Raw genomic sequence first — 113,340 nt, forward strand, 5'->3', positions numbered from 1 at the left:
GGCGAGCGGCACGCGGCGATCACGCTCGCGGCGATCTACCAACGCACGGAAAACATCAACAGCGCCGGCGGCTATCTGCGCAGCCTGACTGATAAGGCGAGGGAAGGGAAATTCTCGACCTGGCCGATGATCATGGCGCTGCTCCGCGCAAAGCTCGAGACTGGAAGATCCCGAGGCACTGGCTCCGATGAAGCTCCGCGGTTGCAGGGCGATCACACCGATGCACCGCCAAATGGAGCTGGCCTGGAGGTCTCTGACGCGTTGCGGCGGAGCCTGCGAAACAAACCGTGGTGACGGAAGGAAGGTGGGTGATGGAGAACCGTGTACTCATTGGCCCAGCGATTGCCGCTGCCTTATCGCGAGCGCGCGAGGTTGAAAAACGTGCCCCACGGACGCTGCGTATCCGCTTGCACCTGGTGACAGACAATGGCGGTGGCCTGCAGATTACTGCGCGTATTTCCGCGGAGACGGACGAGGAACTTATGGTGCAAGAGAAGAAGGGGAGGCGGCTCGTTTCCTGGGATGAGCTGGATGAAACTGCCGATCGGCTCGTCGAAATCGTCGAGGAGGTCGCCGCGGAGGTTTTGTCTTCCGTCCAAAGTCTTCCACGTCCGACTCGACAGTCGGGCGGAGGTACACTCAGCGAAGGTCTCCAAAGGGAAGCGGCATTGGCTGAGCTGTGCGCGGAAAAGGTGGTGAGAGCCGCGGATAGGGCCATCAATGATCCAACCGTGAACCTGGATGCTGCGGCGAAAGCCGAAGCCGCTATGATGGCTGGGCTGAAGCTCGCCGCACTTTCCGCCTTTGCGATCGGCGTTAAGGCTGCCGAGTTGGTCGAGGAGTTGGAATGTGAATTGGCCAACCTTAAGCAGGGCATACGTGACCACCCAACGTTTTCCATGCATCGAAAACTACATTCGTAGCCGATCATGCGGTCTTGCAGGCGAGGTGAGGGGCGATTTGTGGCGCGTTCGCGCGCCAAGATCATTCTATGGTTCGCGCATTCAGGCCGCCTCGAGCAAGCCGCTTCGCTTTGCCCGGTCGAGAAGATTCTTGACGGAGGAAGGCGCCCATCTCGTACCGCCACGCGGTGTGCGCTCATGAAGGCGCTCGAGCTGATTGGCGATTTCGCGCAGAGTGAGGTGCGGATTGGAGGAATGGATGCCCGCCACAAGTGTCATCAGGCGATCCTCGGGCGGTCGAGGCGGCGACTTCCTCAGCAGCGACTTGTCGGCCATGCCTTCGCTGACCATCCATTTTACCGCGCGCCGCAAGCGCTCCGGGGTCCAATCGAAGCCGCGTTGCTTGAGGACGCGCGAAATATCGTCCCAGGTGTGGTCCGGTCGCATGCGCCGGACGATCGGAAGCCATTGATTGGCAGTGGACTGGATGCGCGCGCCGTAGGCCGCCTTCTGAGCAGCCATCATCTTGGCCAGCATCTCCGGCCGACGTTCCCTGACCCCGGGATTGCCTGGTAGCCGGCCTTTTGCCTTGGCAGCTTTGACGCCTGCCTTCGTCCGCTCCGAGTTGAGAGCCCGTTCCAGCTGGGCGACGGCGCCAAGGACCTGCAGCGAAAACATGCCCTGCGGCGTCGTGGTATCGATGGGATCGCTCAGCGAGCGGAAATATGCGCCTTTGGTCGTCAGCTCCTCGATGACATTGAGCAGGTGGCTCACCGAGCGCGCCAGGCGGTCGAGCCGAACCACAACGAGGGTGTCGCCGGTGTCTATCACACGGACCAGCCGGGCGAGGGCAGGGCGGGTCCGCGAGGCGCCGGAACCATGCTCCTGGATGATTGTATCGCATCCGGCCGACCTCAGTTCCATCTCCTGCGCTTCCGTCGTCTGCTCGTCCGTGGAGACGCGCGCATAGCCGATAAGCCGACCCTGTGGTCGACGAGAGGAGGGATTGGGCGGTGTTTTGGTCATTTGGATCGCCTGTGTCATTTGTCAAAGTTAGCTTCAATGCGGAACGCAGAAAATCAATACCTTAGCGATGGCCATGGTCACACCCGTCGGCCCCTGATTCCCCATAGTTGTCTTCACTATATAGCATAAATTGCCCATACTTCCCTTCAATGTCTGCGATTCGGGTGGCGCGTGAGAGAGGGCCTTTGGCAGAGCTGAAGGAAGATGCTGATCGGATTGCCGAACGCGGTACGCTTTCGCTGTCCGCCCAGGCACGACAGGAGGCGCAACGCCGCTATCCCGTGATAGCGCCCCTGGCGGCCCAGGAAGTTGTCTCAGCCGTCGATGCGCGAGCCGCAGCCGATCTTTTGGGGATCAGCTCTCGAACCATATACGCACTCGTCGCTCGTTTCCGGGCATCGGGTGGAGTGATGAGTTCTCTGGCTCCGGGAAAGCCATCCGGCGGCCGAGGCAGATCGAGAATGCCGGCCCGCGTCGACGACATTGTCACCGCTGCAATCTACGACACCTACCTGACGCGGCAAAAGCGTCGGATCGTTCGGCTCGTCGAGGAAGTTCAACTTCGCTGCAAGAAGGCCGGATTGGTGGCTCCATCCGCGAAAACCATCCGCCGCCGTCTTGAGACTATTCGCGCCGAAGAGGTTGCCCGCCGCCGTGAGGGCCCAGGCAGCACTTCCGCACGACGGTTGACCTCGGCAGCCGGACATGGACCGATATCGCACGCACCTCTTGATGTTGTTCAAATCGACCACACGCCGATCGATATCATCCTGGTGGACGAAGTCAGCCGCTTGCCGGTCGGGCGGCCGTGGCTGACGGTGGCGATTGACGTCTATAGCCGTTGCATCACCGGCTTTCTGGTCTCGTTCGAAGCCCCATCGGCCACCAGCGTTGGATTGTGCCTCGCTCACACCGGCATCGAGAAGCAATCTTATCTCGAAGGTCTCGGTCTGGATACCGAGTGGCCCATCGCCGGTATTCCGCGTCTCCTGCATCTCGACAACGCGGCGGAGTTTCATGGCGAAGCTCTTGCACGCGGTTGTCAGCAGCATGGGATCGACCTGGAGTACCGTCCGAAGGGCCAACCGCATTTTGGCGGCGTGATCGAACGCCTGATCGGCACATTGATGGGCCTGGTGCACGATCTGCCGGGTACGACGTTCTCGAATCCGGCCGAACGTGGGACCTATGACAGCGACGCTGCAGCGGTTCTGACCCTGTCCGAACTGGAGCATTGGCTGGCTCTGGCGATCACCGGTCGATATCATCAAGAGGTCCACGAAGGGATCATGGAACCGCCGCTGGCACGGTGGAAGCGCGGCATTGCCGAGCATGGTGCCCCGCGAGCAGTCGGCAATGGCCGGGAATTTCTGGTCGATTTCCTTCCGGTGGTGCGACGAACGATCCAACGGGATGGCTTCACGCTCGACTACATCACCTACTATTCCGACGTTCTGCGCCCATGGATCGCAAACCGGGATCGCTGCCGATCCTTCCTGATCCGCCGCGATCCCCGCGACCTGTCGCAGATTTTCGTGCTCGAGCCAGACGGCCGCAGCTATGTGAAAGTGCCCTGCCGGCGTCTGGAGCGGCCCGGAATCTCGCTTTTTGAGCATCGCCAGGCCGTTCGAATGATCAAGGCTGGCGGTCGGGCCGAGGTCGATGAAGAGGTTATCTTCAGGACGGTAGAGCAGCAGCGCGGGCTGGTGAAAGCCGCGGCACGGAAATCCAGAGCGGCGCGGCGGCAGTTGGCGCGACAGACTCCAACCCCCGAGGCGCCGGTGGATTGTGTGGTTGCTCTGCCGACCATCGGAAATGAAAGCGACGGTGATGATCTGGCTACCGTCCCACCGCCATTTCCGGTGGAAAAATGGTGACAACGGATCTCAACCACCTTGCTCCAGACCTGCGAACGGTTGCCGCGGAAGACGACGCCCAAAGAATTGCGTTCATCCGGGGGCAGTGGTGGATTGGCTATCCCCATGCACAAGCCGCACTCGATCTACTTCGCACGGCCATAGAGAACGAGCCCGGACGCGTTCGACCGCAGTGCTTTCTCCTGCTGGGGCCGACCAACAACGGAAAATCGATGATTGTCGAGAAGTTTCGACGGGATCATACGCCAGCGGCCTTGCCCGGCCGTGACGAGGAAGACATTCCCGTTGTCGTCGTGCAGATGCTGACCGATCCGGGTGTTGCGCGGTTCTACCAGCATCTCCTGGAGGTCCTGGGAGCGCCGGTCCGGAGAACCGCCCGCAAGCATGATCTCGAGGCGCAGGCGTTGTCCATTCTCAAAAGGGTGGGCACCAAGGTCCTCATCATTGACGAGCTGCACAACATTCTCGCCGGTACGTCGCCGGCGCAGCGTGAGTTCCTCAATTTGCTGCGTTTCCTCGGCAACGAATTGCGGATCCCGGTCGTGGGGGCAGGGACCCGGGACGCCTACCTCGCCATCCGTACCGATCCGCAGCTTGAGAACCGGTTCCATCCGATCATCCTGCCGGTATGGGAGGAGGGTGACGAGCTCAGCCGGCTGATCCAGAGTTTTGTGGCGACGTTTCCGCTTCGAAAACCCTCATTTCTCAACTCGGCCGACCTGCAGCGCTGGGTCTTGGCTCGCACCGGCGGGACAATCGGCGAAATCGCTGCTCTTCTGCGTTCGGCGGCTGTCGCTGCGGTGGAAAGTGGAGAGGAGGCGATCAATCAGCGGTCACTCCAACTGATGAAATATTACGGTCCGGCAGAGCGGCGGCGCCTGACTGAGAAGCTGCTGACCTGACGATGGCGACGAGGCTGCCAATACATCCTCAGCCATTGCCGCTAGAAGCTCTGTCGTCATGGCTATGGCGGCTCGCAGATGCATATGACATGGGCGCCGGCGAATTCGCTGAGGCCGCCTTGAGGATCAAGAGGCTGGATATCCGGCTGGTCGATTTCTGGCCATCCGCCGCCTTGATCAGGAAGCTGGCGGAACGCACCGGTGTGGCTTCCGGTCGAATCCGGGCAATGACAATGGCGGCCTACGTACCCTATCTGCTGGACAGGCTGGCGCCGCAAAATGACATCTTTCCCTCCTATTGTTGTCAATTCGGTGCTTTCGAAAACCCAGCCCTGCGGGTGCGCCCGGTGCGGGATGCTTGGTGGCTCCCTTGGCTTTCCGGAGATCTCGCCGGCGGTAAGATGATCGGATGCATTGACTGCCTGCGGAGAGATAGGCAGAGGTTTGGCCGTCTACACTGGCGAGCGAACTGGATGGCGAGTTGTCCGGAGCATGGCGTCCTGCTGCAGGCTGCCAGTCCCGCCGAGCAATCCGAATATCCAGTTCCCCAAGAAGCTGCTGCAGAACTCGCCTCGCTCGACGGCCTGACCCTGCAGGCCATTACGAAGGGCAGGGTACAATTGCCTGGTGGCCGCAATGTTCACGGTGGTCTTTGGCTTCGCGTTCTACGAGGCGTGATTGATGAGATCTGCCGGCCGCGTCGCATGAAGGATCCGGCACGCCCGAAGATCGAGGCGGCGTGGGCGGCTGCAGGTCTGCCCTATCGCCACGCCGTGGGGCGCTGGGGCATTTACGAGAAGCTGGGTCGCCTCGAGCGGGCCAACGTCTTGAAAGTCGCGGCATTGGCCTTGCAGCCGCTGATCCGGGCGGGGTTCAAGCCGGTGAAGATATCAGCAGGCCCGTCGGTGACCGGAGCATCACGCGCCGGCGTCCTCTCTCGGGATTTCGAGCAAATATCGGTCCAAATCGAAAAGATCACCATGCTCGCCCGTGAAAACGCCGATGTTGCGATCGATCTGCGTCGGATGCTCAATCATCAGCCACGCAGCGCACGGTTCGTCGCTCAAACTGACGAAACCCTCGAAAGCCTGGGAATTCCAGTGCTGGCACCGCTTCTGGTTGCTGGGGCGCTCGACTGCGCCGGTCACCCCTACTGAAGACAGCTTTGTCCTGTCAGTGCAGTCCACTGTGACAAATGACACCTGAGAGCCGCATTGAAGCCGAATTTACAAACATAGAAGATACGGATAACCGATCGTTTGCAGGCATCTTGCCATCAAGCCATCAAGAGACATCTTGATGGCTTGATCACGCTCTGCTATATTTGCTCAAAGAAGGAGGCGTCCATGGCCGAACCCCAGCTTTCCGTTCGCAGCGCCAAAGCGCGTGATCTAGCACATCGACTCTCTCGCCGCGAAAATCGTTCAATTGCCGATATCGTTGAGCGGGCCCTCGAGGCCTATGAAGTGCGCGAAGCTGGCCGCGAGCCAGCATCGGCCTTCTATACCCGCATGGCCAAGGCCTACGGCACTGATATCGACCTTGAAGCGGTGATCCAGGATGATCGACGGGTTCATACGGGGCCCGAGCTTTGATTTTTCTCGACACCAATGTAATTTCGGAGACGCTGAGAAAGTCGCCCGAACCCGCCGTCATCGCCTGGCTGGTTCGCCACGATGCCGAACTGGCGTTGTCGACCGTGACGATTGCCGAGATCGCCTTCGGCATCCAGAAGATAAGGCCGGATCAGCGCGCCGACCGGCTCGAACAAGGGTTGCAAGATTGGCGGCGTCGTTTTGCTGATCGGATATTTGGTCTGACCGAAGAAGCCGCACTTGCCTACGGGGAAGTCATGGGCAGTGCCACTCGTCAGGGACGCGGAATGTCGGCGCCTGACGGCATGATTGCAGCGATCGCACGTGTGAATGGTGGTCGCCTGGCAACCCGCAATCTTACTGACTTCGAGACGACAGAGCTCGATCTCACATCTCCATGGAATTTCTGACGCCCTTCCAATGCTGCAGCCGCTTTAGGGGAGGGGAGGGGGCTTTGTCGCCTACAACCCGCTTGCCTTGGTGAGATTGACCCGGAACCTGTCGCGGCGGCGCTGATATTTTCTGGTCATTTCCGCGGACGAATGCCCAAGCTGTTTCTGCACATAGCGTTCGTCGACTTCGGCCGAGGAGGCGAGGCCGGCCCGCAGTGAATGGCCAGCAAATTTTTGCCCGCGTTCGCCCTCTGACAGGTCGCCACGGACGCCGGCGGCGAGTGCCGCGCGCTTGACCAGCCGCGCCACTTCCTGGCCGTTGAGCCGCTCGGTACCCACCTTCTTGCCCCGGCCGGTGACGCGACGGAACACGGGCCCGTGGGCGATCCTGCCGAGGTTGAGCCAGGTCTCCAAGGCAATAACCGGGCAGGTGGCGTCGGACGAGCCGCGGCCGATCTCGACCTCGCGCCAGCCGGTCTTGCCGCGCAGGGTGAGGAGCATGCCCTTGTCGAGGATCTCGATCCAGCCGCGGCCATCCTCGGTGTGGTCGCGGCCGACATCGAGACCGACGATTTCAGAACGGCGCAGGCCGCCGGCAAACCCGATCAGCAGCATGGCGCGGTCGCGCAGGCCCCGCAGCGTGCCGCGGTCCAGCGTTTCGAGCATGGCGATCAAATCCTCGGGCAGGATGGCTTCCTTCTGGCGGGGAGGGGCGGCGTGGGTGTTGCGGATGCCGGCCATGACGGTGGCGATGTGGCGGTCCTTTCTGTTCAGCGGCTGGCCGCGCTGGGAAAAATTCCAGGACAATGACGAGAGCCGCCGTTCGATCGTCGCGACCGAATTCGGCTTCTTGGCACCGGTCGCCGTGCCCGCCGCGCAGGCGGTGATGTAAAGCCCGACGGTCTGCGGGTCCGGGGGCATCGGCGAAAGCCCCTGGCGCCGGCACCAGCTGGCAAAATGCTTCCAGTCGGCCGCATAGGCCCGGCGCGTGTTGGCCGAGCTCGCCGCCTCGACATAGTCACGTGCCCTGTCGGCCAGACCATTCAGGTAGCCCGGGAAGCGTCCCGGCTCGCGTGCTATGGCCTGAAGGGAAGGGGAGGATGTCTCGGCTTCCCCCGGTGACCCTTGCGGCGTCCGGCCCATCTCCACGACGACATCGACGATGTCGGGCAGGTCGTCGGCGATGGGGACGTCGGGCTCGGCCGGGGCGGATGCGACTTGATCGACACCCGGTGCCGTTCCCTGCGATCGTGCGGAACGGTGCCGGGCACGTTTTTCGGGGTTTTGATCGACGTGAGATGCCATTTTGTAAGGATCGCACGATACGAACGATAATGCAACGTTATCAGTCATTATGGACCGACGACAGGCGCGGCGGTTTGGCGGCCAATCGCTTGCAAAAAGCGCCGCAACGCTGCACCCTCATGTGCATGATTCGCCACCCCAGCCTGCCTCCGCATCGCCGCGCCCGGCCGTCCGCCATCGATCCGGCCGCTCCAGCCACGCCGGTGCCGGCATGGCTGCGCCGCACGGTTGCGGGGGCCCAACCTCCTGCCGGGCAAGCGCTTGGCCCACATGCCCTTGGACGACATGGTGTGGACGATGTAGCCGTCACCGCGGGGGCCGCCATCTTTGCGCTCGATGCGGTGGTGCGTCGGCAGGAGCGGTGGGCCGGCGCCTGGCGGCAGCGGCTGGCACTGGCCGCAGCCGCGGTAACGGCGAAACAGGCCGGCCGCGTCGAGGATGAGAGCGCGCTGCGCGACGCCGTGCTGCTGACCAGGCCTGGCGACGATGTTGGGCCGGCCGGTCGTTTGCTCCTCGCTTGGCGCCGGCTGGCCACGCGGTCCACGGAGGATCTGCTGACGGAGAAAAACCTCGCGGCGGTGTTGGAAGAGTTCGACCACGCCCCGGATGATGAGGTGGTTAGCGACCGGGTGGAGGATCTCCGGCAACTCCGTGCCGGCGCCGGAACGGTCGGCATGCTGACCGGCGCGTTCATCGCTGCCGAGCGACATGGTTTTGGGCGCGCCCTTGGAGCCTGGCTCGCCGACGCCCTGCTGGCGCAACGGCTGGGATGGGCACATGCGGTGCCGCTGCTGGGCGCCGAGGTAGCCTTGGCCATGACCCCCGGTCGCCCGCGCCGTGTTGCGACTGTCATTGCGGCAACAGGCGTCGAGACGGAAGCCGAGCACGCGAAAGGTCTGCTTGCCGCGCAGGCGCGCGCGGCGCTGCGCGCGGTCGATCTGTTTGTTGAGCTTGAGCGTCGCGCCGACCGGCTGCTCGGCGTCGCCCCAAAACTTCGGGCCAAGGCGGCGGACGCTGTCGTTGACAAGCTGCTGTCCGACGATGCGATTGTCGCATCGGAAAAGATCGCCGGCATGAGTGACCGCGGGCTGCGCCGGCTGTTCGACCGGCTGGTCGAACTCGGCGCGGTGCGTGAACTGTCGGGCCGCCCCACCTTCCGTATCTACGGGCTTTAGGAAATGGCTGAAGCAGCGCGCGAGAGGCGAGGCCGATCAGATGACCGCCGTTCAAATGACCATTTGTTTGACCGTGAGTTGGATCATCTGCCGCCGGAGGCGCGCTGGCGCGAATGGATGCATCGGGTCGAAGCAACCATTTTTGCCGCCAGCGAACCCGTCAGCCGCGAGACGCTGGCGCGGATTGTCGGCAAGAGCTGCAGCATCGATCTTCTCATCGACGACATCCGCGCGGAACTCGCCGGCCGGCCCTACGACCTGGTCGCGGTCGCCGGTGGCTGGAAGCACCTGACCCGGCCGGCCTATGCCGACGCCATCCGCACGGCCATCGGCGCCAGCGAGCGTGCGGCCGACCTCACGCAGTCCGAGGTGCTGGTGCTGATGTGTGTGGCGTACTTCCAGCCAATCACCCGGGCTGAGCTATCCGCCTTTTTCGGCCGCGAAATCAGCCGCGACCTGATCGGCAATCTCCGCGGCTTCGGCTTCATCGCCTCCGGCCCGCGCGCGCCCCAGCCTGGCGCGCCCTACACCTATGTCACGACCAAAGAATTCCTGCTGCACTTCGGCTTCGACACGCTCCGCGATCTTCCCGACATTGAGGCGCTCGAGGATGCAGGCCTCCTCAGCAAGGAGAGGCTTCTGGCGGGCGACATCGTGCCGGTCCTCTCCGGCGACGCAGAAGAGGATGTCGGCATGAATGGTGATGAATAGGACGGCGCTTGGCCGCCGGTCGACGGCGCGGCAACTCGATACCTTCGTCGAGGCCGCGTGGGCGGCCTTTGATGATCTTCTCCGACAACGGCACCGATTTGATGTCGCGGCGATCCACCAGAGGCAGGAGGAGGACCGCCGTTTCGCGTTCGGCGCGCCACTCCCCCGGCGGTGAACAGTTCCGTTTCTGGACATTCGCAAATAGGCGTTCCTTCAAAGTAGCGGAGGGTGTCAGCCTCCACGCCGTGTGGATTGGTGAGGCCCGTGGCCCGTACCGTCAGCTCTCAACGGCGTTGCGGATGTTGGCGAGGCCCGATCTAAGGGCCCCTACGTCCGTCCCAATCGCAACGAAGGTAGCGCCCTTTTCGAGATAGCGCTGGGCAATGGTCGGATTGGCGGCAAGAATCCCGGTGGGCATGCCCAGCGCGACGAGGCGTCCGATCGCGTCCTCGACCACCTCTATGACCTCGGCTGCCTCGGCCCGTCCGGTGAACCCCATGTCGGCTGCAAGGTCGGAAGGTCCGATGAATACTCCGTCGACGCCTTCGGTCGCGGCGATCGCTTCGAGCTTTTCGATTGATCGCCTCGTCTCCGCCTGGACGAGCAGACAGACTTCCGCGTCGGCCGTTTGAAGGTAGTCGGGGATCGAATTGAAGCCCGACGCCCTGGCGAGCGCCGCGCCGATCCCGCGCGTGCCGCGAGGGGGATAGCGCATCGCCCTCGACATCGACGTCGCCTGGTCGGGCGTGTCGACCATGGGGACGAGAAGCGTCTGCGCTCCGATATCGAGCATCTGTTTGATGTGGGTCGCATCGGCCACCGGAATACGCACCACAGGACTGCTGGGATAGGCGCTCATTGCCTGTAACTGATGGAGAATACTGCGAAGGTCGTTCGGTCCATGCTCGCCGTCGAGCAGCAGCCAGTCGAACCCGGCTCCCGCGCAAAGTTCGGCGGAAATCGGATTGCCCAGTGCGACCCAGAGGCCAAGCTGGCGCTGTCTGCTCAACAGAGCTCGCTTGAAGCGGTTGTGTGGTGCGGGCATCTCATGTTCCTATTCGAAGCGGCAGTCGACCAGGCCGTAAGGGCCGAAATCGGCGATGATCTTGTCGCCCGGCCGCGCCTCGACGGGCCGCACGAAGGAGCCGGACAGCACGATCTCGCCGGCCCTGACCCAGTCGCCATACTGCGCCAGCCGATTGGCGAGCCAGGCGATGCCGCCCGCGGGATTGTTGAGCACGCCGGCGCCGAGGCCAGTCTCCTCGACTTCGCCGTTGCGGAACACGATTGCGCCCATCCAGCGCATGTCGATTTCGGTGGGCAGCAGCTTGTGTCTGCCGAGCACTACGCCGGCATTGGCCGCGTTGTCGGCGATGGTGTCGCAGACGTTGCGCGTCTTCTTCGTTTCAGGATCGACGCGCAGAATGCGGGTGTCGAGGATTTCGAGAGACGGAGCCACGTGATCCGTCGCCGTCAGCACGTCGGCGACCGTGACGTCCGGACCTTTCAGGTCGCCGCTCATCACGAAGGCGATCTCCGCCTCGATGCGAGGCTGGATGAAGCGGCCTTCCGGCACGGTTCCGCCGTTCTCGAACAGCATGTCGTCGAACAGGATGCCGGAATCGGGAATGTCAATGTTGAGCGCCTGCTGCATCGCCTTGGAGGTGAGCCCGATCTTGCGGCCGATGACGCGGCGTCCGTTTCGCTTCTTCTTTTCCACCCAGGCCGCCTGCACGGCATAGGCGTCGTCCATCGTCATGCCTGGATGGGCGATCGACAGCAGGCCGATCTGCCGTCGTGTGTGTTCGGCTTCATCGAGCGCTGCCGCCACCTGATCAATTTCCTCACGTGTCATGGCGCATTTTCTCGTCAGCGACCGTATTGCGCAGCGTACCGATGCCTTCCGCTTCGACTTCGACCACGTCGCCGGGCTTCAGCCAGACCGGCGGATCGAAGCGCGCTCCTGCCCCGGTCGGGGTGCCGGTGACGATGACGTCGCCGGGCGCCAACGTGGTGAAAGTGGAGATGTAATTGATGATCCGCGCGAAGGAGAAGATCATGCGGCTTGTGCGGTCTTCCTGCCGCGTTTCGCCGTTGACTCGCGTGGTCAGGCGGATGTCGGCAAGCTGCGCCTCGTCCTCGAATGGAACCAGCCAGGGCCCGATCGAGCCGGTTGCATCGAAATTCTTGCCCTGCGTGACGTTGAACTTTGCATGCCGCACCCAATCGCGGATCGTGCCCTCGTTGCAAAGCGACAGCGCCGCGATATGCGACAGCGCATCGGCCTGCGGAATGCGGCGTCCGGCCTTGCCGATGACGATGACGATCTCGCCCTCGTAGTCGAGCTGCGGCGATTCCGGGGGACGTATGATCGGCGCATCATGGCCGACGAAGGAGCGCGGGAACCGAACGAACAGCGACGGGTTCGGCGGCGCTTCCTGCCCGTCCTTGTATTCGGCGTTTCGGTCGGGGAAGTTGACACCGACACAGATCAGCTTTTCGGGTGCCGGAATCGGGATCTCATAGGTGATTTCGTCGAGGCTAAAATCGATCGGCAAACCGGCGGCCTCAGAGGCAATCTTCGACAGCGCCCCGGCCGCTATGACCTCGCGCAGCGACGGCCATTCGGGACAGCGGATCGACAGGTCGACAACGCCGTTGTCGCGCGCAAGGCCGTAGCGGGACATTCCTTCGGCGTGGAAGGAGGCGAGAAGGGGAAGGTTGTTCATGGCGCGACGATCGGCTGAGCTTGCAACTTCGGCTCTTCGACCGCCGCGCCTTCGAACAGCGTGCCTTCCTCGAACCAACTCCTGGGCGCGGGCGCGCCCCATAGCGTCTGTCGCTGCGGGTCCTTGAGGTCCCATTTGATCGGCTCGAGATCCGGATCGACTGTCAGGTAGTCCGAGCAATAGATCTCGATGCGATGACCGTCGGGGTCGCGGATGTAGAGAAAGAACGCGTTCGAGATGCCGTGGCGTCCGGGGCCACGCTCGATGTTAGCTAGGTAACCGGATGTCGACATCAGGTCGAGCAGGTCGATGATAGCGAGCGGCGTCGGCACCCAGAATGCGACGTGGTGGAGCCTGGGGCCGCGGCCATTCGTGAAGGCCATGTCGTGAACGCCGCCTTTGCGGTGCACCCATGCCGCCCATAGTTTCTTCGTCTCCTCGTCCTCGGTGTATTCCGTCACGCGGAAGCCGAGTTCGTTGTAGAAGGCGACCGAGCTGTCGACATCCGTCGAGAAGCAGTTGAAATGGTCGATGCGGAGCGGCCGAACGCCTTTGTAGAGCCTGTATTGCTGGTGGATCGGCCGCAGCGTCTCCATCTGGTGGTAGAATTCGAGTGGCACGCCGAACGGATCCTGCGTCTTCAGCGTCCGGCCTTGATGCGGACGCTCCACCCAGGCGACAGGCAGCCCCTTTGCCTTGAAGAAGGTCTCGGCTTTGTCGAGGTCGGAATCCGAATAGACCTTGAAGCCGAGGTCCCGCGCGACCGGCTCCTCGCCCTTCTTCAGGATGATGCAGTGGTGATTGCGCTCCTCGAGCGCGCGCAAGCAGATTCTGTTGCCATCCTCATATGTGACCTGCAGACCGAGCGCCTCCGCATAGAACGCTTTGGAACGAGTGAGATCCGTGACTACGAATTCCACGTGGGAGAGGCGAACGATGTTGAAGTCTGGGTAGAGATTGGGTGATGGTAACGGCATCGCTGTACGTCCCTCCGCCTTCAGCCGAGCTTGGTGACCTTGTGCGCCTCGGTCGCGAAGGCCACATTCTTGGTTTCCATGTAAAAGTCGAACGACCAGTCCCCGCCGTCGCGCCCGATGCCGGAGCTCTTCACGCCGCCGAAAGGAGTTGGTAGGTGGCGCACATTTTCCGAATTCACCCAGATCATGCCCGCCTCCAGGGCCTCGGAGAATCGAAAGGCGCGGGTGACGTCCGAAGTCCACAGATAGCCGGCCAGGCCGTAGCTGACGTCATTAGCTAAAACCAGCGCCTCCTTCTCGTCGGAGAAGGGAATCGCCGTGAGCACCGGCCCGAAGATTTCCTCCTGGGCGATCCGCATCGTGTTCTTCGCGTTGGTGAAGAGCGTGGGCTCGACATAGCAGCCTTCGCGATCGGCTTTCCTGCCGCCGACCGCGATCGTCGCCCCCTCCTCCATCGCTAGGTCGAAATAGGACAGCACCTTCTTTTCATGGCTAGGATGGATCAAAGGTCCAATGATCGTCTCGGGATCGAGCGGATGGCCTATCTTGATGCGCGTTGCGCGTTCGGCCAATTTTTTTGTGAAAGCGTCATAGATTGAGGCTTCGACTAGAAGGCGCGACGACGAGGTGCAGCGCTCGCCATTGAGAGAATAGATCATGAAGACGGCCGCATCTGCAGCCCTTTCGAGATCGGCGTCGGCAAACACGACGACCGGATTCTTGCCCCCGAGTTCAAAATGGACGCGCTTCAGTGTGTCGGCGCCTTGCTTCATGATCATCGAACCGGTGCGGCTTTCTCCGACAAAGCCGATCGCCTTGATGTCGGGGTGTTCCGTCAACGCCTTACCGGCATCCTCGCCGAAGCCGTTGACCAGATTCCAGACTCCCTTCGGGAGGCCCGCTTCCTCGGCGACTTCGATGAGCAGGCTTGCCGTCAAAGGCGAGAATTCGGCTGGCTTGTGGACGATCGTGCAGCCAGCCGCGAGTGCCGGTGCGATCTTCCAGGTCGACAGCATGAAAGGAGTGTTCCACGGTGTGATGACGCCGACGGGCCCGATGGGGACTCGGCTCGTCACATTGACCTGACCCGGACCGTATAGCGAGCGCCCGTCGCGTGCTTCCGGCGCCTTGTCCGCGAAGAAGCGAAAGTTCTCAGCCCCACGCAGTGCCGCCTTCGACATGAACTTAAGCGCCTGCCCCGTGTCCATACATTCCACGAAGGCGATCTCTTCCGCTCGCGCGGCGATTGCATCGGCGATCCTGTGGAGCAGCTTGCGGCGCTCTGCGCCCGGCATTTCCTTCCACTCCGCAAAGGCAGCCTTCGCCGTTTTGGCCGCCTTGTCGACGTCCGATGTCTTGCCGTGCGCGACATTGGCGAGCGGCTTTAGGTCGATCGGAGAAATTGTCTCGAACGAAGTGCCGTCATCAGCAGTAAGCCACTCGCCGCCAATGCGGTTCCTCACCCCTTCCCGATGGAAGCGCGCGAGATATGCCTTCGCCTTTTCGAGGTTTTCGTCGAGTGTGGTCACCAATGATCTCCCTCCACATGGCCGCGTATGCGCGGGTGGATGCTGTTCGCCTTCCAACTGAGTTCAGGATGAATCTCCACGATTTCGAAGGAGAGGCCGAAGTACGGCTCCGCCAGTTCCGGCTCCAAGCAGTCACGAAGCTTTGCAAAGATCACCTCGCCCGCCCCCTTGAGCGTCTCCACCGAGCGCCCGGCGCCGACGCGGAGTTGCAGGTGCAGGAAGGCGTTTTTTTTATGTGCGTCGGCGATCGCGAAATGCCTCGCCGGATGAGCCCTTACGCGGATGCCACCGGGCTCGAAGACGCCGGTCTTCAGAGCTGTTTCGCGGATTCTCTCGCAAAGTCCCTGGATGTCGACGCGGGTTTCGAGATTGGCGGAATATTCAACGATGAAATGCGGCATTGGCCTTGCTAGTAAGCACGGATTACATTAACATGTTAACTATATGAGCGCGTCTCGCAACGCAAGCGGTTTTGTGGCAGGCATATAGAGGGGTGACGCACCATTGGGCGACAAAATGACTTTGATAAACGCTAAAGACCTGAATTCACGTGCGGAAATGATGCCGCGCCTCACCCGTCGCTCGCTAACGATCGCGTTACTGCGAAGCCGCGAGAAGTTGATGTCCCGCATGAGGCCGCTGCTCGCCAGCCATAACATCACCGAGCAACAGTGGCGCGTTTTGCGCGCCATCAACGAAGAGCAGGAGGTAGATGCGACCGATGTGGCGCAACGCAGCTGCATCATGGCACCCAGCCTCACCAGGATTCTACGCCATCTCGAAGAGCGCGGACTCATCGCCAGGCGCCGGGACGTCAATGACGGGCGCAGAACGATGCTTTCCATGACAGACAAAGGCGTTCGACTGATCGCTGAAGTTGCGCCGGAAAGCCGACGCATCTATGGCGATGTCCGCGCCCGGTTCGGCGAAGAGCGGTTCGAGTTGCTCCTTGATTTGCTGGAAAAATTTAATAATCTCCCGGAGGAAACCGGACGGAATCTGCCTCCGCCGGCCGGTCGAGAATCACCCCCGGATTAAAAATATCGAGCGGCTCTAAGCTAAGAATCCGACTCAAAATTAATACTCATTGATTTCAAGCCCTTGCGATGAGCCTTGTCGTTCGGCGGATGGAGGCGATCAGAAGCCATGCATTGGAAGATGCGATGGTGGCCTCCCAGTCCTTGGCGAGACGGCGGCAGTGGCCGAGCCAGGCGAATGTCCTTTCGACAACCCACCTCCGCGCGATGACGACGAAGCCTTTTGCGCCATCGGGACGCTTGACGATCTCAATGGTCGGCCCATCCATGCTCCGCATGGCGGTTTGAAGCTTTTCGCCGGCATAACCACCATCGGCGAACAGATGGGCGAGCGTTGGGAAACTCTCCTTCGTATCGGCAATGACATTCGGCGCGCCATCTCTGTCCTGAATGTCGGCGGTGTGCGTGATCGCGCCCAGCATGTTGCCCTCGGTGTCGGTAAGGATATGGCGCTTGCGGCCCTTGATCTTCTTGCCGGCGTCGAAACCGCGAGGCCCGCCGCTTTCCGTGGTCTTCACGCTCTGGCTATCAATCGCTCCCGCAGTCGGTTCCGCCGCCCGACCAGCCAAAAGCCGCGCCGACATGACCAGCGTTTCGTTGATGATGTCGAGCATGCCGCTGTCGCGCAGCCGGTAAAAAGGGCGGAAAGTCCTTCGGCAGCATCGCCCACTGGCAGCCAGCCGCCGCAATATACTGGATCGCGTCCCATATTTCCCGCATCCGCCATTTGCGCGGCCGACCGACCTTGCTTGGCGCAGGCATGAACGGTTCGATCAACGCCCATTCCTCGTCCGTGCAATCACTTGCATAGCGCAGCCGCCTGCGGTCATATTGCTCCCGGGTGATTTCGGTCCAAGCCACCTGATCCTCCGTAGTCTTCGCAAACCACTGAGAATCATAACTTGCTCACCCAACATAATTTTCGGTTGGGCTCTCAGAAGGGCTCTTCGCCGGTACCGCCTGCAATAACGTGCTGCTATGAGATCGGCTACGACGGATTTTGGCTGGCGCGGCTTCTTCGATCAAAAGGCTGGAACGTTCATGTGGTCGAGCCGGCCAGCGGCCTGAGGGAGATCAGAGTCGGTTTGTTACCAACCTCTCTGAAAGGATTTGCTGTGCCATGTCAGCAGAATCAATGTCGCCGCCTGCCGCCATCCGGGTTGATCTTGGCGCAATTTTCGTTTCGCTGGAACTGTCGAAATCGACTTGGCTGGTGACCTCGCTATCACCTGGCAGCGAGCGGATGTCGCGTCACTCGGTGCCGGGCGGGGAGGCGTTTCAGCTTGCGGGCTCTGGTGGCCAGCGCGGTATCGGCCCTCAGGGCCGCACGTTGCGCCACCTCGACCTCCTGGATTTGACGCTCGACCAGTGCAAGCCGTTCGGCCTCGCGCCGAATCTCCGCGAGCAGCGCTGCGTCCAGCGTCCGGCCATCGCCGGTGCGCGCGTCAGCGAGCCGATGCAACCAGTCCCGCGCGCCGACCTTGACGGCCGTCATGCCCTGGGCCGCCAGCAAGCGCTTGATTCGGTTGCGGTGCGCGGTGCGCTCGTTCACCAGGCGCTCGCGCTCGCGCGTCTGCCGGCGGGCATCCTCGATCGCCGGTGCCGGCACACACACCACCCGCGTCATCTCCGTCTCGCCGCGCTCAAGACGCAGCAGCACCCGCAGCAACCCGAGCGTGTCAACGCGGTCGGTCTTCACGCGCCGCCAACGCCGGGGCACCTCGAGGCTAGCTGTCCTGTTCCCGCAGCCACCGGTGCAGCCAGAACCCGTCACGCCCCGCCTCGTAGCAGCTCACCACGCGCATACCTGGATCACCAACCATCTGGCGCTGACGCGCAATCAGCGCCGATAGCGCATCCCGGTCGCCGCCGGCGATCTGGAAAAGCCGGGCGTGCCGGTCCCCAGGCAGCAATATCCCCACCGTCCAGCAACGGCGGCCAAGATCGAGCGCGATGTAGATCGTCGGCACCTTCGAGCTGTCCTCTTCTCTGATCGTTATCTCCTCCCTCACGGTTCGGGGTTTAAGGATCACCTCATGGTACCCGCACCAGGAGGTGCCTGTCGCATAGCTTCTATGGGGCGAGCGGCGAGGGCGTGGCACCTTTGGCGCTGTTGGAAACGACCGCTGAAGGAGCTCCCCCATGTCGCAATCTTTTGACGCGAGCAGGTCGCTCGCCACTCTCGAACAGGATAACACGATCGTCGCCGTCATCGAGATGAGCCACGCGAAGTGGCTGTTGGCTGCGCTTGTACCCGGCATCGAACGCCAGCCTCTGAAGAAGCTCGGGGCCGACGCGGAAACGCTGCTGAAGCTGTTGCAGTGCTGGCGCGACGAAGCCAACCGGGCCGGACGCTCGATTAAGCGCATCGTCGTCGCCTATGAGGCCGGCCGCGATGGCTTCTGGCTGCCGCGCTGGCTCAGGACGCGTGGTGTCGAGGCTTATGTCATGCATCCCGCCAGTGTTGCGGTCTCGCGCGAGCACCGGCGCGCCAAGACCGATCGCCTCGATACCGAGCTTTTTGATGCGCGCCTTTCTCGGCTGGCTGCGCGGCGAGAAGCGCCATTGCAGCATGGCGGCGATCCCGACGGTTGCTGAGGAGGACGCGCGGCGGCCGAACCGCGAGCGGGAGAACCTGGTCACGGAGAAGACACGGATCGTCAACCGGATCAAGGCGATCCTCGCCCGCTTCGGCATTCGCGCCTTCAAGCCGACCCTGCGCAAGGCCGCAGACAGGCTCGAGGCCACCGCACGGCGGAAGGGACGCCGCTGCCGGACAACACGCGCGCGGAGCTGCGCCGCTACCTTGAGCGGCTGTGACTCGTGCGCGAGCAGATCCGCGCGATCGAGCAGCAACGCCTGCGCCGGCTGCGGCGGACGGCCCGCACGCGATGGTTCGCATGCTGGCACGTGTCATCGGCATCAGCGTCGAGACCGCGGACATGCTGGTCAACGAGATGCTGTCGCGCCAGCTGCGCGATCCCGCGCCGTGGCGCGCTATGGCGGCCTGACGGGCGCGCCGGACGAGAGCGGCAAACGCCGCCGCGAGAAGGGGCTGGCACGCCGGCAATGTCCGCGTGCGGCGCGGCATGATCCAGTTGGCCTGGCGGCTTCTCCGGTTTCAGAAGGACAGCGGTCTCGCCCGATGGTTCCAGGCGCGCACGAGCGACGGCCGCGGCACCACGCGCAAGACGATGATCGTGGCGTTGGCGCGCAAGCTGCTCATCGCGCTGTGGCGTCTCGTCACCACCGTGAGATGCCGCACGGAGTGTCTCGCGTCCGACATCATGACGGCCAGCAGCAAAGAGGAGGACGACTGGGACATCAGCTTGGCAGCCCCTCCTTAGGGTTTGCCGATGACGATCCGAGGCGGTGGCGTCCCGGCTTGGCACATGGGGCTTGGCCCCGCAATTAAGAATGGGCCCGCCGCCCCGGAGCTCGCCGTCGATGCGCATGATTGCATCATGGTTCCGATCCACTGGGATCGACCGAATACAAGTCCGCCGCGCGACTTCCACGCCCGGCTGATCGCGAGCTCCCCTCGGAATTGTCGTCGTCTATCCCAAGCTGCCGGAAAGCTCGCCTGACCATCGGAGCCTGCCGCAGTGCTCGTGACCGTCAAGGGCAGGTCGCTTCGCAATGGCCTGCGGCCATCCTTGACCGTCCCTGTGCGCGGCGGCCAATTCAAAGTCAGGTCGGGACGAGGAGATGGTCGCCAGTGGCCGAACAAGGAGATGGGAAATCGCCGCAGATCAAGCTTGACAATCATCGCCCCATACAAGTGCCAAGCGACATGCGGGACGCGTGACTTCAGGTTGACAGGGGCAGCAAGCAGAGATAGTTAACGTATTAACTGCCTTGCATTGGCGTTTTGTGACTGGGCGTGTGACGCGATCAAGTTCGATATAGACATCTCTATGCCTTGGAGGCTGAATGCCCTTACCCTCTGCAAATCTGTATCCGCCTTTCAATATCGTGCGCCTGAGTCACGCCGACCTGACCGTGACCGATCTTTCGCGATCGCGCGCCTTTTATGCCGAGACGATCGGCCTGCAGATTACCGACGAGGACGACGACACGATCTATTTCCGCGGGCTAGAAGAACGCACGCATCACTGCCTTATCCTGCGCAAGGGCGATGCGCCTTCGGCCGATGCGCTGGGTTTCAGGGTCTATGACGAGGAAGACTTGGATCGCGCGGAAGTTCATTTCAGCAAGCAGGGCCGTGACGTGTCGTGGATCGAGCGCCCCTTCCAGGGGCGGACCCTGCACACAACGTGCCCCTTGGGGATCCCGCTTGAATTTCATGCCAGGATGGACAGGCTTCCGCCGATCCACCAGAAGTATGATCTGTACAAGGGCGTCAGACCCCTGAGAATCGATCACTTCAACTGCTTCTCTTCGGATGTCGTCGCCTCGATCTCGTTCTTCGGCGAGCTCGGCTTCCGTGTCACCGAGTACACCGAGGACGAGGCGACGAAGAATGTCTGGGCGGCCTGGATGCACCGCAAGGGGGGGGTCCACGACATCGCCCTCACCAATGGCCTCGGCCCACGGCTCCACCATGTCGCATTCTGGGTGCCGACGCCGTTGGCAATCATCGACCTGCTCGATAAGTTGGCGACAACGGGATACGTGGGTAACATCGAGCGCGGACCGGGGCGGCACGGGCTGTCGAACGCGTTCTTCCTTTATGTACGCGATCCGGACGGGCATCGCATCGAGTTCTATTGCTCGGATTACCTCACTGTCGATCCGGATCTTGAACCGATCAAATGGGATCTAATGGATCCGCAACGTCAGACCCTGTGGGGGGCCGTTGCCCCGCCGTCTTTTTATGAACTTGGGACGGTTTTCAAGGACACGCCCACGAGGGAGCCGACCCTGAAGTCGGCGCCGCCGATGACGCACTAGACTTTCCGCCTGATCACAGCCTGGGAGGAACTCAATGGCGCCGAAACATAGATCGGCAGATATGCCCGCACCCTTGCGACTGGTCCACCGGATTCTCTTGGGCCTTGCCGGTGCGGTTCTTGTCGTGATGATGCTCCACATCTGCGTTGAGGCGGTTGTGCGCCTCGTCTCGCCATCCACGACGCTGCATACGCTTGTCATCGTTTCGACCTGGTACATGATCTTCCTTACCTTTCTGCCACTGCCCTATGTCGGAGATGTTCATGGATACATGTGCGTTGAGCTTATCGACCAGGTGGTGAAGGGGCTGGCCAGGCACCTGCTGCGGAGTGTCGTGTTCGTCCTGTCCGCCGTGTATTTCTCGATACTTGCCTATCTTACCTTCGAGGACGCCCTTGAGCAGATGCAGGTCGGCAAGGTGATGGAAACCGCCACGACATATCTGCCGATCTGGCCGCCGGTCTGGGCGCTGCCGCTGGCACTGGGCCTGATGGCGATCTGCGAGGTCATCCTCCTTGTCCGGACGACCAGGGAGCCCTCGGCTGGGAAGGGAGCGCGGGCAGGTGGATGATCCGATCGTTGGCATCCTTGGTTTCGTCGGGACGATAGTGCTGATCGCCCTGCGGGTTCCGATCAGCATCGCTCTTGGTGTGAGCGGAATGGTGGGTCTCTACATTCTGGTCGGCTGGCCGGCCACCACCGGGCTGGTGCAGACCTCGGTGTATGGTTTCGCCGCGAGCTGGAGCCTTTCTGCGATCCCTCTTTTCCTGTTCATGGGCGCTCTTTTGGAAAAATCGAATCTGATTGCCAAGATTTTCCGGGCCGCGAGGCTTTGGCTGAGCGGTCTGCCGGGAGGTTTGGCAATGGCGGTCAACGTCTCGTCCGCCGCCTTTGCGACGGTGTCGGGCTCGAGCATGGCCACCGCGGCGGCCATGGGCCGGATGGCCATTCCCGAAATGCTGGTCGCCGGATACAGCAAGAAGCTTGCGGCCGGATGCGTGGCCAGTGCCGGAACGCTGGGCTCGCTCATTCCGCCGAGCGTGCTGATGATCCTTTACGGTCTGCTTGCAGAAGTATCCATCAGCAAGATGCTGCTGGCAGGCCTGTTGCCGGGGCTCCTGACCATGATCGTCTATATGCTGGCGATCCTTATCGTTGCCAATGTCAGGCCGGATTCGGCGCCGCGGATAGACATCCGCCCCAGCCTCAGCGAGCGGCTGAACAGCCTGAAGGGCGTCTGGCCCCTGCCGATCCTGTTTGTGCTGCTGCTGGGCGGGATGTATTTCGGCTTCATCACCCCGACCGAAGCCGCCGCCATGGGTGCGTTGTTGTCGCTGGTCTATGGGCTTGCGATGCGCGGCTTCACGCTGAAAGGCCTTGTCGAGGCAACGGTCAACACGCTCAACAGCACGGCGCAGATCTTCATGATCGCCATCGGGGCGGTGATCTTCACGCGGTTCCTTGCGATCTCGGGGCTGAACCCCTTTCTGGTCGAGGCGATCCAGGGTGCGAGTTTTCATCCCGTTTTCCTGTTCATGGCCGTATCGATCATGTTCGTCATCCTAGGAATGTTCCTCGATCCGATCGGTGTCATGCTGCTGTCGATTCCGGTCGTCATCCCGATATTCGACGAGCTTGGATACAACCTCATCTATATCGGCGTCATCATCGTGAAATTCGTCGAGATCGGATTGCTGACTCCCCCGATCGGACTGAATGCCTTCGTCGTCAAGAGCGTTGTCGGAGACGAGATCAGCCTTGCCGATATCTTCAAGGGCATCGGCATCTTTCTGGTCTGCGAGCTGATCATCATGATCTTGCTGATCGGGATCCCAGAGATTTCGCTATTCATCCCCGAACGCCTCTCATGACCGGGGCCGTCGGGCCAGGAGTGACCCACAGAACTACAACACAGCAAGGAGGAACAAAATGCATGCCAAATTCATGAAGGCGATGACTGCCGGTATGGTCGTAGCCGGATCTCTCACCCCCGGGGCTTCGGCCGTCAGCGCGGAGACGATCCGCTATTCCACCCTGGTGAGCGCCCAGCATACAGGGGTGCAGGACTCGATGAAGCCGTTCTTCGACACGTTGGAGGAGAAGTCGAACGGCGAGCTCAAGGGCCGCATTTTTCCGTCCGGGCAACTGCTCAGCGCCCGCGAGACCCTCAAGGGAATTGCCGATGGCGCTGCCGATGCGGGCCTCATCATTCCGCAATATTTCGGTTCGGAAATCCCGTCTGTCCACATATTGGGTGACATGCTGAACCTGGGCGACGATCCGCTTGCGGTTGCCGGCGCGCTGAACGAAACGCTGTTGCTGGACTGTGAGCAATGCCTTGAGGAATATGCCGCATCCAATGCCTATCCGCTCACGAGCTATGCCTCGACCGAGTATATTCTGCAATGCAACCGCCCGGTCGCATCGCTGGAAGACCTTTCGGGGCTGCGCGTCCGTGCGGCGGGTATCATGGCATCCTATATGCAGGTGTTGGGCGCCAATGCGATCAGCCTGACATCATCGGAACAGGCCGAAGCCCTGGAGCGCAACCAGATTGACTGCACCACCGCACCGATGGCCTGGCACAAGGCCTATGGCATGCGGGGAAGCGTTTCGCATGTCACCGATCTAAGCATCGGTATTTCACGCGGCTTCGGGCTTTTCGTGGTCAACAAGGATACGTGGGAAAGGCTTGGCGAGGAAAACCGCAAGCTGATCATCGACGCCGCGCCGGAAATGGTAGCCGGGATGATGTTCGGAGAGATCAACGCCGATTTGGCCGAGCGCAAATGGGCAACCGAGAACGGTGTCGAGATCCTGGAACCCCACGATGAGCTGCGCGCTGCCATCACCAACATCCCCGGTGGCAAGGAGATCCTGCAGGAGCGGGCCGCGAAAGTCGGCGTGACGAACCTGGATGAACTGCTCGAGACGTTCGGCAAGAACCACGAGAAGTGGCAGGGCATCCTCTCCAGCAAGGGCCGGAGCCGCGAAGCCTTCGTGGAGGCCTTGCGTAGGGAAGTTTATTCCAAGCTGTAACGCGCCGACTACGCTCATCAGGCCAGATCACGAGCAAACCCAGAAGTGCGGGCGGTCTTGCCTGACATCCATTCGAAGCTAACAGGCTTTTCGTGTCAGTCGCCGCAAGGTGAGAGGGCGGAATCTCAAACGTTAGTTGCTAATAGCAACAAAATTGCGTAAAATGACCGCGAGAACTCAGCCGGGAGATTCAACGATTATTCGAACAGAGCAATCAGCGAACAGCGAAGCGAACCGGACCGGTGAGACACCGGCCCGTTCAAGGGAAATGCTTCACGCAATTCCCACAGTCCGCATCTTCGTTTTGTCGCATATCGCGACGAGGTTGGCCGAGACCAACTACGGCCAGCTTGCCGGACTGCGTTTGACCGAAGCGCGGATACTGGTGGTGCTGGGCGTGCTCGGGCCCTCAAAGCTCGAACGGATCAACCGTGAAATATTCCTTGAAAAAGGGCTGGCTAGCAGAACTGTCTCAAGTCTCGTCGAACGCGGCCTGGTGTGCAGGGAACCGCATCAGACGGATGGGCGCGCCGCGGAACTGTCGCTTACCGAAGACGGAAACGCACTGTTTCAGGACATTTACGAGAACATCCGTGCCTGGAACGAGGACTGGCTGTCGGTGCTGACGAATGTCGAACGGAACACCTTCCTGGACTGCATCGACAAGCTGACCAAAGCGGCGCGCGAGAAGGCATGCCAGCACTATGGCGCGCGGAACGCGGCGCGATCGTCATGACACAGGAACGGACCAGAAGCGCCAATATGGGAGCGTTGCGCAATGCGCGCGTGGTGGTAGTGGAAGAACTGGCAACCGATATCCGGTCGCTCGAGCTTGCGCCCCTCGATGATGATGGCTGGCCGGCAGCCGAGGCCGGCGCTCACATCGATCTGGTACTGCCGAACGGTCTAGTCCGCCAGTATTCGATTATCAATCCCGGCGAGCCGGACCGCTATACAATCGCTGTTCTGCGGGAGTCCCGCGGCCGGGGAGGGTCGGCCTATATCTTCGACGAGTTGAGCGAGGGCGACGAGTTGCGAATTGGCGGGCCGCGAAACAATTTTCCGCTGATCGACAGGGGCCGGCCTGTCTGCCTCATCGCCGGCGGGATCGGCGTGACCCCCCTCCTCGCGATGGCTCGGGTGCTCGCCAGGTCCAATTCGCCCTGGCGGCTGTACTACTGCATTCGCGATCGGCGCCAACTCGCCTTCGGCGATCTGCTCGAGCAGTTCGGACCACATGTCGACATCCATGTTGACTCCGAGGAAGGCGGTCCGCCCGATCTGGAAGACGTCATTCGGTCCGAACGTGAGAGCGATTTCTACTGTTGCGGTCCAGCGCCCATGTTGGACGCGTTTCGCAAGGCCACGGCATCGCTGCCGGCGGACAGGGTTCGCCTCGAGTCGTTTGATCCAGTTGCCGAGTCCGGCGCAACCGACGAGAGCTTCGAGATCGAACTTGCGAGGACCGGCACCACCCTCGTCGTTCCGCCGGACAAGTCGATCATGACTGTCCTGGAAGAGGCCGGCGTCGCCATCCTCTACTCGTGCCGCAACGGCCAGTGCGGGACCTGCGAGACGACCGTTCTCGAAGGCGTTCCGGACCACCGGGATTCTCTGTTGACCGAAGAGGAACGGAAGGAGGGCAAGACCATGATGGTGTGTTGCTCTCGCGCCAAGACACCCAAGCTTCGGCTCGATCTGTAGCTGTCGTGACGACAAGGAGAGAACAATGACAAACGGGGACAATCCGGCCATCGGAAAGCGCATTCACGCTGACGGAATATCGACGAACTATCACGAGGCGGGCCAAGGCACTCCGGTGCTGCTGCTTCACGGGTCCGGAATAGGCGTGTCGGCCTATGCGAACTGGGAACGCACGCTTCCCGCGCTTGGGCGGCATTTCCATGCACTCGCGATCGACGTTGTGGGCTTCGGGTTTACGGATGGTCCCGACGATGCGGAATTTAATCTGGACTACTGGGTGCGTCACGTCATCTCGTTCATGGATGCGAAACAACTCGAAAAGGTGCACCTCCTGGGGAATTCCTTCGGCGGGGCTTTGGCACTGGCGGTCACGGTAAGACATCGCGAACGCATCGACCGGGTGGTCTTGATGGGGTCAGCAGGCACGAAATTCGAGGTGCCGCCGGATTTCAATGCCGGTTTCGGCTATCGGGGCCGAAAGGAAGACCTAAAGGTTCTTCTGAAAAATTTCACGCTGAACCCCTCCTTGATTACTGATGATATGATCAATTTGCGCTTCGACACTTTCCATCGGCCTGGGTATGACAAGATTTTCGAGAAGCTCTTTCCCGGGTCGCGCGAAGAGAAGATGAATGTCCTGGTCACGCCGGACGAGCAGATCGCCGGCATCGAAAACGACGTGCTTCTGGTCCACGGACGCGAGGATAGGGTGGTTCCCAAAGAGACGAGCTTGCACATCTCGTCGCTCATTCCGGGCTCGGAGCTGCACATTTTCGGCCAATGCGGCCACTGGAGTCATCGTGACAAGGAAGCCCGATTCAATCAGTTGGTCACGGATTTTTACCGAAATGGACAGGCGTGACGATCCGCATTCACAAGGTCATCAGGAATGACCTGTAACACTAGACAGCAAAGGAACAAGAGCTATGGACGGTGCAAGGAAGAATATCCGCAACCGCTTCGGCGACGATTCTGTTCACTCGACAATTTATACCGATCGGGAACTGTTCGATGCCGAGATGAAGAAATTGTTCTACGACGGCTGGGTGTTCGTCGGACATGAATCGGAGGTTCCGAAACCGAACAACTATATCACGCGCATGATCGGCCGCGAGCCGGTGATCATGGTGCGCACGCGCGAGGGAAACATCAGTGTGGTTTCCAACAGGTGCGCGCATCGCGGCAACATGCTGTGCCATCAGCACAGCGGATCGAGCCGCAGCTTCTCGTGTGAGTATCACGGCTGGACCTTCAGCCATGAGGGGGATCTCGTCGGTGTGCCGCTTCCCGGCGGTTCGCACAAGGATTCTTCCTGTCTGGGGTTGCAGAAACCGGCGATGCAGGCCGAACATCGCGGTTTCGTGTTCATTACCTTCAACCCCGATGCCGGCCCCTTGGACGACCATCTCGGCAAGGCCAAGGATCTGATCGACCGGTCCGTTTCGCTTTCGCCGACCGGCAAGATTAAGCTCTCGGCAGGGTGGCTGAAGCAGCGTTTCCGCTGCAACTGGAAGATGCTTCCGGAAAACTCCACCGACGGATATCACGCACCATTCACCCACGCTTCGTTCCTGCGGGTTTTTGCCCCGGATTCTCAATACAAGATGCTTTCCGAGAGCGAGGACGAACGCAAGTCCAAGACCGTTGACTGGGGTAACGGGCATGTCGCGCTCGAACATGCGCCTTCATACGAAGAACCGCTTCAATGGCTGGGCACCACGAAGGAAAAGGTTCCCGACTACGTGGAATCCATGAAGGAGGCGTATGGCGAGGAAGAAGCCATGAGAAAACTCGTCGACGGACCGCCGCATTCGACGGTGTTTCCCAATCTTTTCCTAGGCGAAATGAATATCGCCATCTTTCAGCCGGTCAGCGTTGACGAATGCGTGCTGTGGCATACCCCGATGTTGCTGGACGGCGTTTCCGACAAACTGAACGCCCGCATCCTGCGCCAGTCTCAGGCGGCGATGGGACCGGCATCCTTCCTCTTGGCTGATGACGCGATAATATCCGAGCGTCAGCAGGTCGCTGCCGGCGGGCGCGGCGGCTGGATGGACCTCAGCCGCGGGCGCAAGCGCGAGGAAAAGCGCGAGGATGGGACCATTTGGGGACATATCAGCGATGAAACCACCAACCGGGGTTTCTGGTCACACTATCGTGAGGTGATGCAGGCATGAACAGGAATGAAGGTAACAGCCTGACGGAAGTGAGTTCGGTCGATCGGCAAAGTCTGGTGGACTTTCTCAGTCTTGAGGCGAGATACGCTGATGAAGCCCGTTACGATGAATGGGACGACTTATTGGAATCAGACATGTTCTATTGGGTCCCGGCCGGTGACACCGAAGCTCCGAATCCCGAAACGACAGTGTCGGTCATTGCCGACAACCGGACCCGTCTGAAGAACAGAATTGCGCAATTGAAAACTGGCTTGCGGTTGGCTCAGCAGCCGGCCTCGCCCATGCGCCGTCAGTTGTCGAATTTCGAGTTCAAGGCATTGAGCGAGAACGAATTCAGCGTCGAATGCAATTTTGCGCTGTTCGAGTATCGCATCCAGGCAACGCGGGAAATGACGATCTGGGCCGGCCGTTACGAGTACAGGCTGCGGCGCCGTGGTGATTCTTTTGGTATGTTCTACAAGCGGGTGGAACTGACCAATGCCAGCGATCCCCTGCCGACGCTCGCCTTCCTGATCTAAGAGCTGGAGAAGAAATGATACTCCCCGCTACAATGCTGGCCCGGATCAGTCGGAACTACGCTGGCAAGACGGCATATCACTGCGGTTCGTTGTCCCGCACCTGGGCCGAGATGAACGACCGCTCCGGTCGTCTCGCCGCGGGTTTGTTCTCCCACGGTATCACCAAAGGTGACAGCGTCGTCATCCTCGGGAAGGATTCAGTGGAGGTTTTCGAACACTACTTCGCCTGCATGAAGGCCGGGTTTGTACGAGTGTCGATCAACTGGCGGTACGCCGCTGCGGAAATCGCCCATATTCTGGAGGATTGCGATGCAAAGGTCGTGCTTGTTCAGGCGGGTTTTGTCGACGTTCTGCGGGACGCGCTGGAGATTGGCGGGCTTCTCGACGACTGCACGCTGATCGGCTATGGTGAAGGCCACGGACTTGAAGAGGATTATGACCGGCTGATTGCCGGATCGGTGCCGCTGGAGCCGCAGGATCTGCTTCCCGAGGAGCCCCTGGTGATCAGCTACACATCCGGCAGTTCGGGAGCCCCCAAGGGCGTCATCCACAGTCACCGAAGTGTCGCTCTGATGATTTATCAGGGAGCCGTCTCGCGAGGCCTGACGACTGACGATGTCTGGTATCCGGCGATTGCTTCGTCGTGGATGGCCTGTGTCCTCGGCATGATCGGGCTAGTCAACGGCATGACCACCGTCATGATGGACGGATCCTTCAAAGTTGACAGTTTCATCGACGAGGTTAGCCGCTATAAGGTCACAGCCGCCCTCATGGTCCCGACAATGATCCGCCGGGTTCTGGACGCTTGCGAGGGTCGCGAGGAGGTGTTGTCATCGCTGCGTCTCCTGGCCTATGGCTCGGCACCGATCACGGTCAGTCTTCTGAAACGCGCCATGGATGCGCTTAATGTCCGTTTCCTGCAGACCTACGGGCTGACCGAAGGCGGCTGGCTGAGCCACCTGACGCCGAAGGATCATGACTACGCTCTGGCAAACAATCCGGACTTGCTCCGATCCGTCGGGCGTCCGGGCGGGATGTATGAAATCTCGATCCGCGATGGCGATACTGAACCAGTGCCCAACGGTGAAATAGGTGAAGTTTGGGTTCGCGGCGAAACGACGATGCTGGGCTATCGCAACCTGCCCGAACTGACGAAGCAGGTTCTTGTCGACGGCTGGCTGAGAACCCACGATATCGGTCGTTTCGACGAGGCAGGATATCTGTATCTTATCGACCGCAAGAATTTCATGATCATCACCGGCGCCGTCAACGTCTATCCGTCGAGCGTGGAATCCGTCCTCGAGCAGCACCCCGACGTGGCCGAGATCTGCGTAGTGGGCGCTCCTCATCCAGATTGGGGAGAGGCTGTGGTTGCCGTCGTCGCACCGCATAACGGCCGGCCCCTGCCGAGCGTGGAAGACCTGAGGGCGTTCGGCGAGATTCATCTCAGCCGGATGGAACTGCCCAAGCACGTACTGCGACTCGACAGCTTTCCCCGCACGTCCACGGAGAAAGTGGACAAACGGGCAATTCGCCAGTTTGTGCGCGAACAGACTAGCGCCCTGCCGTGGTGGCAGGGCAGAACTGTGGAGTCATGACGGGCTTTCGCCCTAGCCCGTTTGCGGCCATTGCCGGACTGGGTTACAGCGAAATGGCGAGGACGGATATCGGGACACCCCGAGACTTGGCCATCGACGCCGTGGTCGCCGCCGCACAGGACTGCGAACTGGATCTAGCTGATATCGATGGGTTGATGCTGACGTCCAGCCCCTCCGCGCCGCTCAACACGGTACCGCTTAGGTTGCGCGAGGATCTCGGGCTGACCGAATTGAACCTGTTGGGTAATCTGCAGGTCGAAGGAGCCTCTGTAGTGGCCTCGATCCAGCATGCAAGCCTGCATATCCGTTATGGGATGGCGAGCATTGTGGCTTGCGTCTTTGCGGACGTCCCCCTCCGCCCCGGCAAGGAGAAAGGAAGCACGTCCTACAACCGAGTCATGCCCTTGTCGGGCCTAGACCACTGGGAGGACGGCTACGGCATGTATGGCGCCGCCGGACCCTATGCTATGGCGGCTCAACGCTATGTTCAACACTACAACTTGGCGGACCACGCGTTGGGACACTATGCGATCGCATGCCGAAGATGGGCCCAGCTCACCCCTCGGGCCATGCTTCGCGATGCCATCGAGATGTCAGACTATATCGAATCGAAGTTCGTGGCCAAACCGTTCCGGGTGCTGGATTGTGCCTATCCGGTAAACGGGGCGATCGCCGTCATCATCACCTCATGCGAACGGGCGAAGGAACTTCGTACGACGCCCGTCTATCTTCACGCATTTGCCCAGGGTCATACCGGCGGCGGAAACCTTGCCGGTCGCGAGCCCGAACTGCAGTCCGGCGGACTTGCGGCGCGCAATCTCTGGCGGGCCTCCGGCATCGGCCCGGAACGGATCGAGATGGTGCAGGTCTATGACGCGTTTTCCTATGTCGGTGTTATCGCTCTGGAAGAATACGGGCTGTGCGAACCGGGAGCGGCGACGCATTTCATTGCCGAGGGACATACCTCCCCCGGCGGCAGTCTGCCGATGAACACAGGCGGCGGACATCTTTCGGGTTTTTATCTGCAAGGCATGACACCGGTATCCGAGGCAGTGATCCAGGCGCGCGGACAGGGAGGCGACGCTCAATCGTCTCGCAACAACCTGATCCTCGTTACGGGGACCGGGGGGCGACTGGACTATCACGCGGCGATGCTGGCCAGCCCGCACGAGGTGCTATGAAAGTCGGTCGCCGCCATTCCTCCTTTGTCGAGACGTTTCAGACCTTCCAGGGGAAACGTGAACTACACCTGGCGAGGTGCCGGGACTGTCACGAGATTCTGCCGTACACGCAAAGGCTCTGCCAGCGGCATCCGGCTTCGGCCCTCGAATGGATCGAGGCGAGCGGGCGAGCGCGCCTGCATACGTTCACGGAGTATCGCATCAGCTATTCACCGGCCCATCCGGCCCCTTACGTGGTTGCCATGGTCGAACTGGAAGAAGGACCGCGGCTAGTTTCCACGGTTCTTCAGGAGGCCGGTTGCGAATTGCGAACCGAGTTGGTACTACAGGCAAGTTTCGATGACGACGGGCGGTTGGTCTTCATACCCAGATCCTGACACTGAATCTTCGCCTGCTACAGGAGCTATGGTCGGAATTGGGTCATGGGGCCGATCGGCGGGAGTACCAAATTGTGTGGGGCGTTAGTAGCCGGCGGACCGAAAGCTGGGTAGGCTTGGTTTGCTGAATCTGCCGAGCCCGGATATGCCACCCACATCCTCTTCATTGCCGCACACAGGGTCTATCTGTCGCTTGGCACTTAATTATAAGAATGCGCCGGTTAGGTTCAGGTTTGGCATTTAATTGTGAGAATCTCGGCGGGCGGATTCTCAAATTAACTGCATTTGAGAAGATGCTCTCGATCTGCGAGCTCGGGCTATCATGTCCTCGGCGGCGTCAGTGAATCGGACCCTGTTGTCACCCATCATGTGAGCACGCAGCATTCTGAGCATCTCCGGTCCGGCGCGCTCGCGATCGCCACCCCTGCCAGCAGGGCCGGCCGCATATGAAGCGGCAGGATCGGCTTTGCCGGTGTGGGCAGATTTTCCTGTTGCTCGGCAACGACATGGTCGAGATCGGGGATGATTGCGCCGAGCAGCCGGAAGCGCCAAAGGTCGTGCTCGCGGGGTATAGGTCTTGGAATGCGTCGCATAAGCAGAAGTCGGGCAATGTCGGCTGGCGATGTCCAGGTTCCGATACCACGTTCGGCTTCATCGTCGAGCAGCTTTTCGCCACGAAGAGCCGCACCGCGATATTGCCGGAAAGGGGAGGGGAGTTCGCGCCCGCCGGCATCCCGGAGGTGGTTTCCACACAAAGGGCACGTAATGCGCCACCCCAGCAGGTGGACGGCTCTAAATACCTCGCCTTCGGGACCGGATTTTGATTCAATCGCCCTGTTGATTTGCGCGGAGGCGGGAGATGCGGGGACAGGCCGGGTTCTTTGATATCGACGAGCGTTATGTTCGGCTGAGCGAGGCGGGCGATCCTCTGGAAAAGCTGAACGCAGTGGTGCCGTGGGAGGTATTTCGAAAGCCGCTGGCCAAGGCGCTGAAGCGCTCGAACGGCGCCAAAGGCGGTAGGCCGCCCTACGATCCGGAGCTCATGTTCAAAGTCATGGTTTTGCAGGCGCTCTATGGCCTCTCCGATGATCAGGCCGAATTCCAGATCCAGGACCGGCTTTCCTTCATGCGCTTTCTCGGCCTGGGACTCGGTGACAGGGTGCCGGATGCGAAGACGATCTGGCTTTTCCGCGAGCATCTCACGCAGGCTCGGGCGGTGGAGAAGTTGTTCGCCCGTTTCGACAAGCACCTCGCCAAGGCGGGCTATCTCGCCATGGGCGGGCAGATCGTCGATGCCACGATTGTAGCGGCGCCGAAGCAGCGAAACACCGACGCTGAGAAGGCCGATATAAAGGCCGGCAAGGTTCCGGATGCGTGGAACGACAAACCTGCGAAGCTGCGGCAGAAGGACCGGGACGCGCGTTGGACGGTCAAGTTCTCGAAGGCAAAAGTGGCCGAGGATGAAAAGGCACAACAGCGCGACATCGCCGTTCCCGCTTTCGGCTATAAGAACCACGCGTCAATCGATCGCCGGCATGGCTTCATCCGCGGCAACACCGGCTCGACGGTCTGGGCGGACACGGCCTATCGCTCGAAGAAGAACGAGGCGTGGCTGGAGCGAAACGGCTACGTCTCCGACATTCACCAGAAGAAGCCGAAGGATCGGCCGATGAGCGAGGCGACGTCGCGGGCCAATGGCCGGCGCTCAAAGACCCGCGCCTTTGTCGAGCACGTCTTCGCGCACCAGAAATCCAGGATGGACCTGTTCATCCGCACGATCGGCATCGCCCGCGCGAGGACGAAAATCGGCATGGCCAATCTCGCTTATAATCTCACACGCTATGTCTGGCATGAGAGGCGCAGTGCGCCTGCATGACCGCGAGAACGGCGAACACCGCCGTCGCAACGCTGGAATCGATCAGCAATCAGCCCATACAAGCGGCGAAAAGCTCTGCCATGCAGTCAGATTCTGCCAGCCGCGCCCGCTTGTGCGTCCTTGGCATCCAAAATCGCGGTAAATCGAGCCGTCCAGCTGTAATCCTCACGCTTGGTCAGCAGATGCCAGATGATCACTGCCAGCTTGCGGGCAACGGCGACGGCCGCGACATGATTGCCCCGCCTGGCTCGAACGCGCTCGTAGAAGGCGCGCAACGGCCCTGGGCTTCGAACCGTTTGCCAGGCTGCCTCGACCAACAGATGTCGTGCATTTGCACGACCGCGCTTGGCGATCCGACCGTGATAGGCTGGCCCATCGCCGGATTGATGGACGCTTGGATTGAGACCGATATAGGCGACCAGCTTGTCGGGGCTGTCGAAACGGTCGATCTTGCCGATCGCCGCCATCAGTCCGACGGCGACAACCATGTCGATGCCGGGAATGGTCATCAATCTCGTCACGTTCGGATCGGACAGGGCGGCTCGCGCGATGTCGCGCTCCACCCCCTTGAGCGCTTCGGACAGACGATCGTATTCCTCCACTTGTCGTTCAACCGCCTCCCTTTCGTCATCCGGCAAATACTGGGCTCGCAGCCAAGTCCGCCCCTTGCCGCCGAAGATGTCGGCGAACGGGCAAGGTGGGACCAGATTCGCGTGCAGAATCGACTGAACGATTGACTTCAGGCGGACCCGCTGCCGGACAAGTTGCGTCCGCCGCGTCACTTGGCGCCGCCGAGCCAAGGTCGCGGCATCGGGGATCCAGACCTCGGGCAGGAAGCCTGCGGCATAGAGGTGCGCCAGGACGCGCGCGTCGATGGCGTCGGTCTTGATCTTCGCCTTGGCGATCAGGTGCACCTGGAGCGGATTCGCCACGGCCACCCTTCCCACATGCGGAGCGAGGATCGCCGTAACAGCCGTCGCATTGCCGGTTGCTTCCACCACGACATGGTCAGTCGGGAGAAGTGTCCTGGCAAAGTCTTCAAGATGATCCCGCGTCATGCCGATCCGGCCGAGGCGGGTGAACTCCCCGTCTTCAAGCGCCACGGCTTCGGCAAAGACTCGGTGGATATCCAAACCTATGATGCGCATGCCAGCTCCTTCGTTGTTCTTTCCTCCTCGGGAGCTGGCGGGCTACACGGCAATTACGGATCCGCGCTCGCGGCGCATTCGGGTCAGCCGCAGGGGCGGCCATATAAAGGTTCGGGCTCGCAGCCCATGTCTTTCGCTCGGCCTGCCCGCACTCGCGTGCTCCCGACGCCCCACATCCCGAATGGTCTCACCATAGCGCCTGCCACCGAAGTGCGGCAGGGATGTCGAAGCGTCGGCGCGATCATGCCAGACAAGGGAAGTGTCGAAGGCCTGGTCGGCTATGCCCGTCGCAACTTCATGGTGCCAATCCCGCAGTTCGCGACATGGGAGGCGTTCAACACCTGGCTGGAAGAGCAATGCCGCAAACGCCAGCGCGACAGGCTGCGCGGCGAGAGCGAGACGATCGGTGAGCGGCTGCAGCGGGATCTAGCAGCCATGCGCCCGTTGCCGGCTTCGCCCTTCGATGCCTGCGACCAGGCCAGCGCTAAGGTGACGGCCCAGTCGCTGGTGCGCTACAAGACCAACGACTATTCGGTCCCGGTCGCCTTCGGGCATCAGGATGTATGGGTCCGGGGCTATGTCGACGAGGTTGTGATCGGCTGCCGCGGCGAGATCATTGCCCGCCATCCCCGTAGCTGGGATCGGGAAGACGTCATCTTCGACCCGCTGCATTACCTGCCGCTGATCGAGCAGAAGGTCAATGCGCTGGATCAGGCAGCCCCTCTCCAAGGCTGGAACCTGCCCGGGGAGTTCGCCACGCTGCGCCGCCTGATGGAGGCGCGCATGGCAAAGCACGGCCGGCGCGAGTATGTGCAGGTGTTGCGCCTGCTGGAAAGCTTCGAGCTCGCCGATTTGCATGCGGCGGTGAAGCAGGCCCTTCAGATCGGGGCGATCGGCTTCGACGCGGTCAAGCATCTCATCCTGTGCCGGGTGGAGCGCCGGCCACCGCGACTGGACCTGTCCATCTATCCCTACCTGCCGAGGGCGAATGTCGAGAAGACTTCGGCGAAGGCCTACATGCGCCTCCTGTCGAGCAATGCGGGAGAGGCGGCATGAGCGCCGAAGCACCCGAGATCCTGCTTTCCCACACTCTCAAAACCCTCAAGCTGCCGACCTTCCAGCGCGAGTATCAGAAACTGGCCCGGCAATGCGCCAGTGAGGGCGTGGATCACACCGGATACCTCGCTCGCCTTGCCGAAAGGGAGATGATCGAGAGGGATCGCCGCAAGGTCGAGCGCCGCATCAAGGCGGCAAGATTCCCGGTCGTCAAAAGTCTCGACAGCTTCGACTTCGCCGCCATCCCGAAGTTGAACAAGATACAGGTCCTTGAGCTCGCCCGTTGCGAATGGATCGAACGGCGCGAGAACGTCATCGCGCTCGGCCCCAGCGGCACGGGCAAGACCCATGTCGCGCTTGGACTTGGCCTGGCCGCCTGCCAGAAGGGGCTCTCTGTCGGCTTCATCACGGCCGCGGCGTTGGTCAGCGAGATGATGGAGGCCCGGGACGAGCGGCGTCTGCTCCGCTTCCAGAAGCAGATGGCCTCCTGTCAGCTGCTGATCATCGATGAGCTGGGCTTCGTGCCGCTCTCCAAGACCGGTGCGGAGTTGCTGTTTGAGCTGATCTCGCAACGTTACGAACGCGGAGCCACCCTGATCACCAGCAACCTTCCCTTCGATGAATGGACGGAAACGCTGGGATCAGAGCGTCTGACCGGCGCCCTGCTGGACCGCATCACCCACCACGTCAACATTCTCGAGATGAACGGCGAAAGCTACCGCCTGGCGCAAAGCCGGGCACGAAAGACCGCCAACACTCACCGGTAAAATCGCCGACGCCGCACGCGGGAAACTCTGGTCGGGCTACGCCCTCCCGACGTTCCCCGCGTGCGGCGCTAAATGGCCGACTTTTGCGCCGCCCAATGGCCGACTTTTCCTCCGCCGTTGACATGATCGCGGAGCTTCCGGCCATCCAGCAGACGCTGCCCGACGGCATGACCATGGAGGTGGTCTACGACGCCACCGAATCGATCAGCGCATCGATCGAGGAGGTGTTCAAGACCATCGCGGAGGCGATCGCCATCGTCGTGCTGATTATCTTCTTGTTCCTCGGCTCGTTCCGTTCCGTACTGATGCCGATCATCACCATCCCGCTGTCGCTGATCGGCGTTTGCTTCCTGCTGTTTGTCGTCGGCTTCTCCATCAACTTGCTTTCGCTGCTGGCCATGGTGCTCGCCATCGGCCTGGTGGTGGACGATGCGATCGTCGTAGTGGAAAACATCCATCGCCACATGGAAGAGGGCATGGCGCCCTTCGAGGCGGCGTTCACGGGCATGCGGGAGATCTCCGGCGCGGTGGTGGCGATGACCATCACGCTGGCCGCCGTCTTCGCGCCTCTGGCCTTTATCGGCGGCCTGACAGGCTCGCTCTTCCGCGAGTTCGCCTTCACGCTGGCCGGGGCAGTCATTATTTCAGGGATCGTGGCGCTCACCATCACGCCTATGATGAGCGCGCGCATTCTGAAGGCCGGCATGCACAGCCGCTTCCAGAGATTTGTTGATGCGACCTTCACGCGGCTGGAGAACTTCTATGAACGACTGGTCGCGGGGTCGCTCAAATACCGGCCCGTGACGCTGATGATCGTCGTCGCCCTCGTCAGCCTGACCGGTTTCCTGTTCTTCAAGACGTCCAGCGAACTCGCACCCGAGGAGGACGTGGGCGCGCTGTTTTCGCTGGTGACGGCGCCGCGCTACGCAACGTCGGAGTACACGAACCTCTACACGACGCAGATGCGCGACCTGACGAAGGACATTCCGGAGCTGCGGGCGGATTTCTCCATCGTCGGGTTCGGCGGCGCCACCAACAGCGGCATTGCGTTGTGGGCCTTCAAGGACTGGGCCGACCGGGAACGCTCGCAGAGCGAGATCCAGCAGGACATCCAGCAGCGTCTCACGAAGGTGGCTGGCGTGCAGGCTCTCGTCTTCGCCCCGCCCTCGCTGCCGGGCGCGGGTGGTGGCCTGCCGATCTCGATGGTGATCCAGTCGACCGGCGATCCGAGCCAGGTCTACGAGGTGGCCGAGGAAATCAAGAGCAAGGCGCAGGAAAGCGGCCGGTTCATCGTCGTGCAGAACTCGATGGCCTTCGACGCACCGCAGGTCACCGTCGCCGTCGACCGGGAGCGCGCCGCGGCGCTGAACATTCCGGCCAGCCAGATCGGCACCACGCTGGGCGTGCTGGTCGGTGGCGGCGCCGTGTCGCAGTTCGACCGCGACTCCAACAGCTACGACATCATCACCCAGGTTCCGGAGCGTTTCCGCGCCAATCCGGAAGAGCTGGGCGATTATTTCGTGCGCAGCGCGACGGGCGAGATGGTGCCGCTTTCAGCCGTGGTCTCCATCTCCACCAATGCTTCGCCTGCGGCCATCGAGCAGTTCAACCAGCTCAATTCGGCGACGATCTCGGCGCTTCCATTGCCGGGGGGTCACCACCGGAACGGGCCTGCAGGTCATCGAGGACATCGCTCGCGAGACGCTGCCGGAGGGATTCTTCGTTGATTATTCGGGACAATCGCGGCTGGAGAAGGAGCAGGGCAACACGATCCTGATCGCCTTCGTCCTGGCCGTGATCGTGATTTATCTGGTGCTCGCCGCCCAGTTCGAGAGTTTCCGCGATCCGCTGATCATCATGATGTCGGTGCCGCTGTCGATCTTCGGGGCCATCGTGCCGCTCAATCTGGGGCTCGGGACGCTCAACATCTACACTCAGGTGGGGCTGATCACCCTTGTGGGACTGATCACGAAGCACGGCATCCTGCTTGTGGAGTTCGCCAACCAGCAGCGCGAGCATCGCGGCCTTTCCCGGCGCGAGGCGATCGTCGCCTCCGCCAAGGTGCGCCTGCGTCCCATTCTCATGACCACCGCCGCCATGTCGCTTGGCGTGGTGCCGCTCATCCTCGCCTCCGGTGCGGGCGCGGCGGCGCGCTACTCGATGGGCCTGGTCATCTTCTCGGGCATCCTGATCGGCACGATGTTCACGCTCTTCGTGGTGCCGATGTTCTACACCTACATCTCGAGCAAGAAGATCGCGCATCGCGAAGCGAGCGAGGCGGAAGCCGGGGTGTCTACCGCGTGATCGAAGGGTAGGAGGCAGGCCTTCAGCTTCCAATCCGCCGGCCGAGATCTGTGCCCCGGCCGGCACTTTTTTGCGTCTATCCGTCCTGCCGTCGATATTATTGCGGATGTCAAGCGCCTCTCTCCGATGTTCGGCGATCCTATTCGTTTCGCACATCGCCTTGGCGAGCTCCGTCATCTGCACCGAATCCAGAAAGCGCCTGTGGAGTTCAGAAGCCGTACCGGACCGTTCACAAGCGAGGTCACGCATGGGGTAGGCGCTCGGCCTCGATCTCGTTGGTTGGCGCTTCGCCACTAGTCATTCCGCAAAGTCGATCTACTCGCACCACACCCCCGGCGGATGCGGCCATCCGACCGCTACCCCCTTCCTGGACGAGGAGGTCACTGGTATAGCGGGCCGTTCGCAAGCCTGACGCGGCCGAGGTCGCGCCCGAGTGAGCCGCCCTCGCTTTCCCATGCGATCTCGTAGCCGCCCGACATAGCTTGCGCATCCGTTCGGTCCCCTGCTTCACGATGACTGCTTCCGCGCGCATTCCGCATGTTTGGCGTACTCCGGCGTTTCGACGCCCTTCAGGCGCCATTTCATACCGTCTTCCCATCCGGTGTCGCCCTCGACGAGACAGGCGACCTGACGCTTAGCACGGTTCCCACCGGAGCACACACGGTCCAGCCACGAATGAAGCCGTGCCGGTGATCGATCGAGGCGTGGTTTTGTACCGAAGGACGGGGCGGCAGTATCGCACTGCCTGGCCTTTCCCTTCTCGTCGGCCTTGGCCTTGGAGAACTTCACCGTCCAGCGCATGTCGCGGTCCTTCTGGCGCAGCTTCGCCGGCTTCTCCTTCCATGTGTCCGGAACCTTGCCCGCCTTGATCTGGCCTTGCCGCCGTCCGTGCTGCGCTGCTTCGGCCCCGCCACGATTGTGGCATCGACGATCTGCCCGCCCATGGCGAGGTAGCCGGACTTGGTAAGGTGCTTGTCGAAGCGGGCGAACAGGTTCTCCACCGCCCGGGCTTGCGTGAGGTGTGCGCGGAAAAACCAGATCGTCCAAAATCGCGATTGAGCGGCTGCACGAGGGCTTCAAGCGCAGGATGAACACGCAGACCGTGCTGCCCTGCGCCGAAGCCGTCGCCAAGCTGTCCCCCGCAACCATCTGATATGTCTTGAATCCGGACATCACCTTTACATTGGGCCTCGGCGGGATCAAAATAAAAGAGGATACTTGGCGCGCATGGCCGCGCCGGCAGGTCAGCTTCACTACAGGAGGAGGCTTGACGATGGGCGGTAGCGAGGAAAGAGGGCGTTTGCCCCGGGGCCAGAGTTCTGAGAGGTTTATCCGCGCGTCGGATGGAAAGGAAATGCCGCTCACCCGCAGGTCCGTTCTGGCCGGGAGCGCGGCCGTAATCGGCTGGGCGGCAAGCCGGGCCGAACTGCGGGCTCAGGAGAAATATCCCCCGGAGGACCCGCTCTGGCAGCCGTCGCGCGAGGAATATGTCAACAATGATACCGACCGCCCTTGGGCGCAGACGGGAGCTCATCCGAGCGAGGTCGGCAGTCGATCCCCGTTCGTCGATCTGCGGCGGACGATCCCAATGCCGCCTCGCAACATCTACATGGAAAGCTCCTACACGGATTGGCGCATGGGCGGCGCCGGCGGCATGATCACCCCGTCGGATCTATGCTTCGAAAGGCACCACGCCGGCATCCCCTTGATCGACCCGGGCAAGTACCAGCTTCTGATCCACGGAATGGTCGAGCGGCCGATGATGTTCACACTCGATGATCTCAAGCGTCTCGGCGCCGAGCGCCGGTTCGTCTTCTGGGAGTGCCAGGGTAATGGCGGGCACAGGATGAGTGCCGGCGAGGTGGACCCGGACACGACGATCCTGGAGACCCTCAGGCTCTCCAGCGCGTGCGAATGGATCGGCGTTCCGGTACGCACGCTCATGGAATTGGTCAACGTCGACCCTGACGCTACCTGGGGAATGGTCGAATCTTATGACGCGGCAGGAATGAACCGCAGCGTCGACATCGACACGCTGTGGAGCCGAGCGTACCTCTTTTACAGCCAGAACGGCGAACCCGTACGCCCGGAGAACGGCTATCCAGTTCGCTTCATGATTCCGGGAATGGAAGGCAACATCAACATCAAGTGGGTGCGACGCATCAAATTCGCTGACCACTACTTTCAAACCCGCGAGGACATTCGCTACTCCGACCCGGTTCCGGACGGCCCCTATTACCAGTATTCGGTTCAGTATGGTGCCCGGTCACACATCATCACCCCGTCGGGCGGCATGCAGCTGACGCAGACCGGGCCGCGCGAAATCCGTGGCATGGCGTATTCGGGCAACGGCAGGATCGCGTACGTTGAGGTCAGCACCGACGGCGGGGAGACCTGGCAGATGGCGCGGCTGCACGACCCCGTGCTGCCGCAAATGGCGACGATGTTCACCCTGCCCTGGAGCTGGGACGGCAGCGAGACCAAGCTCAAGAGCCGCGCTGTGGACGAGACCGGCTACCGCCAGCCGACCCACGAGTGGATCGCCAAGCATTCACCGCAAGGCATTGCCTATAACGCGATCCAGACTTGGCACATTCACCCGAACGGGAGAATCACACATGCTGCGGGTTAAACGGATCGGACACAGACTTGCCAGTTTGATTTTCGCCGCCGCGACATTGATGGTCGCGACCGCAGTCGGAGCCTCTGGACAAGAGATCGGTCGCGCTGCAACGAGTGAGGAGATTACGGCTTGGGACATTGATGTTGCGCCCGATGGCGAGGGCCTGCCTGCAGGGAGCGGCGCAGTGATGGCCGGACAGAAACTTTACGAGGCCCAGTGCCTCTTCTGTCATGGCCCGACCGGCGCGGAGACGCGGGCGCACTCGCTGATTAAGCCTCGCCTCAGAAACTTTTGGTGCTGCGCGACCTCAGTGTACGACTATATCTACCGCGCTATGCCGTTCCACCAGCCGCAGTCGCTGCAGCCGGACGAGCTCTACAGCCTGACGGCCTACGTTCTGTTCCTGAACGGCATTGTGCCGGAGGATTTTGTCGCGGACGCTGAGACTCTGCCGGCTGTCGAGATGCCCCGGGCGCCGAGTTATGCATTCAATCCCTGGACGACGCCCGACAAGGTGCGCCAGCCCGGCGATCCTTGGTCGAGTGAAAATCCGTAGCCGGACAGTGGGGGCGTGAACCGGCACCGCAGTGTAACTATGCCTGCGGATCGGCGCCGGGATTCCACGCCGATCCACAGATCGCCGAATCGGTACTCGTAGAGGTTACGGTGGCGCATGCGCGCAGTTGGAGATCGGCGACACGACCTCGCAACCAGCCGCGTCACGGTGGCGCTTTGCCGGTCCACATCGTGCCGCAGCGGCGACCTTGCAGCTTAGAGCGGGATGAGTTTAGGTTTGTTCGTATCCTGCATTGGTGAAGTAGTTTCTGCATTCCTGGGCTGATACTGAGCTGAGGATTTGGCCTATGGCATTGCAGACGGCCTCACGGGTTCGTTCAGCGGTGTTGCGCAGGTGGTGTTTGAGCTTGGCGAAGAGCTGCTTGATTGGGTTGAGGTCGGGCGAGTACTTGGGCAGGAAGATGAGTTTCGCACCGGCGGCGCGGATGGCTTTCCGGACGGCTTTGCCCTTGTGAGAGCCGAGATTGATGGGGTGGACGCCCCCTCACGGCATCGCTGTGCCAAAGTGGTGTCGTTGATCATCACTTGAACGGAGGCGTCCATGTTGGAAGTTAACACAATCGGATTGGACCTGGCGAAGAACGTGTTCCAGGCGCACGGCGCAGATGGGTCGGGAGCTGTGCTGTTCCGGAAGAAGCTTCGCCGCGATCAGGTACTTCGCTTTCTTGTCGATCAGCCGGCCTGCACGGTTGCCATGGAAGCGTGCGCCGGCAGCCATTACTGGGCGCGGGAGATCGCGAAGCTCGGGCACGAAGTCCGGCTGATCGCTCCGGGATACGTCAAGCCATTTGTGAAGCGTCAGAAGAACGATGCGGCTGACGCCGAAGCAATCTGTGAAGCTGCGCAACGGCCGACCATGCGGTTCGTGGCGGTGAAGAGCGAAGAGCAGCAGGCTGCGGCAATGGTGTTCCGCATCCGCGATCTTGTGGTTCGCCAGCGGACCCAGACGATCAATGCAATACGCGGCCATCTTGCGGAATTTGGACTTGTGGCTGCGCAAGGCCTCTTCCACGTGGCCAAGCTCATCGCGACGATTGAGGATAAGGGTTCCGCCATCCCCGAAGCCGCCCGCCCGATCCTGTCTCTACTCGTTGAGCAGTTACGGGCGCTGGATACGAGAGTGGCCGAACTAGACCGAGAGGTCGCTCGGCGCGCCAGAGAGGATACGGAAGCCAGGCGCTTGATGACCATTCCCGGTATAGGACCGGTCACCGCGACGGCGCTTGCCGCGTTGGCCCCGTCCGCTCAGACCTTCGAGAGAGGCCGAGACTTCGCGGCATGGCTCGGACTAACGCCGCTGCAACGTTCTTCGGGCGGCAAGCAGAAGCTCGGCGAGACGACTCGAATGGGCGAGCGAACCCTGCGACGGCTGCTGATCATTGGGGCCAGCGCCGCCGTGCGCTGGGCCATGCGGAAGGGATCGACCGGGGATCCGTGGCTTTCGCGGATGCTTGAGCGCAAGCCACCCATGCTGGTCATCGTCGCCTTGGCCAACAAGACGGCGCGCATCGTGTGGGCATTGATGGCCAGAGGCGGAACCTATCGAACGCCGGCCATAGCAGGATAGTCCGCTCTATACCGCTCCTCGAGCGGGCTGCCATGGTGTGAGAAGGTCGAACGGAGAGTATGGCGCAACGGTCAACGAGACGGGATCGGGAAAACCAGATCATGGATACGTGCCTTGAGCACGCGAGATTGAATTGGACCCGCTCCGCGAACTCCCATACGGGCCCGCGGCATGTAGAACGCCGCATCAGAGGCCGGACACATGTCAGCACCTGACCACGCTCCGCGCTCTTCGAAAAGATTCTTCTTGCACCAACGGGGGCGTCCACACATGTCCATGACGACGATATCGCCGGGCTTCAATGTCGGCACGAGCACCTCCTCGACATAGATGAGGAACCGCTCACCGTTGATCGGCCCGTCGATGAGCCATGGTGCCTCGACCCGGTCGTGGCGCAAGGCGGCGATGAAGGTGGATGTCTTCCTGTCGCTTGGCACTTAAACGCAAGAATGCGGCGGTTTTGTCCGGATTGGGCACCTAATCGTGAGAATCCTCGCAGCCAGATTCTCAAATTAACTGCATTTGCCCAGAAGCTCGCAACTTGCCGGCCCGAGCGATCATGTTCTCGGCGGCGTCGGTGAATCGGACCTTGTTGTCACCCATCATGTGACCACGCAGCATCCGGAGCATTTCCGGACCGGCACGCTCGACGATGGCAACGCCTGCAAGCAGAGCCGGCCGCAAGTGAAGCGGCAGGATGGGCTTTGCAGGGGTCGGCAGGTTCACCTGTTCTGCGGCAACGACATGGTCGAGATCGGGAACGATTGCACCGAGCACCCTGTAGCGCCAAAGCTCATGCTCGCGCGGAAGGGGCCAGATCACTCGCCGCATCAGGAGAAGCCGGGCGATTTCGGCTGGCGATGTCCACGTTCGGATGCCACGTTCGGCTTCATCGTCGAGCAGCTTTTCGCCGCGCAGTGCCGCAACGCGATATTGCGGGAAGGGGAGGAGTTCGCGCCGGTTTTCAGCTCGAAGCAGGTCACCGCACAGCGGACATGTGATGCGCCATCCCAGCAGTTGGCTTCGCAGGACCGGCGACGGTCCCGGGCCACCAGGGCTGCAGCTCGTGCAGAACTGCGCTGGTCTCGCGGCGAGGAGCCGATGCGACGACTTCGGCACATCGATGAAGGTCATTCGACGCAAGACGGCCGGTTCGATGGCGAACATGCTGGCGAGGCGGATTTCCTGATCACTGCTCAGATGGAGATCGGCTGATCGCAATGAGGAAACCTCCGGTAGGAAGTGCCGAAGCATGACGAGGGGTGGAACCACGTAAAAGGCAGCGTGCCGGCTAATCCAGGACGACAACAACTCGTCGGTATAGGGCGGCAACCACACCGGCAACTGCCGGGGCGGCGTGTTCTCCGTCATGCGAATGCCGCCTCGGCATCGAATTCCGGCTCCCAGTTCTCGATCGCTGCGTCGGTGATGTGCTCGCGGCCGCTTTCGACGGCCTCGATGGCGAGGCTATTGATCATGTGGAAGATGTTGGCGGTGATCCCCTCGGTGATCTGTAGGATCCGGCGTAAGGATTTCGGCGTGAGCACCGAGGGCCGACGCAGCGGTGTGTTGCGCAGGATCGACACCACCAACGTCTCGAACTGCTCGTTCGCAGCCCATCTGCTCAGTGTGAGTTGGTCGAATCGCCGCGCAAGCTGAACGTCGCCGCTGATCGCCTCGCGCGCATCGTTGACGCCGAAGCAGACCAGCGAGATCTGCAGACGATTGCTGAGGAAGCGAAGAGTGTTCAGAACAATGCGCTGCTCGCGATAGGATCCAGCGAGAATGTTGTGCACCTCGTCGATGACCAGCACCTGCACGCCGATGGCCTCCATGATACGCAGCGCAGCCTGTTCCATCTGGGCGATGTCGGCGCGCGGCCGCTGCGGCGCGCCGAGAAGGGTGAGCAGCTCGGCGTAGAAGCGCCGTTCACCGGGGCGGCTGGTCATTTCCATAGCAAGGACCGGCGTCTTCAGGGTGCCCGTCGCCGGATTGAAGCTCGGCGGGTGTTCGTCCCGGAACCGCTTCATGATCATAGTCTTCCCCATGCCGCTGTCGCCATAGATCGCGACCGAGGGCATGCGCGTGCCTCGCGGATGGTCGAGGAGCGCGCTCAGCCGGTCGAGCGCCTGTTTGGCGCGAGGGTAAAGCACCCAGCGGCGCGATCGTATCGCGCGAATGCGCCGCTCGTCGGTTTCGGCAAGCAGCGCGGCGGCGCCGGTGGTCAGGTGGGAGATTTCATCGCTCATGTTCACTCCAGCTCAATCTGTATCCTCAACAAAGGGTACAGGTTTGCTGGAGTCGACGCCGCGGAGCGAGCCCAATCCCCGATCATCCACCTTCGATTTCGAAGAAGCCTTCCCGCGTCGCGCAGCCGCCGTCTTATTGGTTGCCACCTCGACCAATTCTCGCTGTGCGACGGCGGTGCGGACGATGGCGCGCGTGTCCACTTCACGGCGGCCTTTGGCCAGCAAGCTGCGTCGGGCGGTCACCGCCTCGTGCAGGGTGATCGAAGGCAACGTCACGTCGGCATAGCGGGCTTCCACGAAGTTTCCTGAAGGCCGCCGGACGAAGATGCGCGCCATGTCACGCGGATCGTATTTGACAAGCAAGCGCCGTTCAGAACGCCCGACGTCGGCGCTGAGCGCCGCGGACCAATAACGCAGGCCAAACAGGTGAATACCGGTCGGCCGCAAGGTGCGCTCCTGCTCCGGCAGGAACGCCAGCCAGAAGCGCATTCGATCTTGTGGCAACCGAAGCGGGATTTCGCCCTCGTGCTCCCGCCATATCGCGATCGGCGGTCGACCCAGACTGCCGTGGATCGATTGATGGTAGGCGCCGACGATGTCGAGAGCGATGTAGCGCTCGAGCTCCCTCAGAGTCAGGGCCGCATGGCGCTTGGAGTTGTAGTCGCCCAACTCCTGTTCGTTGCTGAACGTTGTTCCGGGCAGGAGATGCAGCCTCCCCATCTGCGTGCCGATCAGGCGCTCGATATGACCGCCGAAACGCGGCTCACCCGGTGGCCGCCACTCGATCGCGATGCCGGCGTCCTGGCATCCTCGCTTGAAGGCCCGGCTGCGGAAGTCAGGGCCATTGTCGACGTGCACCGTGTCCGGCAGGCCGGCGACGGGCCAAGGCTCCGTTATCTCGCGTTCCCGCAGCCATGCCGATTTGTCGAACACGGAGTGTAGCAGGCACAGGCTGGTCGACAGGCGGGACGGCGCCTCCATCGTGAGATAGAAGCCGGTCACCATCCGGCTGCAGACATCCATCGCTAGCGTCAGCCATGGTCGTCCGATCGGCTGCCGCGTCTCTTCGTCAACGACGAAGATGTCGGCCTTGGTATGGTCGATCTGCACCACTGCCAGGGGACGAGAGGCCTCAAACGATCCGGGAACGGCCGTTGTCGCCTTGAAGATCTTCTGTTCGCCGCGGCGCTTGGCTCGTTTCTGGAGGTCGATGTCCTTGAGGCGGGTCACTATCGTTCGGCGATGCGGCGGCTTCAGTCCAACCGAGATGCAGTTTGTCTGCACGTCCCGCACCAACTGCGAGATCGTCGGTCGGGTCCGCTTCAGGTAGAACCTTTTGATAGTCTTGCTAACGATCTCCTCCCGCTTCTCGTCCAGCGTACGATGACCCTCAGGCCGTCCGCGCTTACGATCGACAAGAGACAGAACGGTCCCGCCGGCGCGGAACAGCTTGATCAGCCGGTAGGCCGTCGCCTGGCTGACATTCATCTCGGCAGCGAGCCCGGAAACGTCTGCCGCGGTCGCACCGTCAGGATTGCGCTTCAGGAATTCACGGATCGCATCCGCCCGCCGGCAAGCTTCATCCCAAAGCGCTTCGTCAATCTCGTCAGGAAATGGATCGTTCATGGCAGGCTCGCGAGGAAACATCGCGAACCTCATTCTCACATTAAGTGACAAAAACCAATGCGCATTATCGAATTAACTGCCCATTCGCAAATTAAGTGCCAGCGTAAGCATCTGAAATCATTGAGGCATGATTCTCATAATTAAGTGCCAAGCGACACCTGCTGCAGGCCTGAACCATAACCGGTCCGACTTCGATTGCCCACCGAGCCCGGAAACACGAACAGCGAGCACATGATTTGCTGAACAGTGCCAGAGAACGCGGCCTTGTATTTCCCTTTGCCGAACCGCCGGCGGTTGGAGCCGTGATCGAGGTCGCGCCGGGAATCCTGTGGACGCGCATTCCGCTGCCGTTCCGCCTCGATCACGTGAACATCTACCTGATCGAGGATCAGGGCGGGTGGGCCGTCCTCGATGCCGGGATAGGCGACGACGTCACGCGTGCAGCCTGGGAAGCGCTCGTAGCCGGTCCGCTCGCGGGCAAGCGCCTGACCCGCCTGATCGTGACCCATTTCCATCCGGATCACATAGGCTCGGCCGGATGGCTCTGCGAACGCTTTGACATTCCGCTGCTGACCAGCCAGACCGCCTATCTCGGCTGCATCAACATCTCGTTAAGCCCCGGCGCGCTCGATGCGAAGTCCTACCACGATTTTTATGCCCGGCACGGACTTGACCCGGCAACGACGGCGCTTGTCGGATCGGACGGGCATCGATACCTGAAGATGGTCACGAAGCTGCCGCCGACTTTCACACGTGTCGTCGCCGGCGACATTCTGACGATCGGCGGGCGGGAATTTCGCGTGCTTTCGGGAGACGACCATGCGCCCGAACAGCTTATGCTCCACGGCCCCTCGGAAAATGCCTTTCTGGCGGCCGACCAGGTCATCGCCCGCATCACACCCAATGTCAGCGTCTGGGCGGTCGATCCGGAGGGCGATCCGCTCGGCCTCTATCTCAGATCGCTCGAAAACATCACAAGGAATGTCCCGGATGAGGTGCTTGTCCTGCCGGGGCATCAGCTGCCCTTCCATGGGCTTCACGAGCGCTGCCGACAGTTGACCGGCCATCACCAAGAACGCTGCAATTTGATTGAAACCGCTTGCCGGCAGAAGGCGCACACGGTAGCCGATCTCGTGCCGGTGCTGTTCCCGCGGCCGCTTGATCCGCATCAGCTTGGCTTTGCCTTCAGCGAGGTGCACGCTCACGTCAACTCCATGCTGAGGTTAGGGAAGCTGACACAGCGCACGGATAGTGACGGGACCGTTCGGGTTACCGTTTGAGCCAATCAGGGAGACAGCCGAAGGGTAACCGGCGGCCCGTGCCTTATTCTTTTCTGAAACGAAGATCTGGAATGACCGCCGGCCGCACCTGCGCCCTCACGCATCTGAGGTAATTATTCAGCTCATATCACAAACCAGCCGAAATCCTTGGTGCGATGTGGAGCTGTCCGGCGTATTGCCGGTGCGTGCTGCTATCCTGTAACGGTAGCAATAGCTTAAGTGGCAGAGGAAAGAGCCACCTTTTAGAACCTTCATGCCGCGCTTTGTCTCGGCCTGCCGTCGCAGCGCTCTGCTCAATGAGCGTATTTTGAATGGATCGGCTGTCCATTCCCATACATTGCCCAGCATGTTGTGAATACCGGCCGGATTGGGCGCGAAACTCCCCTCGGGAGCCGTTCTGAAGTAACCGTCGGCTGCGATATTCACCGCCGGAAACTCGCCCTGCCAGATATTGCACGGCAGGAAATCGGTATCATCGGGTTCCCTGTCTCCCCAAGTGAAGCGGACATCGCCTTGGCCCGCACGCGCCGCATGTTCCCATTCGATTTCCGTCGGCAGCCGCCCGCCGCACCATTTCGCAAATGCCGCAGCATCGCGCCAGGAGACGTGAACGACCGGATGGTTGGCGCGATCCTTGATGCCGGAACCAGCCCCTTCCGGCTGGCGCCAGTTTGCGCCGTCGACACGGCGCCACCAGGTCAGGTTCGGGATCGGCGACGCTCGCGGCGCGTCCAGGTGGAATACGTAGGACCAGCCGAACTCTTCCGCATGAGTCCGGTAGCCCGTTTCGGCAACAAATTGCGAAAACCGCCGGTTGGAAACGGGATTTTTGTCGATCCTGAAGTCGGCCAGAACGGCTCTCTCGACGATGGCTTCGCCATCCACGACGTAGACGGGTTTGTCGGTTCCCCGAAAAGCCGTACCGCCCGAGATCAATACTGTGTCGCCGGCATGCAGGGTTCGAGATCCCCCGGGGATGGCGGCGCGCGGCGCCGAGGCGGTGTGGTTTCCCGGCATGCAGCAATTTGGAAGGTTGCTGTCCATCACTTGACGCTGCCGCTTGTCAGGCCGGACACGATATGCTTTTGCGCGAAGACCAGAACCAGGATCACGGGGAGCGAGATGATGGTCGCTGCCGCAGCCAGGTTGTTCCAGTAGACACTCAGGCCGCTGATCAGGTCAACCAGCGCGGTTGAAACGGTTCGGTTCTCGCCTTGCAGCAGCGTCAGCGCGAACGGGTATTCCCCCCATACAAGCAGGAATGCCATCAGTCCGACCGTCACCATTCCGACCTTCGCTGACGGGATGAACACCTTGCGGAAGAACTGCCAGTCCGAGCATCCGTCGATGCGCGCGGCTTCATCAATTTCGATGGGAACGGAATAGGCGAAGCTCAGGCTGAGTAGCGCCGCGAAGGGCAGGAAGAAGACGATCAGCAACAGGATGTAGCCGATTGCCGAATTGTAGAGCCCAAGCCAGCTCAAAGCGAGATAGACCGGTATGATCAATGCCGGCCCTTCGAAGAGCTGTATCACGATGAACAGAAGCTGCACACGCCCGACCCACGGCCCGCGCATGCGCGACAGCACATAGCCCAGCAGGAGCCCCAGCAGCATAACGCCGGTGGCCGCGAAGCAGGCTATCACCGCCGTGTTCAGGAAATACCGGAGCCAATCCGTCGAATACCCCTTGCTGAGCCAGACTTCACGATAGGCGTCGAAAACCAGCTCTTTCGGGAAGAATGTCAGCGGATACTGGTAGACTTCCGCCACTGACCTGACGGATATCAGGACCAGCCAGATGACCGGGAACAGGATGACCGTCAGCAGGATCGCTGCGACGCCCAACTCGAAAGCCTTCGACAGCAGATAGCCGGTCCGCGACGAGCCAGTGTTCACGATTCCCTCCTGGCCGCGCGGAGTGCCCGCACATACACAATCCCGATAATCACGAGCAGTGCGGCATTGAGCAGGCTCGCGGCGGAAGCGAGCCCGACATTCCCGACATCAAAAGCCATCCGGTATATGTAGGTCGGGATCGTCTCGCTCTGCCCGATCGGTCCGCCGCCGGTCATCACATGCACGAACACCAGATTGTTGGCGACCCAGATCGTCACCAGCAACACCATGGTCAGCGTCTGCTGGGTGATACCCGGCAGGGTGATATGCCAGAAACGCCGCCACGCCGACGCGCCGTCGATCGCCGCCGCATCGTAGAGCGATTGATCGACCGTCTTGATCGCCGCCGCCGTGACCAGCGCAAACATCGGGAAAAGCCTCCAGACGATCGCGAAGCACACGGTATAGAGGGCGAGCCCCGGCGAGCTGAGCCAAGGCACCGGATCGGCCAGGAAGCCGATTTGTGCGAGGGTGCTGTTGAAAATCCCGTTCTGCGTCTGAAAGAACCATCTGAAGAGCGCGGCGGTGACCACGCCCGGCAGCACCCAGGGCACGAGCATGAATGCACGCGTGAATCGGATTATGGCGCCGTCCCGGGACAGGAAGAGGCCGGTCGCGATGCCCAAAATCGTGATGAGCACGACGCTGACGCCGATCCAGATGAACGTGTTCAGCAGCGCGGTGAGGCTCTTGGGATCGGAGAATATGAAGGTGAAATTGCGCCATCCCACATAACTCGTCGGCACGAGAGTGTAGATGTCGACCTCGTGCAGGGCGTAGTAGACCAGACTGAGGAACGCGAAGACCATCAGCGCCGATATAATGGAGGTCGGAGGCAGCAGCACGTAGCGTCTGAAAGCCCGGCTCTGGCCGTGCAGAGCGGCCTCCGGATTACCCTCGGGGAGTGCGGTCATTGCGTGCTCCTTCGACCAAAAAGCCGGCGCCGCGATCGGCCGCGGCGCCGGGTTTTGCAAGTCACTTAGCGATGGCCGCCTTGGTCGCGTTCTCCACGTCAGCCGCCGCCTGCTCGGGCGTCACGACGCCGAGCACCACGCCCTGCAGGGCCTCGCTGAAGCTGCGCCGCAGGTCCGGATATTCGGGGAAGAAGGGGATGCTGACGACGTTGTCGAACAGCGTGCCTTCCTCGTAGGCGGCGGCAAGCGCGGGATATTGCTGCTTGAATCCCTCCGACCGGAGCATCGCGTGCGCGGTGGGAACCCGGCCCTTAACCTCGGAGCCATCCCAGCCGTAGTGCTGCTTGGGGTCGAACCAGTAGTCGAGATATTCGACCGCGAGTTCCTTGTCGTCGGTCTGCGACGTCACGAGGAAAAGGAAGGGAGCGTGGGCTTCAAAGGACGCCGAAGGGAAGCTGCCCGTCACCTTGTCCGGCTTGGGGAAGCTGATCATGACCGCCGGAAAATCCGCGGGAACCTCGTAGTCCGTCTGGATGATCGGCGCGAAGGACTTGGTGATGACCATAGCCGCTCTCCCCTGGTAGAAGAGCTGAAGAGCGTCACGGAAATTCGCGTCGACGATCCCCTGTGGCGCATATTGGGTCAGATCCTTGACAAGCTGGAAAGTGTCAACCAGCGCCTGACCGCCCATTGCGGGCTTCCCGTCGTGATCCAGCCAACGTCCGCCATTCACCGATATGATGGACTGGATGATGTCGGTGTCGAGTGTCGTGGTGCTCGCCGCGAAGACGATGCCGGCGACGCCATCCTTGTTGAGCGCCTTGGCCGCCGCCCGCAACTGGCTCCATGTTCTGGGGGGCTGGACGCCTGCGGCCTCGAGCATGGCCGCGTTGTAGATGATCACCGGGCTCAGATCGACGAAGGTGGACATGCCGTAGGACTTGCCGCCATATTTTCCGAGCTCCCACAACTCCTTGGGATAGTTGGCGGCCCAGCCCACAACCTTGTCGGCAGCGATCTCGTCGAGCGGCAAGACAGCGCCAGCCTCGGCGATTTTGCCGAGGACCGTGTTGTCGGCGGCAAGCACGTCGGGAAGGTTTCCGGCTATCGTCGCCGTCGAAATTCCCTGCGCGCGCGTTTCCCAGTCCTGCGATTCCCAGGTTACCTTCCCTCCCGGGAAACCCTCGTTGATCTTGGTGAAATAGTCCCGCTCGGCCTTCGGGCTACCGTACTTCCAGACCTGGAGCTCCTGGGTCTGTGCGGACGAGCCCAGGGTCGCAAGGCCGAAAAGAACGGCGCCCCCCAATCCTAGCATCATCGATCTGGTTGCGTTGAAACGAGTCATTACTTCCTCCCTTACAATGCGCGCGCCTGAGTCTTAAAGCTGTTGCCGTTCAATCGGCGGCCGAACCTCGCCGGGCGGCGCGCAGGATTCCCTGACGACGAGTTCCGTTGGAATGTTGTGGACCGCGCCGGCCAGCTCCGAGTGGCCCGACAGGAGGGCGACAATGGCCTCGGCGGCTAAGCGTCCGACCCGCGCGATGTCGCGACGCACGACCGTTATCGGCGGGCGGTAGAGCTGGGTGATGTCGATGTCGTCGCAGCAGATGATCGAAAGATCGTCCGGTATTGAAAGGGCGCAGGAATTGATCACCGGGAGGAGGCCTAAAAGCAGCGGCGTGCCGCCGGTGATGATCGCGGTGGGGCGATTATCGCGCCGCAGCAACGCGGTGCCAGCTTTCTCTCCATATTCGCGGCTGAACGAGCCGTGGAAGACCAAGTTCCTGTTCACCGGGATGTGCCTGGCTTCGAAAGCCCGTTCGTATCCCGCCACGCGGGCCCGTCCTGCGGAAACATTCTGGCTTCCCGTGATTATCGCGATGTCGCGGTGCCCGAGATCCAGGAGATATTTTGTGGCTTGCTCCACGCCGGTCACGTGATCCGTCATGACCCGAACGCTCGGCGCCGGCGATTCACGATCGAGCACGGCGACAGGGACACCGCGCGCGGCCGCCATCTCGACGATATGTGCGCCGCTGTCGATGCTCGGGCTCAGGATCAGACCGTCCACATCCTGTTCAAGAAACGAGCGAACGATTTTGAGCTCGCGTTCGGGATGGTCGAAACTGTTGCGGATGAGCAGCGAAAGCCCTTCCGCGTCCAGCACGCGCTCGATGGCGACGGCTGCAGTAGAGAACAGCGGATTGGAAATATCGCGAACGCAATAGCCGATGTTCCGCGAACGGCCGGTCCTGAGATTTCGCGCCCACGCATTGGGCTGATAGTTCAGCTCCTCGATCGCCTTGAGGACCTTGCGCCGGGCTTCCTCGCTGGCATTGCCCTGATTGTTGAGGACGCGCGAAACCGTGCCCACGGCGACGCCAGCCCTTGCCGCAACGTCCTTGATCCTCGGCTGGGTGGACATCGCCGCTTCCCGCCTACGGTCGCAGGGATGCGCCGCCGTCGACGGTCAGCACCGCGCCGTTGACGAAGGAAGCGAGATCGCTGAGCAGGAAGAGAACGCCGTTGGCGATCTCGACCGGCTCCGCGAGGCGGCCCATCGGCACGCCGCGCAGATGCGTGCCAAGCTGCTCGTCGCTCAAGGCGCCGATGATCATCGGCGTCGCGGTGGTTCCGGGGCAAAGCACATTCGCTCGAATTCCCTCGGAACCGAACTGGACCGCGAGACCGCGCGTCAGCGTGATCACGCCGGCCTTGGCGGCGCCGTAATGGACCGCCCCGACGCGGCCGCCGGTGAACGCCGACGGGCTGGTGAAATTCACGAACGCGCCGGTCCCGGCTTTCAGCATGACCGGTACCGCGGCCTGACAGATGCGGAAGATGCTTGCGAGGTTCACGTTCAGCGACTCGCTCAGCACCGCGTCCTCGACATCCAGGAACTCCGTCCGCCTCAGGACCGCCCCCGCATTGACGACCGCGTCGACGCGCCCGAAACGCGCCAGCGTCGCCTCCACGAGCGTATGGCCGACTTTCGGATCGCCGAGATCCGCCGCATGGCTGCCGACGGAAGCCTTTTGAGTCTCCGGTACCCCGGCCAGAGAGGCGGCGGCGCGCTCCAAGCCGGACTGATCGAGGTCGGTGAGCAGCAGCGACGCCCCTGCCGCTGCCAGGCGCGCGCAAATTGCGCGGCCGATCCCGCCTGCGGCGCCCGTGACAACAACGACCTTGTCCTTGAGATCGATCTGGACAGTCAATGACATCTCCTGTTGGAATGCATTCCAACCACTATCCTGAATTTAGAAATCATGGCAAGCCTGAAATTGCGGAAAACCATATTGCTACTGACCGAAGCCCATGATAGGGCTCGGGAAAATTTGGAATGCATTCCAAGTGGATGGAGGGTTGCTTGTCCGATTCACGCGACGATCAAAAGAAGAAGCCGAACATCGTGTGGTTCTGTACCGACCAGCAACGCTTCGATACGATCGCGTCGCTGGGAAATCCTCATATTCGGACGCCCGCCATCGACCGCCTCGTTCGAGGCGGCGTGGCCTTCACGAGGCATTATGTCCAAAGCCCGATCTGCACCCCGAGCCGGGCCAGTTTCCTGACAGGAAGATATCCACGCAGTCACGGAGTGCTCAGCAACGGGATAGGCCGATGGCCGGAATCCGAGACGCTCGTGACGAAGCTGCTGGCCGACAACGGCTATCTGTGCGGGCTGATGGGCAAGCTTCATCTCACCGGCGCGCAGGGAGGCGCGGAAAAGCGGGGCGATGACGGCTACGACGTGTTCCTGTGGAGCAACATGCCGAGGCCCGAGGACGGGACTTCATTCAATAATGCCTACCATCACTGGCTGCGCGCGAAGGGACATGATCCCTTCAAGCTGTTCGAGGATGTCGACGCGCTAATCGGCCCGGGCGTGCCCGCGGAGCTGCACCAGACGACCTGGATATCGGAAAGCGCCTGCAGCTTCATCAGGGCCAACAGCGACCGGCCATGGATGCTGTCGCTCAATCCTTTCGCCCCGCACCATCCGTTCGATCCGCCACGGGAATATCTGGACCGGTACGATCCCGAAGCACTGCCTGACCCGCTTTTCGAGGAGAGCGACCTCGAACGCCAGGAGCACTTTGCCAACATCCAGCATCAGACGCATTTTCCGGTGGATCCGCGCAAGTACCATCCGCGCGGCGCCGACGAGCACCGGTTTCCGGACGGGAAGTTCGCAAATCACAAGGGCGTGCCGCGCGAATATTACGGCAAGGCCTTCAAGGCCGCCTACTATGCCATGATCGAGCATCTCGATGACGCTGTGGGAGCGATCTACGCGGAACTCGAGGCCACCGGCCAGCTCGACAACACCATCTTCATCTTCACCAGCGATCACGGCGAAATGCTGGGCGATCATGGCCTGCTGCTGAAAGGCGCGCGCTTCTTCGAAGGAGCGGTGCGGGTGCCGATGATCGTGCATTGGCCGGCCGGCGCGCGCAGGGGCCTCATCAGCGACGCACTGACCGAGGCGATCGACATCGCGCCGACACTGCTCGACGCCGCGGATATCGAAATTCCCTGGTCCATGCAGGGCAGGTCGCTGCTGCCCATCCTGACGGGCGAGGCGGAACCGCACTTCCATAAGGAAATGGTGTTGTGCGAATTCATCGACGCGATGGGGAAGAAATACACTCCCGACCATACGCGCGCGACGATGACGTTCGACGGCCGCTACAAGCTCATCAGCTATCACAGCCACAACTTGTTCGAGCTGTTCGATCTGGAAAACGATCCGGGGGAGTTTCGGAATCTCTGGAACGATCCGCAGTTCTCCGAACTGCGATGGGAACTCTACATGCGCCAGAACGACCTGCTCGCCCGGCAGGTCATGTTCAGCGAGCAGCGCACGATGTTGTTTTAGGAGGGAGGCCGGCTCATGGCGCAAGTCGAGCTCCGGAGCGTCCGGAAAAGCTTTGGCGCCGTAGGCGTCATCCACGGCGTGGATCTGACCATCGGAAATGGCGAGTTCGTTGCCCTGGTAGGCCCGTCGGGCTGCGGCAAGTCCACATTGCTGCGCATGCTCGCCGGGCTCGAGGCGATCTCGTCGGGAGAGATCGCGATCGACGGCAAGGTGGTGAACAGCGTCGCGCCGAAAGACCGTGACATCGCCATGGTGTTTCAGAGCTACGCACTCTACCCCAACATGAGCGTCGAGGAGAATATGAGCTTCGCGCTGCGGCTGTCCGGGGAGAGCGGCAGCGTCATTCGCGAGAGGGTCGATTCGGCGGCCAGCACGCTCGGGCTGTCCGAATATCTGGACCGTCAGCCAAAGGCTCTGTCCGGCGGCCAGCGTCAGCGCGTGGCGATGGGCAGGGCGATCGTGCGCAAGCCGCAGGTGTTTCTCTTCGACGAACCGTTGTCCAATCTCGACGCGAAGCTGCGCGTCAAGATGCGCACGGAAATCAAGCAGCTCCACCAGAGCCTGAAGACCACCACCGTCTATGTGACGCATGACCAGGTCGAAGCCATGACCATGGCCGATCGCATCGTCGTGCTGCGGGACGGCAGGATAGAACAGGTCGGCAGACCGCTCGAACTATATGATCGGCCCGCCAATGAATTCGTGGCCGGCTTCATCGGATCGCCGAGCATGAACTTCATTGCCGCGACGAAGCACGGCTCGTCCCTCAGGGCCGGTGCGCTCGATGTCGACTGCCCCGGCCTTCAGATCGACGACGGCACGCTGGTCACGCTGGGCGTGAGGCCGGAGGATATCGTCGTCCACGACGACGGTGCCGAGTTCGAGGTGGCGGTGGTCGAGCCGACCGGACCGGAAACGTTCATCGTCCTCAATGGAGCGGATTGCGAGCTGCTCGCTTCGTTTCGGGAAAGGCGGGACTTTAGTGTCGGAGACGTCCTTCGGCTGGCTGTTCGGCCTGGCAGGCTGCACGCATTCGACCGGACGTCAGGGCAACGCCTGAACTGATTCAGTCCATGTGCCAGATCAGCGGCAGCAGGTAGGGATAATTGGTGCTGGGATCGACGTCGTAGTTGATGCAGGGCTCCATGTAGTCGCGCCAGCGCTTGGAAACATCGGAAGATCGCAGGGACCGGACCATTGCCGGAACGTCGTCGCACTCGAAATACCCAAAGAGCGTGAGGCCGTAACGGAAGATGGAATAGTTCCGCACGCCCGCCGCCCTGAGCGCGGCCTCCATCTCTGGCCAAACGACGGAATGGCGTCGCCGGTATTCGTCCTCGTAGCCCGGTCGGATTTGCAGAACCCAAGCATACTGCGTCATTTGTGCTCCTGATTGTGAATTAACGCCTGTATCTGAGGATCGCGGATATCCACCGTTTGGCCCGACAGGCCATCTGCCGCACCCGATGCCAGCCAGACGGCCATCCTTGCCGGCTTCTCGGCCGGCAACAGATCTTCCCGTGGAACCTTGGAGACGCGATTGATGTTGGCTTCCCGGATCGCACCCTGCATGTCGGTGTCGACCAGTCCGGGCACAAAGGCGAAGGCGCGGATGTCATCCGCCATGCCCTCGATGGCGATGGAGCGGGTCAACATCAGCAGCGCGGCCTTGCTGGAGCAATAAGCCGCCCACCCTTCCATCGGCGCGGACGCCGCACCCGAAGAAAGATTGATCACACGCCCGCGATTTTTCCTGAGATACGTCCAGCCGGCGTTTACCACCGCGAAAGCCCCCGAGACGTTGATGAGCATCGTTCGATGGAACTGAAGGGGGTCGAGCGCGCCAATCGCGCCCATCGGATCGATCGTGCCGGCATTGTTCACGATGAGGTCGAGACCGCCCAGCCTTTCGGCGGCCGAATGTACTGCCCGCCCGATCTTTTCCAACTCGGTCATGTCCAATCGATGATCGAACGCGTGGCCGCCGGCACTGGCGATACGGTCGACCACGGCCTGGCAGTCGCCGGCGTTGCGGCCGCAGACTGCGACCGACGCGCCCGCCTTTGCGAGTTCCTCGGCGATCCTGGCGCCGATGCCGCGTCGGGCGCCGGTGACGAGGGCTCGCCTGCCCCTCAGTTCGGCCATTGCCTAATCCTCCCTGTTTTCAGCCGACACCCAGGACCGGAACGCGTCCCGCATCAGAAGCGTCTCCGTCAGGACATCTTCGGTCATCGTGTTCATGTAGGTCTGATGCAGCGCTTCCAGCGACAGCCAGCCCTGGAAGCCTGCCTCGCGGAGCGCGCCGAACAGCGCGTGGAAGTTGATCGTGCCGTCGTGAAACCGTGTCTGCATCGCGCCCGGACGCGCCGGCCGTAGATGAAGGCCGGCGCTCGCCGGCAGCAGCGCCAGGATTTCGGACTGGGCGTATCCCTGCATGATGAAATGCGCTGGATCGAGCGTGAGCTTGAGGCCCGGAACCTTTCCCAGCAGTTCGCCCGTTTGCGCCGGGCTTTCGATGCAGGACCCGACATGCGGTTCGACGCAGAGCGTGACTCTCCATTCGGATGCCATATCCGTGAGCGGCGCAAGTGCCCGCGAGGCCTGTTCGATCGCCTGCGCTCGCGACTGTCCGGAATTGACGATCCCGGGCAGCACCATCACCGTTTCGATGCGTGCTTTCCCGGCGAAGCGAAGGACCGCGCCGAAATCCTGCCGGTTTTCGGCATTGTCACCCAATGCAAGGTTTCGGTCCTCGCGGCTGTCGCCGAAGCGGTGGAACAGCGTGGCGGGCGTCAGCGACAACTGGCCGAGGACAGCCTCGGCGCAGAGTTCCGGATTGGCCAGCAGTCGTTTTCGGTCGATGGCCGGCCTGTGGATGTAGCCCAGATCGATCCCGTCGACCCCGATGGCCGAAGCGATGCGGGCGGCCTCCCGCAGCGTGCAATGGGCGAAACTCCAACTGGCCACGCTCAGCCGCATCAGGCCGGCTCCATGCGGCCGCTGGCGAGGGAGCGATACATCGCGTCGATGAGCCGCGTGGCCCTGTACCCGATAACCGGGCTTGCAGGGTTCTCGACGTTGCGGCCCATGCACAGATCGACGAAGCGGCCGAGCGCGCCGTCGGTCTCGTATTCGCCGGCATCGGGCGACAGCGGCTCGATCCTGGACCGACCGTCATGCCGGAGCGCCTCCACGCGTGCCCGCTCGATATCGTACAACAGCACGCCGTCCTCGCCGAATATCCGGATATCCAGCTGGAAGCGCCGCGGATTTGGCAGGGTGGCCGCGCCGGACAGCGTCATCGTCGCGCCGTTCTCCATCTGGACGACGGCTGCGTCGTAGTAGTCCACGCCGGTCGGAGAAGTTCCCGCCCTCGCGAACACGCTTGCCGGGTCGAGGTCGACCAGGCGAAACAGGACGCCGAGCGCATGCGTGAGCTGGCCCCAGCCGTAGCCGCCGGCGCGTTCGTGATCGGACCATGTCGAGGCCGGCGGCCGGAACAGGTGATCCTTCGTCCGCTCCGGCGGCTTCCCGGCGAACAGGTCCTTCAGGGCGGAGGCCATGTGGACCGAGACGTGCCGTATCTCTCCCACCCATCCCTCCCGGATCAGGCGATATGCCGTGTCGGTCATCGGCTTGAAGTTCCAGCCGTAGGGAACGATGACCGGCACCCCTTGCCTGTCGGCGGCATCGATGATCGATCTGGCATCGGCGGACGATACGGCCATCGGCTTCTCGATCATGACCGGCAGGCCTTTCCGGATGCACATGAGCGCATGCTCGGCGTGCAGGTGATGGGGCGAGGCGACGATGACGCCGCCAAGCCTGCGTTGCTCCAGCATCTGCGCGGCGTCGGTGAACAGCAGATCCGTTCCGAACGTCTCGGCGATCTTCGCGAGCGCCCGCTCGTCGCGACGCATGACTGCCACGCCTGAGACGTCCGGATGGTTGAGCAGTCGCGGAATATAGGCCTGACAGGCCCACCATCCGGCTCCTATGATTCCGATTTCGACCGGCGCGCGAGCCGCGATACCCTCATTGCGGCCGGGCTGGGTCATGCCTGCCCCACCTTCTGCCGCTGTGTGCCCAAGCCGGAGATGCCAAGCGCCATTTCCTGCCCGGCCCGCAGGAACACCGGAGGTTTCTGCCCGAGCCCGACGCCCGGTGGGGTTCCCGTGGAAATGATGTCTCCGAGCATCAGCGTCATGAACTGCGAAATATAGTGGACGAGATAGTCGACGCCGAAAATCATGGTTCTCGTCGAACCCTCCTGATATCGCTTGCCGTCGACCTCGAGCCACACATCCAGGTTCTGGGGGTCCTCGATCTCGTCGCGGGTGACCAGCCAGGGACCGATCGGGCCGAAAGTGTCCGCCGACTTGCCCTTGACCCATTGACCGCCGCGTTCGATCTGAAATGCCCGCTCGGAGACGTCGTTGACCACGCAGTCGCCTTCAACGTGCTCGAATGCCTGCTCCCTGGCGACGTAGCTCGCCCGTTTCCCGATCACGACGCCGAGTTCGACCTCCCAGTCGGTTTTTTCCGACCCGCGCGGAATCAGCACCTCGTCATTCGGTCCGCAGATCGCCGTGGTCGCCTTGAAGAAGAGGATCGGCTCGGACGGAGGCTCGGCCCCGGTCTCGGCGGCGTGGTCGGAATAGTTCAGGCCGATACATATGAACTTGCCGACATCGCCGACGCACGGGCCGATCCTGACGGCGTCATCCAGCCGAGGCAATCTGCCCGCATCCAGCGTCCGCAGCCTGTCGAGGGCCTCAGCCGAAAGCGTTTCGCCGGCAATGTCGGGAACGATTGCGGAGAGATCACACAGGATCCCGTCCTCGTCGAGCAATGCCGGCCTTTCGGCGCCCTGCGGTCCAACGCGCAAGAGTTTCATGTGTTTTCCTGACTTTTCGGCTTTATGAGACCGGTACTGGCCTGCGCGGAGGCTCGCCGCGCAGGGCCCGTGCGATGTCGTCGGCGACGAGACGTTGAAGCCGGTCGATTGCAGCGTCCGAATACCAGGCGGCATGCGGACTGAGTATGAGGCCACGCGCGGAACGCAGCGGTGAGGCGGCCGGCAGCGGTTCGTCCGCGAACACATCGAGCGCGGCGCCCGCGATCGTCCCTTCATTCAGCGCATTCGCCAGGTCTTCCTCGACGATGAGCTGGCCGCGCGCCGAATTGACGATCATCGCGTGCGGCTGCATCCGCTTCAGCCGCTCGGCATTGAAAAAGCCGATGGTCTGGCGGGTCGCGGGCGCATGCAGGGAAATGATGTCCGCCGTCGAAAGGAGCGTATCCGCATCGACAAGGCGCACACCCAGGCTGACCGCCGCCTCCGGGGTGAGGCCCGGATCGGCCGCGGCAAACCGAAAACCGAACCCTTTCAGGCGTTCGAGGACGGCCCGGCCGATCTGTCCCATGCCGAAGAAACCGAACACGGTCCGGGAGAACGGCTTGATCGGCTTTGCGACCTTGACCGCCGCCCACTCGTGCCGCCTGACAGACGCGTCGAGCGGAAACAGTTTCCTGAGCAGGGCGAGCGCCACAGCTGCCGTGTGGTCGGCGACTTCGTCCGCGCAGTAGTCGGGGACGTAGCCGACTTTCAGTTGCCGGTTCATTGCCGCGGCGATGTCGATGTTGTCGTAGCCGACTCCGTATCGGATGATCGTTGCCCCCGGCGCGACGGCGGAGGCGGCGTCCGCGGTAAAGGGCGCGAACTGGACGGCCACGACATCCGCGCCTGCGACCGCATCCGCCACGCTTCTGGCATCCTTGCACTGGAAAGCCTCGAACTCGGCGCCTTCGGCGCGGGCGGCCTCTTCCTCCTGGACAAGAGCGGGAAAGGTGTAATCGGAGACCACAACCCTCTTGGTCATGGAGACTCCTGCAGATAGTCGTGGATGATCTCGCCCTGAACGAGCGTGAAATCGGCCCTCCAGAAGAAGCCTTCCAGCGGCTCGAGCACCGGCAATCTGAAAGCGGGAAGCTGGGCGTTGGGTCGCAATTCGACCGTGCAGGGGCCGACCCAGCCTTCGTGGACCGTAACGTCCGCAAGCCTGCGCGAGGCGAGCTGCCGTATCGCGGGCCGTCCGTCGATGTGATCGATCGCCTTCAGGTTGACATTGGTGGCGAAATCGAAATGCGGCTTCAGCGCTTCGGGCGTCGTGCTTTTCTGCTTGTAGGCCAGCGTCCCCGTGAGAACATCGATGCCATTGCGTTCGACACGCCCGACGATCAGGTCTCCGCGGAACTCTATTGCAGGGTGGCCGAGCTTCTTGGGTTGCCCGTGGACTTCCCGACCGTGGGCGACGCCGACATCGGACGACAGAACGAGGTAAGGCGAGTAGGCGCCGAGCGGCTTGCCGTTCAGCGCCGCGCCGAACATGAAGTTCGCCTCGCTATAGGGGCCGAGCCAGTCGGTATCGTTCATCTTGTAGATGTGGGCACAGGCAATGTCGCCGAACGGCTCCAACGGCGGCGGCAGGAGAAACGCCATCGCGTCGGGGTCAGTGCGCCAGTAGAGCGTCAGGATTTCCGTATTCCTGAACCGGAACGGGAAGGGCGGCACCATGGGTGCGTCCCACGGTGTCGAAAATCCGCTGGACCGGATGTCATCCACTGTCGGTCGCCTGAGGCGACCGTGTCCTTGATCAGCCATGCCTGCCTTCCATTGCCAATCGTGTCGTTTTCAGTACGAAATCCATGTGATCGGCCATCGCCTTGCGGCAGGCTTCCGGATCGCGCTCTTCGATCGCCGCGACTATTTTTCCGTGATCCTTGATGGACCCGGCCAAGACGGCGGGCGTCTCGGAGGCGATCTTTCTGAACTCGAGACCAAGAATGTTGAGGCTCTGGGCGGCGCGGCCAAGGAAAGGATTGTCGGCGATGTCGGCGAGCTTGGCGTGGAAGTCGGTGTCGACCTCCCTGTAGCGTTCCGCCTGGTCTACCGTTTCCGTCTGGACGGACAACAATTTTCGAAGCACCGAAATATCGGCTTCGGTTGCCGACCGTGCCGCGAGCGCAGCGATTTCAGCTTCGATCAGTCTCCGCGCGGCATACAGCTTTTCGACGGTGACGTCCTCCAGCGACAGAAAGAAGGTGAGTGGCCGCAGGAGGTCGGAAGCGCTCAGCGTCGAAACGAACACGCCGCCGCCATGCCTTATTTCCACCACGCCCAACGCGGCCAGAACCTTCAGCGCCTCGCGGATCGTCGGCCGACTGACGCCGAAACTCGACGCAAGGTCGCGCTCAGACGGTAGCCTATCGCCTGCGGACAGTTCGCCGGCTTTCACGAATCCCATGAGTCGGTCGACAACGATGCTGCTCACCGCTTCGCGCCGGATGGGCTTCTCCTCAATACTGGCCAGTAGCGACATCTGCAGCGTCTCTGAAAATGGTATGACCACTTGTTGACTTACCAGTCGGGACGATGATAGTCAACAAAGCCGGTCAGTGAGTGTCAGGGAGTGAGGAGAGGCAAGCATGCGGATCGCTGATGTCCAATCCTGGGTGTTGCGCTACCCGGACTCCAATGACCACGGCGAATGGCGGCTCACCGTGCTGGCCCGGGTGGAGACCAGCGACGGCGTCGTGGGATGGGGCGAAGGCATCGCCATGTGGCCCGAAGCCTGCCGCGCCACAAAGCTGTTGATCGATGAGGCATTCGCGCCATTGCTGATTGATGCGGGCGATATTTCGGTGGCTGAGAGCTGGCGTATGATGCGAGCCCATTGCTGGTGGTATGGCGAAGGTGGGATCGCCTGCTTCGCCTACTCCGCTCTCGACATGGCCTTGTGGGACATCGAGGGAAAGCTGCAGGGCAAGCCGCTCTACCAGCTTTTCGGCGGCAAGGCGCGCGACCGCATGCCCGCGTTCGCAGCCAATCACGTTAACAAAGCCACAAACCAGGAAAACATCGAAGAGGTGCTCGGCTTCAAGCAAGCCGGCTTCCAGGGCGTCAAGTTGGGTTTCGGCAAGAAAGGCCTGTCCAATATCGGCCGGGATCCCAAGAACGACGTGGTGTTCATCCGCGACTTGCGCGCAGCCGTTGGCTCCGATTTCGACATCATGGTCGATATCGGCCACGGGGTGAAATGGGACCGTTGCACCGCGATCAACGTCATCAAGCAGATGGCGGAGTATAGGATCGGCTGGGTGGAGGAGCCTTTTCATCCTACGCGCATCGAGGCCCATCGCGCCTTGAAAGCCGCGGTCGATGTGCCGATCGCCATGGGCGAGCGTGAATTCACGGTTGGAGACTATGCGAACCTGATCGAGACGGGAGTGGCCGATGTGCTTGGGGTCGACCCCGGGCGGGTCGAAGGCATTTCGGGCTTCCTACGCGTGGACGAACTGGCGAGCCGCGCCGGCATCGCCATGAACGCACATGCCTGGAGCACGGCGATCACTACTTCGGCCAGCCTGCACCTCTCGATCGCCTCGCCCAATACGAAGCTCTTGGAGCTGAAGCCCTTCCCGGTTTCGGTGCAGACCGAGCTGGTGGATATCCCGATCACGCAGACCGATGGCTTCATCGCACCACCGGAGCGCCCCGGCCTAGGCATCGAGGTAAATGAAGCCTTGGTCGAGAAGCTTGACATGGCGCGGAGCTAAACCCTCGGGGAACCAGACCTACGCGAAGGAGATTGACCATGCTGGTGGAAGTCTCGAAGGTAAGCCACTGGTTCACTGGCGCTGGGAGCAGCATTCGAGCGCTCACCGGAATCGATCTCTCCGTTATGGAGGGTGAGTTCCTCTCTGTTATCGGTCCGTCCGGCTGTGGAAAGACCACCCTGCTCAATATGATTGCGGGGCTCGGAAGGCCGGAGCAAGGCTCCTTGAAGGTATTCGGCGTCGAGCCAAGGGCGGGGGATGCCCGCACCGGCTACGTGCTGGCGCGGGACTCACTCCTGCCATGGCGTTCCGCGCAGGAGAATGCGGAACTCGCTTTGGAAATGTACGGCGTTCCGCGCAAGGAACGGATGGCGCGGGCCGGCGCGGCGCTCGCCGCGATGGGTCTCGCCGGATTCGAGTATCATTTTCCTGCGCAATTGTCACAAGGCATGCGCCAGCGCGTTGCGCTGGCTCGCTCCTTCGGCGCCCGCCCGCGCCTCATTCTGATGGACGAGCCCTTCTCCGCCCTCGATGCCCAGACCCGGCTCGCGGTTCACGACCAGTTTCTGCGGGCATGGGAAAACCACAAGATGACGGTGGTCCTGATCACCCACGACCTGACCGAGGCGGTGGGCTTGTCGGACCGCGTGGCGATCATGACCAAACGACCGGGACGCATCAAGGCGATCCACGAGGTGGACCTGCCCCGGCCGCGCTCCATGGCCGCCCTTCAGGGCAACACGCGCTTCCACGCAATCTACGGCCGCATCTGGCGGGATTTGCAGGACGAGTTCCTTGAAGCGGACGCTTCTGCAGACGGTGCGGCATCCCCACCCGCACCCGAGAGGGTCGCGCAATGACGCACTCGGCGGACTCAATCGATGGGGATCTGGTCGCCGATGGCGGGCCGGACACGCTCGAACCGCTGGCACAGGCCGCCGCCAGGCGTCGCGACGATATCACGATCATCGCCGCGCAGATCGGACTTCTCCTGGTGTTGCTGGCCGCCTGGCAGGCAATCGCCGAGTTCGGCGTCGTTCCCGAGATATTCATTTCCAAGCCGACTTCCATATTGGTGAGCCTCTGGAACAACGTTGTTTTCGGACGAATGCTGCTTGACCTCGTTGTGACGGTCTACGAGACGCTCGTCGGTTTCTTCATCTCCTCTGCGGTTGGAATGGTGGTAGGCGTCATTCTGTATCAGGCACCGCGCGTGAATCTCGTTGTCCGACCCTTTCTCACCGGCTTGAACAACCTGCCTCGTCTCGCCCTGGCGCCCCTTTTTGTGCTGTGGTTTGGTCTCGATACGAGTTCGCGCGTCGCGCTGGTGTTTTCGGTGGTGTTCTTCATCATCGTCTTCAACACCTATGCAGGGCTGCAGAATGCTATTCGAGATCACCTGCTTCTAGCCCGCACTCTAGGCGCATCCCGCTTCCAGCTGTTCGTTAAATTCATCCTTCCCTCGGCGGTGCCGACGATTTTCGCCGGGCTGCAGCTCGGACTGACCTACTCATTTTTGACTGCGGTCGTCGGAGAAATGCTGTCCGGCGCAGTTGGGCTGGGAGCACAGCTTCAGATCACGCTCGCGACATACCGCACCGCCGACTTCTTCGCCGCGCTCCTGCTGCTTGCGATCGTCGCCACGGTGCTTTCGGGCCTCATGCGACTGGCCGAGCGCAGGCTGCTGCGCTGGCGGCAATTTGAACAGGGTGGCGTTGCGTCACCCACGTAGGCAGCGCGCCTGCACAGGGGCGTCACGAAGCCGCACGCCTGACCCGCTGCTGACCAACAGGGAAGATATCATGATCTATTTTTTCAAGTCATATCCGAGGGTCGCTGGAGCGGTTCTGACACGTTTTGCCAGCGGAGAGGAAGCGCATCGCGGGCCGCTGATAGCCGGCGCACTCGCTGCGGCGGTCCTCGCGGCACAACCCGCCTGGGCACAGGACGGTCCCGCGATCAAGTTCCAAGTCTACCAAGGAGGCCCGCAGATCCTGCCCCTCATCGCGCAGGAACAGAAGTTTTTCGAAGCTAACAACGTCAACGTTGAATTCATTACCGTGCAGACGGGGCCACAAGCGGCGAACGCGTTGGTGTCTGGATCGATCGATCTCGCAATCCTGTCGCCGCTCAACGTGGCGCCCCTGCTGGCGGAGGGGATCGAACTGTCCGCCGTGTCGGGCCTGCAAAAGGTGTTCGTCTCGCTGGTTGGCTCCAAGGGCGCCGAGACGGGATGGCCGCAGTCGCTTGAGGCGCTGCGCGGCAAGAGCATCGGCATCCTGGCGCTGGGCGCCGCCGGGCACATGATTTGCGAGGAGGCGCTTCGCGCCGCCGGACTGTCCAGCTCGGACTACACCTTTGTCAGCACGGGCACCGAACTGGGCACCGGCACAGCCCTTGAACAGGGGGCGATCGATGCCGGCTGCATGAACCCGCAGACTCGCATTCCGCTGACCACGAAGGGCTTCCCGGTCCTGTTCAACTACCTTGAGCCCGAAATGGACGAAGACGAGTATCCGGAAACCTTCCGGCCTATCCTCAACCTGTCCTTCGTACAGTTGTGGGGCCGCAGCGACTGGGTAAACGACAACCAGGACAAGGTCGAGACACTGGTCGAGGCACTGGCAAAGGCCAATGTATGGATGAACGACCCGAAGAATTTCCAGGCTATCGCCGATACCGTGCGCGGGTCGATCTACGACATCCCCAGCTTCGAGGGCGAGCAGTTCGACTCCTACATCCGCAGCCTGATCCAGGCCCATCGCCTGCTGTTCACCCAGGACGACGGCGAGACCTGGAAGGACGTAGTCAAATCCAGCATGTCGCTGGACATCCCCGACTGGACCGAATGGGTCGCCGAAAGCGCGCCCGGGTCGGAAGAAGAGCTATCCGTACTCGCCCAGGAACAATAACAGCACATCAGGGCCGACCGGCGGAGGCTGGCCCTCACCCGACTCAACAGGAGGATCGAATGACTTTCTTCGGCAAACTCTTCACCGGCGCAATGACGACGGCAGGTGCTTTCGCTATCACCCTGGCCGTGATCGGCAGCGCCCAGGCGCAAACGCATTTGGTGCTCTCCCACCACGTGCCGACCACCCACGTTATCCACCAGACTGCGGAGCGCTTCGCCAAGACCGTCGAGGAGCGTACGAATGGCGAGATCATCATTGACATCAGACCTGCCGGGCAGCTTTTCGGCATGGAAGAAGCGGCCGAAGCGCTGAATTTCGGCACGCTCGATTTCGCCTGGACCAACGTCAGCGCGCTGCAACGATGGGTGCCTGCTATGGGGTTCGCATCAATGCCGTTCCTGTTCGAGGACGGCGAGCATGCCAGGCGCGCGTTCTACGGCCCGCTCGGCGAGAAGGTGCGCGAGGACGTTCTCGCTGCCTCCGGCGTCGATATCATCGCCTTCGGCAACGCCGGATTCAGGATCATAGTGGCGAAGATGCCGGTCGAGGACGCCGGCGATGTCAAGGGAATGAAGCTGCGCGTGCCGAACGTCGCAGCCTTCGTCGACATGGCGCGCGCACTCGGCGCGAATGCGGTGCCGATGCCGACATCTGAGGTCTACACTGCGCTCGAGACCGGCGTCATCGACGGCATGGAATCGCCCGCCGACTGGTTCACCAGCGTTGCCATATGGGAGGTGACCACCCATGCCGCCCGGACCAACCACATCTTCACCGCAGGCGCCCTCGTCGCCAGCGGGGCGACGATGAACAAGCTGACCGAGGACCAGCAGGCGATCGTGCGCGCAGCCGCAGTGGAAGCCGTCGGCGAATGGATGTGGTCCAACGTCGAGGAAACCCAGAGCACCAACTGGAGCATACTCGGCGAGCATATGACGCTGGTCGATACCCCGGATATCGACAGCTTCCGGGAAGCCACCGCCGGCGTTGTAGACGCCTTCGTGGGCCAGACCGGTGAGCAGGCGGCGGAATATGTCGAAGGGGTCCGTGCGGTCGCTGCCGACTGATTTCTGCGGCGGGCGGCGGTGCCAGCTGCCGCCCGATACAGGTGAAATCGAGTATCCGAGTTCCAAAAAGGAGGTGAGGATCGATCATGGGAGCGGGCGAAAACATCGACGACGGTCCGACAACCGGGCAGGCGCGCGGTCTTGTCGGCGTCCTCTACCGGGTCATCGAGGCGGCAACAGTCACCATCCTGGTCGGCTATGCCACAATTCTGCTGCTGCAAGTGGCGCTGCGCTACGGCTTCAACGAGTCGATTTTCTGGTCCGACGAAATCGTCCGCTTCGGGCTGGTCTGGAACGTCCTGCTCGGCGCCGCCCTGGTCAGTCTGCGCGAGGGGCATATCCGGGTCGACATGCTTGAAGCTGCTCTGCCGCCCCGCCGCCGTCTGATCCTGCTCAACATCATCGACGTCATTGCCATCGCCTTCGCGCTCTTCCTGCTCTTCTATGGATTCCGTTTCGCGTTGATAGGCTCGTCGCAACTGGCGCCGAGCACCGGAATGTCGATGGCGATCCCCTACGCCGCCATACCCTGCGGAGCGGCGTTGATCCTTTTCTTCACGTCCGTGGTGCTGGTGCGCCGAATCCGCCGAGCACGGAGTGCGCGCCCATGATCGTAACGCTAATGCTTGTTCTGTTCTTCCTCATGCTCGTGCTGGGCGTTCCGGTGGCCTTCGCCATGGGGCTTTCAGCGATCCTCGCGCTGCTCGTACAGGGCGAGGTTCCCGGCATCCTCCTGCCGCAGCGCTTCTTCAGCACGCTCGACAATTTCTCCTTGCTCGCCGTGCCGCTGTTCGTGCTCGCTGGCGAGCTGATGAACGCCGGCGGCGTGACGGAGCGGCTGGTTGCGATGTCGCGGGCCCTGATGGGCCACCTGCGCGGCGGCATAGCGCAGGCCAACGTGCTGACCAACATGTTCATGGCGGCGATATCAGGCTCGGCGCTCGCTGACCTGTCTGCCATCGGCTCTATGATGATTCCCGCCATGCGCCGCGACGGCTATCCTCCGCAGCTCGCGGTTGCGGTCACTGCCTGCGCCTCGATGATGGCGCCGATCATCCCGCCGAGCATTATCGCCGTGGTTTACGGCTCGATCACGGGCACATCGATCGGCGGGCTGTTTCTCGGCGGCGTTGGGCCCGGCGTGCTCGCCGGCGTCGGCATGATCATCCTCGTTTGGTACCTGTCAAAGCGTGCCGGCGTACCACGGCGGGATCGGGCGCCCGTGCGCGAGATGGCGTCCGCCACTTTTCTGGCTCTCCCCGCCATGCTGATGCCGCTGATCATCGTCGGCGGCATAATCGGCGGCATATTTACACCGACTGAAGCAGGAGCGGTCGCGGTATTCTATGGTCTGCTGTTCGGACTGGTCCTGCGCAGACATAGCGCGGCATCAGTCTACCGTAACCTGTCGGCGGCGACCCAGGTGACGGCCGCCGCGCTCATCAACCTTGGCGGCGCGGCGCTTTTCGCCTGGGTGCTGGCGCGGGCTGGAGTCGCGGGCGCCGTGCTCGATGGGCTGTTCAGCATCTCGACCGACCCGACCGCGATCCTGATGATCCTCATTGTCTTCCTGCTGCTTCTCGGGATCTTCATAGAGCCCATGCCGGCCCTCATCCTGTCGCTCCCGGTACTGCAGCCCATCGCAGTGCAGATGGGCTACGATCCCGTGCATTTCGGCATCGTCGTCCTGATGACGCTCATCGTCGGCGCGGTGTCGCCGCCCGTGGGCATCCTCGGCATGGTCGCCGCGAAGATCGGCGGGGTCACCTACGCCAGCACCTTCAGCAGCCTCTACCCCTTCGTCGCGCTGTGGATAGCCGTCATCCTGCTGATATCATTCGTCCCGGGATTGGTGACATTCCTTCCCAACAGCTTACTGCCTTGAGCGGAGTACTATGACGCGAATTTTGGAAATGAACGTTTGCCCGGCGACTGCGAGGTACCGTAAAGTTAAGTGAATGCTGAGGAAGGTGTGCGAACAGGCGGTACGGGAGGGCGTTGGTGCATGAAAGCAGGATCAGGCACACTTCGTTCTTTGATGCCGCCTGCTATGCGTTGCTCGCCAGGCAGCGGACGGACTCCGGGCGTGCGCATGCTGTCATACGGTTGAGAACGGCACAGCCGATGGCGACCTCGGTCTGCTGAAGCCGGAAATGAACGGGCCCGCAGGCGGCTGCCGATTATCCCTTTGTAGCGCCCGATGGCGGTCTCGATCAGGGCGCGCTTGCCATAACCGGTGGAGGCCTGCCAATTCAGCCTTCCGTCATTGGCAGTCGTCCTGATGTGACCATCCCTTTGACCGGGTGGTCCGGTACCGTCACCCTCCACTGCCGTTGAACGTGGCGGAATGACGATCCTTGCGGTGGCGTTGTGCTTCATGACGGTGTCGTAAGTGGAACCGCCATCGTAGGCACCATCGGCCGCGAACTGATCAATCTCTGCGTCGATCCGATCAAGCAGCGGCCTCACCTGTGACGGATCGTCGGCGCCCTGGTCGGTCAGGCAACGGATGATGATTTCGCCCCTGTCGGCATCGAGAGCCAGATGAAGTTTGCGCCAGGTCCGACGCGTTTTGGCACCGTGCGTGTCTTCCAACCATTGGCCGGCGCCGTAGACCTTCAAGCCGGTGCTGCCGACCAGCACATGCAGCGGGCCGTCACCGTCGGGATGCCGCTGCCGCCCGGCCGATGGTTCCCATGTCTGCGCCCGACGGCTCAGCGTGGTATGATCGGGAACCGGCAGATCGACGCCCATCAGATCGAGTAGCGAGGTCATCAATCCCTCGCTCTGGCGCAGGCGAAGCCCGAAGACACAGCCCAGTGTCAGGACGGTCTCGATGGCCAGATCGGAATATCGGGGTTGGCCGCCGCGGGTCGTTCGTCGCGGCGCCTGCCATCCGGTCAGGGCTTCCGGCGTCAGCCACAGTGTCAGACTGCCGCGCTGCCGGAGACCCGCCTCGTAGTCCGGCCAGTTCGTCACCTGAAATTTCATCTTCGGGATCCGGTGACGGCGGCTGGCGTTTTGTTTATGGGGCATCGGGCACGGATCATCGCGTTGTTGGTGATCTTACCTGCCAATCTGCAGATCCTTGAAAAATGATCCATGCACCAACGCCTCGAGGAATGGCTTCCCTGGCTTGGCGGCCGCTGGGACCAAGGCGCGCGCAATGCATCGGCGCTCTGGCGCGAAATGCGTAAGAAGGCTTTCGCGGCCAGATCGGCGTCGTCTCTGAATGGGCGCGGCGCAGACGCCTTGCCGAAAGGGCCGATCAAAGCGCACTTGCCCGCACGCCTTCGGCACGAAGCATCGCCAGGCTCATGACGCTGGCGCGTGACGACCTATCCAAATCGGACGCTGCACTGATCGCGGCAATCGAGAGCAATGTTCCTGACCCCGTCACCGCGCGAACGCTGATCGACGACTTTCAGCAGATGATCCGATCAAAGGCGGTCGCAAAACTGGACGCTTGGCTCGAGGGCGCGAAGGCAAGCCTCGTTGGCTCCTTTTGAAACGGAGTCAAAAAGGACATCGCCGCAGTCCGCAACGCCGGCGGCTTATGTCCCAGCTGAACCGAGAGCGTGGTTGAGACCGATCGTATCCAGCCCGATCAAGTTGCCGACGGCAGCGGCCGCGGCGACGTAGAGCAGCTTGCGCTCTTCCTCGATCTACACGCGCTCGCCGACCGCACCGCTGGGCGCGCGACGCGACGGACGAGACGCACAACTGCCGCTCGCGTTCATGACCCGCAATGGCGGCGGCGCGTGCGCTCGGACGGCGTCAACATCGACCTGCGCGCCTGGGAAGTGGCGGTACTCGTTCACCTGCGGGAGCGCCTGCGGGCCGGTGATATCTGGGTTAATGGCAGCCGCGCATGGCGCAGCTTCGAGGATTATCTTCTGTCACGGTCGATCTTCACTCTGATGCGCGTCGAAGGGCGACTTGGACTTGCCATCCCCGACAGCTTTGCCGAATGGCGGGCCGAACGCACCGCCACGCTCGATGCAAAGCTGAAAGAGCTGGCGAAGGCGGCGGCGGCCAACGCGATTCCGGATGCGGCGATTTCCGACAAGGGCCTGTCGATCTCACCGATCCGCGAGGAGGAACGTGACAGGATCGTTGCGCTCAGTCGACGGCTCTACATTCTGGTACCGCGGATCAGGATCACCAGCCTGCTTGCCGAGGTCCAAAGCCTGGACCAGGTTCCTCGACAGCTTCACGCATTATCGCACCGGCGAGACCGCGAACGACGAGGCGGCGCTGATGGCCGCGATCCTTACCGACGCCACCAATGCCGGCGCAGAACGCATGGCGGAAAGCTCGTGCGGCGCGCTTCGATGGACGGTTGCTCCAGGCCCCGGATCAATTCGCGATAAGCCTGTCGTCGCGCCGCCGCCCGGCCCGCCATCGCCAGACGTATCAGCAATTCCGGCACGGGAACGAGCAGCTTTCTGCCCTTGAGGGTCTCGATCACCGACCTGGTGATCGTCGCGCCCTGTTCCGTCGCGACCGCCTCGCGCGCGGCCGCGGTGATAAGCGTGCGGTAATCGCTCCGCCCGATCGACTGGAGGTCCAGCGCAGCGACGATCTCTCGCGCATGTTCGCGCCGCGTTTCCTCTCGCTGGGCATAGAGCGTGAATACCGCCGCGTCGATGCCAAGCTGGTCAGCGACAACCGAGACAATGGCCTCAGGCGGGACTTCCCCTGCGCGCGGCGGACGGCCCAGATCACGGACCAGCGCGAGTTGGATGGCAAAGCCCAGCCGATTATGCGACCGGCAATGCGTCCTGGCGAAGGCCACATCGTCGCAGTCGCACCTTCAAATAGAGTTCCACGGTGTAGATCCCCAAACCCTCCTGCGCTCACTGCAGAAGGAAAATAGTGGCCGGCTCTTACGCCGCCCGCAGCGGGACTATCCCGCCGCGACCGTGGACTATTTTGCACCGCCGCTCTCACCGTTTTCGAAAACCGGCTTGACGATCACAGATTTTTCGAATCTATTTCGCGTTGCTCCGGTCGCTTTTGTTGCCGGAAGGAGCGCTTTGCGGACGAAAAAGTGGGGTGTATTCCGATGGTAAGGGTATGTCGGCTTGCTGCCGTGACGATGGAGACGCCGGATCTTCCGCGCTCGGTTGCGCACTACAGTTCCGTAATGGGTCTGGCGCAGACCTCCGTCTCGGCAACCGAAGCCTATCTGGGGGTTGACCGCGAACGTCACAGCCTGAACCTCATGCGGGGCTCTCGGCCCGTATGCACGAAGCTCTCGTTTCAGATTGCGGTGGACGCCGATCTGGCAGAGCTGTCGCGGCAGATCGAGGCGCTGGGCGTCCGCACCGAACGCGTAACCGATCCAGAACCGTCGATTTCGTCCGCACTACGCTTCCTAGACCCCAAGGGCACCATCATTCAGATTCACGGCAGCCCGGGGCCTTCGGGCAACAGGGCGGCCGGCACCGGGATCGCACCGGTCAAACTCGGTCATATCGCCTTCAACGTCGTTGACCGTGACACGCTGGCGAAGACCCACGGATTCTATTCAGAGGGACTCGGGTTCAGGGTCTCGGATTGGATTTCGGATTTCTTCGTCTTCATGCGGTGCAATCCCGATCACCACACCTGCAACTTCCTGCTTGGAAGCGGCAACAAGATGCATCACCTTGCCTTCGAGTTGCGGGACTGGGCCCATATGCAAAACGCCGCCGATCTTCTGGCCCAGCGCGATATCGAACTCATCTGGGGTCCCGGGCGCCATGGTCCCGGCCACAATATCTTTCTCTACTATCGAGACCCGGACGGCAACATCATCGAACTCTTCTGCGAGCTCGACCGAATCCTGGATGAGGACCTCGGGTGGTTCGACGCGCGCCCCTGGCACAAGGACTATCCGCAGAAGCCGAAGGTGTGGGAGGACTCGCCGAAGGCGGTAAACATCTGGGGCCCGCCCCCGCCGGAGGGGTTCCTCTGATCGAGGGCCGGCAACTGCTGGAGCGCCAGGTGTCGCCGGGCGGGGCGATACGGCAAGACTGAGTTCAGGGAAAATGGGAGGAGTTGCTATGAAGTATCTGTTCAAGGTGATCGCTGCTGCATGCGCGATGGGCCTGACGGCGGTTTCCGCGCAGGCGGAGACGGATCTGAGCTTCGCCGTTCTGATCAATCCGCCAGGTCCGGAGTTCGAAGCGCTCGACTTTTTCGTCAAGCGCGTTGAGGAACTGTCCAAGGGCGACTTGAAGATTTCGGTCTTTCCGGGGGGGCAGCTTGGCAATACCCGCGAGAACATCGAACAACTTGGCGTCGGTCAGGTTGCCCTTGCGCTGCACGGCGATGAACTGATCTCGGGCCTGGTGCCCGAATATTCAGCGGTCATAACGCCCTTTGTCTTTCCCAGCACGGAAGCCGTATTCGACTTTTGGAGAAGCGATGCCGGGAAGGCGGCGATTGCGCAAATCGAAACGCGCGGCGGGATCAGGGTGATCGGCATAATGCGGCGCGGACAGCGCCAACTGACCGCCAACAAGCCAATCCCGGCACCGGCGGATCTCGCAGGACTGAAGCTGCGTATCCCCGAGATCGCCAGCTGGATCGAAATCTGGTCCACGCTCGGCGCCAAACCAACGCCGGTAACCTTCACCGAGGTATTCGGGGCGTTGCAGATGGGCGTGATCGGCGGTCAGGAGAATCCCTGCATCATCATCGACCAAGCAAAGCTCCATGAGGTTCAGGATTACCTGATGATGACCTCGCATCTGCCGGTTGCCTGGTACTGGGGCATGAGTAAGAAGGTCTATGACACGCTCACCGAGACCCAGCGGGAGGTACTGATGAAAGCCGCCGCAGAGGCCGCCGAACTTGGTGATACGCGTACCGCCACCTTGGAGAAAGAGGCCTGCGACCGGCTGGTGTCGGAACGCGGCATGACACTGGTGACCCCCGACCGGGAGGCCTTCAAGAAAGCTGTCATTCCAGCGATCGAGACTCTTTCAAAGAGCTGGTCGCCTGATATGAAGAAATACTTGGAAGACAACCTCAAATAACCTTCCAGACGACGCCGAATCGCGTGATCACGAGACCGACCGATAAGGAGCTCGTTGTGGAGAGACGAAATGCGCCGTGGGTGGACGGGGTGTCGAAGGCTAGCGCGTGGCTGGTGGCAGCCATATTCGCCGCAATGTATTTGTGTGTCATGCTGCAGATAGTCGCGCGCTATGCAATAGACTTCCCGGTCGCCTGGACGGAGGAGTTGGCGCGCTTCTTGCTGACAGCTATCACCTTTGTCGGCGCCACGATCCTGTGGATCCGCCATGGACATATTGCCACGGACTTCCTGATCAGCGGGATGCCTGACAAGGGAATAGCCTCGGTGAAAGCGCTGATGAACCTGCTGGCCTTCGTGCTGTTCCTGGCGATGGTCTTCGGATCGTGGACAATGAGCGTCTGGACATGGGAACGCTCTGCCTCCTCGATGAGCTGGTTCCGGATCGGATACCTGTACGCCATGGTTACGGCGTGCGCGGCGGTGATGATGATCTTCGCCGCGCGCGACGTCCTGGCCTGCATCGGGCAAATGCGCGGAGACCGGCGATGACGCTTCTGCTGCTTTTCCTTGGCGTGCTGATCATTCTGACTCTGCTGGGAATGCCGATTTTCACGGCCATCGGCATTTCCGCCCTGGTTGGAATGCTGGTGCATTATGGCCCGACCGAGGTGCCTTATACGATCATCGCGCAGAAGTTTCTGTACGGAGTGAACAGCTTTCCACTGATGGCGGTGCCATTGTTCATCCTCGCCGGCAAGATCATGAACGTCGGCACGGTCACGACAAGAATCTTCGATTTCGTCCGCTGCCTGGTGGGTCACTGGCGGGGTGGATTGGCACAGGCCAATGTGCTGTCGTCGGTATTTTTCGCGGGGATGTCCGGCTCGGCCCTGGCCGATGCGATGGGGATGGGGCAGATCGAGATTAAGGCGATGCGCGATAGCGGCTACGACGAGGAGTTCTCGGCCGGGATCACGGCGGCGTCATCGACGATCGGGCCGATCATCCCGCCCAGCATTCCGCTGATCATCTTCGGCGTCATGGCAAACACCTCGATCACCGCCATCCTGATCGCCGGCTTGCTGCCGGGTTTGCTGATGGCCGGGTCCCTGATAGTCATGTCCTACGTGATGGCGCGCCGTCGCGGCTACCAGAAGAGCGCAAGGCCGGATCTGGCCACCCTGATCTTGGCGACCAAGCGCGCGATTCTGCCGCTTCTTACGCCGATCATCATCCTCAGCGGCATGATCTTCGGGGTCGTCACCCCGACCGAGGCAGCGGCGATCGCCGTCACCTATTCACTCCTTCTGGCGATGTTCATCTACCGCGAAATGTCGTTCCAAGCGCTGACGGATCTGGTTGTCGAAACGGTCTTCGACAGCGCCTCGGTCCTGATTATCGTCGGAGCATCGGCACTGTTCGGCTGGATCCTGGTGTTTTCTAAGGTGCCGCAGGAACTTGTCGCGATGTTCAGCGATCTCGGCTTGGGCACGGTATCGACGCTGATGGTCATCAACCTGCTGCTGCTCGCAGTCGGGTTGTTTCTGGAGGCCAGCGCCGCGATCGTGATCTTCACACCGATGCTTCTGCCACTGGCGCTGGCGGTCGGGGTCGACCCGGTACACTTCGGGATCATCATGGTATTCAATCTGATGATCGGGCTGCTGACCCCACCGATGGGGCTAACGCTATTCGCGGTCGGAAAAATCTCCGGCCTGCCGCTAAACGCTATGACGCGCGCGGTGATGCCGTTCTATCCGGCATTGCTGATTGGATTGCTGATTGTGACATTTGTGCCGGAAGTGTCGCTGCTTCTGCCAGGGCTGCTGAAATGAGGTTGCGCGGTTTCCATCGGGCCAGCGTCCCGATCGGCATATCACCGGAGGATGCGAAATGATCGGTCTTTGCAAGATTGCACCGGCGGCGGGCGCGCTTGGCTTCCATGACGTGGAGCCAAGGCAGCCGGGCTATGGAGAGGTATCCATCCGTGTTTCGGCGGCGGGAATTTGCGGAACGGATCTGCACATCCAACGCTGGGTGCCGTGGATCCGCAAACTGGCCAAATCCCTCCCGGTCGTCCTGGGACATGAATTTAGCGGCGTCGTCGAGGCAGTCGGCGAGGGAGTCGCGGGTATCCGGGTCGGCGATCACGCAAGCTGCGAAAGCCACATTTCCTGCGGCCACTGCTACACGTGCAAGATGGGGCGCGCGCATCTGTGTGAAAACACCACATATCCGGGGCTGAGCTTCAACGGCGCCTTCGCCGAACACGTCGTGGTGCCGGCGTCCATCGTATGGGTCAATTCCAAGTCCCTGCCACATGAGCATGCGGCGATGATGGAGCCCTTCGGAACCGCCGTTCAATCGGTTCTAGCGGCCGAAGGCGTGACCAACCTCAATGTTCTTGTGCTCGGCTGCGGACCGGTGGGCGCCATGACCACAGCCACGGCGAGGGCCTGCGGCGCAAGGTCGATTGTGACGACGGATGTCCTTCCCCACCGTCTGCAGACGGCGCGCAAGCTCGGCGCCGATCGGGTGGTCAATGCCCTCGAGCAGGACGTGATCGCCATTTGCAACGATATGTCCAACGGCAACGGAATGGATGTGGTGGTTGAGACCAGCGGCAGCGGCAGCGCCTTGCAACAAGGTGTCGAGGCGCTGACGCCCGGCGGCAGCCTTCGGCTCGTCGGTCTTTCGGACAGCACCACCCCTATGCAGTTCACACCCTGGGTGCGCAAGGGTCTGCGGGTGGAGGGTATTCACGGGCGCCGTCTGTTCGAAACCTGGGTTCATTCATCGCGGCTGATCGAAAGCGGTCGCGTCGATATGAGCCAGTTCATCAGCCATCGGTTGCCGCTTGCGGAAGGGCTGCGAGGTTTCGACATGGCTGCGAGGGGCGAGGCCGACAAGGTCATGCTCATTCCGGGATGACAGAAAAGCACGGCGATCATGCTGGCCGGCCTTGGCAGCATTGTGCACGCTTGCCGGGAAATCGTGGAACAGGAGATGAATAGTGCGGCTCACAAGTTTTTGTCATGAAGACGGAATCCCCTGCGTCGGAATTGTCACAGCCGGGGGTATCGTTGATCTTTCCAGGGCGGCGCCGACGCTGCCGCGCGGCCTGAAGCAGTTGCTTCGGGCGGGTTATTCTGCGCTGCAAGCTGCTGAAACGGCTGCGAAAGAGGCCGCGGCCACGGCCATTTTCGATCCGGGCGCAGTCACTTTGCTGCCGCTGGTGCCCGACGCGGGAAAGGTGCTGTGCGTCGGAATGAATTACAGCGATCATATAGCGGAGGCAGGTGCCGTTCCGCCCGGGTTCCCGGTGTTTTTCATCCGGGCTTTGACCTCTCTCGTTGGACATGGGCAGGCTATGGTGGTGCCGAAGGTGTCGCATCAATTCGACTACGAAGGGGAACTCGCGGTCGTGATCGGCAAAGCGGGCCGCTATATCGAGCAAGCCTCCGCGCTGGCTCACGTCGCCGGATATTCCGTTTTCAATGACGGCTCGGTGCGCGACTATCAACTTGAGCGCGGTCCGCAATGGACAATGGGGAAGAATTTCGATTTTAGCGGCGCCCTGGGACCGTGGCTCGTCACGCCGGACGAATTGCCAGAAGGTGGGCGCCAGCTGACTCTGCAGACGCGGCTGAACGGGCAGGTGGTACAGGATTCCAATACATCGAATATGATCTATGACGTGGCATACTTAATCGCCTATGCTAGTCAAGCCATGACGCTGGAAGTTGGCGACGTGATCGTGACGGGCACTCCGGAAGGAGTGGGGTTTTCGCGCAAGCCGCCGATCTTCATGAAGAACGGCGACATTTGCGAGGTCGAGATCGAGGGGATCGGCAACCTGCGCAACCCGGTCATGGGCGAAGCATAGTGGAAATAGAGCTTCCCCGATTTCATGGACGGCTAGGTAACCGGGAATGGGCGAGATGCTTCCTGCGGTGACGTCTGATGCAGGGCGCGCCGCGGCAACAACGCGGGCATCGGTCGTCTACAGCCGGATGCGCGAGGACATCCTTTCGGGCGCGCTGCCTCCCAATCAGCATCTGATGATGGAATTCCTAAAGGAGCGGTACCAGACCGGCATCAGCCCCCTGCGCGAGGCGCTGAGTCGTCTTGCGATGGAAAAACTTGTGATTCTGCAGGACCGGCGGGGTTTTAGCGTGGCACCGATAAGCCATGATGAACTAATCGACCTGTTCGAAACCCGCTGCTTGGTCGAGGAACAAGCATTGAGAAAGGCCATGGCTGTACCGCGAAATTTCGAATGGCTCGAAGTCGTCGCGCTCGCGTACCATCGGCTCGGCTTCGTGCCGCGGTTCCAGGGGCAGGGTACCGGCGAGTTCAACCTCGAGTGGGAGCAGCTTCACAAGCGGTTTCACATGGCGCTTGTATCGGGATGCGGTCTACCCACGCTAGTGGCGTTCTGCAAGCAGCTTAATGACCGGACCGATAGGTACCGCCGGCTTTCCGTTCGCCAGGAACGGTCCTCGCGAGATCCGGCCAAAGAACATGGCATGATCTTCGATGCGGTTATGAAAGGGGATGTGGAACTGGCGGTCAAACACTTGCGGAACCACTATATGTTAACCGCTCGATTGTTAGGCCCAGTGACCTCATAGCTGTTGAAACGGTTCTGTCGCAAACTTGGAAATGGGGTAGTGAACGGCCATTTCGGCCTGTCCGTCAGGCAGCGAGGATATCGAACTGCTCGGCGATCGACGGACTGGGATTGTAGGCATACCTCGCCTGCCCACAGCACGTCCATGATATCTTCGACCGAGCCCACCCTCGTCAGGCAGTAAATCAGCGGCATCAGGACCGAGGCGCGGGATTCGAGGGAGATAAGCGCCTCGGCGCGGGGCGAACGTTCATAGTAAGAGGCGGAGAGGCCAGCGATCTCGGCGAGGATCTCAGCGCTGTTGGCCGTCCAAGAGGGCAGATCGTCGGTGGCCACTGCCATCGCCTGGAAGATCTCATGCTCCCTCAGATGCTCCCTTCGAGTCTCGAGGAGGTGCCGTGCCCATTGGACGGGCGTGCGATCCGTCCATTGCGCCGCATGCGTCAGGAAAAGCATCTCGATCCGCGCTTTGGTCTCGGCGTCGACAAAGTCCTGCTGCGCGAGGTGAAACACCGCTTTGGTCAGGCCCTCGGCACCGAGATGACCCCGTGTGGTCGCCCAGTTGGCCATCGCTATCGTCGCCTCCACGCCGGCGCGGAGATCGCCATTCGCCAGAGCCCTCAGCACGGCGCGGCTCGAATAGTCGAAGAAGTCGCGGCAATGGTTGTCGAGGCCGCCGAATTTTCGGGCGAGCATGTAGGCTGTGTGGATCCAGTCGACGACGAATGGCAGCACAGCTTCGTTGAGCTCGCGCGGCGCACCATCATAGGGAGGCAGCGCGTAGTTCACGTTGTTGACCCTCGCCGCTGGATCGTGTGCCCGGGATATTCCCAGAGCACCCAGCCGTAGCAATCGCCAAGCTTGCCCAATGACAGGGTTCGCTGCGCCGGAACGACCGCCGCTAGGAGCCGCACGCAGTCGATGCAGCTGGCAGTGGCCTCGTCCGGCGCTCTGGCGGTTTGTTGGATGATGTCAGTCCTGATAGTTGCCGATAATGCGAGCATCCGCTCGTCGTTCTCTTCAATCAGCCGGTGCTGAAGTCGCACGATGAGGTCGCAAACGTCGACGCCCCTTGTCCGCCAGTCGAAATCCTCGTCCCAAGGCGCAATCTGTGGGTACGATGCGTGCGTCAGCGGAAACATCTCTGAGAGCGTCATTAAGTGCGTGCTCCATGGCAGGCTTGTCCGAAACTTGTAGCATATTTCGGACGGCTATTGCGACTGTGCGAAACTTGTAGCATATTTCGGACATGGCAACAGTCGAACACGACACCGATATTCGCTCGCGCGTGCTCGCGCGCATCGAGTCCAAGCTCGAGGAAGTTTGGACCCCCGGCGACTTTGCCGATCTCGGCGCCCGCGCCGCGGTGGACAAAACCCTGCAGCGCCTAGCGGCCGCCGGGGATATTCGCCGGATTGACCGTGGTCTCTATGACCGGCCCCGAACGAACACCCTGACCGGCCGGGCCACTGTGCCGGATTATCGCGCCGTGATCCGAGCGGTAACGCGCCGCGACAACGCGCGCACCGTCATCGATGGCATGACGGCCGCCAACGATCTGGGGCTCACGACCGCCGTGCCCGCGCGGATCGAGGTGCTGGTCGATGCGAGATTGAGGCCGATCAAACTCGGCGGCCAGGAAATCCACTTCAAGTATGCGGCTCCGAGCCGTCTTTATTGGGCGGATCGGCCGGGGATGCGAGTCGTCCAGGCCCTGCACTGGATGCAGGATATGCTGACCCAGGACAGCGAGCGTAAACGGATCTCGACGACGTTGCGAAAGCTACTGTCTGACCCCAAGCACGGCGAGGCGATCCGGGAGGATCTGCGCGCCGGGCTTTCGGCCGTTCCGATCTGGATGCAGGAGTTCCTGCGCCAACTCCTCAGCCCAACAGCTGGGCCCGAGGGGAAGCCATGACGACCGCGGCCTACCGTCAGATTATTGCCGCCGCGCCACGTGACCGGCTCGATCTGTCGCTTGGCACTTAAACGCAAGAATGCGGCGGTTTTGTCCGGATTGGGCACCTAATCGTGAGAATCCTCGCAGCCAGATTCTCAAATTAACTGCATTTGCCCAGAAGCTCGCAACTTGCCGGCCCGAGCGATCATGTTCTCGGCGGCGTCGGTGAATCGGACCTTGTTGTCACCCATCATGTGACCACGCAGCATCCGGAGCATTTCCGGACCGGCACGCTCGACGATGGCAACGCCTGCAAGCAGAGCCGGCCGCAAGTGAAGCGGCAGGATGGGCTTTGCAGGGGTCGGCAGGTTCACCTGTTCTGCGGCAACGACATGGTCGAGATCGGGAACGATTGCACCGAGCACCCTGTAGCGCCAAAGCTCATGCTCGCGCGGAAGGGGCCAGATCACTCGCCGCATCAGGAGAAGCCGGGCGATTTCGGCTGGCGATGTCCACGTTCGGATGCCACGTTCGGCTTCATCGTCGAGCAGCTTTTCGCCGCGCAGTGCCGCAACGCGATATTGCGGGAAGGGGAGGAGTTCGCGCCGGTTTTCAGCTCGAAGCAGGTCACCGCACAGCGGACATGTGATGCGCCATCCCAGCAGTTGGCTTCGCAGGACCGGCGACGGTCCCGGGCCACCAGGGCTGCAGCTCGTGCAGAACTGCGCTGGTCTCGCGGCGAGGAGCCGATGCGACGACTTCGGCACATCGATGAAGGTCATTCGACGCAAGACGGCCGGTTCGATGGCGAACATGCTGGCGAGGCGGATTTCCTGATCACTGCTCAGATGGAGATCGGCTGATCGCAATGAGGAAACCTCCGGTAGGAAGTGCCGAAGCATGACGAGGGGTGGAACCACGTAAAAGGCAGCGTGCCGGCTAATCCAGGACGACAACAACTCGTCGGTATAGGGCGGCAACCACACCGGCAACTGCCGGGGCGGCGTGTTCTCCGTCATGCGAATGCCGCCTCGGCATCGAATTCCGGCTCCCAGTTCTCGATCGCTGCGTCGGTGATGTGCTCGCGGCCGCTTTCGACGGCCTCGATGGCGAGGCTATTGATCATGTGGAAGATGTTGGCGGTGATCCCCTCGGTGATCTGTAGGATCCGGCGTAAGGATTTCGGCGTGAGCACCGAGGGCCGACGCAGCGGTGTGTTGCGCAGGATCGACACCACCAACGTCTCGAACTGCTCGTTCGCAGCCCATCTGCTCAGTGTGAGTTGGTCGAATCGCCGCGCAAGCTGAACGTCGCCGCTGATCGCCTCGCGCGCATCGTTGACGCCGAAGCAGACCAGCGAGATCTGCAGACGATTGCTGAGGAAGCGAAGAGTGTTCAGAACAATGCGCTGCTCGCGATAGGATCCAGCGAGAATGTTGTGCACCTCGTCGATGACCAGCACCTGCACGCCGATGGCCTCCATGATACGCAGCGCAGCCTGTTCCATCTGGGCGATGTCGGCGCGCGGCCGCTGCGGCGCGCCGAGAAGGGTGAGCAGCTCGGCGTAGAAGCGCCGTTCACCGGGGCGGCTGGTCATTTCCATAGCAAGGACCGGCGTCTTCAGGGTGCCCGTCGCCGGATTGAAGCTCGGCGGGTGTTCGTCCCGGAACCGCTTCATGATCATAGTCTTCCCCATGCCGCTGTCGCCATAGATCGCGACCGAGGGCATGCGCGTGCCTCGCGGATGGTCGAGGAGCGCGCTCAGCCGGTCGAGCGCCTGTTTGGCGCGAGGGTAAAGCACCCAGCGGCGCGATCGTATCGCGCGAATGCGCCGCTCGTCGGTTTCGGCAAGCAGCGCGGCGGCGCCGGTGGTCAGGTGGGAGATTTCATCGCTCATGTTCACTCCAGCTCAATCTGTATCCTCAACAAAGGGTACAGGTTTGCTGGAGTCGACGCCGCGGAGCGAGCCCAATCCCCGATCATCCACCTTCGATTTCGAAGAAGCCTTCCCGCGTCGCGCAGCCGCCGTCTTATTGGTTGCCACCTCGACCAATTCTCGCTGTGCGACGGCGGTGCGGACGATGGCGCGCGTGTCCACTTCACGGCGGCCTTTGGCCAGCAAGCTGCGTCGGGCGGTCACCGCCTCGTGCAGGGTGATCGAAGGCAACGTCACGTCGGCATAGCGGGCTTCCACGAAGTTTCCTGAAGGCCGCCGGACGAAGATGCGCGCCATGTCACGCGGATCGTATTTGACAAGCAAGCGCCGTTCAGAACGCCCGACGTCGGCGCTGAGCGCCGCGGACCAATAACGCAGGCCAAACAGGTGAATACCGGTCGGCCGCAAGGTGCGCTCCTGCTCCGGCAGGAACGCCAGCCAGAAGCGCATTCGATCTTGTGGCAACCGAAGCGGGATTTCGCCCTCGTGCTCCCGCCATATCGCGATCGGCGGTCGACCCAGACTGCCGTGGATCGATTGATGGTAGGCGCCGACGATGTCGAGAGCGATGTAGCGCTCGAGCTCCCTCAGAGTCAGGGCCGCATGGCGCTTGGAGTTGTAGTCGCCCAACTCCTGTTCGTTGCTGAACGTTGTTCCGGGCAGGAGATGCAGCCTCCCCATCTGCGTGCCGATCAGGCGCTCGATATGACCGCCGAAACGCGGCTCACCCGGTGGCCGCCACTCGATCGCGATGCCGGCGTCCTGGCATCCTCGCTTGAAGGCCCGGCTGCGGAAGTCAGGGCCATTGTCGACGTGCACCGTGTCCGGCAGGCCGGCGACGGGCCAAGGCTCCGTTATCTCGCGTTCCCGCAGCCATGCCGATTTGTCGAACACGGAGTGTAGCAGGCACAGGCTGGTCGACAGGCGGGACGGCGCCTCCATCGTGAGATAGAAGCCGGTCACCATCCGGCTGCAGACATCCATCGCTAGCGTCAGCCATGGTCGTCCGATCGGCTGCCGCGTCTCTTCGTCAACGACGAAGATGTCGGCCTTGGTATGGTCGATCTGCACCACTGCCAGGGGACGAGAGGCCTCAAACGATCCGGGAACGGCCGTTGTCGCCTTGAAGATCTTCTGTTCGCCGCGGCGCTTGGCTCGTTTCTGGAGGTCGATGTCCTTGAGGCGGGTCACTATCGTTCGGCGATGCGGCGGCTTCAGTCCAACCGAGATGCAGTTTGTCTGCACGTCCCGCACCAACTGCGAGATCGTCGGTCGGGTCCGCTTCAGGTAGAACCTTTTGATAGTCTTGCTAACGATCTCCTCCCGCTTCTCGTCCAGCGTACGATGACCCTCAGGCCGTCCGCGCTTACGATCGACAAGAGACAGAACGGTCCCGCCGGCGCGGAACAGCTTGATCAGCCGGTAGGCCGTCGCCTGGCTGACATTCATCTCGGCAGCGAGCCCGGAAACGTCTGCCGCGGTCGCACCGTCAGGATTGCGCTTCAGGAATTCACGGATCGCATCCGCCCGCCGGCAAGCTTCATCCCAAAGCGCTTCGTCAATCTCGTCAGGAAATGGATCGTTCATGGCAGGCTCGCGAGGAAACATCGCGAACCTCATTCTCACATTAAGTGACAAAAACCAATGCGCATTATCGAATTAACTGCCCATTCGCAAATTAAGTGCCAGCGTAAGCATCTGAAATCATTGAGGCATGATTCTCATAATTAAGTGCCAAGCGACACCAGGTCCTGGACCAGTTCGCAGGCCGCGCCCAGACCGGTGGCAAGCAACACGCTTTCCGTGCCGGCCCGTCGGCCGCTCTCATGACCCGCACCATGGATCAGGGGTTCGAGTTCAACACCATGGCGCACAAACAGCGCCCCAACCCCCTTCGGCGCGTAGAGTTTGTGCCCGGCAATTGTCAGGAGGTCGACGCCAAGATCGTCCACGCGCGCCGGAATCTTGCCGGCCGACTGCGCGGCGTCGGTGTGAAACCGGATCTCACGCTCTCGCGCGATGGCACCGATCTCCTCGATCGGCTGAACGGTGCCGACCTCATTGTTGGCGTGCATGACGCTGATCAGAATGGTGCGCGGTGTGATCGCCCGGTGCACATCCTCGGGGTCGACCCGGCCCGTCGAGTCCACTGGAAGGTATGTGACCCTCGCACCAAGCCACTCGAAGAACCGGCGAGGAGCGAGGACTGCCGGATGCTCGATCGTGGTCGTGATGATGTGGTCGCCCTTTTCGCGGAGCGCAAAGAACGTACCTTTAAGCGCCAGATTATTGCTTTCGCTGCCGCCACTCGTGAACACGATCTCCGCAGGTGTTGAGCCGAGCAGCGCGGCAACCTGGGCGCGCGCGCGCTCCAGGACGGCCTTGGCGGGCGTGCTTGCCCAATGACCGCTGGAAGGATTGCCGAAGGCCTCCTCCAGTATGGCCGGATCGCGGCGACGGCCGCCGGGTCGATCGGCGTGCTCGCATTGTAGTCGAGATAGATCCGGGTCATCAGCTCAGAACACCAGCACCTTATCGGCGCCAAGCGTCGCATCCCCGAGTTCATCCATGGTGCTGCGCTTCGCGCCGACCATGACATCATCGTCTGTCATGCCGCGCGCGTCCATGCAGGTGCCGCAGAGCAACACGGCACCTTTCGCGAGCACGCGCTTGAGCATGCGTTCCATATTGTAGTAGCCGTCCGGCGTCTTCTGCCCCTTGCGTGCGGCGATGACGGTGTCAGCCATCAAGAAGATGGTGATCTCCGCCACCGGATCCTTCTTAATCAGCGTGTGAGCGAGGCGAAGGGCGTTGTAGCAGCGCTCGGTGCCATAAGGCGGATCATTCAGGATGAGCAGGGTCTTCATGCGCGTGGTCTCCGGTGTGGATGCGGTTCATTCGCCGAGAATACGTCGGCGCTCCTCGAACTCTTGCTTGTCGATCTCGCCCCGCGCGAAGCGTTCCTTGAGGATGTCGAGCGATGTTCGCGCCGGTGGCGGCTGATGCGCTGCGGCGGCCTGCCATGGTCCGCCGAGCCAGCGCACGAGGAGAACGGCGATCGCGACCACGATGGCGAGCGCAAGGATCATGAAAATCGGACCGAAGATCATTCCCGGCCATCCGCCGCCCCATCCCATCATATGCGGGCCCCACCCATAGCGACCGAAATCGGGAGACGTCTGTTGCGCCCACGCAGCAACGGGCAGAAGGGCAATCGCGGCGCCTGCGGCCGCTACTGTCGATATCCGAATTTTTGTCATGTTCCTGCTCCTTCGAGGGTGGTTGTGCCGTCCGCTGCCTGCGTCCGGTAATACGTTGGGGCCGGTTCGCTCTCTTTCGCCGATCTCGACCGGCCGACCTTCGCGATTCCATTGCTCCATGCCGCCGCGGAGAACGCCGACATCGCGAAAACCGGCGTCGCTGAGGAGCGTAGCCGCAGCCGCGGAACGCTTGTCCGTCTTGCAGACGAGAATGACGGATTGGTCCCGAGATGCCCTGATCTCGATCAAACGTTTAGGCAACTCGCCAAGTGGCAGGTTGAGCGCCGAGGCGATATGGCCGAGCCCGCCTTCAAATTCGTCCGGCCCACGCACGTCGACGACGGTGATGCTGTCCCGTGAAGCCGATCTGCGAGTGTGCTCACGTCGATCCACCGGTGTTTTTCGCCTTGCAATCGCCTGACCAGTCGCGGCAGGAAGGCGATGGCCGCGAGCAGTCCGAGCGCTATCAGGCCGTAGCGGATCGCGGAGGCATCGCCGGCGAGTGCCTCACGTCCGGCATGACCGAGCCAGGTATAGGCGACCGCGCCCGGCGCCATGCAGATGGTTTATGGCGAAACTCACATCGCCCAAGCTGAAGGCGACGTGTCGTCTGCGCTCTTGATTGTCAGAAAAAGATACCCTATTTTCTGACACATGACGGCAGCCACAACACCAGTATCCGATCGTATCATGCGACGCGTCCGCGCTGGCGGGCGTGGCGGTGTTTTCACGCCCAGTGACTTTCTGGATGTGGCAGGGCGCGCCGCCGTCGATCAGGCCCTCTCCCGCTTGGTCAAGAGTGGGAAGCTGCGCCGCCTGGCGCGTGGCCTCTATGACTATCCGAAGGTCCATCCGAAGCTGGGGCCGCTCTCGCCGGCGCCCGATGACGTTGCGCGTGCACTTGCCCGGGAGACCGGTTCGCGCGCGCAGATCGCCGGTGCGCACGCAGCCAATGCACTCGGCCTCTCGACGCAGGTTCCTGCTAAGAGCCTCTACCTGACCGACGGGCCCTCACGCCGGATCGTGCTAGGCAAGCGCGTGATCGATCTCCGACACGCGTCACCCAAGCATCTGATCGCGCCGGGCAGTCCAGCCGGGACCGTTGTCCAAGCTCTCCGCCATGTCGGACCGGTCCGCGCCGCTGATGTGGCCCGGGTTGCAGCCCGTCGGCTGTCGGCCAGCGACAAGAGGCTGCTCGCGTCCAACGCGGTCCAGGCTCCGACCTGGATGCGCCCCACGCTGATCTCGATCGGCAACACAGCATCGGAAGCAATAAATGGATAAGGTCGCTCGTCTTCCGGCAGGTGATCGTGCAGCTCTATTTGGCGAAACCGGCGCTCGCCGTGGCGTTGCCAACACGATCATCGAAAAGGACTTTTGGGTCTGCTGGACCTTGAAGCGATTGTTCGGTCTTCCGAAGAACGCGGCCGCCAGCCTGGTCTTCAAGGGCGGAACGTCTCTGTCCAAAGCCTTCGGCATCATCCGCCGCTTCTCCGAGGACATCGACCTGTCCTTCGACCGGGCGGATCTCGGCTACACAGGTGATCGTGATCCGGAGCAAGAGGGCATCAGCCGGAAGAAGGCAGGGCGGCTCATCGATGACCTGGTGGAGGATGTCGAGAGGCATATCGCCGACAGGTTGCTTCCTGCCCTTCGCGCCGCGATCGTCGAGGAGTTCGGCGAACCGCAAAACGATAAGTGGACACTTTCGATCGATGAAGCCGATGCGCAGACATTGAATTTCCACTACCCGATCGCGCTTCCAACGGCCGAATATCAAGGCATGGCGTACATCACGCCGCGGGTGAAGCTCGAACTTGGTGCCCGCGGCGACCCTTGGCCGATTGAGACGAAGGTCATCCACCCTTACGCGGCCGAGGATTTTCCTGACTTCTTCGAGGATCCGGACGCGGCCGTCACAGTACTCTCGGCACGACGAACATTCTGGGAAAAAGCCACGGCCTTGCACGCGGAGGCCAATCGTCCTGCCGCGTCCGCGACGCCGCAATATTTCTCGCGCCACTATTATGATCTCGCCATGCTGCTCGGCTCCGATGAGGGCAAGGCCGCTGCCGCTGATCTTGAGCTTCTGGCAACGGTGGCAAAGCACAAGGCAACCTTCTTTCGCTCGGGCTGGGCAAACTACGATGCGGCGCGTCCAGGCACCTTGCGGCTGATGCCCAACGAGGCGCGGATCAGGGATCTCAGAGCCGACTACCGTGAAATGGCGCCGATGATGTTCGACGACAGCCCGCCGTCCTTCGACGACATTCTCTCCACGATCGAAAAGCTGCAGGAATCCATCAACAGCTAGGCGCAGGCATAGACCGCCGCCGCGCTCGGCAACAGGTTTGGCACATCCTCCGGCACGTCGGCGAGCAGGGCTGTCAGTCCGGCTTTGCGCGACTGCAGCGTCTCGATTTGATCCTTCAACTTGAGCGGCGGGATGCCTGCTAGGATCGCGTCGACCGCCTTCTCCAGTTCCCGCCGCCTTCTGGAGCTCCGAACGCCAAGCGTCGCTATTGCATCGTCGCTCACGGTTAATCCGGTTCATCTCCTCGGCATAGGGACGCATCGCCTAGGCGGCGACTTCGGCCGCCATCATGCGGCGCTTCAAATGTGGCGCCGTTGCGCCCATGGTAGACTGGATGCAACGTCCACCAATTTTTTGCGCAGTACAAGATCACCTGTGCAATCTTCGTGCAGCCACAAGTAAGACGGAGACCATTCCGGCGGGCCTAGCGCGGTGCTGGATGCCGCTGGAGTGGCAAGACTTGTTTCCTCGCCGCTCCGCCGAACCAAGGCGTAATGTGTTCATCTCGCGGAGCGAATGCAGGGGCGAGAGAGTGTTTAGGCCGCCAGGGCCACGCTGGCGATTCCGGCTTTGTCACCAAACCTCGGATTGGTTCCGGCGGGAGCCTCCATTGTCTGCAGTGCGCGGCGGACGCCAGCTACATGCTCATCGGTGACGTCAGCATGCGTGGCAAAGCAGGCGCCGAGCGCGAGGATCTGGAGGAAGGAGGAGGCGGTCTTCATCGTCATCGTCCTGCGGCTGATGTGTTTGTGCCTTTCGGTCGGGCCCGCAGCGCTCTGGGTTCATGCAATAGTCTTGCCGTCCGTGCCTGCGCTCGTGCGGGCCGGTCCACTCATCCATCGTGTCAGTTTGCTTTGAACGCTCTCTACAGCGTTCAGAGTAAATGTAACCACACTGCTCGCAGAGCCGAAATTCGGTCATGTCCCTACGGGTATCCACGGATATGCCGTCAGCTTTCTCGCAATTAATCCTGCCATGGGGGCTGACGTTTGCGGCCGGTGCGATGGTCTATGTCATCAGCCATGAGATCATTCCGGACACGCACCGCAACGGCTTCGAGAAGGAGGCGACGCTGGGGCTGACGGTCGGGCTGTGGTCATGATGTACCTGGACGTCGCCTTTGGATGAAAGGATCACCCCGGCAGGCACGCTGCGCGCTTTCCCGAGCACTGTTGACCGATATCAAGGCCGCGTGCCCCGCCATTTGGAAAAAGGGACGAGTGATCGATACAGCCGCTCAGGCCCGAGTATGAACCGCAAGCACAAGCTCAACATCGGCTACATCATCTTCGTCTTCATCTTGCTCGGGCTCTTCCAGCTTTGGCTCGCCTCGCGCGATGTCGCCCAACTCTCCTACAGCGACCTCATGCGGATGGTGGACAGCGGCAAGGTGGCATCCGTCACCATTACGGAGTCAATGATTCAGGGCCGATTCAGGGAGCCGCAAGAGGGTAAGAACCTGTTCGTATCAGCCAGGGTGGACCCAGATGCGGCGGCGGCGTTCGAAAGGGCAAGCGTCGAGGTCACCGGCGGCACGGATAGCAACTGGTTGACGACCATCCTCTCATGGGTCGTGCCGATCTTGTTCTTCTTCTTCCTGTGGTCGTTCCTGTTTCGCGGCTTTGCCGAAAGGCAGGGCATGGGCGGTCTCGTCAATATCGGTAAATCGAAGGCCAAGGTCTATGTGGAGCGCCAGACAGGGGTAACCTTCGCAGATGTGGCCGGGGTCGATGAGGCCAAGGCCGAGTTGCAGGAGATCGTCTCCTTTCTCAAAGACCGCGAAAAGTACGGCCGGCTCGGAGCGCGGATCCCGAAGGGAATCCTGCTCGTCGGCCCTCCCGGCACGGGCAAGACGCTGATGGCGCGAGCTGTGGCCGGAGAAGCCGGCGTTCCCTTCTTCTCGATTTCCGGTTCGGAATTCGTGGAGATGTTCGTCGGCGTGGGGGCGGCACGTGTGCGCGACCTGTTCGAACAGGCGCGTCAGGCCGCCCCCTGCATCATCTTCATCGACGAACTGGACGCGCTCGGCCGCGCGCGAAGCCCCTTTTCTGGCCTTGGCGGCGGCGATGAGAAGGAACAGACGCTGAACCAGCTTTTGTCGGAACTGGACGGCTTCGATCCGCGCATCGGTATCGTGCTTCTCGCCGCGACCAACCGCCCGGAGATCCTTGATCCGGCGCTGCTGAGGGCAGGCCGCTTCGACCGGCAGGTCGTGCTGGATCGGCCTGATCGCCGAGGCCGGGAGGAGATACTCGCCGTCCATATGAAAAAAATCGTCACCGCCCCTGATATGAAAATCGGCGACATTGCCGCGATAACACCAGGCTTCACCGGCGCGGATCTAGCCAACCTCGTCAATGAAGCAGCGATCTTTGCAACCCGCCGCAACTCGGATGAGGTCACGATGGACGACTTCACGAACGCCGTCGAGCGGATCGTCGCTGGCTCGGAGCGCAGAAGCCGCCTGCTGAAACCGGAAGAACGTGAGAGGATCGCTTATCACGAAATGGGCCACGCGCTGGTGGCCTCGGCCCTGCCAAAGACGGATCCGGTGCATAAGGTCTCCATCATACCGCGCTCGATCGGAGCGCTCGGCTACACGTTGCAGCGGCCGACGGACGACCGCTTCCTGATCACGACCGCCGAGCTCAAGCAACGCATGACGGTTCTCCTGGCGGGCCGAGCCGCCGAAGATATCGTTTTTGGCGAAATCTCCACGGGTGCCGCCGACGATCTGGCCAGGGCAACTGACGTCGCACGCCAGATCGTCACACGCTTCGGCATGAGTGCTAAGGTCGGCCAGGCCGTGCTTGAGGAGCAGAGGCAGCAATATCTGGAGGACAGGATAGGAATTCGTCCGCGCGACTATTCTGAGGCGACGGCACGCGAGGTCGATCTTGCTATCCGGGAAATGATCGACGAGGCCTATGCGATGGCGAAGGACATGCTGCGGGGACGGATGGCGGATCTCAAGGCGGGGGCGGAACTGCTGCTTGAACGCGAGACGATCACGCCGGCGGATTTTCCGCCGCTGCAACGTGACGACGACGCAGAGGCACCCGAACTCCCGGCGATCATGCCAGCCCAAGCCGATTGAGCACGGCTCCTCCAGACAATCTTACGGCGACAACCCTCCAAGCTGTCGCTTGGCACTTAAACGCAAGAATGCGGCGGTTTTGTCCGGATTGGGCACCTAATCGTGAGAATCCTCGCAGCCAGATTCTCAAATTAACTGCATTTGCCCAGAAGCTCGCAACTTGCCGGCCCGAGCGATCATGTTCTCGGCGGCGTCGGTGAATCGGACCTTGTTGTCACCCATCATGTGACCACGCAGCATCCGGAGCATTTCCGGACCGGCACGCTCGACGATGGCAACGCCTGCAAGCAGAGCCGGCCGCAAGTGAAGCGGCAGGATGGGCTTTGCAGGGGTCGGCAGGTTCACCTGTTCTGCGGCAACGACATGGTCGAGATCGGGAACGATTGCACCGAGCACCCTGTAGCGCCAAAGCTCATGCTCGCGCGGAAGGGGCCAGATCACTCGCCGCATCAGGAGAAGCCGGGCGATTTCGGCTGGCGATGTCCACGTTCGGATGCCACGTTCGGCTTCATCGTCGAGCAGCTTTTCGCCGCGCAGTGCCGCAACGCGATATTGCGGGAAGGGGAGGAGTTCGCGCCGGTTTTCAGCTCGAAGCAGGTCACCGCACAGCGGACATGTGATGCGCCATCCCAGCAGTTGGCTTCGCAGGACCGGCGACGGTCCCGGGCCACCAGGGCTGCAGCTCGTGCAGAACTGCGCTGGTCTCGCGGCGAGGAGCCGATGCGACGACTTCGGCACATCGATGAAGGTCATTCGACGCAAGACGGCCGGTTCGATGGCGAACATGCTGGCGAGGCGGATTTCCTGATCACTGCTCAGATGGAGATCGGCTGATCGCAATGAGGAAACCTCCGGTAGGAAGTGCCGAAGCATGACGAGGGGTGGAACCACGTAAAAGGCAGCGTGCCGGCTAATCCAGGACGACAACAACTCGTCGGTATAGGGCGGCAACCACACCGGCAACTGCCGGGGCGGCGTGTTCTCCGTCATGCGAATGCCGCCTCGGCATCGAATTCCGGCTCCCAGTTCTCGATCGCTGCGTCGGTGATGTGCTCGCGGCCGCTTTCGACGGCCTCGATGGCGAGGCTATTGATCATGTGGAAGATGTTGGCGGTGATCCCCTCGGTGATCTGTAGGATCCGGCGTAAGGATTTCGGCGTGAGCACCGAGGGCCGACGCAGCGGTGTGTTGCGCAGGATCGACACCACCAACGTCTCGAACTGCTCGTTCGCAGCCCATCTGCTCAGTGTGAGTTGGTCGAATCGCCGCGCAAGCTGAACGTCGCCGCTGATCGCCTCGCGCGCATCGTTGACGCCGAAGCAGACCAGCGAGATCTGCAGACGATTGCTGAGGAAGCGAAGAGTGTTCAGAACAATGCGCTGCTCGCGATAGGATCCAGCGAGAATGTTGTGCACCTCGTCGATGACCAGCACCTGCACGCCGATGGCCTCCATGATACGCAGCGCAGCCTGTTCCATCTGGGCGATGTCGGCGCGCGGCCGCTGCGGCGCGCCGAGAAGGGTGAGCAGCTCGGCGTAGAAGCGCCGTTCACCGGGGCGGCTGGTCATTTCCATAGCAAGGACCGGCGTCTTCAGGGTGCCCGTCGCCGGATTGAAGCTCGGCGGGTGTTCGTCCCGGAACCGCTTCATGATCATAGTCTTCCCCATGCCGCTGTCGCCATAGATCGCGACCGAGGGCATGCGCGTGCCTCGCGGATGGTCGAGGAGCGCGCTCAGCCGGTCGAGCGCCTGTTTGGCGCGAGGGTAAAGCACCCAGCGGCGCGATCGTATCGCGCGAATGCGCCGCTCGTCGGTTTCGGCAAGCAGCGCGGCGGCGCCGGTGGTCAGGTGGGAGATTTCATCGCTCATGTTCACTCCAGCTCAATCTGTATCCTCAACAAAGGGTACAGGTTTGCTGGAGTCGACGCCGCGGAGCGAGCCCAATCCCCGATCATCCACCTTCGATTTCGAAGAAGCCTTCCCGCGTCGCGCAGCCGCCGTCTTATTGGTTGCCACCTCGACCAATTCTCGCTGTGCGACGGCGGTGCGGACGATGGCGCGCGTGTCCACTTCACGGCGGCCTTTGGCCAGCAAGCTGCGTCGGGCGGTCACCGCCTCGTGCAGGGTGATCGAAGGCAACGTCACGTCGGCATAGCGGGCTTCCACGAAGTTTCCTGAAGGCCGCCGGACGAAGATGCGCGCCATGTCACGCGGATCGTATTTGACAAGCAAGCGCCGTTCAGAACGCCCGACGTCGGCGCTGAGCGCCGCGGACCAATAACGCAGGCCAAACAGGTGAATACCGGTCGGCCGCAAGGTGCGCTCCTGCTCCGGCAGGAACGCCAGCCAGAAGCGCATTCGATCTTGTGGCAACCGAAGCGGGATTTCGCCCTCGTGCTCCCGCCATATCGCGATCGGCGGTCGACCCAGACTGCCGTGGATCGATTGATGGTAGGCGCCGACGATGTCGAGAGCGATGTAGCGCTCGAGCTCCCTCAGAGTCAGGGCCGCATGGCGCTTGGAGTTGTAGTCGCCCAACTCCTGTTCGTTGCTGAACGTTGTTCCGGGCAGGAGATGCAGCCTCCCCATCTGCGTGCCGATCAGGCGCTCGATATGACCGCCGAAACGCGGCTCACCCGGTGGCCGCCACTCGATCGCGATGCCGGCGTCCTGGCATCCTCGCTTGAAGGCCCGGCTGCGGAAGTCAGGGCCATTGTCGACGTGCACCGTGTCCGGCAGGCCGGCGACGGGCCAAGGCTCCGTTATCTCGCGTTCCCGCAGCCATGCCGATTTGTCGAACACGGAGTGTAGCAGGCACAGGCTGGTCGACAGGCGGGACGGCGCCTCCATCGTGAGATAGAAGCCGGTCACCATCCGGCTGCAGACATCCATCGCTAGCGTCAGCCATGGTCGTCCGATCGGCTGCCGCGTCTCTTCGTCAACGACGAAGATGTCGGCCTTGGTATGGTCGATCTGCACCACTGCCAGGGGACGAGAGGCCTCAAACGATCCGGGAACGGCCGTTGTCGCCTTGAAGATCTTCTGTTCGCCGCGGCGCTTGGCTCGTTTCTGGAGGTCGATGTCCTTGAGGCGGGTCACTATCGTTCGGCGATGCGGCGGCTTCAGTCCAACCGAGATGCAGTTTGTCTGCACGTCCCGCACCAACTGCGAGATCGTCGGTCGGGTCCGCTTCAGGTAGAACCTTTTGATAGTCTTGCTAACGATCTCCTCCCGCTTCTCGTCCAGCGTACGATGACCCTCAGGCCGTCCGCGCTTACGATCGACAAGAGACAGAACGGTCCCGCCGGCGCGGAACAGCTTGATCAGCCGGTAGGCCGTCGCCTGGCTGACATTCATCTCGGCAGCGAGCCCGGAAACGTCTGCCGCGGTCGCACCGTCAGGATTGCGCTTCAGGAATTCACGGATCGCATCCGCCCGCCGGCAAGCTTCATCCCAAAGCGCTTCGTCAATCTCGTCAGGAAATGGATCGTTCATGGCAGGCTCGCGAGGAAACATCGCGAACCTCATTCTCACATTAAGTGACAAAAACCAATGCGCATTATCGAATTAACTGCCCATTCGCAAATTAAGTGCCAGCGTAAGCATCTGAAATCATTGAGGCATGATTCTCATAATTAAGTGCCAAGCGACACATGAGATGACAAAGATTGAACTGCGATCCTCTCCTATCGCCACATGCCGCGCATTCTCGCGCCGACATCGAGGCGAACCTCCCGCGGGCCGGCATTCGGCCCCTGTCCGGGGGCAACGACGGGCCAGGCACGGCATTCGAACAATTCCAATAGACGAGCGGGAATGAACCGCGTTCGCGGGGCATAGACATGCCGATCGCCCGTCGCGGATTGGCCATGGGTGAAAAAGCGCTGCGGCACCACGAGGTTGAGACTGTCCTTTGCCCGCGTCATGGCGACATAGAGCAGGCGCCGCTCCTCCTCGATCTCGTCGGAGCTGCCGACGCCGAGATCGGACGGAATGCAGCCGTCCACAGTGTTGAGCACGAAGACCGAGCGCCATTCCTGGCCCTTGGCCGAATGGATGGTCGAGAGGATCAGATAGTCCTCGTCGAGCAGGGGCACGCCGGCCTGTCCGGACGTGGCGTCCGGAGGATCGAGGGTCAGTTCGGTGAGGAATCGCTCGCGGGAGGGATAGCCGCCGGCAATCTCCTCGAGCTGGAGCAGATCGGCCCGCCGCATCTCGAAATCCTCATGGATGCGTTCCAGATGCGGTTCATACCAGGCGCGAACCTGTCCGATTTCGGCCGGCCAGCCTGACGACCCGGCGCGCAGCCCGTCGAGCAGCTCGATGAGGCCCGGCCAATCGGCCTGGGCGCGGGGAGGGCAGGGGAGGCTATCAAGAGTGTTGATCGGTTCAACGCTCTCGGCAACGGCGTCGAGAGCGGTCTGTGCCGTCGCCGGCCCGACGCCTGGCAAGAGCTGCATCAATCGGAAGCCTGCCACACGGTCGCGCATATTCTGGGCAAAGCGCAGCGCGGCCAGCATGTCCTTCACATGGGCGCTGTCGAGGAATTTGAGCCCGCCGAATTTGACGAAGGGGATGTTGCGGCGGGTGAGTTCCACCTCGAGCGGACCGCTATGGTGGCTCGCACGGAACAGCACGGCCTGGTCCTTGAGCCGTATGCCGGTCTCGCGGTTCTCCAGCACAGTGTCGGCCACGAATTTCGCCTGGTCGGCCTCGTCACGAACGGTCACGAGACACGGGCGTTCGTTCGAAGCCCGGTCGGTCCAGAGGTTCTTGGTGAACCGTTCGCGCGCAAGCCCGATCACGCCATTGGCCGCGGCGAGGATCGGCTGAGTGGAGCGATAATTGCGCTCGAGGGTGACGATTTCGGCGGCCGGCGAGAACTCCTTCGGGAAATCGAGGATGTTCCTGACCGTGGCCGCGCGGAAGGAATAGATTGCCTGGGCGTCGTCGCCGACGACGGTCAAGCCGCGACCGCCGGGCTTGAGGCCGGTCAGGATCGTCGCCTGCAGGCGGTTCGTGTCCTGATACTCGTCGACCAGAACGTGATCCCAGCGGCCGCCGATCTCGTCGGCCAGCGCCGCGTCGCTCATGGTCTGGGCCCAGTAAAGCAGCAGATCGTCGTAATCGAGTACGTTCTGGATCTGCTTGGCCTCGACATAGGATGCGAAAAGCTCGCGCAGTTGCATTTCCCAACCGGCGCACCAGGGGTAGTTGGCGCGCAGGATATCCTCGAGGGGTGCCTGGGCATTTACGGTGCGAGAGTAGATCGACAGGCACGTCCCCTTCGCCGGAAACCGGCTTTCCATTTTCGAGAAGCCGAGCTCGTGCCGGATGAGGTTCATCAGATCGGCCGAGTCCTCACGGTCGTGGATGGTGAATTGCGGATCGAGCCCCAGCTCGATGGCGTATTCGCGCAGGATGCGCGCGCCGATCCCGTGGAATGTGCCTGACCAGGAGAGTGCGTCGGTCAAAATGCCGGCCTTGTCGCCGAGCACCCTGGCGCAGATGCGCTCCACCCGCTTTCCCATTTCGCCAGCCGCGCGGCGGGAGAAGGTCATGAGCAGGATCCGGCGCGGATCGGCGCCGGAAATAATCAGCTGCGCTACACGATGGGCCAACGTATTGGTCTTGCCCGAGCCCGCACCCGCTATGATCAGCAGCGGTCCTCCTACCTGGCCATCGGGCAGGCCGATACCGTGAATGACCGCGGCGCGTTGACCGTCGTTCAATTTTTCCAGATGCGCCGCATTCATTCCGTCCCGCTCCTATCACCTTGCGAATCAACGACAATCGGCCAACACTGCGCCGGCGCTACCGTCTCGTCCCCATCCGCACCGGAAAGACTCATCGCGGAGTCTGATTGACTCAATATCGGAATCGGAACAAATAATGAACATAACAGCGCCTTGTAGCGTTGCAAAGCCCTCAGGAGAACTGGACTTACGTGGCCGATCGCGCGGCAAACGCTGTCATTGCTGAGCTTCAGGAGCGCATTGCGCACTTGGACAGCGGTGCTGGCCGCGCGCGCGAGGTCCTCCCGTTCGGTGTCGCCGCGATCGACCGCCGGCTTCCGGGAGGAGGGCTAGGGTTGGGATGCCTGCATGAGGTCGCCGGCGGCGGGAATGGCGCCGTGGACGGCGCGGCCGCCGCGCTGTTCGCGGCGGGGATCGCCGCGCGTACCAAAGGCAAGGTCCTCTGGATCGTGACACGTCCCGATCTTTTTGCCCCGGCGATCGCCCAGGCAGGGCTGCCGCCCGACAGAGTGATCCATGTCGAGGCCGGTGATGAAAAGGCGTTGCTCGCGTGCTTTGAGGAAGGACTGCGCCATGGCGGTCTCGGGGCCGTGGTCGCCGAGACGGCTCGTCTTTCGATGACCGCATCCCGCCGCCTGCAGCTTGCGGCCGAAGGCTCGGACACGATCGGTCTCGCCGTCCGGCGCTGGCGGCGCCAGACCGAGGCGGGGGATTTCGGGCAACCCACGGCCAGTGTCACGCGCTGGCGGGTTTCCGTTCTGCCCTCTGCTCCCCTGCCGGTTCCCGGCCTCGGGCGTGCCCGCTGGCTGGTCGAGCTGATCCGATGCCGGGCCGGGGAAAGTGCTGATTTCGAAGTGGAGGCCTGCGATGCCCAGGGTCGTATCGCTCTTCCTTCCAAGATGGCCAATAGATCGCCTCAGAAGGAACTCGGACGGCGCGTCGCTTCCGGCTGAGGCGCCGCTCGTCCTTGTCGGCCGCACCGGCCGCCGCCGGCTGATCACCGCTCTCGATGCCAATGCGCAGGCCCTTGGCGTCAGCGTAGGCATGCCCGTCACCAAGGCCCAGGCGCTGGTGCCGGGTCTGGTCGTTCTCGATGCCGACCCAGCGGCCGACGCCGAAGGGCTCGACAGGCTGGCATTGTGGGCGTTGCAGCGCATCTCGCCCGTGGTGGCGCCCGATCCTCCGGACGGGCTGGTGATCGACACCACCGGCGCCGATCATCTCCATGGCGGCGAGGCCGCCATGCTCACCACAATTGTCGAGCGCTTCGCCGCCTCCGGCGTCGAGGCGCGGGCGGCGATTGCCGATACATGGGGTGCGGCCCATGCCGCGGCACGCTTCCTGCGCCGGTACACATCGGTCATTGCGCCGGGCGAGACAGAAGCGATGCTCCGGCCGCTGCCACTGGCGGCACTGCGGCTCGACCCCGACACGGTTGCTGGTCTGCGCACCCTCGGCTTCGAGACCATCGGAGATCTGTTGGCGCAACCGCGGGCGCCGCTTGCCTTGCGCTTTGGCCCGGAAATCGGCCGCCGGCTCGACCAGGCGCTGGGACGCCTCGCCGAACCGGTCGATCCGGTTCGCTCGCCCGAGCTGGTCGAGGTGCGCCGCGTCTTCGGCGAGCCGATCGGCGCGGCCGAAACCATCGCCCGCTACACGGCCAGGCTCGCCGAAGCCCTCTGCGCCGAACTCGAAAAGCGTGGGCTCGGCGCTCGCCGTCTCGATCTGCTGTTCCATCGCGTCGACAACACCATGCAGTTCATCCGGGTCGGCACGGCCCAGCCGGTGCGCGATTCAAGGCGCCTGACCCGGCTTCTCTGCGACAGGATCGAAACCGTCGATCCCGGCTTCGGCATCGAGGTCATGGTGTTGGCCGCAGTTCAATCCGAACCGCTCAGGGACAAACAATCGATTTCCTCGCTTGTCGAAGAGCCCGAGCCGGACCTGTCGGACCTGGTCGACGTGCTTGCCAATCGCGTCGGCGAGAACCGGCTCTACCGGTTCAAGCCGGTGCAGAGCGATGTGCCGGAGCGCTCGGTCACGCGGGTTCCGGCCCTTGCACCGGAGAGCGGCGCAACCTGGGAAGGCGACTGGCCACGCCCGCCGCGGCTGCTCGCCCGGCCCGAACCGATCGAGACGATGGCGCTGCTGCCCGATAATCCGCCCGTCTGGTTTACCTGGCGCGGCGTGCGCCGGCGCGTGCGTCGTGCCGACGGGCCCGAGCGCATTCGCGGCGAGTGGTGGAAACGCGACGCCGAGATGACGACGGTAAGGGACTATTTCCGCGTCGAGGACGAAGCCGGCGAGCGCTATTGGTTGTTCCGCTCCGGCGACGGTGAACGTGGAGAGAGCGGGTCCCAGAAATGGTTCCTGCACGGGATTTTCGGATGAGCGGGCCGCGCTACGCCGAGCTGCAGGTGACGAGCCATTTCTCGTTCCTGCGCGGGGCGAGCAGTTGCGAAGAGCTGTTCGCCCAGGCCGCCATGATGGGCATCGAGGCGCTCGGCATTGTCGACCGCAACTCGCTGGCGGGAATCGTCCGGGCATTCGAGGCGGCCAGAACCACCGGCGTCCGCCTCGTCGCCGGCTGCCGGCTCGATCTCGCCGATGGCATGTCGGTCCTAGTCTATCCGACCGACCGGCCCGCCTATGCCCGGCTTTGCCGCCTGCTCTCGCTCGGCAAGAAGCGCGCCGGGAAGGGCAAATGCCATCTCGAATGGCCGGATCTCGTCGCCTATGGCGAGGGCCTGATCGCTATCCTCGTTCCCGATATCGCGGACGAGACCTGCGCCCTGCAATTGCGTCGCCTGCGGGAAACCTTCGGCGATCGCGCCTATCTGGCCCTGACACTGCGCCGGCGGCCCAATGACCAGATGCGCCTCTGGGACCTGTCGAATCTGGCGGCGCAGGCGCGCGTGCCCACCGTCGTTACCAATGACGTGCTGTTCCACGAACCCGGCCGGCAGCTCATGCAGGACGTGGTGACCGCCATCCGGCACAATGTCACCATCGACGAGCTCGGGCATCGCCGCGAGCGGTTTGCCGACCGCTACCTGAAGCCTCCCGAAGAAATGCATCGGCTGTTCGACCGCTATCCCGAAGCCCTCGCCCGGACCATGGAGATCATGGACCGGTGCAGGTTTTCGCTCGAGGAACTCGCCTATCAATATCCGGAAGAAAAGCTCTATCCGGAGCTGACGCCCCAGCAGGCGCTGGAAAAACTCACCTGGGAGGGCGTGGCCGAGCGCTATCCGGAGGGTCTGCCCGACAAGGTGCGCGCCAATCTGAACCATGAGCTCCGGCTGATCGAGAAGCTGGACTACGCACCGTACTTCCTGACGGTGACAGCGATCGTGCGCTTCGCCCGCTCGAAGGGAATTTTGTGCCAGGGCAGGGGATCGGCGGCGAACTCGGCCGTCTGCTTCGTGCTCGGCGTCACCTCGGTCGATCCCGATCGCAACGATCTTCTCTTCGAACGCTTCGTCTCGGAGGAACGCCGTGAGCCGCCCGACATCGATGTCGACTTCGAACATGAGCGGCGCGAGGAGGTCATCCAGTGGGTCTATGAAACCTATGGCCGCGAACGGGCCGCGCTCTGCTCCACCGTTATCCGCTATCGCGCCAAGGGCGCGCTGCGCGATGTCGGCAAGGCGCTCGGCCTGCCCGAGGACCTGACCAAGACCCTGTCCTCGCAGGTCTGGGGCTGGTCCGAAGGCGTCGAACAAAAGCACGCCGAGGGCCTCAACCTCAATATGGGCGATCGCAGGCTCCGGCTTGCGCTTGAGCTTGCACACCAGCTTGTCGGCACCCCGCGCCATCTCTCGCAGCACCCGGGCGGCTTCGTCCTGACCCGCGATCGGCTCGACGAACTCGTGCCCATCGAGCCGGCCGCCATGGAAGACCGCCAAGTCATCGAGTGGGACAAGGACGACATTGACGTCCTGAAGTTCATGAAGGTGGACGTCCTGGCACTCGGCATGCTGTCCTGCATGCGCCGCGCCTTCGATCTGCTGGCCGAGCACAAGGACACCAAGCTCGATCTTGTCACAATCCCGGCTGAGGATCCGCGCACCTATGCCATGATCCGCAAGGCCGACACTCTCGGAACCTTCCAGATCGAGTCCCGCGCCCAAATGGCCATGCTGCCGCGCATCAAGCCGCGGACCTTTTACGACCTCGTCATCGAGGTGGCGATCGTCCGGCCAGGCCCGATCCAGGGCGACATGGTCCATCCCTATCTGCGCCGCCGCGAGGGCAAGGAGGACGTGACCTTCCCCAAGCCCGAGCTTGAGGCGGTGCTCGGCAAGACGCTCGGCGTGCCGCTGTTTCAGGAGCAGGCCATGCGCGTCGCCATCGAATGCGCCGGCTTCACCGCCAGCGAGGCCGACCAGCTGCGCCGTGCCATGGCGACCTTCAAGCACACCGGCGGCGTCTCGAAATTCGGGGAGAAGCTGATCGAGGGGATGGTCGCAAACGGCTATGACCGCGATTTCGCCGAACGCACCGTCAAGCAGCTCGAAGGCTTCGGGTCCTATGGCTTTCCCGAGAGTCATGCCGCGAGCTTCGCCCTTATCGCCTATGCCTCGGCCTGGATGAAATGCTGGCATCCGGACGTCTTCTGCTGCGCGCTGCTCAATGCTCAGCCGATGGGGTTTTATGCACCGGCCCAGATCGTTCGCGACGCGCGCGAGCATGGCGTCGAGGTTCGCCCGGTCTGCGTCAACAGCTCACGCTGGGACTGCACGCTGGAACCCACCGACGACGAAAGCCGATTTGGCGTCCGGCTCGGTCTGCGCATGGTCAAGGGATTGGGGAATGTGGAGGCCGCGCGCCTCGTCTCCTGCCGGGAAGACCTGCCGTTTGCATCTGTCGACGACCTCTGGCGCCGCGCCGGCATTCCCGCCGCGGCCCTGGTCGAGTTGGCCGAGGCCGACGCCTTCCGGTCCGCGCTCGGCCTTGCACGGCGTGAGGCGCTCTGGGCCATCAAGGCCCTGCGCGACGAACCGCTGCCGCTCTTTGCTGCCGCCGCGACGCGCGAAGCCGGTATCGTGCCCGAGCAGATCGAGCCCGCGGTATCGCTGCGCCCCATGGCGGCCGGAAGGGAAGTGGTGGAGGACTACAGTCACACCGGGCTGACCCTTCGGCAGCACCCGGTGTCCTTCCTCCGCGCCGATCTGTCCCGCCGGCGCATCATGACCTGCGCCGAAGCCGTCGCCTCTCGTGATCGCCGCTGGGTTCACGTCGCAGGTCTGGTGCTCGTGCGCCAACGCCCCGGTTCGGCCAAGGGCGTCATGTTCATCACGCTCGAGGACGAAACCGCGGTCGCCAATCTCGTGGTCTGGACCAAGGTCTTTGAAAAATACCGGCGCGTCGTGCTCGGGTCCGGCATGTTCGGCGTCAAGGGCCGCATCCAGCGCGAAGGCGACGTGGTGCACGTCGTGGCGCAGGAGATCACCGATCTCTCTGCCGAACTTGCGAGCGTCGGTGCGCGGGAGGCGGGATTTCCGGTGCCGCACGGGCGCGGCGACGAAGTCCATCACGGCTCACCCATGCCCGATCCTCGCGGACTTCCCAAAACGAGGAACCTGGTCGATCCCTATGGCCATATCGATGAGATCAGGGTGAAGACGCGGGATTTCCGCTAACCAGCCTCGGGTTCGTGCGGTTTACTGGCGTATCGAGCACTGATCGTCCAGAATGCGCGGTGCAACAACAACGATAGGTTGGGGGGACTCAGTTGGAAGAACCGAGCTTGCCAAAGCGGCTTTACAAGTATCGTGCCTTCAGCAGTCGAATCCTTGACATGTTGGTGGCCGACCAACTCTACTATGCAGATCCCAGTGACTTCAACGACCCGCTCGACAGCAGACCAAACCTTGAAGCTGACATCACGCTGTATGAACTCGCCTAAGCCCTCGGCGTCAGCCACGTCGATCTGCTCGTGCCCGACGACGAGGTTTGAGCGGCACGCCCGCGAGGATCATGCTTCTCTTCGTGGTCGGTACGAGACCGCCAAAGGATGGGAGCGGCGGCGCGTCCGGGTCATCAAAATGCGTGGAACGCATTTCCGCGGCGGCTATCACGACCTCATCATTCGGCAGGGCGGGGTCCCGGTGCTTCCCCGCCTCGTCGACAGGAGCATCAGCGCGCCCACTAGCGGGCAGAAAAGACTATTAATTCTGGTCCTAAGCGAGAGAGGGGGGGGGACGACAGCGAATTCTAGATTCCGAATTGCGGTGGTAATGACGCACCTGTTCGAGCCACCGCCAATCGTCCCAGTTCGGTTCGTCACCAGCCTTGAATCGCGGCGCATATTTCAACTGCTGTCGCGTGCGAGTGATTACAAAACCTTGTAAGTATGGGTTGTAATCCAGATCGCCCCAAGGGAGCGGCATATAATCGCTTCTGAAGCCGGCGTATCTGCCGAACGACAGAATGGCGCATTCGAGCCTACCGTCGAACCTGCCAATTACGACGTCATCGAGTCGCCCGATCAGTTCGCCTCCGTGATCATAGATAGTTGTACCGAGCACACTGGATGCTCGCACATTTTCTTGAGAAAGAGCGCTGGCATTCATTCTACATTCCTCCCAACTAGAGAACGTCAACAGCCTCGTTTCGTTCCGCAAAGTTAGACTTTAACCCGGCACGCGACCAGGTCCGACTTTGCTGCAGCCGCGATTAACGCGGGCAGACTACGCGCTATGTCATAGGTTTGTTGCCCTCCGCAAAGGAATGACCAATGGCCGGAGAAGATAGTGGCGTGCGAAATCTCGATGAGGTCATCGAAGTGCTCCTGGCCAGCGGCGACGGCGAAGGCCTTTCCAGGCTTTTCAAGCCGCTACCCGCCAGCGATGCCTTACGCGAACTGCTGCGTCTTTCGCCCAGAGAGCGCAATTCCGTCCTCACCCTCCTTCCATCGAGCGAAGCCGCCAGGTTGATTGAGGAGGCCCCAAACGAAATGGCGGTCGAGCTCACAGAACGGCTCGACGCCAGCAAAGCCGCCGAGATACTCGAAGAGCTGGATTCGGATATCCAGGCGGACGTTATTGGGGAACTGGACCTGGAAGATACGAACGCCATCCTCGCTGAAATGGATGTGGAGGAGGCCGCGGACGTCCGTCAACTTGCTAGATACGACGACGACACCGCTGGCGGTCTCATGGTCTCAGAGGCCTTCACGTTTCTTCAGTCTGACACGGTCGGGGCGGTACTGCGCCGGTTCGTGAGCGAGGACGAGGATTTTGAGCGGTACCGCGGACAGCATCCTTACGTCGTGGATCATGAAGGACGGCCCGTCGGAGTCGTTTCGCTGCGAAGCCTGTGACTTCGCGACGCAGCGCCAGGCTGACGGAGATTATGACCACTCCGATTGCGGTTTCGGCATCGGCTTCTATTGATGTGCTTCAGGATCTATTCGATAAATATCCCTTTCTCGGCCTTACCAGTCATCGAGACCGATGGTCGGCTCGTCGGGGTTGTTGCACGAACCGCTGTGGATGTCGCTGCATTGGAGCGTGCGGAATCTGAAGGGTTGCGGCGCTACGGCATCGTCGGAGATGAGCTCAGGTCGATGCCGCTGACGGTGCGCGCCCGACGTCGACTTGCCTGGCTCTCGGCAAATATCGTCTTGAACGTCATGGCGGCAAGCGTCATTTCGGCATATGAGGAAACATTGGCCGCCGTTATCGCCATAGCAATTTTCCTGCCCATGGTTTCCGATATGAGCGGGTGCTCCGGAAACCAGGCCGTCGCCGTTACAATGAGAGAACTGTCGCTCGGTCTTGTTCGGTCAATCGACATGGTCCGGGTCTGGTTCAAGGAGGCGTCCGTCGGCCTTATCAACGGCGCAGCACTCGGCTTGCTGATTGGGATCGTCGCGTGGGTTTGGAAGGGAAACGTTTATTTGGGGATCGTCATAGGGGTGGCGCTGGCGCTGAATACGCTCATTTCCGTCTCGATCGGCGGAGTGGTGCCGCTGCTGTTGAAGCGCATTGGACAAGATCCTGCGGTGGCGAGTAGCCCGTTGCTCACCACGATCACCGATATGGCGGGATTTTTCCTGGTTCTGAGCCTGGCAAGCGCGATGATGCCCTACCTGGTCTGAGGAGATCCATCATTGCGGCGATCGCCAGCACTGGTTTCGGCTATCCCGTTTCCCCAAGCGGATCGGCCGATCACCATTTCGTGGAACAATCTGACATGCAACGTGTTCATGTATCATAATGAAGGGGGAATCTCCTGAAGACTTCCGGAAGCACTCAGCTCTCTCGTATGGAATCATTCAATCCAAGATTGTTTGCGACGGCGAGAGCAACGTTGTGGGGTTGCAATGTCCGCTGGCGAGGACAAATCGAATACAATTCTAATCGCTGAGGACGAAGCCCTTGTCCGCATGGCCATAGCGGATCATGTGCGCAGTTGCGGCTTTAAGGTGCTCGAAGCGAGCTCTGCAGCCGCGGCTATCGCCGCTCTCAATTCCGATCCTTCGGTCAGGCTCGTCTTTTCCGATATTCAAATGCCCGGCGATATGAACGGCTTTAGCCTTGCGGCGTGGATACGCGAGCACTTTCCTGCCGTCAAAATCATACTTACCTCCGGATTCTACGACGGCATGGAGAACGCTGCAGCGCTTTGCGACGAGGGGCCACTTCCCAAGCCTTATGACGAGGGCTTTGTTGTTGAACGTATCCGCTATTGGCTGGGCCCTGAGCAGCAGCAGCGCGAGATTCGGGTGTGAGGCGGAGCGGGCGGTAAAACTGCTGCCGCATTTCCCCATCGGATTTTAATCAGACGACCGGCGCCGCGAGGCTTCGCGTGGCAAGAAGAGATGCACGCTCGTCCCTTTGTCGACTTCGCTGACAATGTCGACATGCCCTCCTGACTGCGTGATGAAGCCGTAGACCTGGCTGAGACCAAGCCCGGTTCCCTGACCGTCGCCCTTTGTCGTAAAGAATGGGTCGAAGACGTGGGCCAGTACCTCCTTGCTCATCCCGCACCCGTTATCCGTGACAGTCACCCGAACGAAGGAGGTTTCTGGCACGTCGTCGTCGAGATCACCAGGATCGTTACTCGTCACTATCGTGAGAATGCCATTTCCCGCCATCGCGTCTCGCGCATTCATGGCGAGGTTGAGCACCGCCATTTCGAGCTGGTTGGCGTCTATGAAAATCCGGCCGAGCTCCGGCTGCAAAACCCTCCGAATCTTAATCCCTGGACCTAAGGTGCGTTCCAGAAGCGACGTGAGGGTTTCGATCATAGTCATCGCAGTCGCAGATCGTGCCGCAGACCACCAGAAACAGCACTTCCGGTAAGGGATGAGCGACCCGCCATGGCTCACGCGGGTCCTGGAAAAATGCTCAAGAAGCAACTTCAGGCGCGGCTTCTCGAAACCTTCAAAGGCTGCAACGGTCATGGCGGGCGCTCCGAATCAATGAAGCGCCCATGGAATCAGCCAATCCGCAATCCGCAAAGAGCGTTAACCCGCGTTCGAAGCCCTGGCCTGGCTCCGCATCTATTGCCCCTGCGCGCCACTTTTGATTACCATTGGTTGTTCAAACATTTGGAGGGAGATTATGGCGGAAACATTCAAGGCTGGAGATGTTGTCCAGCTGAAGTCGGGAGGTCCAAAAATGACCGTTAACGATTCTGCAGCCTCGGGCTTGATCTTGTGCAATTGGTTTAACCGTGACGGCGACGTTTGGACCCCGCAACACGCCGGATTCAAACCAGATCAATTGGTCGCGGTCGGGGCTGGTACGTGATCGCTGTCGCCCAATACGGGTGAGCCGGGACAAGCAGCGGTCGGTTTGGTCGACGAAGTGAGCTTGCGCTGTAGGCCTGCACCGCGGCAAGAGATTGCGCGATGTGGCCCTCGACGTGGAGGAATTCGAGCAGCGATCGCAGCCCCGTCACGGTCAGGCTTGCCGTGCCGCGGCTCAACTGAGGACAATGCATCACGACAAAGGCGAGGATGTCGGCCGCCACTAAACCCGCAAGGTCCAATCGGCCGTCAGGGAAGACCAGAGGAAGTCTCGGCGCTGACATGCTTCCTACTATCTGTTAATGCCAGCTTCATCACTGGCAGATGCCATCTAGTCTTACTGTGTCATAAAACTGTTTTGGCAGCATGGACATCGTGGCAGCCGCCGCGCCAAGGCGTGGGCGAGCCTAATCCTGATGGTGGCGATGGAGTTGGTGACGTGGCGTTCGGGGCGCAGCGGCGGCACCGCGGGGTCGATAATCTTCGGGTAGCGCAGGTGCCTTGAGGAGCGGCGCTGAGCGTGGGGCTGAGGGGGGAATCAGACTCCGTTCGGAGACCAGGAATCCGTAAGCGGCGATGGCGAGCGTGGCGTGGTGATGGAAGCCGCGCCAACCTCGGCCCTCATAATGGCCAAGACCGATCTCCTGCTTGAGTTCCTGATAATCCCGTTCAATCCGCCATCGCAGCTTGGCCTGATCGACGAGAGTGGCGAGCCTGGTATCTTCCGGCAAGGTCGACAGCCAGTACTTGGCCGGCTCGACCTCGCCGTCCGGCCACTCGATCAGAAGCCATTCCTTGGCGCGCGGCTCAGAGCGCCAGTAGTCGCGATGGGCTGGGCGGACCAGGACGGTGGCAAAGCGTGAGGTAAGCGGCGCCTTGGAGCCCTCGCGCCAGGTGATCTGACGCCAGGCATCCTCGGGCAGGGCTTGCGCCAGCTCCTTGGCCGAAACGGGCGTGTGCCCGGCCTGGCGCCGGACGCGTGAAGGTGGGCGGCCGTGGCCGCTCCACGGCTTGGGCGGCAGCGGCCCAGTGCCCGGCGACCACAAGCGGATCGAGGACTGGACTCCGGCGACATAGGTCAAGCCCATCTCCGTCAAGCCGGTGCGGAAAGCGGTGTCGTTGCCGTAACCGGCATCGGCCAGCACGACGCCCGGCGATATGTCGTTATCCAGCGCCGCCCGGATTTGGGTGAGCGCAATTTCGGGCTTGGTGCGGAAGACAACGTCCTCCGGCACGCCCGCCTTTTTCCGCCGATCGGGATCGTTGGCCCAGCTTTCCGGCAGATACAGTTGATAGGCGACCGGCAGGCTCGCCTGGTCGGTGGCAACCGACAGACTGACGGCGATCTGGCAGTTGTCCTGCTTGCCGAGCTGGCCGCAATACTGCCGCGCCACCCCCACCGAATGCTTCCCTTTCTTGGCAAAGCCGGTGTCGTCAACGATCCAGGCGCGGATCGGCGCCTGACGCTCCAGCGCCGGCAGCACTTCAGCCCGCACCACGGCGAGCACGGCATCGTCCGACCAGTCCGCTTTCGCCACGAAATGATGCAGCGACTGGTGCGCCGCCTGCACACGTCCCGGCTCAATTCGGGCCGCCATCGGCTCGACGCTCTTGCGCTCACCGGGCAAAAGCAGCCCCGTGCAATAGGTCTTCAGCGGCGCCACCCGGTCAGCATGACCCAATGCCGAGGCGAGCGTCTCGACATAGGCTGCAAAACGCGATTCACTCGTTTCGATTCCCTCCTGGCGATCCATAGCTCCCTCCACTTGAAGCGCGAATCGCCATTGTCGCAATCAATCGTTAACGAAACTTATGACACAGTAAGACTAGGAGCCTGTCCAGATAGCTCCGGCATAGGGGTGTTGGCTGAACGATAGCCGGTTCATGCCGCTCGGGCGAGCTTGGTGAGGTTGTGGGCGGTGCAGATCAGCGCCCATTCGGCTTTCACTTTCTCGATGCCGCGCAGCAGGAATTGCCTGAACCCTCTTGCCTGTTTGATCTGTCCGAACACCGGCTCGACGACTTGCTTTCTGAGCCTGTATCGGGTTCGTCGTCCCGCTCGCTTCAGCTTGTCCCGCATCGCCTGGACGAGCGGTCCGGTAATTTTGGGTCTGCCTTGGGCAGGGTGCTTGGCGCGCCCGGTAGCGAGGTAAGCGCCGACCTCGCGCTCGGCCAAGGCGGCAAGATTTGCCTCGCTGCAGTAACCGGCATCGGCTGAGGCTTCCTTTGGCTTGCGGCCGAGATTGTCCTTGATCCCGTCGATGAGCGGCACGAGTTGGTCCTGGTCGCTCATGCTGTGCGTCAGGCTCAGGGCCACGATGATCTGGGCCTGTGCATCGACAGCGGCCTGCGCATTGTAGCCCTGAATGTAACCGTCCTTGGTCTTCAAGATGCGGCTTTCCGGATCGGTGAAGTTGCGCTGCGCCTTGCCCTCAGGCTCCGTCTTCGGTGGCGCCGGCGTCTTGCCGTTCTTCTTGCGGCCCTCTGCCTTGCGCTGCTCCTCCGCCTTGTCCCGGCGGCGCATCTCTTCTTCGGCGGTGGCCTTGCCTGCGCCTCCATCCCAGTGGCTTCTATGCCTGGCTGAAGAACCCGCTGAGCAGGCGGGCGAAGGAAGACGTCCGCCAGACCGAGCTCATCCGCAAGGCCTGGAAGGACAGTGGCAGGGTCTACGGCTATCGCAAGCTTCATGATGATCTTCTGGATCAGGGCGAGACGTGCTGTCCGAACCGCGTTGCGCGTCTCGCCAGTTTGGCAGGCATCAAGGCCCAGATCGGCTACAAGCGTCGGCCGGGCAGCCATGGCGGCAAGCCGTCACTGGTCGTCGATAACACGTTGGACCGACAGTTCGATGTGGATGCGCCGGACCGGATCTGGGTCACCGACATCACCTACATCAGAACACTGGAAGGCTTCGCCTATCTGGGTGTCATCATCGATCTCTATTCCCGGCGCGTCGTCGGTTGGTCGATGCAGAGCCGTCAGACGACGGACGTGGTCCTGCAGGCATTGCTGATGGCGGTATGGAGACGGAAGCCGAAGAGCCGTGTGCTGATCCATTCGGACCAGGGTTCCCAGTTCACCAGCATGGACTGGGCGTCATTCCTCAGGGCTCACAATCTGGAACACTCCATGAGCCGGCGTGGAAACTGCCACGACAACGCCGTCGCCGAAAGCTTCTTCAACCTGCTCAAGCGGGAGCGGATACGGCGCCGGACCTACAAGACCCGTGTCGAAGCCAGGCAGGATGTGTTCGACTACATCGAGATGTTCTACAACCCGAAGCGCAAGCATGTCAGGAACGGGATGCTGTCGCCCGTCGAGTTCGAACGGCAGCAGGAAATGAGAACCGAGGGCATCTAGAAAACTCGGGGCTATTCAGCCGTCGATACCGAAGCCGCCGCCGAGCGATCGATCAAGATCACCAACACCTCGCACGTGCTGGCGGACGACGTTGCGGACCTCGCACTCTGGCTGACAATGGGGTTGGTGCGGCGACTGTGCGAAGCAGATAGGTTCGTTCGAGAAGGTGCTCGGCAGAACACCAGCTTTCCGCTGACACGCTCCATGCGCGGACTGAAGACCGGCATTCTCGGTCTCGGTCACATCGGGGCAGCTTTAGCCGCAAGACTGGAGCTTCTTGGCGGCGAAATCGGGTATCACGGCAGGCGCAGGAAGCCCCAGGTCTCGTACCGATATTTTGATGATCTCGAAAGAATGGCAGAGTGGTGCCATGTCCTGGCTGTAAGCTGTCCGGCGACAAAAGAGACCGAAAACCTGGTGGGCGTCGGCGTCCTACGGGCGCTCGGAGGAAGCGGCATTCTGATCAATATTGCGCGGGGTTCGGTGGTCGAGGAACAAGCGCTGGTCTCCGCTCTTGGAGACTTCTTAATTGGTGGAGCAGGTCTGGATGTATTTGCCAATGAACCGCACGTGCCTGATCTTCTTGCGGAGCACCCTCGCGTCATTACCCTGCCCCACATCGGCAGTGCCACCATTGAAACGCGTCATGCTATGGGACAAGCAATGATCGGCGCTTTGCGTAGCCACTTCAGGCCAAGCTAGGCTTGGCTTCCCGTCAGCCGTCGGGGCATTCTATCAATCGATCGTCCCAATGGAGTTGCGGATGAATATTCCGGTCAATCAGGGGAAGGAAACCGTCAGAGCACTTGCCGCAGATGAGAAGCGCAGCTGCTGTAACCTGCCGCAGCGGCGTGTAAATGCCATGTCAGCAGAGCAGAGGGATAGTACTTCCTCGTTTCCCTTCGGAAGGTCCGCAAATATAATCCGCGTTCGCGGTGGCAGGAGTTTTGTTGGGACGAACGCGCCGAAAATACCTGAGGATGGGGAAGGGCCCGAGCGTGCCGTAGTACTTACCGATTTCGCACTGGAGGCAGAAGCAGTAACCGTGAGACGGTTTGCTGAATTCATCGAGGCGACCGGCTATGTCACAGAGGCAGAGCGTTTCGGTTGGTCGGCTGTGTTTTTTGGCGACGCCGATCATCTCAAGGCGGCCCGGGCTGCCGGAGCAGAACTGCCATGGTGGCATCGGGTGGACGGTGCTTGCTGGCGACAACCTGAAGGACCGGGAAGTTGCGTCGACGAACGCCAGGATCATCCAGTGAC

Annotated in this window: 104 protein-coding genes and 17 pseudogenes (2 of these 121 running past the window's edge); 69 read left to right on the top strand and 52 right to left on the bottom strand. The window is 61.8% G+C overall.

The features are described from left to right. Together repC and PVE73_RS26165 are read left to right on the top strand one after the other, a co-directional pair. Window positions 1–294, top strand: the 3' portion of a protein-coding gene (repC, locus tag PVE73_RS26160) for a plasmid replication protein RepC (protein WP_277367722.1). Its footprint begins 1,041 nt before the window's first position; 294 of the gene's 1,335 nt are visible here — the last part of the coding sequence; its start codon lies off the left edge, out of view; it ends in the stop codon at window positions 292–294. Window positions 295–311: 17 nt separating this feature from the next. Further along, on the top strand, window positions 312–923 hold the full coding sequence (locus PVE73_RS26165; protein WP_277367723.1) for a hypothetical protein: 612 nt from the start codon (window positions 312–314) through the stop codon (window positions 921–923). An 81-nt stretch (window positions 924–1,004) separates the two neighbouring features. Here PVE73_RS26165 and PVE73_RS26170 read toward each other — a convergent pair whose 3' ends face one another. Then, window positions 1,005–1,928 carry a recombinase family protein gene (locus PVE73_RS26170; protein WP_277367724.1) on the bottom strand — a complete coding sequence of 308 codons (924 nt, stop codon included), beginning with the start codon at window positions 1,926–1,928 and terminating at the stop codon, window positions 1,005–1,007. A 461-nt stretch (window positions 1,929–2,389) separates the two neighbouring features. Between PVE73_RS26170 and PVE73_RS26175 the strand changes: the two genes are divergently transcribed. The 5 genes from PVE73_RS26175 (at window position 2,390) to PVE73_RS26195 (ending at window position 6,712) form a co-directional block, all read left to right on the top strand. Continuing rightward, window positions 2,390–3,805, top strand: coding sequence for a transposase family protein (locus PVE73_RS26175; protein WP_277367725.1), 1,416 nt, complete (start codon window positions 2,390–2,392; stop codon window positions 3,803–3,805). Then, window positions 3,799–4,707, top strand: a complete 909-nt coding sequence (locus PVE73_RS26180; protein WP_277367726.1) for a TniB family NTP-binding protein — start codon at window positions 3,799–3,801, stop codon at window positions 4,705–4,707. The genes PVE73_RS26175 and PVE73_RS26180 overlap by 7 nt, the downstream gene beginning before the upstream one ends. A gap of 2 nt (window positions 4,708–4,709) precedes the next feature. Further along, window positions 4,710–5,864 (top strand): TniQ family protein, encoded by a 1,155-nt coding sequence (locus PVE73_RS26185; protein ID WP_277367727.1) that lies wholly within the window; start codon window positions 4,710–4,712, stop codon window positions 5,862–5,864. Window positions 5,865–6,053: 189 nt separating this feature from the next. Then, the gene (locus PVE73_RS26190) at window positions 6,054–6,302 is read left to right on the top strand and encodes a plasmid stabilization protein (protein WP_277367728.1); all 249 of its coding nucleotides are present in this window, start codon (window positions 6,054–6,056) and stop codon (window positions 6,300–6,302) included. Then, window positions 6,299–6,712, top strand: a complete 414-nt coding sequence (locus tag PVE73_RS26195) for a type II toxin-antitoxin system VapC family toxin (protein ID WP_277367729.1) — start codon at window positions 6,299–6,301, stop codon at window positions 6,710–6,712. Before PVE73_RS26190 ends, PVE73_RS26195 begins: the two co-directional genes overlap by 4 nt. Window positions 6,713–6,763: 51 nt before the next feature. Here the strand turns inward: PVE73_RS26195 and PVE73_RS26200 are convergent, their stop codons facing one another. Further along, the gene (locus PVE73_RS26200) at window positions 6,764–7,999 is read right to left on the bottom strand and encodes a site-specific integrase (protein ID WP_277367730.1); all 1,236 of its coding nucleotides are present in this window, start codon (window positions 7,997–7,999) and stop codon (window positions 6,764–6,766) included. A 125-nt stretch (window positions 8,000–8,124) separates the two neighbouring features. Here PVE73_RS26200 and PVE73_RS26205 point away from each other — a divergent pair, with 125 nt between their 5' ends. Both PVE73_RS26205 and PVE73_RS26210 read left to right on the top strand, forming a co-directional pair. Beyond that, complete coding sequence (locus PVE73_RS26205) at window positions 8,125–9,174, top strand: DUF1403 family protein (protein WP_277367772.1); 1,050 nt, start codon at window positions 8,125–8,127, stop codon at window positions 9,172–9,174. A 3-nt stretch (window positions 9,175–9,177) separates the two neighbouring features. Continuing rightward, a complete protein-coding gene (locus PVE73_RS26210; protein ID WP_277367731.1) occupies window positions 9,178–9,885 on the top strand; it encodes an SMC-Scp complex subunit ScpB in 708 nt (235 codons plus the stop codon). Between the two features lie 277 nt (window positions 9,886–10,162). Here the strand turns inward: PVE73_RS26210 and PVE73_RS26215 are convergent, their stop codons facing one another. From PVE73_RS26215 to PVE73_RS26240, 6 genes are read right to left on the bottom strand one after another with little or no spacing between them, the layout of a single operon-like run. Then, the gene (locus PVE73_RS26215) at window positions 10,163–10,930 is read right to left on the bottom strand and encodes an aldolase/citrate lyase family protein (protein WP_277367732.1); all 768 of its coding nucleotides are present in this window, start codon (window positions 10,928–10,930) and stop codon (window positions 10,163–10,165) included. A 9-nt stretch (window positions 10,931–10,939) separates the two neighbouring features. Continuing rightward, complete coding sequence (gene hpaH / locus PVE73_RS26220) at window positions 10,940–11,740, bottom strand: 2-oxo-hept-4-ene-1,7-dioate hydratase (RefSeq protein ID WP_277367733.1); 801 nt, start codon at window positions 11,738–11,740, stop codon at window positions 10,940–10,942. After that, on the bottom strand, window positions 11,730–12,614 hold the full coding sequence (locus PVE73_RS26225; RefSeq protein ID WP_277367734.1) for a fumarylacetoacetate hydrolase family protein: 885 nt from the start codon (window positions 12,612–12,614) through the stop codon (window positions 11,730–11,732). Before PVE73_RS26225 ends, hpaH begins: the two co-directional genes overlap by 11 nt. Beyond that, a complete protein-coding gene (gene hpaD, locus PVE73_RS26230) occupies window positions 12,611–13,591 on the bottom strand; it encodes a 3,4-dihydroxyphenylacetate 2,3-dioxygenase (protein ID WP_277367735.1) in 981 nt (326 codons plus the stop codon). Before hpaD (PVE73_RS26230) ends, PVE73_RS26225 begins: the two co-directional genes overlap by 4 nt. Window positions 13,592–13,611: 20 nt before the next feature. Beyond that, complete coding sequence (gene hpaE, locus PVE73_RS26235; RefSeq protein WP_277367736.1) at window positions 13,612–15,120, bottom strand: 5-carboxymethyl-2-hydroxymuconate semialdehyde dehydrogenase; 1,509 nt, start codon at window positions 15,118–15,120, stop codon at window positions 13,612–13,614. Next, window positions 15,117–15,521: a 5-carboxymethyl-2-hydroxymuconate Delta-isomerase gene (locus tag PVE73_RS26240; protein WP_277367737.1), complete on the bottom strand. Its 405-nt coding sequence runs from the start codon at window positions 15,519–15,521 to the stop codon at window positions 15,117–15,119. The genes hpaE and PVE73_RS26240 overlap by 4 nt, the downstream gene beginning before the upstream one ends. 115 nt (window positions 15,522–15,636) lie before the next feature. Here PVE73_RS26240 and hpaR point away from each other — a divergent pair, with 115 nt between their 5' ends. Beyond that, complete coding sequence (gene hpaR / locus PVE73_RS26245; RefSeq protein WP_346772428.1) at window positions 15,637–16,158, top strand: homoprotocatechuate degradation operon regulator HpaR; 522 nt, start codon at window positions 15,637–15,639, stop codon at window positions 16,156–16,158. Between the two features lie 55 nt (window positions 16,159–16,213). Here hpaR and PVE73_RS26250 read toward each other — a convergent pair. Further along, window positions 16,214–17,018, bottom strand: a pseudogene (locus PVE73_RS26250) (IS5 family transposase). Between the two features lie 274 nt (window positions 17,019–17,292). Between PVE73_RS26250 and PVE73_RS26255 the strand changes: the two are divergent. Then, window positions 17,293–17,427, top strand: a pseudogene (locus PVE73_RS26255) (IS110 family transposase); the annotation flags it as partial. Here the strand turns inward: PVE73_RS26255 and PVE73_RS26260 are convergent. Together PVE73_RS26260 and PVE73_RS26265 are read right to left on the bottom strand one after the other, a co-directional pair. After that, complete coding sequence (locus PVE73_RS26260) at window positions 17,383–17,856, bottom strand: hypothetical protein (protein ID WP_277367781.1); 474 nt, start codon at window positions 17,854–17,856, stop codon at window positions 17,383–17,385. The pseudogene PVE73_RS26255 and the gene PVE73_RS26260 overlap by 45 nt on opposite strands. A 28-nt stretch (window positions 17,857–17,884) precedes the next feature. Beyond that, a complete protein-coding gene (locus PVE73_RS26265; RefSeq protein ID WP_277367782.1) occupies window positions 17,885–18,127 on the bottom strand; it encodes a hypothetical protein in 243 nt (80 codons plus the stop codon). A 172-nt stretch (window positions 18,128–18,299) separates the two neighbouring features. Here PVE73_RS26265 and PVE73_RS26270 point away from each other — a divergent pair, with 172 nt between their 5' ends. From PVE73_RS26270 to PVE73_RS26345, 16 genes are all read left to right on the top strand, one after another. Then, on the top strand, window positions 18,300–18,755 hold the full coding sequence (locus tag PVE73_RS26270; RefSeq protein WP_277367739.1) for a hypothetical protein: 456 nt from the start codon (window positions 18,300–18,302) through the stop codon (window positions 18,753–18,755). 491 nt (window positions 18,756–19,246) lie between these two features. Continuing rightward, entirely contained in the window at window positions 19,247–19,504 is a 258-nt protein-coding gene (locus tag PVE73_RS26275) for a hypothetical protein (RefSeq protein WP_277367740.1), read from the top strand. Window positions 19,505–20,090: 586 nt separating this feature from the next. Continuing rightward, window positions 20,091–21,071, top strand: a complete 981-nt coding sequence (gene hpaD, locus PVE73_RS26280) for a 3,4-dihydroxyphenylacetate 2,3-dioxygenase (RefSeq protein ID WP_277367741.1) — start codon at window positions 20,091–20,093, stop codon at window positions 21,069–21,071. 34 nt (window positions 21,072–21,105) lie between these two features. Continuing rightward, window positions 21,106–21,642 carry a TRAP transporter small permease subunit gene (locus PVE73_RS26285; RefSeq protein WP_277367742.1) on the top strand — a complete coding sequence of 179 codons (537 nt, stop codon included), beginning with the start codon at window positions 21,106–21,108 and terminating at the stop codon, window positions 21,640–21,642. Next, the gene (locus PVE73_RS26290; RefSeq protein ID WP_277367743.1) at window positions 21,635–22,942 is read left to right on the top strand and encodes a TRAP transporter large permease subunit; all 1,308 of its coding nucleotides are present in this window, start codon (window positions 21,635–21,637) and stop codon (window positions 22,940–22,942) included. The genes PVE73_RS26285 and PVE73_RS26290 overlap by 8 nt, the downstream gene beginning before the upstream one ends. Window positions 22,943–23,000: 58 nt before the next feature. After that, the gene (locus tag PVE73_RS26295; protein ID WP_277367744.1) at window positions 23,001–24,110 is read left to right on the top strand and encodes a C4-dicarboxylate TRAP transporter substrate-binding protein; all 1,110 of its coding nucleotides are present in this window, start codon (window positions 23,001–23,003) and stop codon (window positions 24,108–24,110) included. Between the two features lie 325 nt (window positions 24,111–24,435). Continuing rightward, window positions 24,436–24,846 carry a MarR family winged helix-turn-helix transcriptional regulator gene (locus tag PVE73_RS26300; RefSeq protein WP_277367745.1) on the top strand — a complete coding sequence of 137 codons (411 nt, stop codon included), beginning with the start codon at window positions 24,436–24,438 and terminating at the stop codon, window positions 24,844–24,846. After that, window positions 24,804–25,814 carry a PDR/VanB family oxidoreductase gene (locus PVE73_RS26305; protein ID WP_277367746.1) on the top strand — a complete coding sequence of 337 codons (1,011 nt, stop codon included), beginning with the start codon at window positions 24,804–24,806 and terminating at the stop codon, window positions 25,812–25,814. The genes PVE73_RS26300 and PVE73_RS26305 overlap by 43 nt, the downstream gene beginning before the upstream one ends. Window positions 25,815–25,839: 25 nt before the next feature. Continuing rightward, a complete protein-coding gene (locus PVE73_RS26310) occupies window positions 25,840–26,676 on the top strand; it encodes an alpha/beta fold hydrolase (RefSeq protein WP_277367747.1) in 837 nt (278 codons plus the stop codon). A gap of 64 nt (window positions 26,677–26,740) precedes the next feature. Next, the gene (locus tag PVE73_RS26315) at window positions 26,741–27,991 is read left to right on the top strand and encodes an aromatic ring-hydroxylating dioxygenase subunit alpha (RefSeq protein ID WP_277367748.1); all 1,251 of its coding nucleotides are present in this window, start codon (window positions 26,741–26,743) and stop codon (window positions 27,989–27,991) included. Then, window positions 27,988–28,509 (top strand): aromatic-ring-hydroxylating dioxygenase subunit beta, encoded by a 522-nt coding sequence (locus tag PVE73_RS26320; RefSeq protein ID WP_277367749.1) that lies wholly within the window; start codon window positions 27,988–27,990, stop codon window positions 28,507–28,509. The genes PVE73_RS26315 and PVE73_RS26320 overlap by 4 nt, the downstream gene beginning before the upstream one ends. Window positions 28,510–28,523: 14 nt before the next feature. Further along, entirely contained in the window at window positions 28,524–30,107 is a 1,584-nt protein-coding gene (locus tag PVE73_RS26325; protein WP_277367750.1) for an AMP-binding protein, read from the top strand. An 86-nt stretch (window positions 30,108–30,193) separates the two neighbouring features. After that, the gene (locus PVE73_RS26330) at window positions 30,194–31,288 is read left to right on the top strand and encodes a thiolase family protein (RefSeq protein WP_277367751.1); all 1,095 of its coding nucleotides are present in this window, start codon (window positions 30,194–30,196) and stop codon (window positions 31,286–31,288) included. Further along, window positions 31,285–31,665 (top strand): OB-fold domain-containing protein, encoded by a 381-nt coding sequence (locus PVE73_RS26335; protein ID WP_277367752.1) that lies wholly within the window; start codon window positions 31,285–31,287, stop codon window positions 31,663–31,665. The genes PVE73_RS26330 and PVE73_RS26335 overlap by 4 nt, the downstream gene beginning before the upstream one ends. Window positions 31,666–32,156: 491 nt before the next feature. After that, window positions 32,157–32,489 carry a hypothetical protein gene (locus PVE73_RS26340; protein ID WP_277367753.1) on the top strand — a complete coding sequence of 111 codons (333 nt, stop codon included), beginning with the start codon at window positions 32,157–32,159 and terminating at the stop codon, window positions 32,487–32,489. A 35-nt stretch (window positions 32,490–32,524) separates the two neighbouring features. Continuing rightward, window positions 32,525–33,541, top strand: coding sequence for an IS5 family transposase (locus tag PVE73_RS26345; RefSeq protein WP_277367754.1), 1,017 nt, complete (start codon window positions 32,525–32,527; stop codon window positions 33,539–33,541). 152 nt (window positions 33,542–33,693) lie between these two features. Here the strand turns inward: PVE73_RS26345 and PVE73_RS26350 are convergent. Continuing rightward, window positions 33,694–34,689 (bottom strand): annotated as a pseudogene (locus tag PVE73_RS26350) (IS110 family transposase); the annotation flags it as partial. Window positions 34,690–34,938: 249 nt separating this feature from the next. On the opposite strand from PVE73_RS26350, the pseudogene PVE73_RS26355 reads away from it, so the two are divergent. The 3 genes and pseudogenes from PVE73_RS26355 to PVE73_RS26365 all read left to right on the top strand — a co-directional run. After that, window positions 34,939–35,745, top strand: a pseudogene (locus PVE73_RS26355) (IS21 family transposase); the annotation flags it as partial. Then, window positions 35,742–36,512, top strand: a complete 771-nt coding sequence (gene istB / locus PVE73_RS26360) for an IS21-like element helper ATPase IstB (protein ID WP_277367755.1) — start codon at window positions 35,742–35,744, stop codon at window positions 36,510–36,512. The pseudogene PVE73_RS26355 and the gene istB, both read left to right, overlap by 4 nt. Before the next feature lie 92 nt (window positions 36,513–36,604). Beyond that, window positions 36,605–38,816: pseudogene (locus PVE73_RS26365) on the top strand (efflux RND transporter permease subunit); the annotation flags it as partial. A gap of 507 nt (window positions 38,817–39,323) precedes the next feature. Here PVE73_RS26365 and PVE73_RS26370 read toward each other — a convergent pair. After that, window positions 39,324–40,181 carry a hypothetical protein gene (locus PVE73_RS26370; protein ID WP_277367756.1) on the bottom strand — a complete coding sequence of 286 codons (858 nt, stop codon included), beginning with the start codon at window positions 40,179–40,181 and terminating at the stop codon, window positions 39,324–39,326. Here PVE73_RS26370 and PVE73_RS26375 point away from each other — a divergent pair. Beyond that, window positions 40,171–41,448: a molybdopterin-dependent oxidoreductase gene (locus PVE73_RS26375; RefSeq protein ID WP_277367757.1), complete on the top strand. Its 1,278-nt coding sequence runs from the start codon at window positions 40,171–40,173 to the stop codon at window positions 41,446–41,448. The two genes, PVE73_RS26370 and PVE73_RS26375, sit on opposite strands and share 11 nt — an antisense overlap. Then, window positions 41,435–41,995 (top strand): cytochrome c, encoded by a 561-nt coding sequence (locus PVE73_RS26380; protein ID WP_277367758.1) that lies wholly within the window; start codon window positions 41,435–41,437, stop codon window positions 41,993–41,995. Before PVE73_RS26375 ends, PVE73_RS26380 begins: the two co-directional genes overlap by 14 nt. 231 nt (window positions 41,996–42,226) lie before the next feature. On the opposite strand, the pseudogene PVE73_RS26385 reads toward PVE73_RS26380, so the two are convergent. Continuing rightward, window positions 42,227–42,481: pseudogene (locus PVE73_RS26385) on the bottom strand (transposase); the annotation flags it as partial. Between the two features lie 75 nt (window positions 42,482–42,556). Between PVE73_RS26385 and PVE73_RS26390 the strand changes: the two are divergent. Next, window positions 42,557–43,582 carry an IS110 family transposase gene (locus tag PVE73_RS26390; protein WP_277364553.1) on the top strand — a complete coding sequence of 342 codons (1,026 nt, stop codon included), beginning with the start codon at window positions 42,557–42,559 and terminating at the stop codon, window positions 43,580–43,582. 272 nt (window positions 43,583–43,854) lie between these two features. Here PVE73_RS26390 and PVE73_RS26395 read toward each other — a convergent pair. From PVE73_RS26395 to PVE73_RS26410, 4 genes and pseudogenes are all read right to left on the bottom strand, one after another. After that, a pseudogene (locus tag PVE73_RS26395) lies at window positions 43,855–44,001 on the bottom strand (IS630 family transposase); the annotation flags it as partial. Window positions 44,002–44,089: 88 nt separating this feature from the next. Then, complete coding sequence (locus PVE73_RS26400) at window positions 44,090–44,953, bottom strand: TniQ family protein (RefSeq protein WP_277367623.1); 864 nt, start codon at window positions 44,951–44,953, stop codon at window positions 44,090–44,092. Further along, window positions 44,950–45,831 (bottom strand): TniB family NTP-binding protein, encoded by an 882-nt coding sequence (locus PVE73_RS26405; RefSeq protein WP_277367624.1) that lies wholly within the window; start codon window positions 45,829–45,831, stop codon window positions 44,950–44,952. Before PVE73_RS26405 ends, PVE73_RS26400 begins: the two co-directional genes overlap by 4 nt. A gap of 12 nt (window positions 45,832–45,843) precedes the next feature. Continuing rightward, window positions 45,844–47,457, bottom strand: coding sequence for a Mu transposase C-terminal domain-containing protein (locus tag PVE73_RS26410; RefSeq protein ID WP_277367625.1), 1,614 nt, complete (start codon window positions 47,455–47,457; stop codon window positions 45,844–45,846). Between the two features lie 302 nt (window positions 47,458–47,759). On the opposite strand from PVE73_RS26410, the gene PVE73_RS26415 reads away from it, so the two are divergent. Next, window positions 47,760–48,737, top strand: a complete 978-nt coding sequence (locus tag PVE73_RS26415) for an MBL fold metallo-hydrolase (protein ID WP_277367759.1) — start codon at window positions 47,760–47,762, stop codon at window positions 48,735–48,737. A gap of 117 nt (window positions 48,738–48,854) precedes the next feature. Here the strand turns inward: PVE73_RS26415 and PVE73_RS26420 are convergent, their stop codons facing one another. The 6 genes from PVE73_RS26420 to PVE73_RS26445 form a co-directional block, all read right to left on the bottom strand. Continuing rightward, a complete protein-coding gene (locus PVE73_RS26420) occupies window positions 48,855–49,781 on the bottom strand; it encodes a formylglycine-generating enzyme family protein (RefSeq protein ID WP_139789260.1) in 927 nt (308 codons plus the stop codon). Then, window positions 49,781–50,635, bottom strand: a complete 855-nt coding sequence (locus PVE73_RS26425; RefSeq protein ID WP_277367760.1) for a carbohydrate ABC transporter permease — start codon at window positions 50,633–50,635, stop codon at window positions 49,781–49,783. The genes PVE73_RS26420 and PVE73_RS26425 overlap by 1 nt, the downstream gene beginning before the upstream one ends. After that, the gene (locus PVE73_RS26430; protein WP_139789259.1) at window positions 50,632–51,549 is read right to left on the bottom strand and encodes a sugar ABC transporter permease; all 918 of its coding nucleotides are present in this window, start codon (window positions 51,547–51,549) and stop codon (window positions 50,632–50,634) included. The genes PVE73_RS26425 and PVE73_RS26430 overlap by 4 nt, the downstream gene beginning before the upstream one ends. A gap of 61 nt (window positions 51,550–51,610) precedes the next feature. Then, the gene (locus PVE73_RS26435) at window positions 51,611–52,894 is read right to left on the bottom strand and encodes an extracellular solute-binding protein (RefSeq protein WP_277367761.1); all 1,284 of its coding nucleotides are present in this window, start codon (window positions 52,892–52,894) and stop codon (window positions 51,611–51,613) included. Between the two features lie 33 nt (window positions 52,895–52,927). Beyond that, on the bottom strand, window positions 52,928–53,974 hold the full coding sequence (locus PVE73_RS26440) for a LacI family DNA-binding transcriptional regulator (protein ID WP_277367762.1): 1,047 nt from the start codon (window positions 53,972–53,974) through the stop codon (window positions 52,928–52,930). 13 nt (window positions 53,975–53,987) lie between these two features. Then, window positions 53,988–54,764, bottom strand: a complete 777-nt coding sequence (locus PVE73_RS26445; protein WP_158083542.1) for an SDR family NAD(P)-dependent oxidoreductase — start codon at window positions 54,762–54,764, stop codon at window positions 53,988–53,990. A 140-nt stretch (window positions 54,765–54,904) separates the two neighbouring features. Here PVE73_RS26445 and PVE73_RS26450 point away from each other — a divergent pair, with 140 nt between their 5' ends. Further along, window positions 54,905–56,428, top strand: coding sequence for a sulfatase-like hydrolase/transferase (locus PVE73_RS26450; protein ID WP_277367773.1), 1,524 nt, complete (start codon window positions 54,905–54,907; stop codon window positions 56,426–56,428). Window positions 56,429–56,443: 15 nt separating this feature from the next. Next, the gene (gene ugpC / locus PVE73_RS26455) at window positions 56,444–57,493 is read left to right on the top strand and encodes a sn-glycerol-3-phosphate ABC transporter ATP-binding protein UgpC (protein ID WP_277367763.1); all 1,050 of its coding nucleotides are present in this window, start codon (window positions 56,444–56,446) and stop codon (window positions 57,491–57,493) included. Window position 57,494: 1 nt separating this feature from the next. Here ugpC and PVE73_RS26460 read toward each other — a convergent pair whose 3' ends face one another. From PVE73_RS26460 to PVE73_RS26495, 8 genes are read right to left on the bottom strand one after another with little or no spacing between them, the layout of a single operon-like run. Next, window positions 57,495–57,809: an L-rhamnose mutarotase gene (locus PVE73_RS26460; RefSeq protein ID WP_277367764.1), complete on the bottom strand. Its 315-nt coding sequence runs from the start codon at window positions 57,807–57,809 to the stop codon at window positions 57,495–57,497. Next, on the bottom strand, window positions 57,806–58,573 hold the full coding sequence (locus PVE73_RS26465) for an SDR family oxidoreductase (protein WP_277367765.1): 768 nt from the start codon (window positions 58,571–58,573) through the stop codon (window positions 57,806–57,808). The genes PVE73_RS26460 and PVE73_RS26465 overlap by 4 nt, the downstream gene beginning before the upstream one ends. Window positions 58,574–58,576: 3 nt before the next feature. Further along, window positions 58,577–59,407 carry a sugar phosphate isomerase/epimerase gene (locus tag PVE73_RS26470; RefSeq protein WP_277367766.1) on the bottom strand — a complete coding sequence of 277 codons (831 nt, stop codon included), beginning with the start codon at window positions 59,405–59,407 and terminating at the stop codon, window positions 58,577–58,579. Then, window positions 59,407–60,486, bottom strand: a complete 1,080-nt coding sequence (locus tag PVE73_RS26475) for a Gfo/Idh/MocA family oxidoreductase (RefSeq protein WP_277367767.1) — start codon at window positions 60,484–60,486, stop codon at window positions 59,407–59,409. The genes PVE73_RS26470 and PVE73_RS26475 overlap by 1 nt, the downstream gene beginning before the upstream one ends. After that, window positions 60,483–61,325 (bottom strand): fumarylacetoacetate hydrolase family protein, encoded by an 843-nt coding sequence (locus tag PVE73_RS26480; protein WP_277367600.1) that lies wholly within the window; start codon window positions 61,323–61,325, stop codon window positions 60,483–60,485. The genes PVE73_RS26475 and PVE73_RS26480 overlap by 4 nt, the downstream gene beginning before the upstream one ends. A 22-nt stretch (window positions 61,326–61,347) precedes the next feature. Next, window positions 61,348–62,310 (bottom strand): C-terminal binding protein, encoded by a 963-nt coding sequence (locus PVE73_RS26485; RefSeq protein WP_277367601.1) that lies wholly within the window; start codon window positions 62,308–62,310, stop codon window positions 61,348–61,350. After that, entirely contained in the window at window positions 62,307–63,053 is a 747-nt protein-coding gene (locus PVE73_RS26490; RefSeq protein WP_277367602.1) for an acetoacetate decarboxylase, read from the bottom strand. The genes PVE73_RS26485 and PVE73_RS26490 overlap by 4 nt, the downstream gene beginning before the upstream one ends. 31 nt (window positions 63,054–63,084) lie before the next feature. Next, on the bottom strand, window positions 63,085–63,810 hold the full coding sequence (locus PVE73_RS26495) for a FadR/GntR family transcriptional regulator (RefSeq protein ID WP_277367603.1): 726 nt from the start codon (window positions 63,808–63,810) through the stop codon (window positions 63,085–63,087). A gap of 106 nt (window positions 63,811–63,916) precedes the next feature. Between PVE73_RS26495 and PVE73_RS26500 the strand changes: the two genes are divergently transcribed. The 7 genes from PVE73_RS26500 (at window position 63,917) to PVE73_RS26530 (ending at window position 70,914) form a co-directional block, all read left to right on the top strand. Continuing rightward, on the top strand, window positions 63,917–65,047 hold the full coding sequence (locus PVE73_RS26500; RefSeq protein ID WP_277367604.1) for a mandelate racemase/muconate lactonizing enzyme family protein: 1,131 nt from the start codon (window positions 63,917–63,919) through the stop codon (window positions 65,045–65,047). Window positions 65,048–65,085: 38 nt separating this feature from the next. Beyond that, window positions 65,086–65,907 (top strand): ABC transporter ATP-binding protein, encoded by an 822-nt coding sequence (locus PVE73_RS26505; protein ID WP_277367605.1) that lies wholly within the window; start codon window positions 65,086–65,088, stop codon window positions 65,905–65,907. Next, window positions 65,904–66,779, top strand: coding sequence for an ABC transporter permease (locus tag PVE73_RS26510; protein ID WP_277367606.1), 876 nt, complete (start codon window positions 65,904–65,906; stop codon window positions 66,777–66,779). The genes PVE73_RS26505 and PVE73_RS26510 overlap by 4 nt, the downstream gene beginning before the upstream one ends. Window positions 66,780–66,849: 70 nt before the next feature. Beyond that, window positions 66,850–67,959: an ABC transporter substrate-binding protein gene (locus PVE73_RS26515; protein ID WP_277367607.1), complete on the top strand. Its 1,110-nt coding sequence runs from the start codon at window positions 66,850–66,852 to the stop codon at window positions 67,957–67,959. Between the two features lie 59 nt (window positions 67,960–68,018). Next, window positions 68,019–69,029, top strand: coding sequence for a TRAP transporter substrate-binding protein (locus tag PVE73_RS26520; protein ID WP_277367608.1), 1,011 nt, complete (start codon window positions 68,019–68,021; stop codon window positions 69,027–69,029). A gap of 86 nt (window positions 69,030–69,115) precedes the next feature. Then, window positions 69,116–69,640, top strand: coding sequence for a TRAP transporter small permease (locus PVE73_RS26525; RefSeq protein WP_277367609.1), 525 nt, complete (start codon window positions 69,116–69,118; stop codon window positions 69,638–69,640). Continuing rightward, window positions 69,637–70,914, top strand: coding sequence for a TRAP transporter large permease (locus tag PVE73_RS26530; protein WP_277367610.1), 1,278 nt, complete (start codon window positions 69,637–69,639; stop codon window positions 70,912–70,914). The genes PVE73_RS26525 and PVE73_RS26530 overlap by 4 nt, the downstream gene beginning before the upstream one ends. 163 nt (window positions 70,915–71,077) lie before the next feature. On the opposite strand, the pseudogene PVE73_RS26535 reads toward PVE73_RS26530, so the two are convergent. Continuing rightward, window positions 71,078–72,065: pseudogene (locus PVE73_RS26535) on the bottom strand (IS5 family transposase). A gap of 281 nt (window positions 72,066–72,346) precedes the next feature. Here PVE73_RS26535 and PVE73_RS26540 point away from each other — a divergent pair. Together PVE73_RS26540 and PVE73_RS28285 are read left to right on the top strand one after the other, a co-directional pair. Beyond that, a complete protein-coding gene (locus PVE73_RS26540) occupies window positions 72,347–72,538 on the top strand; it encodes a hypothetical protein (protein ID WP_277367611.1) in 192 nt (63 codons plus the stop codon). Window positions 72,539–72,746: 208 nt separating this feature from the next. After that, window positions 72,747–73,349, top strand: a pseudogene (locus PVE73_RS28285) (Tn3 family transposase); the annotation flags it as partial. A gap of 7 nt (window positions 73,350–73,356) precedes the next feature. Here the strand turns inward: PVE73_RS28285 and PVE73_RS26550 are convergent. Next, window positions 73,357–73,833, bottom strand: a pseudogene (locus PVE73_RS26550) (DUF4158 domain-containing protein); the annotation flags it as partial. Between the two features lie 264 nt (window positions 73,834–74,097). Here PVE73_RS26550 and PVE73_RS26555 point away from each other — a divergent pair. From PVE73_RS26555 to PVE73_RS26585, 7 genes are all read left to right on the top strand, one after another. After that, complete coding sequence (locus PVE73_RS26555; RefSeq protein WP_277367613.1) at window positions 74,098–74,991, top strand: VOC family protein; 894 nt, start codon at window positions 74,098–74,100, stop codon at window positions 74,989–74,991. An 88-nt stretch (window positions 74,992–75,079) separates the two neighbouring features. Next, window positions 75,080–76,057, top strand: coding sequence for a TRAP transporter substrate-binding protein (locus PVE73_RS26560; protein ID WP_277367614.1), 978 nt, complete (start codon window positions 75,080–75,082; stop codon window positions 76,055–76,057). 56 nt (window positions 76,058–76,113) lie between these two features. Beyond that, the gene (locus PVE73_RS26565) at window positions 76,114–76,608 is read left to right on the top strand and encodes a TRAP transporter small permease subunit (RefSeq protein WP_277367615.1); all 495 of its coding nucleotides are present in this window, start codon (window positions 76,114–76,116) and stop codon (window positions 76,606–76,608) included. Further along, the gene (locus PVE73_RS26570) at window positions 76,605–77,894 is read left to right on the top strand and encodes a TRAP transporter large permease (protein WP_277367616.1); all 1,290 of its coding nucleotides are present in this window, start codon (window positions 76,605–76,607) and stop codon (window positions 77,892–77,894) included. The genes PVE73_RS26565 and PVE73_RS26570 overlap by 4 nt, the downstream gene beginning before the upstream one ends. A gap of 58 nt (window positions 77,895–77,952) precedes the next feature. Continuing rightward, entirely contained in the window at window positions 77,953–78,990 is a 1,038-nt protein-coding gene (locus PVE73_RS26575) for an alcohol dehydrogenase catalytic domain-containing protein (RefSeq protein WP_277367617.1), read from the top strand. 82 nt (window positions 78,991–79,072) lie between these two features. Beyond that, the gene (locus PVE73_RS26580) at window positions 79,073–79,945 is read left to right on the top strand and encodes a fumarylacetoacetate hydrolase family protein (protein WP_277367618.1); all 873 of its coding nucleotides are present in this window, start codon (window positions 79,073–79,075) and stop codon (window positions 79,943–79,945) included. 46 nt (window positions 79,946–79,991) lie between these two features. Beyond that, entirely contained in the window at window positions 79,992–80,693 is a 702-nt protein-coding gene (locus PVE73_RS26585) for a GntR family transcriptional regulator (RefSeq protein WP_277367619.1), read from the top strand. On the opposite strand, the gene PVE73_RS26590 is transcribed toward PVE73_RS26585, so the two are convergent. Further along, a complete protein-coding gene (locus tag PVE73_RS26590; RefSeq protein WP_277367620.1) occupies window positions 80,651–81,481 on the bottom strand; it encodes a hypothetical protein in 831 nt (276 codons plus the stop codon). The genes PVE73_RS26585 and PVE73_RS26590 overlap by 43 nt on opposite strands. Beyond that, entirely contained in the window at window positions 81,478–81,849 is a 372-nt protein-coding gene (locus tag PVE73_RS26595) for a hypothetical protein (protein ID WP_277367621.1), read from the bottom strand. Before PVE73_RS26595 ends, PVE73_RS26590 begins: the two co-directional genes overlap by 4 nt. 92 nt (window positions 81,850–81,941) lie before the next feature. Between PVE73_RS26595 and PVE73_RS26600 the strand changes: the two genes are divergently transcribed. After that, on the top strand, window positions 81,942–82,610 hold the full coding sequence (locus tag PVE73_RS26600; protein ID WP_277367622.1) for a DUF6088 family protein: 669 nt from the start codon (window positions 81,942–81,944) through the stop codon (window positions 82,608–82,610). Between the two features lie 137 nt (window positions 82,611–82,747). On the opposite strand, the gene PVE73_RS26605 is transcribed toward PVE73_RS26600, so the two are convergent. The 6 genes and pseudogenes from PVE73_RS26605 to PVE73_RS26630 form a co-directional block, all read right to left on the bottom strand. Continuing rightward, window positions 82,748–83,611: a TniQ family protein gene (locus tag PVE73_RS26605; protein WP_277367623.1), complete on the bottom strand. Its 864-nt coding sequence runs from the start codon at window positions 83,609–83,611 to the stop codon at window positions 82,748–82,750. After that, a complete protein-coding gene (locus PVE73_RS26610; RefSeq protein WP_277367624.1) occupies window positions 83,608–84,489 on the bottom strand; it encodes a TniB family NTP-binding protein in 882 nt (293 codons plus the stop codon). The genes PVE73_RS26605 and PVE73_RS26610 overlap by 4 nt, the downstream gene beginning before the upstream one ends. 12 nt (window positions 84,490–84,501) lie before the next feature. Then, complete coding sequence (locus tag PVE73_RS26615; RefSeq protein ID WP_277367625.1) at window positions 84,502–86,115, bottom strand: Mu transposase C-terminal domain-containing protein; 1,614 nt, start codon at window positions 86,113–86,115, stop codon at window positions 84,502–84,504. A 158-nt stretch (window positions 86,116–86,273) separates the two neighbouring features. Beyond that, window positions 86,274–87,040 (bottom strand): annotated as a pseudogene (locus tag PVE73_RS26620) (cysteine desulfurase family protein); the annotation flags it as partial. Window positions 87,041–87,044: 4 nt separating this feature from the next. Then, window positions 87,045–87,395: a DsrE family protein gene (locus tag PVE73_RS26625; RefSeq protein WP_277367626.1), complete on the bottom strand. Its 351-nt coding sequence runs from the start codon at window positions 87,393–87,395 to the stop codon at window positions 87,045–87,047. Window positions 87,396–87,422: 27 nt separating this feature from the next. Further along, window positions 87,423–87,788 (bottom strand): SHOCT domain-containing protein, encoded by a 366-nt coding sequence (locus PVE73_RS26630; RefSeq protein ID WP_277367627.1) that lies wholly within the window; start codon window positions 87,786–87,788, stop codon window positions 87,423–87,425. A gap of 690 nt (window positions 87,789–88,478) precedes the next feature. Between PVE73_RS26630 and PVE73_RS26635 the strand changes: the two genes are divergently transcribed. Then, window positions 88,479–89,072 (top strand): DUF6088 family protein, encoded by a 594-nt coding sequence (locus PVE73_RS26635; RefSeq protein ID WP_277367628.1) that lies wholly within the window; start codon window positions 88,479–88,481, stop codon window positions 89,070–89,072. Then, the gene (locus PVE73_RS26640; protein WP_277367629.1) at window positions 89,065–90,102 is read left to right on the top strand and encodes a nucleotidyl transferase AbiEii/AbiGii toxin family protein; all 1,038 of its coding nucleotides are present in this window, start codon (window positions 89,065–89,067) and stop codon (window positions 90,100–90,102) included. Before PVE73_RS26635 ends, PVE73_RS26640 begins: the two co-directional genes overlap by 8 nt. On the opposite strand, the gene PVE73_RS26645 is transcribed toward PVE73_RS26640, so the two are convergent. After that, on the bottom strand, window positions 90,099–90,326 hold the full coding sequence (locus tag PVE73_RS26645) for a hypothetical protein (RefSeq protein WP_277367630.1): 228 nt from the start codon (window positions 90,324–90,326) through the stop codon (window positions 90,099–90,101). The two genes, PVE73_RS26640 and PVE73_RS26645, sit on opposite strands and share 4 nt — an antisense overlap. 312 nt (window positions 90,327–90,638) lie before the next feature. Continuing rightward, on the bottom strand, window positions 90,639–90,824 hold the full coding sequence (locus PVE73_RS26650; RefSeq protein WP_277367631.1) for a hypothetical protein: 186 nt from the start codon (window positions 90,822–90,824) through the stop codon (window positions 90,639–90,641). 230 nt (window positions 90,825–91,054) lie between these two features. On the opposite strand from PVE73_RS26650, the pseudogene PVE73_RS26655 reads away from it, so the two are divergent. Then, window positions 91,055–91,230, top strand: a pseudogene (locus PVE73_RS26655) (ZIP family metal transporter); the annotation flags it as partial. A 121-nt stretch (window positions 91,231–91,351) separates the two neighbouring features. Beyond that, entirely contained in the window at window positions 91,352–93,199 is a 1,848-nt protein-coding gene (gene ftsH, locus PVE73_RS26660; protein WP_277367632.1) for an ATP-dependent zinc metalloprotease FtsH, read from the top strand. Window positions 93,200–93,325: 126 nt separating this feature from the next. Here ftsH and PVE73_RS26665 read toward each other — a convergent pair whose 3' ends face one another. The 4 genes from PVE73_RS26665 to PVE73_RS26680 form a co-directional block, all read right to left on the bottom strand. Further along, complete coding sequence (locus tag PVE73_RS26665; RefSeq protein ID WP_277367623.1) at window positions 93,326–94,189, bottom strand: TniQ family protein; 864 nt, start codon at window positions 94,187–94,189, stop codon at window positions 93,326–93,328. Further along, on the bottom strand, window positions 94,186–95,067 hold the full coding sequence (locus PVE73_RS26670) for a TniB family NTP-binding protein (RefSeq protein ID WP_277367624.1): 882 nt from the start codon (window positions 95,065–95,067) through the stop codon (window positions 94,186–94,188). The genes PVE73_RS26665 and PVE73_RS26670 overlap by 4 nt, the downstream gene beginning before the upstream one ends. Before the next feature lie 12 nt (window positions 95,068–95,079). Continuing rightward, window positions 95,080–96,693, bottom strand: a complete 1,614-nt coding sequence (locus PVE73_RS26675; protein ID WP_277367625.1) for a Mu transposase C-terminal domain-containing protein — start codon at window positions 96,691–96,693, stop codon at window positions 95,080–95,082. Between the two features lie 191 nt (window positions 96,694–96,884). Then, the gene (locus PVE73_RS26680; protein WP_277367633.1) at window positions 96,885–98,954 is read right to left on the bottom strand and encodes an ATP-dependent helicase; all 2,070 of its coding nucleotides are present in this window, start codon (window positions 98,952–98,954) and stop codon (window positions 96,885–96,887) included. Window positions 98,955–99,145: 191 nt separating this feature from the next. Here PVE73_RS26680 and PVE73_RS26685 point away from each other — a divergent pair, with 191 nt between their 5' ends. The 7 genes and pseudogenes from PVE73_RS26685 (at window position 99,146) to PVE73_RS26715 (ending at window position 107,694) form a co-directional block, all read left to right on the top strand. Next, window positions 99,146–99,907, top strand: a complete 762-nt coding sequence (locus tag PVE73_RS26685; RefSeq protein ID WP_277367634.1) for a damage-inducible protein — start codon at window positions 99,146–99,148, stop codon at window positions 99,905–99,907. Then, on the top strand, window positions 99,822–101,345 hold the full coding sequence (locus PVE73_RS26690; RefSeq protein WP_277367635.1) for a DNA polymerase Y family protein: 1,524 nt from the start codon (window positions 99,822–99,824) through the stop codon (window positions 101,343–101,345). Before PVE73_RS26685 ends, PVE73_RS26690 begins: the two co-directional genes overlap by 86 nt. Beyond that, the gene (locus tag PVE73_RS26695) at window positions 101,342–104,599 is read left to right on the top strand and encodes an error-prone DNA polymerase (protein ID WP_277367636.1); all 3,258 of its coding nucleotides are present in this window, start codon (window positions 101,342–101,344) and stop codon (window positions 104,597–104,599) included. The genes PVE73_RS26690 and PVE73_RS26695 overlap by 4 nt, the downstream gene beginning before the upstream one ends. 372 nt (window positions 104,600–104,971) lie before the next feature. Next, window positions 104,972–105,085: pseudogene (locus PVE73_RS26700) on the top strand (circadian clock protein kaiC); the annotation flags it as partial. A gap of 611 nt (window positions 105,086–105,696) precedes the next feature. Beyond that, complete coding sequence (locus tag PVE73_RS26705) at window positions 105,697–106,281, top strand: CBS domain-containing protein (protein WP_277367637.1); 585 nt, start codon at window positions 105,697–105,699, stop codon at window positions 106,279–106,281. A gap of 72 nt (window positions 106,282–106,353) precedes the next feature. Further along, a complete protein-coding gene (locus PVE73_RS26710) occupies window positions 106,354–107,061 on the top strand; it encodes a magnesium transporter (protein ID WP_277367638.1) in 708 nt (235 codons plus the stop codon). A 225-nt stretch (window positions 107,062–107,286) separates the two neighbouring features. Further along, the gene (locus PVE73_RS26715) at window positions 107,287–107,694 is read left to right on the top strand and encodes a response regulator (protein ID WP_277367639.1); all 408 of its coding nucleotides are present in this window, start codon (window positions 107,287–107,289) and stop codon (window positions 107,692–107,694) included. A gap of 45 nt (window positions 107,695–107,739) precedes the next feature. Here PVE73_RS26715 and PVE73_RS26720 read toward each other — a convergent pair whose 3' ends face one another. Together PVE73_RS26720 and PVE73_RS26725 are read right to left on the bottom strand one after the other, a co-directional pair. Beyond that, window positions 107,740–108,219, bottom strand: a complete 480-nt coding sequence (locus PVE73_RS26720) for an ATP-binding protein (RefSeq protein ID WP_346772426.1) — start codon at window positions 108,217–108,219, stop codon at window positions 107,740–107,742. Continuing rightward, window positions 108,212–108,369 (bottom strand): annotated as a pseudogene (locus PVE73_RS26725) (transposase family protein); the annotation flags it as partial. The gene PVE73_RS26720 and the pseudogene PVE73_RS26725, both read right to left, overlap by 8 nt. 217 nt (window positions 108,370–108,586) lie before the next feature. Between PVE73_RS26725 and PVE73_RS26730 the strand changes: the two are divergent. Beyond that, complete coding sequence (locus tag PVE73_RS26730; RefSeq protein WP_277367775.1) at window positions 108,587–108,718, top strand: hypothetical protein; 132 nt, start codon at window positions 108,587–108,589, stop codon at window positions 108,716–108,718. Between the two features lie 237 nt (window positions 108,719–108,955). Then, a pseudogene (locus tag PVE73_RS26735) lies at window positions 108,956–109,039 on the top strand (short-chain dehydrogenase); the annotation flags it as partial. An 85-nt stretch (window positions 109,040–109,124) separates the two neighbouring features. Here PVE73_RS26735 and PVE73_RS26740 read toward each other — a convergent pair. Together PVE73_RS26740 and PVE73_RS26745 are read right to left on the bottom strand one after the other, a co-directional pair. Next, window positions 109,125–110,471, bottom strand: coding sequence for an IS701 family transposase (locus PVE73_RS26740; RefSeq protein ID WP_277366247.1), 1,347 nt, complete (start codon window positions 110,469–110,471; stop codon window positions 109,125–109,127). A 128-nt stretch (window positions 110,472–110,599) separates the two neighbouring features. Continuing rightward, a pseudogene (locus tag PVE73_RS26745) lies at window positions 110,600–111,145 on the bottom strand (transposase); the annotation flags it as partial. A gap of 116 nt (window positions 111,146–111,261) precedes the next feature. Between PVE73_RS26745 and PVE73_RS26750 the strand changes: the two are divergent. The 3 genes and pseudogenes from PVE73_RS26750 to PVE73_RS26760 form a co-directional block, all read left to right on the top strand. Then, window positions 111,262–112,077, top strand: a pseudogene (locus PVE73_RS26750) (IS3 family transposase); the annotation flags it as partial. Window positions 112,078–112,134: 57 nt separating this feature from the next. Continuing rightward, window positions 112,135–112,779, top strand: coding sequence for an NAD(P)-dependent oxidoreductase (locus PVE73_RS26755; protein WP_277367776.1), 645 nt, complete (start codon window positions 112,135–112,137; stop codon window positions 112,777–112,779). Window positions 112,780–112,840: 61 nt separating this feature from the next. After that, window positions 112,841–113,340 carry the beginning of a formylglycine-generating enzyme family protein gene (locus PVE73_RS26760; protein WP_277367640.1) on the top strand. The gene runs 517 nt beyond the window's last position, so the window shows 500 of its 1,017 coding nt (coding positions 1–500); the start codon lies at window positions 112,841–112,843; its stop codon lies beyond the right edge, outside the window.

The organism is Chelativorans sp. AA-79, assembly GCF_029457495.1.
In the GTDB taxonomy this organism is placed as follows: domain Bacteria; phylum Pseudomonadota; class Alphaproteobacteria; order Rhizobiales; family Rhizobiaceae; genus Chelativorans.

Bases quoted from the DNA above. Each gene is read 5' to 3' on its own strand.
- PVE73_RS26165 (WP_277367723.1), top strand. From the start codon at position 312: ATGGAGAACCGTGTACTCATTGGCCCAGCGATTGCCGCTGCCTTATCG.
- PVE73_RS26170 (WP_277367724.1), bottom strand. From the start codon at position 1,928: ATGACCAAAACACCGCCCAATCCCTCCTCTCGTCGACCACAGGGTCGG.
- PVE73_RS26175 (WP_277367725.1), top strand. From the start codon at position 2,390: ATGCCGGCCCGCGTCGACGACATTGTCACCGCTGCAATCTACGACACC.
- PVE73_RS26180 (WP_277367726.1), top strand. From the start codon at position 3,799: ATGGTGACAACGGATCTCAACCACCTTGCTCCAGACCTGCGAACGGTT.
- PVE73_RS26185 (WP_277367727.1), top strand. From the start codon at position 4,710: ATGGCGACGAGGCTGCCAATACATCCTCAGCCATTGCCGCTAGAAGCT.
- PVE73_RS26190 (WP_277367728.1), top strand. From the start codon at position 6,054: ATGGCCGAACCCCAGCTTTCCGTTCGCAGCGCCAAAGCGCGTGATCTA.
- PVE73_RS26200 (WP_277367730.1), bottom strand. From the start codon at position 7,999: ATGGCATCTCACGTCGATCAAAACCCCGAAAAACGTGCCCGGCACCGT.
- PVE73_RS26205 (WP_277367772.1), top strand. From the start codon at position 8,125: ATGATTCGCCACCCCAGCCTGCCTCCGCATCGCCGCGCCCGGCCGTCC.
- PVE73_RS26210 (WP_277367731.1), top strand. From the start codon at position 9,178: ATGGCTGAAGCAGCGCGCGAGAGGCGAGGCCGATCAGATGACCGCCGT.
- PVE73_RS26215 (WP_277367732.1), bottom strand. From the start codon at position 10,930: ATGCCCGCACCACACAACCGCTTCAAGCGAGCTCTGTTGAGCAGACAG.
- hpaH (WP_277367733.1), bottom strand. From the start codon at position 11,740: ATGACACGTGAGGAAATTGATCAGGTGGCGGCAGCGCTCGATGAAGCC.
- PVE73_RS26225 (WP_277367734.1), bottom strand. From the start codon at position 12,614: ATGAACAACCTTCCCCTTCTCGCCTCCTTCCACGCCGAAGGAATGTCC.
- hpaD (WP_277367735.1), bottom strand. From the start codon at position 13,591: ATGCCGTTACCATCACCCAATCTCTACCCAGACTTCAACATCGTTCGC.
- PVE73_RS26240 (WP_277367737.1), bottom strand. From the start codon at position 15,521: ATGCCGCATTTCATCGTTGAATATTCCGCCAATCTCGAAACCCGCGTC.
- hpaR (WP_346772428.1), top strand. From the start codon at position 15,637: ATGACTTTGATAAACGCTAAAGACCTGAATTCACGTGCGGAAATGATG.
- PVE73_RS26270 (WP_277367739.1), top strand. From the start codon at position 18,300: ATGTCGCAATCTTTTGACGCGAGCAGGTCGCTCGCCACTCTCGAACAG.
- PVE73_RS26275 (WP_277367740.1), top strand. From the start codon at position 19,247: ATGATCCAGTTGGCCTGGCGGCTTCTCCGGTTTCAGAAGGACAGCGGT.
- hpaD (WP_277367741.1), top strand. From the start codon at position 20,091: ATGCCCTTACCCTCTGCAAATCTGTATCCGCCTTTCAATATCGTGCGC.
- PVE73_RS26285 (WP_277367742.1), top strand. From the start codon at position 21,106: ATGGCGCCGAAACATAGATCGGCAGATATGCCCGCACCCTTGCGACTG.
- PVE73_RS26295 (WP_277367744.1), top strand. From the start codon at position 23,001: ATGCATGCCAAATTCATGAAGGCGATGACTGCCGGTATGGTCGTAGCC.
- PVE73_RS26305 (WP_277367746.1), top strand. From the start codon at position 24,804: ATGCCAGCACTATGGCGCGCGGAACGCGGCGCGATCGTCATGACACAG.
- PVE73_RS26310 (WP_277367747.1), top strand. From the start codon at position 25,840: ATGACAAACGGGGACAATCCGGCCATCGGAAAGCGCATTCACGCTGAC.
- PVE73_RS26315 (WP_277367748.1), top strand. From the start codon at position 26,741: ATGGACGGTGCAAGGAAGAATATCCGCAACCGCTTCGGCGACGATTCT.
- PVE73_RS26320 (WP_277367749.1), top strand. From the start codon at position 27,988: ATGAACAGGAATGAAGGTAACAGCCTGACGGAAGTGAGTTCGGTCGAT.
- PVE73_RS26325 (WP_277367750.1), top strand. From the start codon at position 28,524: ATGATACTCCCCGCTACAATGCTGGCCCGGATCAGTCGGAACTACGCT.
- PVE73_RS26335 (WP_277367752.1), top strand. From the start codon at position 31,285: ATGAAAGTCGGTCGCCGCCATTCCTCCTTTGTCGAGACGTTTCAGACC.
- PVE73_RS26345 (WP_277367754.1), top strand. From the start codon at position 32,525: ATGCGGGGACAGGCCGGGTTCTTTGATATCGACGAGCGTTATGTTCGG.
- istB (WP_277367755.1), top strand. From the start codon at position 35,742: ATGAGCGCCGAAGCACCCGAGATCCTGCTTTCCCACACTCTCAAAACC.
- PVE73_RS26375 (WP_277367757.1), top strand. From the start codon at position 40,171: ATGCCGCTCACCCGCAGGTCCGTTCTGGCCGGGAGCGCGGCCGTAATC.
- PVE73_RS26380 (WP_277367758.1), top strand. From the start codon at position 41,435: ATGCTGCGGGTTAAACGGATCGGACACAGACTTGCCAGTTTGATTTTC.
- PVE73_RS26390 (WP_277364553.1), top strand. From the start codon at position 42,557: ATGTTGGAAGTTAACACAATCGGATTGGACCTGGCGAAGAACGTGTTC.
- PVE73_RS26400 (WP_277367623.1), bottom strand. From the start codon at position 44,953: ATGACGGAGAACACGCCGCCCCGGCAGTTGCCGGTGTGGTTGCCGCCC.
- PVE73_RS26405 (WP_277367624.1), bottom strand. From the start codon at position 45,831: ATGAGCGATGAAATCTCCCACCTGACCACCGGCGCCGCCGCGCTGCTT.
- PVE73_RS26410 (WP_277367625.1), bottom strand. From the start codon at position 47,457: ATGAACGATCCATTTCCTGACGAGATTGACGAAGCGCTTTGGGATGAA.
- PVE73_RS26420 (WP_139789260.1), bottom strand. From the start codon at position 49,781: ATGGACAGCAACCTTCCAAATTGCTGCATGCCGGGAAACCACACCGCC.
- PVE73_RS26430 (WP_139789259.1), bottom strand. From the start codon at position 51,549: ATGACCGCACTCCCCGAGGGTAATCCGGAGGCCGCTCTGCACGGCCAG.
- PVE73_RS26435 (WP_277367761.1), bottom strand. From the start codon at position 52,894: ATGACTCGTTTCAACGCAACCAGATCGATGATGCTAGGATTGGGGGGC.
- PVE73_RS26440 (WP_277367762.1), bottom strand. From the start codon at position 53,974: ATGTCCACCCAGCCGAGGATCAAGGACGTTGCGGCAAGGGCTGGCGTC.
- PVE73_RS26450 (WP_277367773.1), top strand. From the start codon at position 54,905: ATGGAGGGTTGCTTGTCCGATTCACGCGACGATCAAAAGAAGAAGCCG.
- ugpC (WP_277367763.1), top strand. From the start codon at position 56,444: ATGGCGCAAGTCGAGCTCCGGAGCGTCCGGAAAAGCTTTGGCGCCGTA.
- PVE73_RS26460 (WP_277367764.1), bottom strand. From the start codon at position 57,809: ATGACGCAGTATGCTTGGGTTCTGCAAATCCGACCGGGCTACGAGGAC.
- PVE73_RS26465 (WP_277367765.1), bottom strand. From the start codon at position 58,573: ATGGCCGAACTGAGGGGCAGGCGAGCCCTCGTCACCGGCGCCCGACGC.
- PVE73_RS26470 (WP_277367766.1), bottom strand. From the start codon at position 59,407: ATGCGGCTGAGCGTGGCCAGTTGGAGTTTCGCCCATTGCACGCTGCGG.
- PVE73_RS26475 (WP_277367767.1), bottom strand. From the start codon at position 60,486: ATGACCCAGCCCGGCCGCAATGAGGGTATCGCGGCTCGCGCGCCGGTC.
- PVE73_RS26480 (WP_277367600.1), bottom strand. From the start codon at position 61,325: ATGAAACTCTTGCGCGTTGGACCGCAGGGCGCCGAAAGGCCGGCATTG.
- PVE73_RS26485 (WP_277367601.1), bottom strand. From the start codon at position 62,310: ATGACCAAGAGGGTTGTGGTCTCCGATTACACCTTTCCCGCTCTTGTC.
- PVE73_RS26495 (WP_277367603.1), bottom strand. From the start codon at position 63,810: ATGTCGCTACTGGCCAGTATTGAGGAGAAGCCCATCCGGCGCGAAGCG.
- PVE73_RS26500 (WP_277367604.1), top strand. From the start codon at position 63,917: ATGCGGATCGCTGATGTCCAATCCTGGGTGTTGCGCTACCCGGACTCC.
- PVE73_RS26505 (WP_277367605.1), top strand. From the start codon at position 65,086: ATGCTGGTGGAAGTCTCGAAGGTAAGCCACTGGTTCACTGGCGCTGGG.
- PVE73_RS26510 (WP_277367606.1), top strand. From the start codon at position 65,904: ATGACGCACTCGGCGGACTCAATCGATGGGGATCTGGTCGCCGATGGC.
- PVE73_RS26515 (WP_277367607.1), top strand. From the start codon at position 66,850: ATGATCTATTTTTTCAAGTCATATCCGAGGGTCGCTGGAGCGGTTCTG.
- PVE73_RS26520 (WP_277367608.1), top strand. From the start codon at position 68,019: ATGACTTTCTTCGGCAAACTCTTCACCGGCGCAATGACGACGGCAGGT.
- PVE73_RS26525 (WP_277367609.1), top strand. From the start codon at position 69,116: ATGGGAGCGGGCGAAAACATCGACGACGGTCCGACAACCGGGCAGGCG.
- PVE73_RS26530 (WP_277367610.1), top strand. From the start codon at position 69,637: ATGATCGTAACGCTAATGCTTGTTCTGTTCTTCCTCATGCTCGTGCTG.
- PVE73_RS26540 (WP_277367611.1), top strand. From the start codon at position 72,347: ATGACGCTGGCGCGTGACGACCTATCCAAATCGGACGCTGCACTGATC.
- PVE73_RS26555 (WP_277367613.1), top strand. From the start codon at position 74,098: ATGGTAAGGGTATGTCGGCTTGCTGCCGTGACGATGGAGACGCCGGAT.
- PVE73_RS26560 (WP_277367614.1), top strand. From the start codon at position 75,080: ATGAAGTATCTGTTCAAGGTGATCGCTGCTGCATGCGCGATGGGCCTG.
- PVE73_RS26570 (WP_277367616.1), top strand. From the start codon at position 76,605: ATGACGCTTCTGCTGCTTTTCCTTGGCGTGCTGATCATTCTGACTCTG.
- PVE73_RS26575 (WP_277367617.1), top strand. From the start codon at position 77,953: ATGATCGGTCTTTGCAAGATTGCACCGGCGGCGGGCGCGCTTGGCTTC.
- PVE73_RS26585 (WP_277367619.1), top strand. From the start codon at position 79,992: ATGGGCGAGATGCTTCCTGCGGTGACGTCTGATGCAGGGCGCGCCGCG.
- PVE73_RS26595 (WP_277367621.1), bottom strand. From the start codon at position 81,849: ATGACGCTCTCAGAGATGTTTCCGCTGACGCACGCATCGTACCCACAG.
- PVE73_RS26600 (WP_277367622.1), top strand. From the start codon at position 81,942: ATGGCAACAGTCGAACACGACACCGATATTCGCTCGCGCGTGCTCGCG.
- PVE73_RS26605 (WP_277367623.1), bottom strand. From the start codon at position 83,611: ATGACGGAGAACACGCCGCCCCGGCAGTTGCCGGTGTGGTTGCCGCCC.
- PVE73_RS26610 (WP_277367624.1), bottom strand. From the start codon at position 84,489: ATGAGCGATGAAATCTCCCACCTGACCACCGGCGCCGCCGCGCTGCTT.
- PVE73_RS26615 (WP_277367625.1), bottom strand. From the start codon at position 86,115: ATGAACGATCCATTTCCTGACGAGATTGACGAAGCGCTTTGGGATGAA.
- PVE73_RS26625 (WP_277367626.1), bottom strand. From the start codon at position 87,395: ATGAAGACCCTGCTCATCCTGAATGATCCGCCTTATGGCACCGAGCGC.
- PVE73_RS26630 (WP_277367627.1), bottom strand. From the start codon at position 87,788: ATGACAAAAATTCGGATATCGACAGTAGCGGCCGCAGGCGCCGCGATT.
- PVE73_RS26635 (WP_277367628.1), top strand. From the start codon at position 88,479: ATGCGACGCGTCCGCGCTGGCGGGCGTGGCGGTGTTTTCACGCCCAGT.
- PVE73_RS26640 (WP_277367629.1), top strand. From the start codon at position 89,065: ATGGATAAGGTCGCTCGTCTTCCGGCAGGTGATCGTGCAGCTCTATTT.
- PVE73_RS26650 (WP_277367631.1), bottom strand. From the start codon at position 90,824: ATGAAGACCGCCTCCTCCTTCCTCCAGATCCTCGCGCTCGGCGCCTGC.
- ftsH (WP_277367632.1), top strand. From the start codon at position 91,352: ATGAACCGCAAGCACAAGCTCAACATCGGCTACATCATCTTCGTCTTC.
- PVE73_RS26665 (WP_277367623.1), bottom strand. From the start codon at position 94,189: ATGACGGAGAACACGCCGCCCCGGCAGTTGCCGGTGTGGTTGCCGCCC.
- PVE73_RS26670 (WP_277367624.1), bottom strand. From the start codon at position 95,067: ATGAGCGATGAAATCTCCCACCTGACCACCGGCGCCGCCGCGCTGCTT.
- PVE73_RS26675 (WP_277367625.1), bottom strand. From the start codon at position 96,693: ATGAACGATCCATTTCCTGACGAGATTGACGAAGCGCTTTGGGATGAA.
- PVE73_RS26680 (WP_277367633.1), bottom strand. From the start codon at position 98,954: ATGAATGCGGCGCATCTGGAAAAATTGAACGACGGTCAACGCGCCGCG.
- PVE73_RS26690 (WP_277367635.1), top strand. From the start codon at position 99,822: ATGCCCAGGGTCGTATCGCTCTTCCTTCCAAGATGGCCAATAGATCGC.
- PVE73_RS26695 (WP_277367636.1), top strand. From the start codon at position 101,342: ATGAGCGGGCCGCGCTACGCCGAGCTGCAGGTGACGAGCCATTTCTCG.
- PVE73_RS26705 (WP_277367637.1), top strand. From the start codon at position 105,697: ATGGCCGGAGAAGATAGTGGCGTGCGAAATCTCGATGAGGTCATCGAA.
- PVE73_RS26710 (WP_277367638.1), top strand. From the start codon at position 106,354: ATGTGCTTCAGGATCTATTCGATAAATATCCCTTTCTCGGCCTTACCA.
- PVE73_RS26715 (WP_277367639.1), top strand. From the start codon at position 107,287: ATGTCCGCTGGCGAGGACAAATCGAATACAATTCTAATCGCTGAGGAC.
- PVE73_RS26720 (WP_346772426.1), bottom strand. From the start codon at position 108,219: ATGACTATGATCGAAACCCTCACGTCGCTTCTGGAACGCACCTTAGGT.
- PVE73_RS26730 (WP_277367775.1), top strand. From the start codon at position 108,587: ATGACCGTTAACGATTCTGCAGCCTCGGGCTTGATCTTGTGCAATTGG.
- PVE73_RS26740 (WP_277366247.1), bottom strand. From the start codon at position 110,471: ATGGATCGCCAGGAGGGAATCGAAACGAGTGAATCGCGTTTTGCAGCC.